Consider the following 112824-nt stretch of genomic DNA (forward strand, 5'->3'; position numbering starts at 1 on the left):
CTGCGCGAAGGGCAGCAGCATATCCGCCGCTACCTCCGCCGAGGATCACCAGGTCGTAGTCAGGGTCGGTCACGCTCACTCCTCCGTCACATATGTGCAAGTTATGCACCTCTGTGCAAATATGATGGCACGTCGGGACGAGAAAGTGAAGTGGTTCACGAAATCAACGTAAAGTGACGTGTAGGCCCGGAAGCGCTGAGAACGGGTTGGCCAATCGCGTCCGATAGCATCGACGAGTGGATTGGTGTGGTGTTGAGAGTGGCCTGATTGCCACGTGTCTCAGCTCGAGGGAACAGGGTCGTTCATGATGAGGGGGTCATCCTCGGCTGTTGTTCTCATGCCCATACCGGTGACCGCGGCTCACTTCGGCGAAATCGCCGCTGATTCTCGAGTTGATCAACCGCTCGGTGACAGTGTGCGTCTTGCCTCGGCGGTGGGCTTGGATGTGCTTGTGGTCGCGGATCAGAACCGCGCTCACGATGTCCGGGTGTCGCTATCACGCGCTGGGCTAGTCGACGCGGCGACCGTGCTCACGGCCGGCGTGCGGGCGTCGCGAAATGCTTGCCTGTCCGCGGGCCTGAAGTGGTTACAGGTTCATCATGTCGACTCTGCCGCTGTGGTGCTGCACGAACCGATGCGGCCCCTCGCCGACATAGCGTTGTGGCGAGAACTTGTGGAACTAGCGGGCCCCAGCGTGGACGCGGCCTTGCCATCGACCCCGGTCGTCGACAGCGTGAAGGCGATCGATGAGAACGGAATCGTGCAGGCAACGGTTGACCGTGCACTCTTACGGGCTGTCGAGTTCCCTCGTGTATTCAGTCAGGGCGTGCTGCGCCGAGGCCTGGAGCAGGTTGATTCGCGTCCGTTCGATGAGGTGGAGTTCGTGATGACCACGAATTGTGCCGTCGAGATCATCGAAGTGGATCGCGCGGTTTTCGCGGCGTCATTCGTCTGATGCTCAGCATCAGTTGCGCAAGACGGTGACGACTTCACGAGCGAGTTTCACGGGGAGCCTGATGATCGCAAGGGGCAGCGAGACCGCTGTCTCCACCGGACGTCGGCGAAATCGCCGATATATCTCGGGCGGCTTGTGCGCCACGCGGTTTCGTAGATCGTGCGCGTAGGTTTCGCGCAGCACCCGGTCGGAGTGGTGACGGACGTAACCACATTCGGTGCACGTGGTTGATACGAGCACGTGGCCCGCATAGGTGAGTCGATGCTCGGTTTCCTGACCGCACGAGTCGCACGTCAGAGCGGCGTGTTCGTGTCCTTCCACGGGTGGTCTCTCCTTTGCGTGCTCGATGAAGCGATGTTCAGGTGAGGTTTAGGAGGAGGTTGCCAACAACCGCTCGGCCAAAAACAAGTCGTGGGCGAAGGTGATCTTGATGTTGCGCTGGCTGCCCGGGTATGTGCGAACTTCGACATCGGTGAAACGTTCGACGCTCGACGACGTGTCTGTTCCCTCGAAGCCCTCCTGGTGGGCGGCCCGATACGCCGCAAGTAGCGGTGCTGCGCGAAATGCCTGGGGGGTCTGCACCCGTACGATGTGATCGGGTATTCCCGCGTTGGCGTTGATGTGTCCGTCCGGACGCACCGCGATCACGTCGTCATCGAACGCCAGAGCCGGTACCGCGCCGCCATAGTCGCGAGCGACTGCGATCGATTCGAGGAACATTTCGGAACCGGCCAGGGGCCGCGCCGCATCGTGCACAGTGATGACATCGATACGACCGGCATCGACGTCGGGCGCGAGGTATTCGAACGCCCTGTACTCCGACTCGTGTCGCGAGTTCCCGCCGATGATGACCTCGACGTCGAGGTTGGGCACCTCTCGGTCCAGAACCCGCTCGGCAGTGCTGCGGTCAGCATCACGGGTCACCAAAATCGTTCGGTGCACGCCGGGCAGATCGACCAACGCGCGCAAGGTCCAGGAAACCATCCGCAATCCGGCGATCGGCAGATACGCCTTGTTGCCGTCGGTGCGCATGCGTGTTCCGCTGCCCGCCGCCAGTACAACGGCGACTGCGCTGCAGTTTCCATTGAGTCCCATGACCATGATCTTAGTAGGCGCCGATCACCTGCCCGCCGATTCTCGCCCGTCACGATCGAGATTCAGGTGCCGTCTCGCCAACTGCCGTACTCCTGCTCCGTCGTCGGCCGTCAGGGCCGTCGCAGTGGCAGCCTCGAGTTCGGCCAGTGAATGTGCGCGCAGGGCGGCCCGTACCGCCGGCAGGGTGCCTGGAGCCATACTCAAGCTGCGAATCCCGAGCCCGACCAGAATGAGAGCGAGGTCCGGGTCGCTGGCTGCTTCGCCGCACACGCCGACCGATTTTCCCGAGTCGTGGCCCGCCTCGGCTGCCAGCCCGATCAAATCGAGCAGAGCGGGATGCCAGGGGTTGAGAAGATCTCCGAGTTCGCCGAGCATCCGGTCCGCGGCGAATGTGTACTGCGCAAGATCGTTTGTGCCGATGCTGACGAAATCAGCGCTGTCCAGGATCGCTCGAGCGCGCAGTGCCGCCGCCGGAACTTCGATCATGCATCCGTTTGTGGCGAGCCCGTAACCCCTTGCTCGAGCCGCGAAATCGCTCATCTCCGAGGCAACCGACACCATCGGCGCCATCACCCATACCAAGGCCGAACTTGATTGGGCAGCAATGGAAATAGCCCGCAACTGGTCATCCAGGAGATGCGAATGGCTGCGGACGGTACGCAAGCCGCGCACGCCGAGGGCAGGATTGGGTTCGTCGCCGTGCGTGACGAATCCGAGAGGCTTGTCGGCCCCGGCATCCAGCGTGCGGACCGTTACGCGCCGGCCGGGGAAGGCGTCGAAGACCTCGCGATACGCGGCGACCTGCTCCTCGACGGTGGGGGCATCAGCTCGTTCGAGGAACAAGAACTCGGTCCGGAATAACCCCACCCCGTCGCACTCGACCGACGAGGCGAGCGCAACATCGCGGAGACCGCCGATGTTGACCATCAGCTTCACGGAGACGCCATCCGCCGTTCGCCCCGGCCCGGTTACACGGGCCTGTCGCTCGGTTTCGAGTCGCTGATGCTGTAGTGCGGCATCGACCTGAGCGTGGCTGGGGTTCACTTGCACGGTCCCGGCCGTGCCGTCAATCAGAACTGTGTCGCCGTCCTGTAGCTCCATCGCACTGCCGGTTGACACGACTGCGGGGATGCCCATCGATTTCGCAAGGATCGCGGTATGGCTGCTCGGACCGCCACGTTCGGTCACGATCGCGAGAACTTGGGTGGGGTCGAGAACTGCGGTGTCCGCCGGCGCGAGGTCGTCGGCCACCAAGACGAACGGGTGGTCGCGCTCGGGGATGCCGGGCATCGGCAGATTCACTACGTGAGCCACTGCGCGATCGCGGAGATCGTCGAGGTCGGTAGCACGTTCGGCGAAATAGGGGCCCGCGTCCTCCAAGGTGGTTCGAAATGCGTTGAATGCCGTGGATATGGCCAAAGCGGGAGATACCTGTGATTGTGTGAGCGCATCCCTGACGGCGGTGTGCAGCGCCCGATCGCGGACCATCATCGCAAGCGCTTCCAGCACCCCCACTGCGTCGCGGGTAGCTCGCGCTGCGCGTTCGTCCAAGGTCGCGCCGACATGGTCCAAGGCGGCCATCGCCAGCGCGTATCGATCCTCGACCGTGCCGTCGACTGAACCAGTGTCGAAACTGCCGTCGAGATCGATTATCCGGGTGACCCGGGCTACCGGTCCGGAGGCGACACCGGGGCTCACACCGTATCCGATGTAGGTTGCGGTCACGCCGGTCATGCGTGCTCCGCGTCGAGGTCCAGCGACAGCATCTCCACGAGCTTGTCGAGCGCAGCCTCCGCCTCAGCGGCTTCTGAGGCAAGCGTCACGGTGTCGCCGTGGCAGATGTTCTGTGACAACACAAGCATGATGCTGCCGGCATCGACCGGCTCGCTGCCTTGCTTCGCGATAGTGACGTCGATCCCGAGATCGGAGACTTGCTTGACGAATTGGGACGCGGGGCGCGCGTGCAACCCGTTCTGCGAGGCGACGGTGACAGTCCGTGCGGGCATGGGGCAACTCCTAAGTGTTCAGGTGGAACTCGCTCGCCGGTCAATGGTCCTGACCGGCGAGCGAGGTGTGTGAGTGAAGGGATCAGAGAATCAGGCGACGCACGTCACCGAGCAGATGTGCGACGTGGGCTGCGAAGCGCGCACCGAGAGCCCCATCGACGATGCGATGGTCGTAGGAGAGGCTCAGTGGCAACTGAAGTCGCGGCTGGAATTGTTCTCCATCCCAGATCGGCTCGATACGGCTACGGGAGACACCAAGGATTGCCGCCTCCGGACTATTGACGATCGGAGTGAACGCGGTGCCCCCGATGCCGCCGAGGCTCGAGATGGTGAACGTCGCACCAGTGACATCGTCCGCAGTGAGTTTCCCGGAGCGGGCGCGTTCTGATAGTTCACCGAGTTCTCGACTCAACGCGGCGATACCCTTGCGGTCAACCTCGCGTAGGACTGGCACCACCAGCCCCTGATCGGTGTCAACGGCAACGCCGATGTGGTAATGCTGTTTGAGCACAAGTGACTTACCGTCGTCGGCCAGGCTGCTGTTGACGCGTGGGTGTGCTTTGAGTGCCGCGACTACTGCCTTGAGGACGAAGGCCAAGAGTGTCACCCGGTATCCCTCGGGCTTGGCAGCCGCATCGAGCTCGCGTCGGTAAAGATCGAGGTCGGTGATGTCCGCGCTGTCGTGCTGGGTGACATGCGGGATCGTCGTCCACGACCGGGTTAACGCGGGACCTGATACCCGACTGATTCGGCTGAGTGGCTCGACGGTTACGGCACCGAATCGCTCGAATGTGGCACCGCCCGTTTGTGTCTGCTCGCTGCTCGACACGGGAACTGAAGACGTCGATGCGGCGGCTGTTTCAATCTGTCCATCGTCGTCGCGGGGCTTCCCTGCCGCCTCAACGTCGCCGACCGTGATCAATCCGTCGCTACCGGTTCCGGTGACCGTGTTGAGGTCCACGCCGAGCTCACTGGCCCGGCGGCGCGCACGAGGGACCGCGGGGCGCGGGCCTCCCCGGGACGGTGGTGAGGCCACCGTCCCGCTCGCTGCCGTGCGAGTCTCCGACGGTGGCTCGATCGGTTCGCTTGGCGTGGGAGTGTCGTCGAACAGTCCGTCCAACATGTCGTCCGCGTCGCTCGAGATGAACGCGAGGGGATCACCGACCGCAACGACTTCGTCGGGCTGGGCGACCAACCGTGCCAGCACACCGTCGATGGGCGACTCCACCTCCATGTCTACCTTGTCGCTGGCGACCTCACAGACGACGTCACCGGACTTGATTGGATCTCCGGTTTCCTTGCGCCACAGAATGAATGTGCCCTCAGTCATCGTCATTGACATCTTGGGCATCACCAGAGGAACTTCACGCATAGCTGGACCTCACAAGTTCGGTTGCGACGTCGACGATGTCATCGACCTGCGGCACGCTTGCCCGTTCCAGGTCGGGCGCGTAGGGAATCGGAGCATCCAGCCCGCAGAGCCGTTTGATCGGAGCAAGGAGACTGTAAACGGCGTCCGAGCCGGCGATGCGTGCGGAGATCTCTGAAGCGAAACCACCTGTCAGCGGGGCCTCCTGAACAAGCAGCACACGGCCGGTCGTCTTCACGGCGTCGAGGATGGTCTCTTCATCGAGCGGCACCAGCGTCCGCGGGTCCACCACCGTGACATCGATCCCATGGGCCGACAGGGTCTCTGCAGCCTCGAGCGCCTTGCTGACCATGATTCCGGTGGCGACGATCGTCAGGTCGCCGCCGCTGCCGTGTACCGCCGCCTTGCCCAGTGGGATTCGCTCGCTGCCCTCGGGGACGGGGCCGTTGGTTCGGTACAGCAACTTGTGTTCGAGGACGATGACCGGATTCGGGTCATCGATCGCCGAGAGGAGTAGGCCTTTGGCGTCGGAGGCAGTCGCCGGTAGGACAACCTTGAGTCCGGGAACATGCGCGAACCAAGCCTCGAGGCTCTGCGAATGCTGCGCCGCCGCGCCGGTACCCGAACCCGACGGTGCGCGCAGGACCATCGGAACCGAGAGAGCACCGCCGAGCATGAAATGAATCTTCGCTGCCTGATTGACGATCTGGTCCATTGCCTGATTGGTGAAATCCGAGAACTGGATCTCGACAACCGGCCGCATGCCGCAGAGTGCAGCACCCACGGCCGCGCCGACGATGCCGAGTTCGGAGATCGGGGTGTCGCGAATGCGGTCGGCGCCAAACTGTTCGTACATACCCTTGGTCACGCCGAAGGCGCCACCGTAGATGCCGATGTCCTCGCCGAGGATGAAGACGTTATCGTCTTCGGACATCGCGATCGTCAAGGCCTCGCGCACGGCGTCGGAGTAGCTCTTGTCAACGACAGCCGGTGTTGTCGTGGTCATGCGGTGGTCACCTCCAGTGGTGCGTAGACAGCTGACATGAGTTCGTCGGCTCGGGACGGGGCGGCGGCGTTGCCGGCACGGATCGCGGCGCGCAGCTCGTCACGAACAGCACCCCGGACCTCTTCGAGGTCGGCTTCCGACAGGGTCCCGGTCTCGACCACGGTTGCTTCGAACGCCGTGATCGGATCCTTGGCGCGCCACTCGTCGATCTCCTCGCGCGTGCGGTACAGATTCTGGTCACTCTTGGAATGACCCTTGTGGCGGTAGGTCACGGCCTCCACCAGAGTCGGCCCGTCACCGGCGCGGGCGCGGGCGACCGCCTCCGCTATCACGTCGGCAACCGCCTGGACATCGTTGCCGTCGACTGTTACGCCGGGAATCCCATACGCAGCAGCGCGATCGGCGACACGTGGAACGTTCATCGACAATGCGCTCGACATCGACATTCCGTAATGGTTGTTTTCGCAGATGAAGATGGCAGGCAACTTCCAGACTGCCGCCAAGTTGACGCCTTCGTGGAAGGCGCCCTCGTTGGTCGCCCCGTCACCGAAGAAGCTCACCGCGACGTTATTGGTGCCCTTGAGCTTTTGGGCCAACGCGGCACCCGCGGCGATCGGGATGCCGCCGCCGACGATGCCGTTGGCGCCGAGGTTTCCGGTATCAACATCAGCGATGTGCATCGATCCTCCGCGACCTCGGCAGTAGCCGGTCTCCTTTGCGAGCAACTCGGCCATCATTCGTTCGAGGTCGGCGCCCTTGGCGATGCAGTGGCCGTGGCCTCGGTGGGTGGAGGTGATCAGGTCCTCGCGGGTCAACGAGAGGCAGGCGCCGGTCGGCACGGCCTCTTGTCCGATGGAAAGGTGCATGGTGCCGTGCATCAGGCCGCGCGCGAACAGATCGTCGACGGCCTCTTCAAAGCGCCGGATCTTCCACATGGTCGTGAGAACGTCGCGGGCCTTGGAGGCGTCTTGGGCCAACCGCGCAACGCCGGGTTCGGTGTCGGTGGTCATGGGTGGTTTCACTTTCTTTGGGACTGCCTGTGCGGTCATGCGACGTTGTCGGTGTCGGCGAAAATCGGGAGTGGAGCACGCTCCAGCATCCGGTCCTGGAGCTGACGCAGCGCGGCGATGGTGGTTCCCGGCCGGAGTTCGACGTCATCAGCGGTGACCACGGCGTCGGCGGGGATATCGCGAATTACCTTGGCGCCCTGCAATAGTCCCAAGGGGACGAGATTTTCGGCCTTGGTTGTCTTCGCCGACTCGATCACACCGTACACGGTCGATCCGCCGATGCTGTCGATGGTGTCTCCGGCCTTGAGGTCGCGCTTGGCGCCGGCCACTACCTCGGCATTCCAGCATTCCGGCGCCAGGCTGGCGACGCCGTCGATGATGGCTTCGGCGATGCTCAGGGGGGCTTCTACGCTCGCGAGGTGGTACGGCCGGTACAGCGTGAAGTAGGGGCCGTCACCCATCTTCAGGTAAGTCATCTCCTCGGCGACGATGGGGTCGTCGGTCTTGACTATGGCGAAGACGCCCGGCGCTACGTCGCCGGTGCAGTAGTCCACGACCCCGGCGCGGTCGAGGACGCCACCGTCCTCCGTGGGGCAGAACGTTGCCGCGAGGGTGGCCACCGACGACGGAGGACCGTACATGCCGCGACGGCTGACCTCGAGTCCGGTGGTGTTGGCCAAGGACGCCATCTCGATCATGGCCTTGGATCCGTCGACGAAGCTGCACAACATCTTCGGATTCATGTGCTTACGCTCGGCCTCCTCGGCGAGCGATTCCGGCGTGGCGTGTGGATTGAGCGGATTGTTCTTGCCCTTGCCGGCGCACACCACCTCGAACGAGAGATCCCGCGCGAAATCCACAAGGCGCTTGGCCTCGGCGGGCTCGTCACCACGGCACACGGTGTAGATGCGTCCGGTCTGTTTCGCGATGGCGGAGAGCACATAGCCGATGGTGACGTCGCACTCGACGTTGAGCAGAGCGATGTCCTTGCCGGCGAGCATGCCATGGAACGCGACCTGGGCGCCGACTTCCGGCACGCCACTGGCGTCGACGATGATGTCGATGGGTAGCGTGTTCAGCAGGGCGGCGTCTTCCACAGCAACCGATGAGCCACCTAGGATGGCCTGAGATAGTTTCGCAATGTCATTGCCCGAGAGCGGTTCTGCGCCCGACTGCCGCAGTGCGGATTCAGCCTTACCTGGCAGTACATCGGCGACGGCGGCGATATGCATACCCGCGATGCGGTTGACCTGCGAGATGAATCCGAGTCCCATTTGTCCGGCTCCGACGAGGCCGACGCGGATCGGGCGGCCCAATTCCTTCTGGCGGGCGATGAGGCGTGCGGTGTAGCTCATGATCAGTTCTCCTGCTGTGTGGTGACGGTGGCAGTTGAGCTCACCGTGGTGGTAGATGTTCCGGCGATGACTCGGAAGGTGCTGCCGGAGCTGACAAGTGGAGGTATTACGGCGGGGAGGCAAACATCCCCCGGAAGTTTGGCGGTGTCTTCGCCGTTGAACTTCAGATCGATGTGCCCGAGATTCACGAGGTTGGCGTCGGCGACGTGTCCCACTGCCAGAACCGGGAATTGCTGACCGTCGAGCTCGATGACGTCGCCGACGCAGAGCCCACCGGTGGTCACTGACGCGCTGTGCAGGACGCTGATGTCGTGCAATTCCGGCGGGGCATCATCGCCGAAGAGAATAACGATGCCTTTCTCGAGAAAGCCGGGGACCATATCACCGACCTTGGTGACCTCGGTGTGGTAGCGGACGTGTGTTTCGCTCACTGGCCGCCCTCCTCGATGTTCTGAGGCGCGACGCCTGAGACGAATAGCTCCTCGGTGATGAACGAAGCAAGCGGACCGGAGGGCGTTGCTGCGTTGACATCGACGGTGAGGACCTTCTTCATCGGATACACGCCGACGCGAGCGGTTCCGCCACAGTCGATGACCGCGACCGCGATCTGGTCAAACGGCGCGGTGCTCTTGAAACCGTCAAATGTCTGGCCACCAGTCAGGTCCGCAATCTTTTGCGCCACAGGGTGGATGCCACCTCCGGTGACCGAATAGATCAGCGGACGTTCGGTCGTGGGGTGGATGACAAGGGGTCCGCCCCATCCGCCGTTACCCTTGCTGACGGTGACGGGCTTGTATTCACTCATGGTGTTCTCCTCTGTGTGGGTGGGCGGTAGTGCTGATGTGTGTGGGTGGTCAGTAGAGACCGAGGCTGAAGAAGTAGGCGATGACAACCGACAGCGGGCCGGTGATCAGGCGGGAGAAGAGTACTGCGGGAACGCCGATCTCGACTGTCTCGGGTTCGGCCTCGCCCAATGCCAAACCGACGGGGATGAAGTCGCAGCCGACTTGGCCGTCAATGGCGAACAGAGCAGGAAGGGCGTATTGGGGCGGAATCGCGCCCATGCCGATCTGCACGCCGATCAGGGTGCCGACGACCTGTGCGATGACCGCTCCTGGGCCGAGAACCGGGGAGAGCACCGGCAAGCAGCAGATCAAGCACATGAGGATCAGCCCGAGAAGCGATCCGGCGATGGGTGCGAGGTGCTCTGCGATGAAGTTGCCGATCCCGGTGGCGGTGATCAAGCCGATCAGGAAGGCGATGAATGCGAGGAATGGTAGGACGTTCTTGATGACGGTGTCGATCGTGTCGCGACCGGCCTGGTAGAAGATGTTGACAACGCCGCCGACTTTGCGACCGATGGTGGTCAGGACTCGAGTGGTCAGATCGAAGGCGTTGTTGATGCGGGAGGAGGGGGCGGAGGGGGTTGTCGTCGATTCGGTGGTGGTCATGTCAGTCGGTCCTAAGCGGTTGCGGCAGGGGAGGGTTTGGCTTGTTCGGCTTGTTTGGCCTTTCGTCGGGTGAGGATGCCGACGATGATGTCGGTGACGATGCCGCGAATGAAGATCACGATCAGGCCGACGTAGAAGTAGCGGACCGCCAGGTCGCCGATCGGGAGCCCTTGCTTGGTGATTCCTGCCGCGATGCCGGCGTAGACGAAGAGCTCACCGGGGTTGGCATGGGGAAACAGACCCAGAATCGGATGGACGAAGCTGACTGACGAGTCATAGAACGCTGCTTTGCGACGTTCCGGGAGGAAGCGTCCCATCGTGTAGCACATGGGGTTGGTGAGAAAAAAGACCGACAGGACGGGCAGAACGAGGTAGCGCAGCGGCCAATAGATGAGGCCCTCGCGGCCCGCGATGACGCCGAGGCGTTCGATGCGGTGGGGGCCAATGATGCGAATCAAGGCGTTGACCGCGGTGAGCAGCACGATGAGTAGCGGCAGGATGCCGGAACCCAAGCTGACCAGGGTTTTGGCGCCTTCCTCGAACACACCGATGAATGCGGTCGCGGCGTGTGACAGTGCGCCATTGACACCGCCCGATGGGGCCGGAGGTGGCGCCGGCGTGGTGGTGGGGGCGGCGTCATCGGCGAGAATATAGAGAATTGTCATGGTGGCGTTCCAATCTGGGGACGGTGGCGCGTATCAGCGACCGGCCGGTACGGCGGTGTTCTTGGTGTGGTTGACATAGAGCGTTGCGGCGTGAGCAGCGGCCGCAGTGACACGGCGAGAGGCTCCGACAACCCGACCCGCGGCAAGATCCTCGATGCGAATCCCGATGAGTTCGGTGGTGGTGGCCGCGCGAGCGAACACGGTGAATCCCTTCAGATGCTGCGCATCGGTCACGAGGCCATCGCGCACCGCGATCGCGGCGAAGGTTTTCAAACCGCGTCTGCGATCCATGCCCGTCACCACGCGGCCCTTGGGTGTCATCGAAGCGACAGAACGTCGAAACGCGTTGGCCTGCTTCCACATCAGCAGGATTTGCGCAAACCACACGGCGGCCAGTACTAGTGCGAAGGTCATCATCAGGAGGGATCCTCTCCGGGGTTGGGTGTAGCTGAGTCGAGCGCCAGGGCGGCGCGTGCGGCGCTCTCATCACAGACGAGAACGTTGAGATAGCGGCCGCGGAGAGCGCCAACGAGCCCGGGCGCCTTCACTCGACCTGATGTCACGCCAACGACCATGGGGATGCGTGACAAGTCTTCTAGCTGCACCGCGATGACGCGGTCCCGTACCGACGTGGACGCAACTCCAACACCGTTGATGTCGTAGTAGCGTGCGCAGATGTCGCCGGCCGGGCTCATCGCGTCGAACTCCGACCGCTCGTCGTCGTTAAGCGACAGCGAGTCGATGATGGCCGCGGAGGAGCTGTCGCCATAGGTCCCGACACCAACCAACGCGATGTCGGCGCTCTTGGCGGCGTCGAGAGCCGAGGCCACCGACTTCTCACTCAGGAAGGCGTCGAGGGTCGCGCGATTGGCGATCAGCGCGGGTGCGTGTAGGTAGCGGTAGCTCGCGCCAAGTCGGGTAGCGAGCTCACGGACGAGTTCCTGGCCGGTGACCTCGTGATGGACTGACGAGAGTCCGCCGACGAGTTGGAGGACCTCGACGTCGTATCGCCGGGTGGCCGTGGTCTCCCAGACCATGGCCTGTAGCGCGGTCCCCCACGAGACCGCCAGCCGCTGACCCTCGTTGAGGTTGTCAAGAAGCCATTCCGACGACAGCTTCGCCACGGTGTCCGCAGGTTTCGTACCGGGGGCATAGGCGGCTACGAGGCAATCGTGCAACCCGAACCGCACTTTCATCTGGTCTTCGAGATCCGGCCGGCGCTGCGCGGAGTCGACGATTCGGATCTGCACAATCCCCAGCTGCCGGGCGGCGGTGAGCATTCGTGACACATTCGACCGGCTGGTACCCAGTGCATTAGCAACTTCTTGCTGGGAGGAGCCATCGACGAAGTACATGCGCGCGGCTTTGACCAGCTGTTCCCGGTCGCGCTCTGCAGTCATATTCACATCCGTTCATTGCGCTCACATTCGTGTTGAAGCAGTTTTAGCATGTGATCCAGATCATTCGCAAGGCTGCGAGTGACCTGGAATTTGATCGAGGAGTGAACACACCGCGCACATATGTGCATCAAACTCACATTTGACACAGTCGCAAACGAGCCTCAGGATAGGTCTCACGGCACCCCAAACGTGGTGGGTATCACATTTCGTCCGCATCCTGCGGCTTGAGGAAGGGAGAACGCCTAGTGGCCGCGAACACCGTCAGCTCGTCGAATCCCCGGGCTCTGCAGGGAGTTGTTCTCGATTGCGATGGAGTCCTCGTCGATTCGGAGCCGATTCACGACGCGGTCACGCGCGACGAGCTTGCCGCCCGCGGGATCGAACTATTCGACTCCTTCTTCCGTCAGCACGTGGGTATGCGGGTCGAAGACCAGATGCGGGTGTTGGCCGGCGAGTACGGCTTCGATGCGGCCGAGCTCTATGAAGCTCGGGAAGACCGATTTTGGTCGTCACTCGCGAGCCGGGAGATCCCTCAGGTACCGGGCAGCGTCGACGCCGTTCGAGCAGTGGTCGCCGCAGGCATACCGCTGGGTATCGCTACGTCGGGCAATCGGCGGTGGATAAACCACGTGATGGCTTATCTCGGCATCGCCGACCTCGTCCTGGCGTCGGTGTCCGGCGACGACGTCACTCGGGCGAAGCCGATGCCCGAGCCCTACTTGACGGCGTGCTCGGCCATCGGGGTCGATCCGGGCCTCGTCGGAGTTGTTGAGGACTCCGCGCATGGGGTGCGCAGCGCGTCTTCGGCGGGGTGTCGAGTGATCCTGCTCGATCGAGTGGGCAAGTTCCCGGCCGGTGTCCCCGGTGCCTCGATGGTCGTGGACAACTTTGCTGATGCGCGAGACCTGATGCTCGCTGTCTCGTCCGAAAAACTTTGAACCGCTTCTCGAAAGGACAAGGAAGTATGTTCTCCAAAGTTCTCGTCGCAAACCGGGGTGAGATCGCGATCCGGGCGTTCCGAGCCGCTGTGGAACTCGGGGCGGTGACGGTCGCGGTATTTCCACATGAAGACCGCAAGTCCGAGCATCGCCTGAAGGCGGATGAGTCCTATGTCATCGGACAAGAAGGCCATCCGGTGCGAGCCTATCTCTCTGTTGACGAAATTGTGCGTGCCGCACGTCTATCGGGGGCCGATGCGATCTACCCCGGGTATGGGTTCCTCTCGGAGAACCCGGATCTCGCGGCGGCCTGTGAGCAGGCGAATCTGACATTCATTGGTCCATCGGCCGAGGTGCTCGAACTCGCCGGCAACAAGAGTCGGGCAATCGCGGCAGCCAGGTCCGCCGGCTTGCCGGTGCTCGCATCCTCGGCGCCGTCCGCTTCGGTTGACGAGCTCATGTCCGCAGCCGCCGCGATGAGTTTCCCGGTGTTCGTGAAGGCGGTTGCCGGCGGTGGCGGTCGCGGGATGCGACGTGTTGACGATCCGGACACGCTGCGAGAGGCGATCGAGTCCGCCTCGCGGGAGGCCGAGTCGGCGTTCGGTGACTCGACGGTATTCCTCGAGGAAGCCGTGATCAATCCGCGCCACATCGAGGTTCAGATTCTGGCCGACACCGCCGGGAACATCATCCATTTGTTCGAACGGGACTGTTCGGTGCAGCGTCGGCATCAGAAGGTCATCGAGTTGGCACCGGCGCCGAACCTGGATCCACAGCTGCGTGACCAGATCTGCGCGGACGCAGTCGCATTCGCACGTGCGATCGATTACACATGTGCGGGGACGGTCGAGTTCCTGGTCGACGAGAGTGGAAGGCACTTCTTCATCGAGATGAATCCGCGTATCCAGGTTGAGCACACCGTGACCGAGGAGATCACAGACGTCGACCTCGTACAGGCTCAGATGCGCATCGCGGCAGGTGCAACTCTGCCGGAACTCGGTCTGCGGCAGGGCGACATCGGGATACGTGGTGCGGCCCTGCAATGCCGGATCACCACCGAAGACCCGGCGAAAGATTTTCGGCCCGACACGGGCCGCATCACCGCCTACCGCACGCCCGGAGGTGCCGGTGTCCGCCTCGACGGGGGCACAGTTCTCGGAGCCGAGGTCGGCGCCTACTTCGACTCGATGCTGGTCAAACTCACCTGTCGGGGAAACGACTTCGAGGCGGCAGTCGCTCGTGCGCGTCGTGCAGTGACCGAGTTTCGCATTCGCGGAATCGCGACGAACATCCCGTTCCTGCAATCTGTACTCGATGACCCCGATTTCCGTGCAGGCCGAGTTACCACTTCGTTCATCGCCGACCATCCCGAGCTGTTGGGTGCCAGGGGTTCAGCTGACCGCGGGACCAAGATCCTCAGCTACCTGGCGGATGTGACCGTCAATCAACCGCACGGGGAGCGAGTGGCGACGGTCTATCCGCACGAGAAGCTGCCTACGATCGACCTCGGCGCTGCACCGGCGGACGGTTCGCGACAGCGGTTGCGCGCGCTGGGCCCAGATGCGTTCGCGCGTGCACTGCGTACCCAAGACGCGTTGGCGGTCACCGACACGACGTTTCGCGACGCCCACCAATCGCTCCTCGCGACTCGGGTGCGGACCCGGGACCTTCTGGCCGTCGCCGGCCACGTCGCACGCATGACACCGCAACTGTTCTCGCTGGAGGCATGGGGCGGCGCGACCTACGACGTGGCACTGCGTTTCCTGCACGAGGATCCGTGGGACCGACTTGCCGCGCTACGCGAGGCAGTCCCCAATATCTGCCTGCAGATGCTTTTGCGCGGCCGCAACACGGTCGGGTACTCGCCGTATCCTCAAACAGTGACCACGGCGTTCGTGGAGGAGGCGGCTGCCACCGGGATTGACATCTTTCGAATATTCGACGCGCTCAACGATGTTGAACAAATGAAGCCGGCGATCGATGCAGTCCTCGAAACCGACACGACGATCGCCGAAGTCGCGATGAGCTACACCGGTGATCTGCTCAACCCGGCCGAGGATCTCTACACCCTCGACTACTATCTCAACCTCGCCGAGAAGATCGTCGACGCCGGAGCGCACATTCTGGCGATCAAGGATATGGCCGGTCTGCTCAGGGCTCCGGCCGCCACAAGACTCGTGGGAGCACTGCGCGAACGTTTCGACCTGCCTATCCACGTGCACACCCATGACACGCCCGGCGGTCAGCTCGCCACCTACCTGGCCGCGGTTGCCGCCGGCGCCGACGCCGTCGACGGTGCCAGTGCGGCACTGGCAGGCACCACCAGTCAGCCGGCTCTGTCGGCGATCGTCGCGGGCACCGATTACACACCGCACGCCACGGGCCTCGACCTGCAGACGGTTTGTGACCTCGAGCCCTATTGGGAAGCGGTGCGGCGGGTCTACGCTCCGTTCGAATCGGGCTTGCCATCTCCCACCGGGCGCGTCTACCACCATGAAATACCGGGCGGGCAATTGTCCAACCTCCGGCAACAAGCCGTCGCGCTCGGTCTCAAAGACCATTTCGAAGACGTCGAGCTGAAATACGCCCAAGCGGACCGCGCGCTGGGCCGGTTGGTCAAAGTCACCCCGAGTTCCAAAGCGGTTGGCGACCTCGCGCTGGCCCTTGTGGGCGCGGACTTATCGATTGACGAGTTCACCGCGGAACCGTCCCGACTCGACATCCCTGACTCCGTCATCGGGTTCTTGCAAGGCGAGCTGGGCAACCCGGCGGGAGGCTGGCCCGAGCCGTTGCGCAGCCGGGCACTCGAAGGGCGCGGAGAACCGCGGGCCACTCTGGAACTGACGGCGGCGGACGAGAAGCTATTGGACGCGGGATCCTCGCTGCGGCGCGCCACGCTCAATCGGCTCTTGTTTCCTGGCCCCACTGCCGAGTTCGAACGGCACCGAGAGCAGTTCGGGGACACTTGGCTACTGTCGTCGAACCAGTTCTTCTACGGTCTCCGACAGGGCGAGGAACACCACGTCGAACTGGCGCCCGGGGTGACGCTACTCATTGGCCTCGAGGCGATCTCCGATCCCGATGATCGCGGCTTCCGCACGGTGATGTGCCTGCTCAATGGCCAGCTGCGACCGGTTCAAGTGCGCGACCGGTCGATCGAATCGGCACATCCGAACAACGAACGTGCGGATCGAGCCAACCCAGCACACGTCGGAGCCCCCTTCTCGGGCGCGGTAACACTGACCGTGTCCGAGGGTGACCGCGTCGCCGCCGGAGATCCGGTAGCCACAATCGAGGCGATGAAAATGGAGGCCGCCATCACCGCGCCACGGGCCGGTGTGATCACTCGAACGGCGATCACCAAGCTGCAACAAGTGGAGGCAGGCGATCTCATCATCGAACTCGGTGCCGTCGAATCAGAATCTGCGGCGTGATGTCCGTGTCAATCCGAGCCTTGCAGGACCAGGTGATGGTCCGGGTCATGGGTGTCATCGATTACCGACGAGCACTCGACGAACAACGACGCGTGGTTGCGACGCTGATGGAGGATCAGGCCGCCTGTGATCAGCTGCTGCTGCTCGAGCACCCGGCTGTTTACACCGCGGGCCGACGAACTGAACCGCACGAGCGGCCGAGCACGGTCACCGGTATCGAGGTGATCGATGTCGATCGAGGAGGCAAGATCACGTGGCACGGACCGGGCCAGCTCGTGGGCTACCCTATAGTCCGCCTCGGTGATTCGCTCGACACCCACGACTATGTTCGACGTATCGAACAAGCCCTCATCGCAGTGTGTGACAGGTACGGCCTCCACACAGGGCGCGTCGAAGGACGCTCTGGAGTATGGCTGGCAGCAAACAAAACGCGCCCACAGCGCAAAATCGCCGCCATCGGGATTCGCGTCACCCACGGGATCGCGATGCACGGATTCGCACTCAACGTCGATCCGGACCTGTCGGCGTTCGCCGATATCATCCCTTGTGGCATCACTGATGCCGGCGTCACTTCACTCAGTGCCGAACTCGGACGCGGTATTTCAATCGGTGACGTTATCGAGGATGTCGAGATAGCCGTCCTCGGCGCGCTCGATGGTGCGCTCCCCGTCACGACTCGTGATCTTGCCGTGCAGCCCTTATCTGCGGCTCACGGGTAGCGCGGCACTCCAGAAAGAAAGTAGGTCTGACAATGGCTGTCGACGCCAGTGGTCGAAAACTCTTACGTCTCGAAGTGCGGAACTCGCAGGTCCCTATCGAGAGTAAGCCACCATGGATCCGAGCCCGCGCGAATCAGAGTCCGGAGTATCTCGCTTTGCGTGCGCTCGTTCGGCGCGAAGGCCTGCATACGGTGTGTGAAGAAGCGGGTTGCCCCAACATCTTCGAGTGCTGGCGAGACCGGGAGGCAACCTTCCTCATCGGTGGGGAGCAATGCACTCGCCGCTGCGACTTCTGTCAGATCGACACCGGAAAGCCGGCGGCCCTCGACCGAGAGGAACCGACACGAGTCGCCGAGTCGGTACGTTCGATGGGGTTACGCTACGCAACAATCACCGGCGTCGCCCGAGACGATCTCGCTGATGGCGGAGCCTGGCTGTACGCGGAGACCGTCCGCAAGATCCATGAGCTCAACCCGGCTACCGGGGTAGAGAACCTCATCCCGGATTTCAACGCACAACCCGACCTGTTGCAAGAGGTCTTCGACTCACGGCCAGAGGTACTGGCGCACAACATCGAAACTGTGCCACGTCTATTTCAGCGAGCTCGACCGGCGTTTCGCTACGACCGCAGCCTGAGCGTGCTGTCGTCGGCGCGAAAGGCTGGTCTCGTCACCAAGTCAAACCTTATTCTGGGCATGGGTGAAACTATCGACGAGGTCAAGAGCACCTTGCTCGACTTGCATGGGGCGGGAACCGACATTGTCACCATCACGCAATACCTTCGCCCGTCGCCGCGGCACATGCCGGTGGACCGCTGGGTGAGACCGGAAGAGTTCGTTGAACTCTCGGCGTTCGCTGACGAAGTCGGGTTCTCCGGAGTGATGGCCGGACCGTTGGTACGTTCCTCCTATCGGGCGGGCCGATTGTTTGCACAGACCCTGGCTCGTCAAGGGCGCAAGTTGCCTACACGTATGAGCAGCGTGGATACAGCGGAATCAGATAATCCAGCATCGGCGTGATGACATGCAGCGGGAGTGTCTCCCGGTGCGGCCTGATGGCCTGCGGTGCCCCTTGGCAAGACGTGGCGAAGCCACGCGCTGGCAGGCTAGGCCCCTGCGAACCCCAGCCTGCCGTGTGGTGGTTCTCGCGCGGCCGCCAATCGCCCGTGCACTCGCAACCCTGAACGTCGGTGCCTTTGTCGTCACGTCGCCGCCGCGTCCGACCACACCTGCGTGGTCTGTCGGGTCGGCTATCCCCCAACCGGGCTAATGGTGGCAGGCAACCGGAGACTGCGGCGAGCGCACGAGCGAAGTGAGGTTCGCAAGTCGCGTCGCGTGCAGAAGGCGGTTGTGGCCCTGAGTGCGGGAATCGCTGTCGGCGTGGGCACCGCGGGTGCGGCAGGTGCCGAGACAATCCAAGCGCAGACGATCTCACAGAACGGCTACGCCAGCGCCGAGAATCTGATCGCCATCGCCGACAACCTCGGGCGGACCCAGATCGCGATGCTGGCACCGGTCGGGTCGATCCTGCCCGAGGGTTGGGTGCCGGTGGTTTCCAGCGAGACGTCCAGCAACACCGAGCAGCTCAACTTCCTCGAGGCGCTCACCAATGGTGGCGAACTCTTGCTGGCGGTGCCCGACACCGGCCACGTTCCCGGGGCCTCCACGGCGTTGTCCGGCATCAGCCCGCAGGTGGCGCAGGGCCTGGCCGCGATTCCGCTGGCTGGCACCCTTGGCAGCGGGGCGACGGTGTACGGCAAGATGGCGACGAGCCTGCTCGCGCTGAACCTGATCAACCCGACCACGGACATCCGGAACAGGCTCGCCGACCTGGCCGAGGCCGTCGGCAGCGACAAGGTCGACCAGGACGCCGGTCAGCTCACCGGAATTCCGTCGATCGACGACGCCCTGGGCTTCTGGACCGGCAGCCGGACCACGTCGAACTGGACGGGCACCACCAGCTGGCTGGGGGCCACCGGCACCAACTGGATCAACCAGGACCGGGTCACCATGGATGGGATCACCTCCGAGCAACTCAAAGCGCTGTTCGGACAGAATCTGAATCAGCCGGATGCGCTGGTGGTCAAAACCGGGTCGACGAAGTGGGTGCAGACCGGTCAAACCTGTGTCTGGGGGATCTACGTTCCCAAAGGTGAGTTCCGGTGGGTGGGTGAGACCGACGCAGCCGGCAACCAGATCCACACCACCATTTACGACCCCAACGACGCGGTAGGCGACGCGCTGTCCGCACTCGACGGCATCGACGTCGGCGGGTTCTCGATAACCCAGCGCGAGGCCGGCGGCGCCTACACCGGAGCGCTCGGCGGCAGCGCCGGATGGCTGGCCGCCGCCACGCAGGTCGTGGTGCCCGGGGTGGGTGGCGCCGACGACTACGTCGCCACTGTTCCCCTCTACGCTGCCGGCGTCAGCCTGCCCGACGACTTGTTCACCACGGGCATGCAGTTGAGCCCGGGGCTGGTGACAACCAGTGGCCAGTCGGTCAATTCAGTTCTCGGGAGCCGTTCGGCCACCTGGTCGCTGCCCGGAGCCGGGCTGGGCGTGCAGCGGACCTCCCTGTTGGAGTCCAGTCACCTCGGGCCGGATGGTTTCGCCTACAACTCCGGTTGGACGATCGCGACCATCACGCTCGGCGATGTGACGGTGCCGGTGGTGTATTCGCTGGGTTCGATCAACGTCGGCCCCAATGGGATCGGCGCGAGCGGTCCCTCCTTCATGGGTGTCGGACTTCCCGGGTTCCAACTGGGTTCTGCCCCATCGGGATCCACATCGTCGGCTATCCCGGATGCCATCGCGCAGCTCCTCGGTGACCTACCCACCTCGGTCATCACCCTCACGCCCGAGCTGCTGTTCCAGCTCGCGCAGATCGAGGATCCCACCGGGGAGTCCTGAGTGATCCGATCGGCACCCTCGAGAAGGTCCTCAGCCCACTGTTCACCCAATACGTGACGCCCACGGCCACACAGATCTCGCAGGCAATCGCCGACGCTGCCACCGAGGTGATCAACAAGGGGTCGAGCCGAATCACAGCCACCACCAGCAAGGTCGCCGAGGAGACCGAGAAGCTCGCCGACAACACCGAGCGTGTCAGCCAGGATGTGACGACTACGCCGGCCACCGTGGAACCGACTGCGGCCGAGACGATCAGCGAATCGAATGCCGGCCGGCATGCTCTGCCCGAGGGGCAGACCGCGCAGTTCACCGGCACGGAAAGCTCGACGCCGTATGTCGGCCAGCACCGTGCGGACGACAGCAAGTCGGCAGGCGGAACCTCCGAAAGCAGCGCCGACAACAGCAGCTCCGAGACCGCTGACTCCGACGAGGCCGGTCCTGATCTCGACGGCTCCGACGCCGCTGGCTCCGAGACCGCCGGCACCAACGGCGGTGACTCCGGCGGCACTGTGTCTGATGGCGGCGACGATGCCGGGGCAGCCGGCGGCGAGTAGGTGACTCGGCACCGGTGCGCGCGCCCGGTTCGCATCCACACGGCGGTGACGCGCACTACGCTGAACCCGTGACCTCCGGCATCGGCGACTACACCACCATCAGTCATCCCGTCCCCGACACGCGTGTGTGGCATGAGGTCCACGGCGACGGCCCACCGCTGGTGCTGCTGCACGGAGCGTTTTCCGGCGCGTCGTCGTGGGGCGGGCAGGTGCCGGCGTTCGTTGACGCGGGCTGGAAGGTGTATTGCCCGGAACGGCACGGCCACGGACACAGCCCGGATGTGACCGAGGAGTTCCACTACGCCGACATGGCGGCCGAAACCATCGCGTACCTCGATGAGGTGGTTGGCGGGCCTGCCGCCATCGTCGGGTGGAGTGACGGTGCCGTCGTCGCGGTGCTGGTGGCGGTGCAGCGGCCCGACCTCGTCCGTTGCCTGGTGTTGCTCGGCCAGTACTTCAACAGTTCCGGCCGCGCCGCCGGCGGAATCCTCGACGCACTGGAGTCGGCCGACAACGACATGATGGAGTTCTTCGCCGCCGACTACGCCGCCGAATCACCCGACGGCGCAGATCATTTCCCGGTCATCTTCGCCAAGACGATGGCGATGATCAGGACCGAACCCGAACTCGATCTGAGCGAGTTGTCGGCAATCACGGCGCCCACACTGGTGATGCAGGGTGATCGAGATGAGGTGACACTCGACCACAGTCGTGCGGTCGTCACGGCCATCGACGATGCGCGCCTTGCCGTGATCCCCGGGTCACACCTGATTCCCATCGAGGCCCCGCAGGCGGTCAACGCGGTGATTCTGCAGTTCCTGGGTGAGCCGGGCGACGGCCCTTCGTGACGCTCGCAAGCTCGCTCCCTTCGTGACGCTCGCAAGCTCGCTCGTCAGGGCGCATCGCCGGCCGGCCACCGCTCGGTGATCAGCTCGGTCATCTCGTTAACCCAGGTGTCGTCGAGGGCGGCGTCCTGGCGGATCAGGATGCGGAAGATCGCGGTGCCCGCCACCACCTCGGCGAGCATGGGCAACTGGTCGCGGTCGCGGCGTTCTTGTCCGAAGCGGGATTCGAACGTGGTCAGGTTGCCGGCCAGCCGGGCGATCATCATGGTGTGGACGTCGCGGTCGGCAACGGTGTCGGCGATCAGCCCGGGTAGCGCCATCCGCACCTCCGGGCTGTCGAACATCGCCCGGACCGTCTCGACCAGCGCCCGGATGTCGTCGCGAATATCGTCGGTCTCATCCGGCGGGGGCAGCGTCTCGGCGGATAGCACCGCCTCGTGGACGAGTTGTGCCTTGCCCGACCACCGTCGGTAGATGGCGGCGGTGGTGGTTTCGGCGCGCGCGGCGATCGCCGACAACGACAGCGCGGAGTACCCCGTCTCCAGAATCAATTCCCGGGTGGCCGCGATGATCGCGGCGTCGATCCGCCCGTCCCGTGGCCGGCCCGGCGGTGGGCCGGACCTCTTGCCATCGTCGGGGCTTTCTGCTGTCATGACCACAGCATAGTTCCAATACAGTGTGCATCGTATTTGAGGGAGAGTTTGTGAAGCTGAGCCCGCTCGACGAGTATCCGATTCATCAGACGCCTGCACCGATCTCCTGGCCGGCCACCTCTGATCGGAACTTCTATGACCGCTCGTACTTCAACGTGCTCGACCGCGACGGGCGCTTCATGGCGCTCACCGGGATCGGCTACTACCCGCGCCTCGGCGTCAAGGACGCCTACTTCGTGGTCCGTCGCGGCGACACCCAGACCGCAGTGCACCTGAGCGACGCGATCGATGACGACCGGTTGCACCAACACGTCAACGGCTACCGCCTCGACGTCGTCGAACCACTCCAGGAGATGCATCTGACGTTGGCCGAGACCGAAGGCATCTCCGCGGATCTGACCTGGCGGGGTTTGTTCCCCGCGGCACTGGAACGACCCCACGAGATGCTCACTGACCGGCGGGTCACGTTGCAGGCCAGCCGCTTTGCCCAGGTCGGCACCTGGGAGGGCTGGATCGACGTCGACGGCGAACGGCTCAGCGTGGAGCATGACACCAGCGTGGCCAGCCGCGACCGATCCTGGGGCATCCGTCCGGTCGGCGAGCCCGAGCCTGCCGGACGTCCCGACGCCGCATTCCGCGGAATGTGGTGGCTGTACCTGCCGCTGGCCTTCGACGACTACCAACTGTTCTTGATCCTGCAGGAGGACCCCGACGGCCACCGCAGCCTCTACGACTGCACCCGCCGGTGGCGCGACGGCCGCGTCGAACAACTCGACGGGGTGCGCGTCACCATCCACTACACGCACGGTACCCGGATTCCGCACGGCGCCCATGTCGAGTTCATGAATCGTGCCGGCGATCAGATTGCGCTCGATGTCGAGTCGAAACTGTTCGCGCCCATCGCATTCGGATCGGGTTACGGTGGCGACTCCTCCTGGGCGCACGGCAGCTGGAAACAGGAGGCGTTTGCCGAACGCGTCAGCTTCGACATGACCGACCCCGAGGTGATGGCCCGCGCGCCGTTCAGTCTCATCGACCACGTCGCCGCTGCGGTGTGCACCGAGCCGGACGGGCAGACACGTTCGGGCGCAGGCCTGTTCGAGCACGGCGTGCTCGGACCGCACCAACCGTCGGGATTCTCCGACTGGACCGACGTGGCCGGATAGGGGGCGATCGCATGAAGATCATGACAGCGCTGTTCAACCCCACCGACGCGGTCGAGCGCGCCACCGCCCTCCAGGAGGCCGGCGCATCTGGGGTGTTCACCTTTGAGGGTCCGCACGACGTGTTCACCCCGCTGGTGCTGGCGTCGGCGGTCAAGGGCCTCGACGTGATGTCCAACGTGGCGATCGGGTTCCCGCGCAACCCGATCCAGCTCGCCCATCAGGCCAACGACCTCCAGTTGCTGTCGGAGGGCCGGTTCATCCTGGGACTGGGCACGCAGGTGCGTGCACAGATCGAGAAGCGCTACGGCGCCGAGTTCGATCATCCGGTCGCGCGGATGACCGAACTGGTGGGTGCGTTGCGCGCGATCTTCGCGACCTGGGCTGACGGCGCACGACTGGACTTCCGCGGCGAGTACTACCGGCACACCTTGATGACGCCGACCTTTGTTCCCGGGCCCAACCCGTACGGTCCGCCACCGATCTATCTCGGCGCGCTGGGGCCGCGGATGACCAGAGCCACCGCGGAGGTGGCCGACGGGCTGCTGGTGATGCCGTTCGGGACGAAACGATTCCTGCACGAAACCACCCTGCCGTGCGTCCGCGAGGGCCTGGCCGCGGCCGGCCGTAGTGCCGACGACTTCGAGGTGGTCCCCGAGATCATCGTGTCGGTCGACTCCGCAGCGGACGCAGACCACACATCGGCCCGAATGCTGTTGGCCTTCTACGGTTCCACCCCGGCCTATCGTCCGGTACTCGACGCCCACGGCTGGGGTGATCTGCAGCCCGAGCTCAACGCCATGTCCAAACAGGGGCGCTGGCAGGAGATGGCCACCCTGATCGACGACGAGATCCTGCACACCATCGCCGCCTGCGGCACCCCGAAGCAAGTGGCCGCACACATCCGTGACCGCGTCGACGGAGTCTCGGACCGGATCTGCCTGTATCAACCAGGGCCGATCGGCGTCGACGCGCTCGCCGAGATCGTCGACGAGCTGCGGTGATTCCCATGACGCCGAGCACCATCGAACTCGACGACGTCACCGACGACCGCTACGGCGGCAAGGCGGCGGGCCTCGCCCAACTGCGCCGTCTCGGCCTGCCGGTACCCGGGGGATTCGTGATCGCCGACGTGTCGGCACCCGGTGCGATCGACGACGCCGCCGCCCGATTCGCCGAGATGGCTGCTGCCGGCGCCACTCCGGTGGCGGTGCGGTCCTCGGCGGTCGGCGAAGACGGCACCGACCAGTCCTTTGCCGGGCAATACGACACAGTCCTCAACGTCGACTCCGCCGACAGCTTCACTGCCGCCGTACGCACCTGCGCTGCCTCGGTGCACTCCCGACGAGCCACGTCGTACCGCGACGAACCCGCGGCCACCATGCATGTGGTGGTTCAGCAGATGGTCGACGCACGCGCGGCCGGAGTGGTGTTCACCGCCGACCCGACCACCGGCCGTCGCGACCTGATGGTGATCGACGCCGTCGCCGGGCTGGGCGAAGCGCTCGTGGACGGGACCGCCTCACCCGATCACCTCATCCTTGATGCAATCGGTCACGCGGTGGTGAACGAGGTCGCCGGGACACCGATCCTGTCGTCAGAAGACCTTGCGGACATACGATCCGGTGCACTGATCGCGGCCCGCCAGTGGGGTAGGCCGATGGATCTCGAATGGGCGATCGACCGTGCGGGAACGTTGTGGTGGCTGCAAGCCCGCCCGATCACGACCCTGCCCGGCGATCTCAACGAGATGGATTCGCCGGTCGCCGGCGCCGACCACGTCTATACGCGTTGCAACATCGGCGAGATGATGCCCGGCGCCTTCTGTCCGCTGACGGCATCGGTGTCCGGGTATGCCATCGACTACGCGATGCAGATGACGCAGGTGGTGGCCCGAGCCCAGGACCGGTACGAGACACCGTGGCTGCAGGTCGGCTACTTCTACGGGCACATGTTCCTGAACCTCACCGAGGGCACGGGACTGAGTTCGGGAATCCTGGGCAACTCCCTGGAGCAGTTCTCCATGTCGATCTGCGGTCGGGTGATCGACGAACTGACACCCAAACCGCCGCAACCCTTCCACCGCAAACTGGTCAACACGGCACGACTCACCACCCACGCGTTGTCTGTGGGTTCCAAGGTCCGCCACCTGGACGAGCAGATCACGGGTTTCCGGATACCGACCGGTGACGATCCACGACTGATCCTGCAGCAGTTGGAATCCGGTGTCGAACAGTACTGCGACGTGACGTTGACCCATGTGCGGTCGTCATCGCGCGCCGCGGTGGCCGCCAACATACTCGAGAGCGTCCTGATCCGCCGCGCCATCAAGGACGGACGCAGCGAGGAGGAGGGCCGGACCGAGGCCACCCGACTGATGGCCGGGGCCAGTGACGTGGAGAGCGCGCTCATGCTCGATCAGCTCGACGCGGTGGTACGCACCCTCGCCGTCGACACCGGCGCGGCCGAGAAGTTCCTGTCGACCGCGCCGGCCGAAGCGGTCACCGAGTTGCGAGCCGCAGACACCGCCAGTGGTAACGCGTTGCGGCAGTTCTTGACCCGGCACGGTCACCGCGGCTACCGCGAACTGTGCATGCGCGATCCCTCCTGGGCCGACGACCCGGGTGGCCTGGGCGCGATGATGCAGGTCATGGTGCGCTCGGTGCTCGATCACCCCGACCTCGTGCCGGTGCAGACCGAGGTTGCGGCGCCCGCGTCGGCCGCCATCCGCCGGTTGGCCGGCTTGGCGCAGCGCGGGGCGCGCGGACGTGAAGAAACGAAATCGAAGATGGCGCTGATGGCGCACCGGCTCAAGCGGGGCTACCGCCACCTGGGTGAGGTGCTCGCCGAGTCGGGTCGCTTGCCGGATGCCGATCTGGTCTTCTTCTTCGATCGTGCCGAACTGCATCGCATCGTCGGTGCCGAGAACATCGACGGACTCGTGCACCGTGCGCTGGCACGTCGAGAAGCCCTGGCATTCCAGGATTCCCTCGAGTTCGACGATGTGTCGGTGGGGCGGCCGTCGCCACGTGTGGCCGCACCGCCGCGCGTCTTCAGCGGCGATGAGATCGTCGGCCGTCCGGCCAGCCGGGGAGTGGTGGAAGGGACTGTGCGCGTGGCCAAGTCGATTATGGATGCGCGTGATGTGCGGCGTGGAGAGATCCTGGTTGCCCCGGTCACCGACGTCGGCTGGACCCCGTATTTCACCGTGATTGCCGCGCTGGTCACCGACATCGGCAGTTCGGTGTCGCACGGCGCAGTGGTGGCCCGCGAGTACGGACTGCCCTGCGTGGTCAACACCCTGGTGGCCACCCAGGTGCTCCAGACCGGCGACCGCGTACGGGTGGACGGGGATCGAGGTCTGGTGACCCGCCTGCCTCCGCTCCCTGTCTCCACCGATCCCTGAGGAGGTCCGGAGCGCCCCCACCGATCCCTGAGGAGGTCCGGAGCGCTAGCGGAGGACCGTCACCAAGGGCCCCTTCGTGACCCTCGCAAGCTCGCTCCTCAGGGAGCGTGGGGGTGGCCCTTCGTGACGCTCGCAAGCTCGCTCCTCAGGGACCGAGGATCAGGTGAGAACCGTGAACAATTTGGCGATCTTGCCATCCTCGATCAGTGCCACATCGAACCCCGACGCGATCACCTGGTCGGAGCCGGGTGCCACCACACTCCACGCCAGGTGACCCATCCCCGGAACCTGATGAATCGGACCGGCTTTGATGAAGGACAGTCCGTTGAGGGGACCATCGAGCAGGGCGTCGACCTTCGTCGTGAGCTGCTCGTGCCCAGTCGCCGTGCCCTCGGCGTCGGTGAAGACGACATCCGCGGCGTAGGTGCGGACGATCGCGTCCCAGCGACGATCGCGGTCACGTTCGTTGAACACCTCGAGGAGGTTGGCTCCCATCAGGCGGATGATGTTCTCGCTCATGTGACCTCCGATATGGGGTTGCCCGGCTCAGATTAGCGCAGGTGGGGCGCGCTGGCCCACCCTCGTCTTCGATCGCTGAGGAGGTCCGATCCCGGGATCCCCCCGGTCCCTGAGCCTGGATCTTTCATGTTTGTTTGGGGTGTTCGGCGTGGGAAATGCGAAAGTGCCTACCTGGCAAGGGATTATTGAATCTCCACAACACAATAATTCCTGGCAGAAAGGCACTTCGCAGGTGAAGCATAACCGCTATCCCCGTCTGGTTGTCGATGATCAACGCCGCGAGTCGCTGACGAGTTCGTCGGGGGCGTTGCTGCTGCGTGACGCGGCGCAGGTCGCGGGCCTGGACGAGGCGTTATCGGCGGCGTTGGCGCCGTGGACCTCGCCGCGGGCCACCCATGATCCGGGCCTGATGCTGCTGGATCTGGCGATCGCGTTGGCTCTGGGCGGTGACTGCGCGGCCGACGTGGCGATCGTGCGAGCCCAACCCGACCTGTTCGGGCCGGTGGCCTCGGATGCGACGTTCTCCCGGCTGATCAGCGTGTTGGCCGACGACCTGAGCACGGCGCTACCGGCGATCCGCGCCGCGCGTGCCGCGGCCCGCACCCGGGTATGGACGCGGGCGCGCCCGCTGGCCGGAACACCCGGCACCCGCGATGGGGGGCAGGTGATCGTCGATCTCGACGCCACCACCATCGGTGCGCATTCACTCAAAGAACACGCCCAACTGACCTACAAACGCCAGTTCGGGCATTCCCCGATGTGCGCGTTCGTCGATCACGGCCAGTACGGCACCGGCGAACCACTGATCATCGATCTACGCCGCGGCGGCGCCTCCCCACAAGGCGCCGACCTGCACATCAACACCACGACCGCCGCGCTGGCCCAACTGCCCGCCGCCGAACGCCCCCAGGTGCTGCTCCGCACCGACGCCGGCGGCTGTTCCAAAAAATTCCTCAGGTTCCTGCGCGCCGAGAAACTCGCGTACTCGATCGGGTTCACCCTCTACGACAACGTCAAAACCGCCATCGCCGCGCTGCCCGAGCAGGCCTGGCGCGATGCGTTCAACGGTGACGAACAACCCCGCAACGGCGCCCAGGTCGCCGAGCTCACCGACCTGATCGTCCCCGCCGCCGACCCCACCGACCCCTGGCCGGCCGGGATGCGCGTCATCGTGCGCCGCGAATACCCCGACCCCGGCGCCCAACTACGCCTGACCGACATCGACGGCCGCCGCTACACTGCGTTCGCCACCAACACCCGCGGCACCGGCTGGACCCTGCCGGTCCTGGAACTACGCCACCGCCAACGCGCCCGCGCCGAAGACCGCATCCGCAACCTCAAAGACACCGGCATGGCCAACCTGCCCTTCCACGAGTTCACCAAAAACCAGATCTGGCTCGAAATCGTCTGCCTGGCCGCCGAACTCTTGGCCTGGACCCAAACCCTATGCTGGCCCGAACACCACCCCGCGCGCCTCTTCGAACCCAAACGCATGCGCCTATGCATCCTCGCCGTGGCCGGACGCACCATCCACACCGGCCGACGCCACCTGCTACGACTACCCCGCGGCTGGCCCTACAACGACCTCATCTACCAGGGCTACACCGCCCTGCACGCCGCCTGACACACCACACAGCAGCCCCTGCCCCTCAACCCAGGACCCGAAGAACCGGCGAACACCAGCGCCGGCGATCACCCACACCCACACCACACCAACCCCACACCCAGCCGCCGAAACCCCCAACCCACCACCACATGAAAGATCGAGGCTGAGGAGGTCCGGAGCGCTAGCGAGGGCGGGCCCTTCGTGACGCTCGCAAGCTCGCTCCTCAGGGAGCGTGGGGTGGCCCTTCGTGACGCTCGCAAGCTCGCTCCTCAGCTCAGGGACCGTGGGGGTGACGCGCTCCTCAGGGGCCGTGGGGGGTGGCGTGCGTTGTCGATAGGGTGGCCAGATGGCCGGAACCTCGACACGACTGCTGCCCGGCCTGGTCTACGCGGCGCTATCGACTGCTGTGGTCAGTTCGCTGGGCATGCTGCTGGTGCCCAGCGTGGCCGAAGAGTACGACGTGGCGGTGGGCTCCGCGCAGTGGATGCTCACCATCAACCTGCTCGTCGGCGCGGTGACCACTCCGGTCATGGGTCGGCTCAGCGACGGCCCGCACAAGAAACGGCTGCTGATCTGGGCGCTCGCGGTGATCCTGCTCGGTTCGGTGATGGCGGCGACGGCACCCTCGTTCGGTGTGTTCTTGGCCGGTCGAGCCCTGCAGGGACTGTCCTACGGCATCGTGCCGGTCACGATCGCCCTCGCGCGTCGCTACCTGTCCGACGAGCTGGTGCGACCGGGCATCTCGGCGCTGTCGGTGACCGTGGCGACCGGCCTCGGCGTCGGCTACCCGCTGACCGGAGTACTGGCGTCGGGCTTCGGATTCCGGATGGCGTTCGTCGCCGCGGCGCTGTTTCTCATCACCGCGATGATCACCGTCTGGGTGGTGGTTCCCTCCGGCCCCGACGAGCGCGCGCCGCGGCAACGGTTCGACGTGCCGGGCGCGGTGCTGCTCGGCATCGGGCTCTCAGGAGTGTTGCTGGCGATCAGTGAAGGCCCCGACTGGGGGTGGCTCGATCCCCGCACGCTGGCAGCGCTGGTGATCGGAATCGTGGTGCTGATCGGATGGGGTGTGGTCGAACTGCGCGCCCCACACCCGATGATCAATCTGCGCATCTTCCGCCACACCGACGTCCTGCTGGCCAACGGCACTGCGATCGGGCTCGGCGCCGCACTGTACGTAGGACTCTCGATTGCCAGTCTCATCGCGCAGGCACCCACCAGCACGGGGTACGGCATCGCCCTGCCGTTGCTGTGGGCCGGCTTCGTGATGCTCCCGCTGTCGGTCGGGAGCTTCGGGGCGAACCGAGTGGTGCGACTGTTGGCGGCCCGGATCGGTTTACCCACACTGCTGCGGCTGGGTACTGCGACCATGGCGGTCGCCGCGTTTCTGATGCTGTTCGCCCACGACGCGTTGTGGGAGATCCTGATCGGGATGTTCCTGTTCGGCGTCGGCCTCGGCACGGCGTATGCCGCGATGCCAGCGCTGATCGCGCGCACGGTGGTCACCGAAGAGTTGGGCAGCGCCGTCAGTTTCAACCAGGTTCTGCGCACCGTGGGTGGTGCCGGCGGTAGCGCATTGTCGGGAGCGGTGCTGGCCGCGCACCCCGGGCCGGGCACGTTTCCGACCGAGAGTGGCATCTTGATCGCCTTGGGGCTGAGCGCGATCGGCTGTTCGATTGTCTTCGTCGCGCTGGCAGTGCATTTCGTGCTGCGGTGAGTTGGGCCCGGTGGTCGCCCACAGCGGCGGCCGCGCCCTATGGGCCTGCGGGGCCCACTTCGAGTGTCGCGCCACGAGGCCCGGGTTCTTCGAGGTGATCCACGATCGAGGCGTAGCTGCCGTATTTGTCGCGGTAAGCGCGGTCCACCGAGGCCAGATCGTCGTCGTCGGCCTCTGTGAACGTGACGTCAACGGTGGTGGGGCCGGCGGTGATCTGCCCGGCGCCGGTGGCCAGCGCCCAGGTGAACCAGGACGCAGAGCGCCCGTTGGTCGAGCGGATGAAGACCCGGTCGCCCACCGCGACGATCCAGATGATCCGCGGAGTGCGGAGACTGCCGTCGCGGCGGCGGGTGGCGAGTTCGACCTCTTGGGGCGCGGTGATCGACCGCGCCGTCGCGGTGTCAAAGGCGTTCATGGGATCTCCGATCGTTAGTGGGCGCGGTCAGGGTCACGCAGACGGAATGTCCGTCGGCGCCGCGAGTTCGAGCACCGGAGGAGTGCATGGGTGGCCCTTCGTGACGGCCCTCCGCTAGCGCTCCGGGCCTCCTCAGCCTGGATCTTTCATGTTTGTTTGGGGTGTTCGGCGTGGGAAATGCGAAAGTGCCTACCTGGCAAGGGATTATTGAATCTCCACAACACAATAATTCCTGGCAGAAAGGCACTTCGCAGGTGAAGCATAACCGCTATCCCCGTCTGGTTGTCGATGATCAACGCCGCGAGTCGCTGACGAGTTCGTCGGGGGCGTTGCTGCTGCGTGACGCGGCGCAGGTCGCGGGCCTGGACGAGGCGTTATCGGCGGCGTTGGCGCCGTGGACCTCGCCGCGGGCCACCCATGATCCGGGCCTGATGCTGCTGGATCTGGCGATCGCGTTGGCTCTGGGCGGTGACTGCGCGGCCGACGTGGCGATCGTGCGAGCCCAACCCGACCTGTTCGGGCCGGTGGCCTCGGATGCGACGTTCTCCCGGCTGATCAGCGTGTTGGCCGACGACCTGAGCACGGCGCTACCGGCGATCCGCGCCGCGCGTGCCGCGGCCCGCACCCGGGTATGGACGCGGGCGCGCCCGCTGGCCGGAACACCCGGCACCCGCGATGGGGGGCAGGTGATCGTCGATCTCGACGCCACCACCATCGGTGCGCATTCACTCAAAGAACACGCCCAACTGACCTACAAACGCCAGTTCGGGCATTCCCCGATGTGCGCGTTCGTCGATCACGGCCAGTACGGCACCGGCGAACCACTGATCATCGATCTACGCCGCGGCGGCGCCTCCCCACAAGGCGCCGACCTGCACATCAACACCACGACCGCCGCGCTGGCCCAACTGCCCGCCGCCGAACGCCCCCAGGTGCTGCTCCGCACCGACGCCGGCGGCTGTTCCAAAAAATTCCTCAGGTTCCTGCGCGCCGAGAAACTCGCGTACTCGATCGGGTTCACCCTCTACGACAACGTCAAAACCGCCATCGCCGCGCTGCCCGAGCAGGCCTGGCGCGATGCGTTCAACGGTGACGAACAACCCCGCAACGGCGCCCAGGTCGCCGAGCTCACCGACCTGATCGTCCCCGCCGCCGACCCCACCGACCCCTGGCCGGCCGGGATGCGCGTCATCGTGCGCCGCGAATACCCCGACCCCGGCGCCCAACTACGCCTGACCGACATCGACGGCCGCCGCTACACTGCGTTCGCCACCAACACCCGCGGCACCGGCTGGACCCTGCCGGTCCTGGAACTACGCCACCGCCAACGCGCCCGCGCCGAAGACCGCATCCGCAACCTCAAAGACACCGGCATGGCCAACCTGCCCTTCCACGAGTTCACCAAAAACCAGATCTGGCTCGAAATCGTCTGCCTGGCCGCCGAACTCTTGGCCTGGACCCAAACCCTATGCTGGCCCGAACACCACCCCGCGCGCCTCTTCGAACCCAAACGCATGCGCCTATGCATCCTCGCCGTGGCCGGACGCACCATCCACACCGGCCGACGCCACCTGCTACGACTACCCCGCGGCTGGCCCTACAACGACCTCATCTACCAGGGCTACACCGCCCTGCACGCCGCCTGACACACCACACAGCAGCCCCTGCCCCTCAACCCAGGACCCGAAGAACCGGCGAACACCAGCGCCGGCGATCACCCACACCCACACCACACCAACCCCACACCCAGCCGCCGAAACCCCCAACCCACCACCACATGAAAGATCGAGGCTCAGGGAGCGGAGTGGACGGTCTCTGCTAGCGCTCCGGGCCTCCTCAGGGAGCGAGGGTGGAAGTCCGATTAGTTCGTAGGGTCACCCTCAACGGGCCAGGTACTCGTCGTCGGTGACGTGTTCGAGCCAGGTCGTTGTGGTGGCCGGGTCGTCGGCGTTGTCGAGCATGGCGAGGTGCTCCATGAACGAGTCGCTACTCGCACCGTGCCAGTGTTCTTCTCCGGGAGGGCAGTACAGGGTCTGCCCGGGATGCGCCTCGACCTTGGCGCCGCCGCGGGACTGGACCCAGGCGACTCCCTGGGTGATGTGCAGGGTCTGTCCGCGTGCGTGCGAATGCCACGCGGTGCGGGCGCCGGGCGCGAACCGCACCTTCGCCACCACCATGGTCTGGCCGGATTCGCGTGGGAACGCGATCGGGTCGAGCCAGACGTCGCCGGTGAACTGTTCGGGCGGGTTCTTGGTGGTGGGGGTGAGTGGGTCGATCTCCATTGATTTCTCCTCTTTTCAGGTGCCGATCATCGGATGCTCACGCCGGCGATCACGGACGAACCGCGACCTTCAAGGCCTCGCGGGCGTCCATCGCGGTGTACGCCTTGGGGGTCTCGGTCAACGACATCGTCCGGTCGAACACCTTGCCCGGAGCCACGGTGCCGTCGAGCACGGCGGGCAGCAGCTGCTCGATGTAGGCGCGGACCGGGGCGGGACCGCCGGTCAGGGTCACGTTGGGGCCGAAGAGGCTGCCGAAACCGACGGGCGCCTCGTCGTACTGCGGTACGCCGACGCGGCTGATGGTGCCGCCGGCGCGGACCGCGCCGATCGCCTGGTCGTAGGCGGGTCGATGTCCGACGGCTTCCAGCACGATCTGGCTGCCCAGACCGCCGGTGAGGTCGCGGACCTGCTCGATGCCCTCGTCGCCGCGTGCGGCGACCACATCGGTGGCGCCGAACTCACGGCCCAGATCGGTCCGGGCCCGGTGGCGACCCATCAGGATGATCTGTTCGGCGCCGAGCTGCCGAGCCGACAGCACCGCGAGCAGTCCGACGGCGCCGTCACCGATCACGGTGACCGAGCTTCCGGCAGTCACCCCGCCCCGCACGGCCGCATGCCATCCGGTGCCGTACACGTCCGAGAGAGTGAGCAGTGAGGCCAACAGTGCGTCGTCGGCGTTGGCATCCACGGGCGCGGTGACCAGCGTGCCGTCGGCGAGCGGCACCCGCACGGCCTCTGCCTGGGCGCCGGCGGTGCCGAGCTGGGCATCGCTCCAGAATCCGCCGCGTACACACGAGGTCTGCAGACCGGCACGGCAGAACTCGCAGGTCCCGCAGGAGACGGCGAACGGGGCGATGACGAAGTCGCCGACGCTCAGTGTGGTGACGTCGGCACCCACTGCCTCCACCACCCCGATGAACTCATGGCCCATGGGCGAGCCGTCGGGGGTGGCGGGCATCGAGTGGTACGGGTGCAGGTCGCTGCCACACACGCAGGCACGGGTCACTCGGACGAGCGCGTCGGTCGGTTGCTCAATGATGGGATCGGGGACGTCGATGACGCGGACGTCGCCGGCGCCGTACATGTAGGTAGCTTTCATGACATCCATCAGACCGCGTTTGCACGGGCGTGGGGAGTCACGGTCGTTCCGGGTACTGCCAGTACCTCCCTGGTGTGCGGCACCCTGCCTACCCTGGGATCCATGGATACCACCGACCTGCGCACCCAGATCCGCGAGTTCCTCAGCTCGCGACGCGCTCGCATCACCCCTGATCAGGCGGGGTTGCCGGCGTACGGCGGCAACCGCCGGGTGAAGGGATTGCGTCGCGAGGAGGTGGCGCTGCTCGCCGGTGTGTCCGTCGACTACTACGTCCGGATGGAGCGCGGCAATCTGGCCGGCGCATCAGAAGGTGTGCTGGCCGCGCTGGCCGGCGCGCTGCAACTCGACGAGGCCGAACGCGATCACCTGTTCGCCTTGGCACGCCAATCGCAGGCGGGCGCCGGGACGCGGCGAATCCGCCCGCCGGCCACCACCGTGCGCCCGGCCATTCAGCAGGTCCTCGACGCCATCTCCGACGCGCCCGCGTGGGTGCGCAACGGTCGTCACGACATCGTCGCGATGAATCAGCTTGCGCGGGCTCTCTATTCGCCTGTCCTCGCTCACCCCCGGCGGCCCGCCAACACGACCCGCTTCATCTACCTGCATCCCGACGAGGCGGAGGAGTTCTTTGTCGATTACGACCAGATCGCCCGCGACGCCGCCGCGATGCTGCGCCTCGAAGCCGGGAGAAATCCGAACGACAAGGCGCTGATCCAGCTCGTCGGTGAATTGTCCACGCGCAGTGAACTGTTTCGTCAACGCTGGGCGTCGCAGGATGTGCGATTCCACCGCAGTGGCCGCAAACGTCTCCGGCACCCGGCCGTCGGGCAGCTCGACCTCGACTTCGAGGGGATGGAACTGCCGTCCGAGCCGGGGTTGTATCTGAACATCTACACGGCCGCGGCGGGCACACCGACCGCCGATGGTCTCAAGCTTCTCGCCTCGTGGGCGGCGAGCCAGGAGACGATCGACACCGAGGATCACGCGATCGGCTGAGGTGCCGTCGCTTGAGGTTTCGCGTCAGGTGTTGCGTCCGCCGTTGACGCCGAGGATCTGCCCGGTGATGTAGCCGGCGTCCTCGGAGATCAGGAATGCACAGGCCGCGGCGACATCCTCGGGTTTGCCGACTCGACGGACAGGAGTCCGCAGGATGTGGTCATCGACGGATCCGCCCAATCGGTTGAGTTCTTCATCGCGGCGAAGTAGGGGTGTGTCGACGAAACCGGGTGGTACCGCATTGACCGTGATGCCCAACGGGCCGAGTTCTAGGGCCAGCGCCTTGGTCAGCCCGTTGACGGCGGATTTGGCGGCAACATAGTGAGTCATGTACGGCTGACCGGAATGCGCACTCGACGACGAGATGTTCACGATTCGACCCCACTTGCCGCTGAGCATGTCGGGCAGGACCGCCTGGGTGCAATGGTAGGTGCCGTGCAAGTTGACGTTGATGACCTCCAGCCACGCATCGAAGTCAATGTCGACGAACCGTGCGTTGCCGACGATTCCGGCCGCGTTCACGAGGACGGTGATGGGGCCGAAACGGTTGCGGATAGCGGCGAGCGCGCCGTCGACCTGTGAGCGATCGGTTACGTCGGCGACCTCGGAGTTGTCGTCGTCGTTGGGATTTCGATCGATGGTCGCCACCTGGTAGCCCTCGGCCACCAGTCGCCGGGCGACTGCTGCGCCGATTCCGGACCCGCCACCGGTGACGACCGCGGTCCTCACGCCCACGCCGGCGCTCCTGTGCTGTTGACTGATCGGTTCACGGTTGTGATGGCCTTTCTGATGATCGGGTGGTCCGTTGACGTACGCACCAACGGAGTGTGCAGGTGATCGTCGCCGAGCGTCAGGGGACTGGCTCGATGACTGCGTCCATGGTTGCTGCGCCGGTGTCGGGCACCCGGGGTTGATGCCATGCCTCGATGGGAAATGACACACAGATCAGCGAATAGGTGAGCAGCAGAAGCTGATAGGCGTCGTCGGGCAGCTCGTCGAGCGGGTACTGGTCGAGGTAGGTGGCGGCGTCGGCGAGTCGTGGGAATGCGGCGGAGTAGAAGGTCTGCAACTCGACCATCGTGCTGGACAGTCGTTTTGCGTAGCGTTCACCCTCGGACTGCAGTGCCCACTCGGCGAATGGTTCGAGATCGGCGAAGGCGGCGGGAAGGCTAGGGCGTGTCTCGTAACCGTTTGGTCGTTGGTCTGTCAGTGTCGAGGTGTGGCGCGGATGCAGATGTTGTCGGATGAGATGTGGGCTCGTATCGAACCGTTGATGCCACGGGCGTCGGCCAAGGGAGGCAGGCCGTTTCGAGATCATCGCGTGGTGGTTGAAGCGATCGTGTGGCGCTACCGTACCGGGTCCCCGTGGCGGGACCTGCCCGAGCAGTTCGGTTCCTGGAAAACAGCGTGGCGACGACATAACCAGTACAGCAAGGACGGCACCTGGGATCGGATCTTCGCGATGGCGCTCACTGCGGCCGAGGACGCCGAGCTCATTGACTGGGCGGTCAGTGTCGACTCCACCGTGAACCGCGCCCATCAACACGCGACGAACATCGCGCGTGACACAGGGGGACCCGTCGAATTACATGAATCTGCTCGAGGAGCCGCCTGACCACGGTGTTGGCAGGTCGCGGGGTGGGCTGAGCTCCAAGATTCATCATCTGGTCGACGGTCACGGGATGCCGTTGGTGGTGGTGTGCGGTCCGGGCCAGGCCGGGGATGCTCCGATGTTGCCGGTCCTGACCGGGCACCTGCGCGTCAACAGCAGCGGCCCGGGGCGTGCCCGAACCCGACCCGACAAGCTCCGTGGCGACAAGGCCTACTCGTCGAGAGCGATCCGCGAACAGTTGCGCTCACGCGGCATCGAGGCGGTCATCCCGCAACCCGACGATCAGCTGCGAAAACGCAAAGCCAAAGGCTCCAAGGGCGGACGACCACCAAGCTTCGACGCCGAGGACTACAAGGGCCGCAACGTCGTTGAACGTAGCTTTCAACGCTGCAAACAATGGCGCGGCATCGCCACCCGCTACGACAAACACAACCTCAACTACCGCGGCGGCGTCGTACTCAACGCCATCATCACCTGGCTCAAACGGTTATGAGACACGCCCTAGCGGACACTGTCGATCTCCTGTCGATCATTGCCGATGGTCGGCGAGCCGGTGGTGGTGTCGGAGCGACGCTGGACCCTTCTCGACGTAGCGTCGCGCTGAACCGTGCAGATGTCGGAGCAGGACTTCCTGGTCGTTGAGCGGAAAGTGGGTAACGGCTCGGGTCTCGAGCATCGTCTGTGTCGCCTCCAAGGTGTTGCAGTCCTGGAGTCCGAACTCCTTGAAGGTGACCGCAGCCAGTTCTTGCCGCATGCGGTCAGACGGTGTGGTGGGTGGTGCCATGTAGAGCGTGCCCTCGAAGATGTGCTCGTTGTAGGCAAGTGGCCAGTAGTGATATGTCAGATACCACCCCGGCTCCCACACCACGATCATGAAGTTCGGGAAGAAGACGTAGGAGTCCAGCCCCCACGACGTGTGTCCGGTCGGGTTGAGGCCGGAGGGCAGCATGGTGAGTTCGGGAATGTCGGGCTTGTCCCACGGACCGAAGTTGCCGCTCCGTAAGACGCGTTCGATCGGCTTGACCATCATGGGGTCTTTGGGCGGTGCCATGCCGCCCCACGACGACACCATGCCGTGCGGGCCGTCGATGTCATAGTGCAGCGCTTCGAACCCGTGGTTCAACAGTTTTCGCGACTCGTCGGACACATACTGTTTCGCGTGCAGCACCGGCGCGTGATAGAACTCCGCGAACGCATCGATGTAGAGCTTCCAGTTACTGCGCACATGCGACTGGAATTTGTAGACGTGGGTGAGCTTGTCGAAGGGATACCCCGTCATACCGGCCGCGAACTTCCCGAGGTAGTCGTCCAGGGTCGTGGTGTTGTCCGCGTCGAAGTTGACGAACAGAAAACCCTCCCACACGTCGACGTGCAGTGGGGTCATGTAACTTTCGGCATCGGCCGGATCGAATCTGTCCTGCCGGAGAGATGCGGGTAGGTATCGAAGCGGCAATGTCCACGCATGCCATCGGGCGCCATCGCCTCGTACGACCAGGACGGAGGCATCGAGGGCGTCGATCGGCTTCGTGAAGAACGTCCCCGTGGTCGGCGCCTGCTCGACGCGTCCGACGTTGAGCCACGAATGCCCGAAGATCGCGTCGCGCTCGACGTCGTAGTACTCAGGACTGATCGAGTCGTCATACGACATCGGTCGCGTGTCGATGCCGAAATGCTCCGTCCAACTTCCTTCCGGCGGTTTCGGAAAATGTGGCATGCGTAAACGTCCTTCCGAGAGCTCGGTGACGGCAGAGGTGTTGTGCAACAGAGTCATAGCGCGTCGGGGCAGTGATCGAACCGCCACTGTCGAGCGCCGCCCTAACCTGACCGTCGGTCCACTTAGAGTGTGCTTGTAGCATATGGACCACCGGTCAACTTGTCAATGAGAGGGACGTGGACGTGAGCGAGCAGGGTGTGAGACGAGAGCGCAGTGATGCCGCACGCAATCGACGTGCCATTCTCGACGCGACCGACCGGCTACTCGCCGCGCACGGTGCCGAGAGCATCTCCGTCGACCAGATCGCGGCGGCCGCAGGAGTGGGCAAGGGCACGATCTTTCACCGCTTCGGTAGTCGGGCGGGGCTGATGAGCGCGCTCGTGGTTGAACGCGCCCAGACTCTGCGCGATGCCGTGCTCGGCGGTCCGCCCCCGTTGGGTCCGGGCGCGCCCGCCGCCGACCGGCTCCTCGCTTTCTTCGACGCCATGTTCGCGCTGATCGTGGACAACGTCGAACTCATGATCGCCTACGACAATGCGACATCCGGTTCGCAGGCCGACGAGATCAACGCCTTCTGGCATCGTCACATCGCCGAGCTGCTCACGGAGGCCAGGCCGGGTGTCGACGCCACGATTCTCGCCAGAGTCCTGCTGAGCACGCTCGATCCCGATGTCGTCCTGCACCACATTCGAACCGGTCACACCGATCGCCTGGCGGCAGCGATCCACGGCCTGGTGGCGGCGGTTGTCACGCACGTCGACTGAATCTCCCGGTGCACCATCGCGTCTCCGCGCGGCGGTGCACGCCCGACGAAGGCGTCGCCATCGGAGGCGGTCACGGCTCGTGGGCGGCGAACTGCTTTCGGTAGGCCCTCGGTGAAACCCCATATGCCGCAGCGAACTTCTGCCGAAGGGTGACGCTGCTGCCGAAGCCGCATGCGGTGGCGACGGTATCGATCGTCCAGTCCGTGGTCTCGAGCAGGGCGCGGGCCTCGTCGAGTCGCCGTTCGAGTATCCAGCGCGCGGGCGTGGTGCCGGTGGTGTCGCGGAAGTGTCGGACAAAGCTGCGTCGGCTCATCCGTGCGCGGCCGGCGAGGGCGTCGACGGTGAGGGGCTGGTCGAGTCGGCCCAGTGCCCAGTCGAGAACGTCGCCGATGGCGCCGTCGTGTGCCGGTCGGAGCAATGGCCGCTCGATGTACTGGGCCTGTCCGCCCTCGCGATGAGGCGCGACCACCAGCGATCGTGCCACCCGGGTGGCGGCGGCAGAACCGAGGTGGGTGCGAACGAGGTGCACACAGGCGTCGATCGCCGATGCGGTGCCGGCCGAGGTGAGGACGTCGCCGTGGTCGATGTAGAGCACCGTCGAGTCGACCTTCGGGCCCGCTCGCCGCTGCGCCAGGCTATCCATGGCCTCCCAATGCGTGACGGCGTCGCGTCCGTCGAGCAGCCCGGCATCGGCGATGGGGAAGGCGCCCAGGCAGAGTCCGACGAGTGTGGCGCCACGCTCATGGGCATCGGTGATGGTGTGCCGCAGTTGCGTGTCCAACTCCGGCAACGACATCGGCCAGGACGGCATGATGACGATGTCGGCGCGCCGGGTGGCGTCGGGTCCGCTGACGCCGTCGATGGGGTAGCCCTCGGCAGTCCGCACCGAACCGGCACGGTCCGACCACACTTCGGTCGTCCAATCCGCGGCGAGGCCGAGGCGCCCGACCTCACCGAAGACCATCAACGGTGCGGCCAGATGGAACATGGTGATCCCGTCGAACGCGTAGATCGCGATCCGCATACGCCCTCCTGCGTTGACCGGCCCGCTGAAGCCGAACCGATGGCCCGAACTCATCGAAAGTATGCATTCGTGCCACTCGTGCGGCAAGGTGTCGACACGAAGAATCGAGGACGAACACACATTCCGTGCGACAACCAAGGAGTCACCCAATGACCGCACCGCGCCGCGCACTCTTCGTCGTCGACGTCCAGCAGGAGTACTTCGACGGCCCCCTACAGATCCAGTACCCGCCGCGTGAGGAGTCGCTGGCCAACATCACCGCGGCCATCGACGCCGCGACCGCCCACGACGTGCCGCTGGTCATCGTGCAGCATCGCATGCCTGCCGGTGCGCCCGTCTTCGTCGAGGGCACCGTCGGCTGGAACCTGCATCCGGAGATCGAGAAGCGCGTCGGCCCGACCACCAAACGCGTTCACAAGGTCCACGGCAGCGTTTTCGCCGGCACCGACGTCGCCGACTGGCTGCGCGACAACGAGATCGACACGATCACGATCGTGGGCCACATGGCCAACAACTGTGACCTGGCCACCGCTGTGGAGGCCGAAGGTCTCGGGTTCGCCGCGGAGATCCTGTCGGATGCGACCGGTGCCATCCATCTGGCGAACGAGGCCGGCTCGGTGTCGGCGCAGGACCTGCATGCGACTCTGATGGTGCTGTTCCAGTCCAACTTCGCGGCCGTCACGACAACCGACAATGGATCGACTCGGTGACGTCGGGCGTGGCCGCCGAGAAAAGCAATCTCGTCGTCTCGGCGTTGCAGGGGCGAGAGGTTTCGTCGGTCTGACGCTCGAGCGGTGGAGGCAGAGCGCCGTCACTCGGCGGGGTGGGAACGGTTTTGGTCGAGTCGGAACACGTCCTGCCGCGTGCCACGCATCTCCCTGTGCACCCGGACTTTTCCGAGCCTTTGTGGGCGGTCGAAGGATTGGTGCGAATGCAAGCACTCGCGTGAGCTGACGACCGTCATCGGTGGCGGGCGTCTGATTGCTGGAAGCGCCGGAGAGCCCGCACGACCTCACCGCCTCCCGAGCTTGGACAGCGGCCGCCCGGCCAGGAACCGGATCGAGCGGGTGAGAATCGGGTTGCCCTTGGCGCTCTCGGGGTCGACCAGGTCGTTCTCGGCGAGTTGACTGTCTTCATCCTCGACCGTCGAAAAGTCGAAGGGCACCAAAGTCTTTCCCTGACCGCGCAGGGCGTCCACGGTTGCCACGAGCGTGCCGTGCTCGCCGATCTCGGAGCGCAGTTGCTCGACGGGCACGGCAAGGTGCTCGGCCAGGAGCCGATCACGGACGGCGAGGATGTCGCGGCGGTGTTCGTCTGCTTGTGGGTCGTCGGCGGTGACCTCGACCGCGAGGTCGCATTCGCTGTCGAGGCCGAGCGAGCGATTGTTGAGGTTAGATGAGCCGACCCGCAGGAGTCGGTCATCGACCACCAGGACCTTCGCATGCACGTAGATGTCCTCGCCCGACGTCGTCACCGGATGGTAGGCGCGAAAGCGGTTGTGGGAGTCGGCCTGCCACAGTTGGTGCAGGAGGCGGCGGCGGGCGCCGTCCATCGCCTTCTGTTCGAGCCAGCCCTCGGCGTGGCGGGGCAGGACGACGATGATCTCAGGGCCGTCGGGTTCGCGTAGCCGCTCGGCCATGGCGTCGGCCAGGGTGCGGGCAGCCAGGTACTGGCTCTCGATGTACAGACTGCGCCGCGCCGCGCGGATCGCGGTCAGGTACAACTGCTCGATCTCGCGGACCTCGTGTCGGTCGGGCAACTCGGGCAGGGTGCGTGCCACCGCCACGTCGACAGACCGCATCGTCGGTTCGAGGTCGGCGGGCCAGGGGTCGTCGTCGACGTCGGTCACCTCGGCCAGTTCCTGGCCGGTGGCGGCCAGCCATCGGTCGCGTGCCACCGCGCCGACGACGCGTGCGGCGTCGCCGTCGACCGCGGTCGTCGCGTCATGCCAGGGTCCGTACCGTTTGCCCGTGGGCGTGGTGCGGCGTTCGTCGTTGTCACGGTGCTCGGAGGTGTCCCAGCGGTCGACCGTCATGTCGATTCCGCCGCAGAAGGCGATGCGGTCGTCGATGACCGCGATCTTCTGATGGTGGGCGGCATGCAGCGGGTGATGCGTGTCGATCTCGAGATGGACGTTGCGCTCGGTCATCAGGTTGGTGATGAACACCGGCGCCATCCCACGAGTGATCGCGGAGAACGCGCCGACGCTCCACTTGAGCAGATAGACCTCGAGTCCGGGCCGGTGCTTGGCGAGCCAGTTGAGGAACGCGCCGAGCTCGTTCGGGCCGTCGAGCTTCTCGCCCTCGGGTTCCAGCTGAATACGGGTGTCGAAATCCCAGCCGATCAGGATGATGCGGCGTTGCGCGCCCAGCATCGCCGCCTTGGCGAGGCGAAAGTAGTCGCCTGCGTCGATGATGCAGGCGAGCCGGTCGGCGCGGCCGATGTCGTAGCAGTTGCGGCCGCGCTCGAGCAGCGGATCGTCGATGTCGGTCATGATCGGGCCAGCCTATCCGGACGACGATGCGACGTCGCCCCCGGAGAGTTCGGGCTCGGTCCGGGGTCCGGATTGAGGACCCCGTCCGGAGCTCAGCGGGACAGGCCGGCCCGATCTGACGGAGCGGTCGGACCTCACTCGCGATCGCATCGCGTCCGCCACGGTCAGACGACCAAGATGTCACCGCTGACACTGTTGGTCTGGCCGTCGGGCGTGGGTTGACCACCTCACGCTTATGGTCGTACCATTTGCGAAAGCTGATCTGATGGAGGATTCTCAATGGCCGGAGTGTGGTTCGACGAACTGACGGTCGGACAGACGTTCGAGCACCCGATACGGCGTACCGTGACCGAGACAGACAACGTTCTGTTCACGGCGATGACCCACAACCCGGCGCTCCTTCATCTCGACGAGGAGTACATGAAGGGCACCCAGTTCGGTCAGCGCATCGTCAACAGTGCGTTCACGCTGGGGCTCATGGTCGGCATCTCGGTGGGGGACACCACATTGGGTACCGCGGTGGCCAACCTGGGTTGGGACGAGGTGAGGTTCCCCAAGCCGTTGTTTCACGGCGACACGATCCATGTCGTGACCGAGGTGATCGAGCTGCGCGAGTCGAAGTCGAGACCCGATCAGGGCATCGTCACCTTCTTGCATCAGGCGTACAACCAGAACGACGAGCTCGTCGCGTCGTGCAAGCGTTCCGGCCTGCAGCGGAAGAATCCGCAATGAGCAGGCCACTCCGCTCCTTCCTGTTCGTACCCGGTGACAGCGAGAAGAAGCTGGGCAAGGTGGTCGGGTCCACCGCCGACGCGGTCATCCTCGATCTCGAGGACGCGGTCAGCAGCAACCGCAAGCCGCTCGCGCGGGAGCTGGTCTCGGAGTTCATCGTCGCGCAACTGGGGGAGATGCACGGTCCGCAACTGTGGGTGCGCATCAACCCCATTGACACCGAGTACGCGCTCGCCGACCTGGCTGCCATTGTTCCGGCGGTGCCGGCGGGCATCATGATCCCCAAGATCAATGGTCCCGACGACGTGCGGCGAGTACATCACTATCTCGAGGCGCTGGAAGCCGCGCACGGAGTCTCCTCAGGTGCCATCCGCGTGCTGCCGGTCGCGACCGAAACGCCGCGCGCTCCTTTCCATCTCGGGGAGTTCGCGGATGCGGGGCTGGAGCGTCTGTACGGACTGACCTGGGGCGCGGAGGATCTCAGTGCCGCCTTGGGGGCGACAACCAACCTCGGAGCGTCGGGGGAGTGGGCAAGCACCTATCAGCTCGTCCGATCGATGACGTTGATGGGTGCGCGTGCCGCCGATGTGGAGGCGGTGGAGACGCTGTACGTGGACATCCGTGACGATCGCGGGCTGGCGGAGACCTCCCGCCGGGCGCGCGCCGAGGGCTTCAGTGGACGGATTGCAATCCACCCCGCCCAGGTCGACACGATCAACGCCGCGTTCACGCCGACCCAAGACGAGGTCGCGTTCGCCGAACGAGTTGTCGAGGCCTTTACCGACGACGTCGGAACCGTCGCAATCGACGGGAAGATGCTCGACCTGCCGCACTTGAAGCAAGCGCGGCGTGTGCTGGCTCTGGCAACTGCAACGTAGGAGAGCGCGACTGCCTGATGGAATGTACCCGGCCCCACGGCGGGGCAATGGGGCCGGGTACCTCATTCAGATCGGACAGTTCTAATCGGCATCGAACACGAGGACCGGCTTGACGATCGAGCCATCGTGCTGGGCTGCCACGGCCGTGTTGATGTCATCGAAGCGGAAAGTGCTGACGAGCTTGTCGAGGGGTAGTCGACCGTCCTTGTACAGCTCGACCAGCTCTGGGATGAATTCATCAGGCACACTGTCACCCTCGATGATCCCGGTGACGGTCAGCCCGAGGGTGAGGGCGGCGATGATGTTGAGGGTGATGGCGCCGGTCGGATCCGACGGCACACCGATCAGTCCTACGGTGCCGCGAACCGCTGTCGCGCCGATCAATGCTTCGACCACGGCGGGGATGCCGGTGGTGTCGACCACATAGTCGACACCCTTCGGTGCGATCGCCCGCACCTGCTCGGTGAGATCGCCGACGGCGGGGTCGATGGCATGCGTCGCGCCGAGTTCGATGGCGAGGTCGCGGCGCTTCTGGTTCGGCTCGACGACAATGATGGTGGCGCAATCCTGTATCACCGCGCCGATGGCGGCTGAGAGGCCCACCGATCCGCCACCGGCGATGGCGATCGTCGATCCTTTCTCGGTCGCCAGCGAACGCATGACCGCTCCGACGCCCGTCTGCACGCCGCATCCGAGAGGTGCAAGAAACTCGAACGGGATGTCGTCGTCGATCTTGACGACGTTGCGTTCGTTGGCCGACGAGCTCCGGGCGAAGGACGACTGGCCGAAGAACATCCCGCCCACCGGCTTGCCGTCCACGCTCAGCGGTGTGCTGCCGTCTTTACGGACCCCGCTGTAGTTCATCTCGTTGAAGTTCTCGCAGTAGGACTGGCGTCCGGTGGTGCAGGTGGTGCACTCACCGCAACTGTTGAAGGTGACGCCCACCTTGTCGCCGACGGCCACTTTGGTCACTCCGTCGCCGATGGCCAGCACGGTGCCTGCACCCTCGTGACCGGCCACGCCGGGGAATGCCAACGGGAGGACACCGTCGCGGGCCGCGAGGTCGGTGTGGCAGATACCGACCGCGACGATCTGTACGAGCACCTCGCCGGCGCGCGGTTCGTCGATGTCTATGTCGGCAATCGTGAAGTCGCTTCCGGGCGCGGTCAGCAACGCGGCTTGTGTTTTCATGGCTTGCTCCTGTTGTTGGTGTCTTGATCCCGATCGAGCTCCCGGACCGGGTGTGTGTATCTCCTGCTCCCTGAGCAGATCGGACCGAGTGTCTGAATCCCCTGCTCCGTGAGGGCGGTGTGTCTGAATTCCTGATCCCTGAATGGCCTCCGAGTTCGAGTGTCTGAATCCACGCTCTCTGAAGAGCTTCCGAGTTTGAGTGTTCGAATCACGCTCTCTGAGTGTGAGGAGCTTTTGAGTGTGAGTGTTTGCATTCACGCTCTCTGAGTCTGAGGAGCTTTTGAGTGTGAGTGTTTGCATTCACGCTCTCTGAGTCTGAGGAGCTTTTGAGTGTGAGTGTTTGCATTCACGCTCTCTGAGGAGCCTCCGAGCTTGCGAGGATGCGTCACGAAGGGCCGCCCTTCGTGACGCTCGCAAGCTCGCTCCTCAGGGGTCGGGTTGTTCGCGAGTTCGCTCCTGAGGGACCGGGTTGTTCGCGAGTTCGCTCCTGAGGAGTCGGGTTTTGTGTGCGGGCTCGCTTCTTCGGGGGTCGGGTTTTCTTCGCAAGTTCGCTCCTCTGCGGTCGCGTGGCGGCGTTTGTGGCTCCTGCCGACTAGCCGGATCACGGTTCAGGTGATCGCGGCCGGCGTGGCAACGATGTCGCGTAACGACACGGTGGGGTCCGCTAGCCGGTCGGGATCGACTGCAGTCCGCGCCGAGATGAACTTCCTACCGGCCATGAAGTCACCGGGTGAGTTCGCGGTTTCCACTGCAACCACGGTGTTCTCGGCGTTGACGTGGAACAACCCGAACGAGTCCGGCTTCTTGCCGGGGCGGGCGACAACCCGGCAGCCCGGTGCCATCAGGCCGGCGATCTTGAGCTTCAGATCGAACTGATCCGACCAGAACCACGGGACCTCGGGGTCGGGGTGCTCACTCCCGAGGAGGGCGGCGGTGACCTGGCGCGCCTGCTCGGTGGCGTTCGGGATGGATTCCAGCCGAACCAGATCCGCTGCGCCCTGCACGGGGCGACGGGCGACATCGCCGATCGCGAACACCGTAGGATCACTGGTGCGGCACTGGGCATCGACGATGACCCCGTTGTCACAGGCCAATCCGGCCCGGTTCGCGAGCTCGTCATTCGGGACGGCACCGACCCCGACGAGAACCGTGGTGGCCTCGATGAGCGTGCCGCCGGCCAGTTCGACACCAGACGCCGAGCCGCCGTCGGCACGAATCGCCGAGATCTGCGCGGAGACCCGGATGTCGGTGCCGTGATTGCGGTGGTAGCGACTGAGTCGTTCCGACAATTCGGGGCTGGCAACGCGAGCCAACACACGGTTCTCGCGCTCGACGATCGTGACCGGGATGTCCACCGACCGCGCGACCGAGGCGACCTCCATGCCCACGTAACCTCCACCGACGATGGCCAACGGTCCCCGACTGTTCAGAGCGCTGCCGAGAGCACGTGCATCGTCGAGCGTCCGCAACGTCAGTACCCCTGCGGCCTCGACACCCGGAATCGGAAGAAGTCGGGGTGTTGATCCGGTGGCGAGCACGAGTGCGCGGTAGCCCAGCGTCGACCCGTCCGATAGCTCGATGCGCATCGACGGTCGATCAATGCTCACCGCGCTGACCGAGCGCCGGAAGTCGATAGCGTTCTCTGCGTAGAACTCTGCGGGCCGCAGTAGCTGGTGCGCCTCGTCGCCACCGAACTTCTTCGACAGCGGCGGGCGATGGTACGGATGGTGCGCTTCGGCACCGACCAGTACGACCGGCCCATCATAGCCGGACTGGCGCAACAGAGCGGCGAGCCCTGCTCCGCCGTGCCCGGCGCCGACGACGACAATCGGGTCCGTGATGCTCATCGACTGCTGAACTCCAACTCGACCGGCATGTTCTTCAGCCCGCCCACGAAGTTGGTCTGAATGAACTTCGTGTTCCCGGCGAGCTGCACGTTCCTCAGATGGGGAAGCAAAGCCTCGAACATGATGCGCAGCTCGATCTTGGCGAGGTGCTGTCCGATGCACATGTGCGGTCCGTATCCGAAGGCGATGTGCCGGTTGGGACGTCGGTCGATGTTGAACACATCGGGCTCGTCGAACACCTCGGCGTCGCGATTGCCGGACTGATACAGGAGCATGAAGCGATCGCCCGGCTGGATCGAGCGGCCCCGCAGCTCGTAAGGTTCGAGCGCGGTACGCATGAAATGCTTGACCGGCGACGCCCATCGCAGGGACTCGTTGACGAGGTTGGGCACCAACGAGAGATCGCCCTGCAGGCGTTCGAGAAGTCCGGGGTTCTGCGCTATCGCGTGGATTCCGCCGGCCATCGTCGACGACGTGGTGTCGTGGCCCGCGGTGGCGATCGCGATGAAGTAGCCGTAGGCGACCTCTTTCGCGAAGTACTCGCCGTCGGCGTCCTTTGCCACAGAGATGATAGACGCGAGATCGCCGGTGGGATTCGCACGCCGATCCATCAGCAACTTGTCGAAATAGGCGTAGAAGTCCTGGATCGTCGCGACCCACTGCTTGGCGGCGGCATCGGGTGTCAGCGGTTCCACGTCGGCGCGGGCGGCATCGGGGTCGGCAGTACCGAAGAACTCCTGCGTCAGCGCCATCATCCGCGGTTCGTCGGATTCCGGCACGCCGAACAGACTCATGATCACGTGCAGTGGGTACTGCAGGGCGAAGTCCTTGACGAAGTCGATCTTCCCGTCGGTGGTGAGCAGTCGGTCGACCGACTCACGTGCGAGGGTCCGGATCGTGTCCTCCCACTGCTTGAGGTTGTTGGGACGGAACCAGTCGGCGGCGATGTCCTTGATGGCCGTGTGTTCCGGCGGGTCGAGGTAGGTCAACGTCTCCAGGATTCGCAGGCTGCCGTTGTTGATCGACTTGGTGAACGCGTCACCGGCCTGGTTGGCCAGGATCGGGTTGAACTTGCCCTTGTCGTCACCCCCCGCGCTGGTGAAGATCTGCGGTTGCCGTTCGATCTCCATGATGTCGGCGTGCTTGCTCACCAGAAAGATCGGGTCGTAGCCGTCGACCTGTGCAACGCCGAGAGGATTGTTCTCGCGCAGCCAGCGGTAGGCCTCGAAGAGGCGTGCGTCATCGCGATGTCCTTCCGGGAGCACGATCTGTTGCGCCACGTCATCGGGAATGATCAGGTCGGCGGGGGATTGCGCGGTGGAGGTCATGAGCGTCCTATCTCGTGCGTCACACTGGGCGGGAACGTGATCCAGTGTGTGCGCTGGGTCACGCTCCGCTCATCACCCTGACGGGGTAACCCGGCTGTCCAAAGAGGTATCTCTCAGCGAGACCTCACTGCGGCACGTGCGTATCCCTCTGACGGGCAGACGATTACACCGAAGTGGTGATGCGCCCGAGCCGGTGAAAGGCCGACGATGAGCGTGAGGCCACACACCTCGCACAGCCTTCACAATCGAGGAGACAGCCATGGCACGCGTCATCTACCATCTGCCGGACGGCACCGAAGAGACCATTGATGTCCCGGCCGGCCAGAGCGTGATGGACGGATCGGTTCGCAACAACCTTCCCGGAATCGTCGCCGAATGCGGCGGAAGCTGTTCCTGCGCGACATGCCATGTCTATCTGGATGATTCGATGTCGGATGGCTTCGACCCACCCACCGATGAGGAGATCGAGCTGGTCGAGTTCCTCGAAGCGGTGCGCCCGAACTCGCGGTTGTCGTGCCAGCTGATCGTCGCCGATCAGGACGAAGTGCATGTCGAGGTCGTCGACTCGTCCGCGTAGCGGTCGATCAGCCGGACCTGGCGATGAGTTCGGCACGGTTGCTCGCCCCCATTTTCCGCAAGATGTGCTTGACGTGGGTCTTCACCGTCTCGACCGACAGCGTGTGCGCTTCCGCAATGGTCGCGTTGGACGCGCCGCGAAGCAGGTCCTCCAGGATGTCACGTTCACGATCGGTGAGAAGTGCTGCGGTGGAGGCGAACTCCGCGGCACGGTCCGGGCCGTCCGCCCGGCTCTCGCTGCTTCCGAGTTGTTTGATCTGGTCGCCGAGCGACCGGAGACGGGACTCCTGCTCATGCAACCGCTCCTCACTCTCCATCCGCTCCGCGGTCGCTGCCGCGATGTCGATGAGGAGCAGCACGGTCTCGTGGTCGGCTTGTTCGACCGAACCGTCGATCACCACCAAGTTCCGAGAACCGGCGGTGGGGAGATCGACGACGGTCACACACCCGTGCCGCACGGACCCGTCGATGCCCGTCACACGATGCCACGTGACCATGTCGGTGGGCCCCGAAGACATTGCGACGGCCACCTGCTGGAGGCTTAGCTGCGATGGTTGTCCGCCGGACTCGTGACGTGCGACCTCGCGGATCGCCGTATGGTCCACCTCGGCGAGGAGGACGGTGCCCGACCCGGTGATGACACTCATTGCCCGGCAAAAAGAACCGGCCAGGTCGTTGCGGTCCGTCGCGTCCATGACCGCTGCCAGGGCGCGTTCGACGCGCTCCGGCAGAACGGGGTCTGCGCTCACGCCTGCTGCAGGGGGCCGGGCCGACGCTCTCGAAAGAGGGCGGCGGCCTGGGCCCGTGACTGCACCCCGAGCTTTGCAAAGATACGTCGGACGTGGGCTTTCACCGTGCCATCCGAGATGAACAGTTTCGCTGCGATCTCACGGTTGGTCGCGCCGTCGGCCAGCAAGCGCAGGACCTCTTCCTCCCGCTCACTGAGCAGTTCGCGGACGGGGATGTCCTCGCTGCGAGAGGAGGTGTTGTCCTCCTCGGCTCCTCGGTGAAACGTCGGTCGCGGACCGTCGTCGACCGTCATCACCGCGCCGACCAGGTCACGCAGTGCGTGTTGTTGCAGGTCCATCTGTCGGCGATGCAGTGTGGTGGCCATGATCAGGCCGGAGATCCGGGCCGCCATGAGAAGCGCGCGAACGTCCTCATCGGTGATGCTGTCACGGTTTCGATCCACATGAAGAATCGCAACCGTCCGCCGGTCCACGAGAATCGGCGCCGCCGCGTATGCGGCAGGATCTGACAGATCGATCAGCGGACGGTACGCCTCACGGTGATACGCCCGTCGATTCAGGACATAGGGCCGACGAAACCGCACGAGGTCCGCCTCGCGCGGCGCGCGGAGCAACGGCACCGGAGTGCCGTTCACCGCGTTACGCAACTCGCGATAGCCGTCCTCGAGCTCGGGCGACACATGGACATACTGCGGCGCCCACGACGAGCCATCGACCCACGAGAACATCGCCTTCGAGAATCCCAAGCCGGTACAGGCTTCTTCACAGGTCACCGACGCGATGGTGGCTTGATCTGCATCGCGCAACCGTGACAGAAATCGGCGAAGTCCCCCCGCGGGGGACGCATCGCCATCGGTATCGATTGCCATCATCGGTTGACTCACTCCATTGACCTCATGCTGTGACGCGCACCACAGTCTAGCGGATCGACAGTAGTCAACGACGGCCTCAGCCGACCGGCGGCAGGTACACCGTGTGCAGGTGCTGGAAGGTGTGCAGGCCCTCGGGTCCGAGTTCGCGACCCATTCCGCTGCTCTTGATCCCGCCGAACGGGGCGACAGGGTCGTTCGAGTAGTGGTTCACTCCGACGGTGCCGGACTTCACCCGCGCGGCCAGATCGGCGGCGCGTTCGACGTCCGAAGACCAGACCGAACCGCCCAGACCGTACTCGCTGTCGTTGGCGATCGCGAGTGCCTCGGCCTCGTCGGCAAACGGGATGACACTGAGGACAGGGCCGAAGATTTCCTCACGCGCGATCGTGGCGGTGTTGTCCAGGTCGGCGAACACCGTCGGTTCGACGAAGAATCCGGTGTCGAGACCAGTCGGTCGCCCACCGCCGGTGGTCAGTCGCGCGCCCTCGCTCTTGCCCTTGGCGATGTAGCCTTCGACACGATCGCGCTGTCGGGCCGACACCAGGGGGCCGATCTTGGTCTCCGGGTTCAGGGGGTCGCCGATCGTCAGCGACTTGGCCAGGTCGGTGATGGTGTCGACCACCTCGCCGTAGCGTGACTGGGGGGCGAGCACGCGGGTGTTGAGCCAGCAGATCTGACCGTTGTTCAGGAACGTCACACCGAAGAGCGACTCGAGTGAGGCGTCGAGGTCCACGTCGTCGAGCAGGATGGCTGCGGACTTGCCCCCGAGCTCCAGGGTGACCGGACGTAGGAGTCGACCGCAGGCCTCGGCGATCGTTCGTCCGGCGGCCGTCGACCCGGTGAACGACACCTTGTCGACACCGGGGTGTTCCACCAGGTAGGCGCCGATCTCACGCCCGCCGGGGACCACGTTGAGGACGCCGGCCGGAAGCCCTGACGCAACTGCGGCCTCGGCCATGAGGAAGGCATCGAGGACCGTCTCCTCGGCCGGCTTGAGCACCACTGTGCATCCGGCGGCGAGCGCCGGGGCGAGCTTCAGGAAGGAGATGGCCTGCGGCACGTTCCACGGCACCACCGCGCCGACAACGCCGACCGGTTGACGGGTGACCCGTGCGGTGCCGCCCAGCATCCCGGCCCGCTCGTCGACGGCCGGCGAATCGACCATCATCTGGCTGAAGTAGCGCAACAGGACGGCCGGGAAACCGCCCTCGAACTGTTCGGCCAGCCAGATCGGCATGCCGTTCTGGATTGACACACGTCGCGCGGTCTCGGCCGCGCGGGACTCGAGTTCGGTGGCGAAGCGATCCAATGCTTCGGCGCGCTGTTTGGGGTGCCAGGTGGACCATCCGTCGGGATCGTCGAAGGCGCGACGGGCGGCGGTGATGGCGTTGTCGATATCCGCGGTGGATGCCGCGGGCACGCTGCCGATTCCTTGCTCGGTGGTCGGCGACGTCACGCTGATCGTGCTGGTGGTCGCCGGGCTCTGCCAGGCCCCATCGATGTAGAACTCGCGATAGTCGATGGTTGTCATCTCGCTCCTCGTCTGGTCTGCGACGCGCCGTCTGTTCGGTGGCCGATGGGTGTGAACGGCGTCACTCATAGGTTTGCCCAGGACTCACGAAATTTCAATGGTTAGTTTGGTCGTACCGATAAATATCACTCCTCCGATTCGGCGGTTACCCCGTCGGGGTGATTTCCACTGACCTTCGGGTGCCCGTGCCACGCCGCGTGTCCAATTGAATGCGCGAAGCGGTTGCATTATTCGGTCCGACCATTCTAACCTTTGGACATACACGTGATCGATGTGACGGAGGACACCATGACCGGCGAGCGGAATCTCGGCAGGTACACGCAGGAGCGGATCGATGAGTATTACGCGGCCGGACAGTGGGCCGACGAGAACTTCACTGAGCTCCTGCGCTCACGGGCCGCGGCCTACCCTGGCAAGATCTTCGTGACCGACGGCACCTACTCGCTGACGTTCGCGGACCTCTACGACACCTCGCAGCGACTCGCGCTCGGCTTGCATCGGCGTGGCTTACAGGCCGGTGACCGGGTCGCGGTTCAACTTCCCAACTGGGCGGCATTCGTGGTGGTCGCCGCCGCACTGGCGCGCATCGGGGTGGTGATGGTGCCGATCATGCCCATCTACCGCAAGGACGAGGTGTCGCATGTGGTGGCGGACGCATCGATCCGGATGGCCATCGCGCCGGCCGAATTCAAGGGGTTCGACTACGCCTCCATGTTCGACGAGATCCGGGGCGAATCTGCAAGCCTGGAGTCGATCGTCTCCGTACGCGCGGCAGAGTCCGCGCGTACGTCACTGGCCGAGCGTGGCATCGACGTCTTCGAGGATCTGCTTGTCGAGGACGTCGACTCCGCTGACGTGGACGCGGAACTGAACTTCCGAGCCCATCCCGATGATCCATTCGTCATCGTCTACACCTCGGGCACGACGTCTCGACCGAAGGGCTGCGTCCACACCTTCAACACGTACGCATCGGGAGCTCGGGCCCTGGCCGTCGCTTTCGGGCACTCCGAGGCCGACGTACAGTTCGGCCCGTCGCCGATCACCCATACCACCGGGCTGGTGACCAGCGTCCTGATCCCGCTGTTGGCCGGCGCGGCCACCCACGTGATGGCGGAATGGAATCCGGCGAAGGGTCTCGAAGAGATCCAGACATACGGTTGTACCGCGGCGGTCACGGCGACCACCTTTCTTCAGACGCTCATGGCCGCGGCGGACGAGCATCCCGAGGCAGATCTGTCGTCGTTACGGGTGTGGACTTGCGCGGGCTCGCCGATCCCCGCATCCGTTGTCGAGAACGCCAAGTCGAAGCTTCCTGCCGCCGCGATACTTTCGCTGTACGGGCGTAGCGAGAACCTGTCGACCACCACCTGCACCGTTGAGGACGATCCGAAGCGCGCGATCACCTCCGACGGCGCGGCGTTACCGGGGGCCGAGGTGCAGGTGGTGGGGCCCGATGGGCTCGAGGTGCCGCGCGGGACCGAGGGGGACATCGCCTACCGTGGCCCGTCCCACATGGTCGAGTATTTGAACCGCCCGGAGGAGACGGCGGAACTCTATACGCCGGAGGGGTTCTCGCGGTCAGGAGATCTCGGTGTCATGGACGCGGACGGCTTCGTCCGGGTGACCGGTCGAACCAAGGACATCGTCATCCGCGGCGGAATGAACATCAGCGTTCGCGAGGTCGAGGACAAGTTGGCCGACCATCCGGATCTGGTGGCCTTGGCGGTCGTCGGAATGCCCGACGAGAAACTCGGCGAGAAGGTGTGCTGCTATGTGGTCGCCAAGGATGGGCATGCTGCGCCCAACGTCGACGAACTGCGTTCATATCTCACCGATCGCGGCGTCGCGATCCAGAAGACTCCCGAGCGCGTGATCGCGATTGACGAGTTGCCGATGACCGCGACCGGTAAGATCCAGAAGCACGTGTTGCGCAAAAGGGTTGCTGCAGAGATCGATCAGCCCACGGCTGCCGGCGCGCGTTGAGCCGGATGCCGACACAGACGGCCGAGTTCGTCGTCTCGGGAGCCGAGGCGCTGCTTCGGGTCAGACCGGTCGAGCTGAGTGCGGATCGGGCCGAACTGTCGATCGGGTCGGGACCGTGGTTGCGTGACCCGGTGGCAGGTTTGAGCCGCGGGTCGCTGGGTGTGGCCCTCGACGACGCAACCGGGTACGTGGTCGCATCCGGGACCGAAGAGGGCAAATGGCCGGTCAGCCTTTCCATCCGCGTCGACTTCCTCGCCGACCCTCCGGTCGACGGGTCATCGATGGCCGTCACCGGCGAACTGGTTGCCCTCAAATGACCGGGGCGGCACGACCCGAGGTGCTGTAGTAGATCACGTCGGCCGTCCACTCGCCCTGGTCACCCAGCGCTCGCATTTGGTGGCCGTCGACTCGCGTCCGACAAGTTCCGGGCTGAACTTCGACCTGCCGTCGGACGACGTGACGGTGCGGGATGCCCTCGGGTTCAGGGGCTCGACCGCCGGTGTCGTCGAGCTACCTCCGTCGTCTCTGGCGGCCAACGGCATGGGCAACGTACATGGCGGCGTCCTTATCTGCGGAGCGGAGTTCGCGGCCATGTCCGCGATCGACGCTGGGGGTGTCCTCCGCACCACCAGCATCGACATCGCCTATATACGACCCGGAGATGCAAGCGGCACAACGGTATTCCGATCCGAGGTCCTCCACCGAGGGCGATCACTGGCGGTGTGCCGAGTCGAGGCCGTCAACGAGTCGGGCAAGCCGTGTGCAGTCGCGACCGTGATCGTGCAAAGGTGAGGGCGTGAAGGCGATAGTCATGGCGGAGTTCGGTGGACCCGAGGTCCTGGTTCCACGGGACGTCGAGGAGCCGGTCGCGCGACCGGGCTGGGTCACCATCCGGGTCCAGGCGAGCGCACTGAATTGGCACGACGTACTCGTGCGCCGCGGGCAGTACCGTTCGCCGCTGCCGCACACACCCGGCGCCGACGGTGCGGGCACTCGCACGGACACCGGAGAAGACGTGGTGATTCTGCCGTCACTCTTCTGGGGCGACCGACGCGATGCGCCGTCGGCGGAGTTCGAGATCCTAGGGGATCACACCCCGGGAACCTATGCGGAGTATGTCAGTGTGCCCGAGGAATGCCTGGCTCCGCGCCCCGACGGCTACTCGTGGGAGCAGGCGGCTGCCCTGCCGCTCGTCGGGGTGACGTCGTATCGCGCACTCGTGACCCGGGCCGGCCTGCGCCAGGGTGAATCGTTGCTGATCATCGGTGCCGGTGGAGGAGTCGCGACGATGGCACTCTCGCTGGCGAATGCACTCGGGGCAATCACGACCGTCACGGGATCGACGCCCGAGAAACTCGACCGTGCGCGCGCCGCCGGTGCTGCCGGCGGGGTCCTGCACACCGACGAGGACTGGCCGCGGCTGGCGAAGGGACTCTCGCCCGACGGTGCCGGATTCGATGTGATCCTCGATCCGGTGGGACTCTGGAGCCACTCGGTGCGTGCACTTCGGCCGGGAGGCAGGCTCGTCGTTCTCGGGGCCAATGTGGCCGAGCACGTCAATCTTGACGTCCGGTCATTCTTCTTCGGTCAATACAGCCTGCTGGGGACCACCATGGGTGGTCCCGGGGACTTCAGTGGGCTGCTGGAGCTGATCGCCGGTGGTGGCGTCACGCCGCCGACCATCGCGTCCACTCTTCCGCTCGACGACGCAGCTGCCGCGCATCGACGTCTCGAAGCGGGCGCAGAATTCGGGAAGATCGTACTGGTCCGATAGGACGGGCCGTCAGGCCGACCGGTCGACCAGCCGTGCTTGCAGCCACCCGAGCAGATCGCCGATCACCTCGTCACGGTTGGTCTCGTTGAGCACCTCGTGGCGCGCATCGGGATACACCCTGGCCGTGACGTCGGTGAATCCGGCCCCACCGAACCGCTGGACCAGCGGATCAAACAGCGCCAGACCGGCATTCACCGGATCCTTGTCGCCCACGGCGAGGTAGATCGGCAGATTCCTGCGCACTCCGCCGAGCGCATCGGATGCCGCCAGCGCTCGCGCTCCCACGAACATCGCCCGCGTTCCGTCCTGATCGAGACCGAAGCCGCACAACGGGTCCGCGATGTACTCGTCGACAATCGCATCATCGCGACTGAGCCAGTCGTAGTCGGTGCGCGGTGGCTGGAACGGGGCGTTGAACATCGCCAGATCGAGCGGCGAGTCGAGGTCCAGTGCAGGCTCGAGGAGATCGAGGGCCGCGGTGCCGGTCAGGACGACCGCGTCAAAGAGCGCGCTGTCGTTCAACAAGGCCTGCTGCGATGCGAACGAACCCATACTGTGGGCGATCAGTGCGAGCGGCAGACCGGGCTCACGATCCCTGATGACACGCGCGAACTCACCGATGTCGGCCACCAGCGCGGGCCATCCGTCGGCACCGACGTGCCCGGGTTCGCCCTGCCCGATCGTCGCGCCGTGTCCGCGCTGGTCATAGCCGTACACAATGTAGCCGGCGTTGGTGAGAGTCTCGGCTACGTGGTGGTAGCGGAGGAGATGCTCACCCATGCCGTGCACCAGTTGGACGGCGGCGCTGGGAGCCTCTCGAGGCTCCCACACGTATCCGACCAGCGTGTCGCCGGTGCTGTCGGTGAAGTCGAAAGTCTTGCGGGACATTGCAACATCCTTGAGTCGGGGTGCTTCCTTGCCAGACGTCCGCAGACTACTCCGAGACCGCGGCCCTGACTCGAGCTTTGGCGGAGATGACGACGCGATCGGCAGATGATGCCATGAGGTCGAGCTCCGCGCTTCCATCGGCAGCGTTGACCGATACGACTGTTCCGGTGAGCTCGATGGTCTCACCGATGGCCAACGGCGACGCGAAGCGCACCGAGAGGGACAGCAGATGCTCGACGTGGACCGCGTCGGCGACCCACGCGGCCAGCATCCCGGCCTGCATCTGGCCCATGGATATGACGCCCGGCAATCCCGCACGCCGTGCGTAGTCGGCATCGTGGTGGAGGGGGTTGAAATCACCTCCGGCACCGGCGAATCTGACGATATCGGTCTGGGTGATGGGACCGATCGCTCGTGGCTCGAGCTCGTGACCGACCGTGAATGTGGTGAGAGAGCGGGTCATGATGCACCCCTTTCGATGAGCACTTCGCGTTGGGTGACAGCTCGTGCGCCGGCGGCGTCGACCCAGGAGGTTTCCAGGGTCACCAGACGCATGGTTCCGCCGCGCTTGCCCTCGCGGGTGGTGTCGTCGACGACACGCCGTGTGCCGGTGAGGTGATCCCCGGCAACCAGCGGTCGGTGATACTCCCACTCCACCGAGCCGACCACCACACGCTCGATCGCCAAGCCGAGTTGCCTGACGAACTCCTGCTGATTGCGGTCGTGCCCCGCGACGACCACATGCGTCGGCGTGGCCGGGATGCTGGTGAAGCCCGCCGACAATGCTGCGTCGGCGTCTGTGTGCACCGGGTCGGCGCTGTGCGTCGCCCGTGCGAACTCACGTACCTTGCCCGCTTCGATGTCAAAGGAAACCACGTCGAGTACCGGGTCCTTCGCCATCTCCTGTACCGGAGCCCTCGTCATCACGCCCTCCTAGATTTTTTGGTCTGACCTATTGTACCGTTGGTCCGTAACGAAGTGGAGGTTCAGATGGATCTGAGCGATTCGCCCGAGGAGGCCTTGTTCCGGGCTCGTGTCCGGGAGTGGTTGGTCGACACGCTGCCGGCACTGCCGTGGCCGGAGCCCTCGCGACTCGAGGACAAGCGCGGCTTCTGGTCTGTGTGGCAACAGAAGTTGTTCGACGCCGGGTTCGCGGGCCTGTCGTGGCCGACCGAGTTCGGCGGCGCCGGGGCCGATGCGAAGGTCAAGGCGATCTTCAACGAGGAGATGGATCGTGCGGGGGCTCCCGAGCGGCTGAACATCATCGGTGAGGATTTCGCGGGTCCGACGATCGTCGCGTTCGGCGACGATGAGCAGAAGCAGCGCTATCTGCAGCCGATCCTCACGGGCGAGGAGATCTGGTGCCAGTTGTTCTCCGAGCCCGAGTCCGGCTCTGATCTCGCATCACTGCGTACCAAGGCGACCAAGGTCGACGGCGGATGGAAGATCCAGGGCCAGAAGATCTGGACCTCACGGGCGCAGATCGCCGACAACGCGATCCTCTTGGCGCGCACGGGGGGCGGCGATCGACACAAGGGCATCACCTATTTCCTGCTGCCGATGGCCTCCGACGGGATCACGGTACGGCCACTCGAGCACATGCTCGGCGAGGCCGAGTTCAACGAGGTCTTCCTCGACGACGTGTTCGTGCCCGATTCGGCGGTGGTGGGCGAGGTCGATGGCGGATGGAAGGTGGCGATGGGCACCCTCGCCTTCGAGCGGGTCGGTATCGCCACCGGGCGTGTCAACACCACGCGTGCCGTCGGGGACCTGATCGAGCAGGTCAACCGCACCACCGATGACGACGGGAACCCGTTGACCGCACGCCCCGAGATCCGGCAGCGGATCGCCGACCTCTACGGGCGGGCACTGACGCACTATCTGATCGGCCAACGCGTGATCACCGGAGCGGCCTCCGGGCAGCCGCCCGGTCCGGTCACCTCCATCGGCAAGCTCTACTTCTGCCCGCTGGTCGAGGACATCGCCGACTTCGGACTCGAGCTCAGCGACTTCGGCGGTCAGTTCGGTCTGGCCGACGACGAGAGTGCCGACGCCGATCAGCAGCGGTGGCTACGGCTCGCCTACCAGGCCCGCGGCACCGCCATTGCAGGTGGTTCGACCTTCATCCAACGCAACATCGCGGCCGAGCGTGTGCTCGGAATGCCCCGCAGCTGAGAAAGGCGGCGTGATGAGCACCTACACGTGGAAACCGAGCAGCGACTACATCGAGAGCGCCAACGTCCTGCGGCTCGCCCGCAGCCATGGCATCGATTCCATCGACGATCTTCGTCGGCGGTCGACCGCCGACGTGTCGTGGTACTGGGATGCCGCGATCACCGACTTGGGCATCCCGTTCGCCACACCGTACGAGAAGGTTCTGGACACCTCCCGAGGTGTCGAGTTCCCCGACTGGTTCGTGGGAGGCACCTTCAACGCCGTCGACGCCTGCATCACCCGCTGGCTCGCCGACGGTGCCGACCGAGCTGCCATCGTCCACGAAGCCGAGGATCAGACCGTCCGCACGATGAGCTATCGCGAGCTCGCCGACCAGGTCGGACGGGTCGCCGCGGGACTGATCGACCTCGGTGTCGGCGAGGGCGATGCGGTGGCGATCTACCTGCCGATGATCCCGGAAGCCGTCGTCGCGCTGTATGCCGCGGCAGGCATCGGGGCCATTCTGGTGCCGCTCTTCTCCGGATTCGCGGCGCCGGCGATCGCGTCCCGACTCAACGACGCCCAGGTCAAGGCGGTCGTCGTCGCGGACGGCACCATCCGACGGGGTCGCACTGTCGGCATGTCCGATGAGTTGGCCAAGGCGCTGCCGAACACTCCGTCGGTCTCATCGGTCATCACCAACGACAACGTCGGCGGAGGATTCGACTTCGGCGACGCCGACGTATCCACGGTCTCCTGGGATGTCCTCGTCGACCCGGCGCGCGAACCGCACGACTTCCGGCCGTTCCCCGCGATGCAGACGCTCATGTTGGGGTACACCTCCGGAACCACGGGAAAACCCAAGGGCGCGGTGCACACTCACAGCGGCTTCACGGTCAAGGTCGCAACGGAGGTGGCGTACTCCTTCGACATCTCGGCGGGCGAGACGTTCTGCTGGATCACCGACATGGGCTGGGTCATGGGACCGTTGGCGGCCTTCGGCACCCATGCCAACGGTGCCACGCTCCTGCTGTACGAAGGTTCACCCGACGCGCCCGACACCTGTCGGCTGTGGGACCTGGCGCAACGTCACGGCGTGACCATGCTGGGCGTCTCGCCGACCCTGATTCGCGCCATCCGATCGACCCCGCAGGAGGAGATCGCGCAGCGCGACCTGTCCTCGGTGCGAGTGCTGGGTTCCACGGGTGAACCCTGGGATCCCGACTCCTATGACTGGCTCGCCGCCGAGGTGTTCGACGGACGGGTCCCCGTGATCAACTTCTCCGGCGGTACCGAGGTGGGGGGCTCGTTTCTCGCACCGTATCCGGTGGAGCCGATCCCGAGTTGCTCGCTGGGCGGCCCGTCGCTCGGTATGGACGTCGATGTCGTCGACGACGACGGAAAACCGTTGCGCGGCAGTATCGGTGAGCTCGTCTGTCGGCAGCCGTGGCCGGCCATGACCCGCGGGGTGTGGCGTGACCGTGAGCGGTACCTCAAATCGTATTGGACTACTTTTCCGGGGATCTGGTGTCACGGCGACTACGCCCTGATCGACGACGACGACCGGTGGTACATCCTCGGGAGGTCCGACGACGTGATGAACGTGGCGGGCAAACGACTCGCGCCCGCCGAGGTCGAATCGGTGCTCACGACCCATCCCGCCGTCGCCGAGGCGGCCGCGGTGGGCGTCCCGGACCCGAAGAAGGGCGAGACCGTGTGGGCCTTCTGGGTTCCGCGCGCCGGTGTCGCCACCGACGGGGTCTCCGACGAGTTGCGACACCTGGTGGCCACGGGCGTCGGGAAGCCGTTCGCGCCGGCGAAGGTGTGGCCCGTCGAGGCTTTGCCGAAAACCCGTTCCGCCAAGATCCTTCGCCGCGCCGTCCGCGCCGCGGCGATGGGCACCGATCCGGGCGACCTGTCGAGCGCGGAAAATCCCGAGGCCGTCGATGCCATTCGAGATGTCGTGCACGGCGCCGATCGAGAAGCCGTGCCGGGCACGGTTGTGAGCTGAGGAAAGCGCATGCACTGGGAACTGTCTGACGAACAGGAACTGTTCGCGTCATCACTGCGGGAATGGATCGCCGCGAAATTCCCCACCGACACGGTCCGTGAGCTGCAGGCGGCGTCTGACTCCACATCGTTCGCCGACGCATTGATCGGTGAAGGCTGGTGGGGGGTCGGATACTCCGAAGACGTGGGAGGCCAGGGCGGTGGGGTCCTCGAGCTCGCACTTGCGGCGCGCGAGTTCGGACGAGCCGCGGTCACCGACTCACGATGGCTCGCCGCCGCTCTGGTGGCGCCCTTGCTCAGCGACGACGAACTATCCGCACAACTGAGTGGTCAGCGCAGGTTCGCGGCTGTGGTGCGGGCCGATCGCATGCCCACATGGGCGCCACTGACGGTCACGGGCTCGACGATCACCGGTACCGTCCGGCACATCGTCGGCGCCGCCGACGCCGACGTCCTGATCGTCCCGGTCGACGGACCCGACGGACCGAGCTGGGCCCGGGTGGCTGCTGCGGACGCATCGATCTCAGCCGAGAATCTCCTCGACCGGTCACGCGCAGCGGCCATCGTCGAGTTCGCCGACGCTCCGATCGCCGACATCGTCGCGAGCGATCACACGGCGCTGTCGAGGACGTCGACGCTGGCGGGGGTCCTCATCGCCGCCGACGCGTTGGGCAGCGCCGAACGTATGCTCGATCTCGCCGTCGAGTACAGCAAGCAGCGCAAACAGTTCGGGCAGTTCATCGGTGGCTTCCAGGCGGTCAAGCATGCGGCGGCACAGATGTTGGTCGCCGTCGAGTCGTCGTACTCGATCGCGCTGTACGCCGCGGCTGCCGTGGATGCCCGCCTCGACGACGCCGACACGATTGCGGCGGTTGCCAAGGCGCAGGTCACCGCAGCGGTGGCCGATCTCGCCGAATCGGCGCTCACGGTCCATGGGGCCATCGGCTACACGTGGGAACACGATCTGCACCTGTTCTACAAGCGCGCCAAGCTCGACCGCACCCTGTACGGGACGCCGGGCACCTGGAACGAGCGGGTGGCCGCAACCCTGCTCGACGAGGCCGCAGAGATCAGCTGAAACAGCTCTTGGTTATTTGGTCAGTCCATTGGTATGGTTATCAGGACTGAGGATAGGGAGAACCGACGTGGATTTCGAACTCACAGAGGACCAGATCACGATTCGTGATGCGGTCGCCGAACTGGCCGCCAAGTTCGACGACCAGTACTGGCAGGAAAAGGACGAGAAGCACGAATTCCCGACGGAGTTCTACAACGCGTTCGCCGAGGGCGGCTGGCTGGGGATCACCACCCCCGAGGAGTACGGCGGCCACGGATACGGCATCACCGAGGCGTCGATCCTGCTCGAGCAGGTCGCGGCCTCCGGTGCAGGCATGAACGGCGCGAGTTCGATGCACCTCTCCATCTTCGGGATGCACCCCGTGATCGTGCACGGCAGCGAGGAACTCAAGCAGCGCACCCTGCCACGCATCGTCAACGGTGACCTGCACGTCTGCTTCGGCGTGACCGAACCCGGCGCGGGCCTGGACACGACCAAGATCACCACCTTCGCCAAGCGTGCGGGCGACAAGTACATCGTCAACGGTCGCAAGGTCTGGATCTCCAAGGCGGTGGAGTCGGAGAAGATCCTGCTGCTGACCCGTACCCAGAAGTTCGACGAGTCGCCGCGGAAGACCGACGGCCTGACGCTGTTCCTGACCGACCTGGACCGCGACCACGTCGACATTCGGCCGATCAAGAAGATGGGTCGCAACGCGGTCACCTCCAACGAACTCTTCATCGACAACCTGGAAATCCCCGTCGAGGACCGCGTCGGCGAGGAGGGCAAGGGGTTCGCCTACATCCTCGACGGTTTGAATCCGGAACGCTGCCTGGTGGCCGCCGAGGCATTGGGCATCGGCCGGGCGGCGATGCGCGCGGGTGTCCGTTACGGCAACGAGCGCGAGGTGTTCGGTCGGCAGATCGGTAAGAACCAGGGAATCCAGTTCCCGCTCGCCGACTCGCTCGCGCGCCTCGACGCGGCCGAGTTGATGCTCCGCAAGGCAACGTGGCTCTACGACAACGGCAAGCCCTGTGGGCGCGAGGCCAACACGGCCAAGTACCTGTGCGCCGACGCAGGTTTCGACGCTGCCGATCGAGCCTTGCAGACCCATGGCGGCATGGGCTACTCCGAGGAGTACAACGTCGCCCGCTACTTCCGGGAAGCGCGCCTGACCCGGATCGCGCCGATCAGCCAGGAGATGATCCTGAACTACCTCGGCTCCCACGTCCTCGGCCTACCAAGGAGCTACTGATGAGTGACCAGCCGACCACCGAATCCGCAAAGCCCCATGGGACCAGTGTCTTCGGGCTGACCGGGCGCACCGCCCTGGTCACCGGTGCCGGCGGTGGCGTCGGCGCGGCGGTCGCCGAGGCGTTCGCGGCTGCGGGCGCAGCGGTGCTCGTCACCGACATCAACAAGGACGCCGCAGCCCAGGTCAGCCAACGGATCACCGCCGCAGGCGGAACCGCCGAGCCGTTCGCACTCGACGTCTGCGACGCGGACAACGCGCGGGACGCGGTGGCAGCCGCGGCCGCGTTGGGAAACGGAACCCTGAACATCCTGGTCAACAACGCCGGGGTCATAGCACCCGCGATGTTCCCCAAGATGGACGAGGCGAAGTTCCGCAAGGTGCTCGACACCCATCTCATGGGCAGCTACCACTGCAGTCACGCGGCACTGGACGTCCTGCCGTCCGACGGGACGGGCCGGATCATCAACGTGACGTCGGCGGCCGGCCTGACCGGCACGATCGGCCAGGCCAATTACGGCGCAGCGAAGGCAGCCATCGTGGGCCTGACCAAATCGCTGGCCCGCGAGTTGGCCCGGCAGTCGGTCACCGTGAACGCGGTCGCCCCGCTGGCGGCGACTGCCATGACCGAGAACATCCGCAGCAACGAGAAGCTGGCAGCCAAGACCCTGGCACGCATCCCCTTGGGGCGCTGGGCGTATCCCGACGAGATTGCGCCCAGCTTCGTGTTCCTGGCCTCCGATGCGGCGGCCTACATCACCGGACAGATCCTTCCCGTCGACGGCGGGACGGTGATCTGACATGGGAGCAACTGTGACGGGCCCGTTCGCCACCTCGGGCCGAGAAGTCGTCATCGCCGAGGCCGTACGAACCCCCATCGGTAAATCACATCCCGAGAAGGGGTGGTTTCGTGACACTCATCCCAACGCCATGCTGGCGGCCTGCTACCAGGATCTCGTGACCCGCACCGGCATCGACCCGGCGGTGGTGGAGGATCTGATCATCGGCTGCACCGCGCCGTTCGGTGAACAGTCGCGCAACATCGGTCGCAACGCCTGGTTGCAGGCCGGCTATCCGGCAGAGGTTCCGGCGACGACGCTGGACCGGCGCTGCGGGTCGGCTCAGACCGCTGTCAACTTTGCCGCAGCACTGGTGGCGTCGGGTGTTCACGACGTCGTCATCGCGGGCGGCGTCGAACACATGGGGCATGTCCCGATGAACTCGCCCGCCAAGATCAGCGAACTCTACGGCGAGCCCTGGCCGGCCGAACTGCGTGAACGCTATGACTTCGTCACCCAGGGGGAGAGTGCCGAACTCATCGCCGAACGGTGGGACATCTCCCGCACCGAGATGGACGAGTTCGCCGTCCGTTCGCACACCTTGGCCGCGGCCGCCATCGACTCCGGACGCTTCGTCGACGAGATGGTCAAGATGGAACTCGACGGCGAGATCCGCACCGGGGATCAGACCGTACGTCCCGGCACCACACTGGAAACACTGAGCAAGCTGAAGACGGTGTTCCGCCCCGAGAACGGCCGGATCACCGCCGGTTCGTCCAGCCCGATCTGCGACAGCGCGGCGGCGGTCGTGCTGTGCACCCGGGAGGCGGCGCAGCGGCACGGCCTGCGAATCCGTGCGCGCATCGCAGATCAGACCACGGTCGGGGTGGACCCGATCATCATGCTGACCGGACCGATCCCGGCGACGCACAAGATCCTCGATCGGAACGCGTTGACCATCAACGACATCGATCTGTTCGAGGTCAACGAGGCATTCTCCTCGGTGGTGCTCGCCTGGCAGCGCGAACTCAAGCCGGACGAGGACCGGGTCAACGTCAATGGCGGAGCAATCGCCCTCGGACACGCGGTCGGCGCCACCGGTGCCCGACTTATCGCCACCATCCTGAGCGAGATGGAGCGTCGTGACAGCCACCTCGGACTGGTGACCATGTGCTGCGGCGGTGGCCTCGGCACGGGAACCCTCATAGAGCGGGTCGACTGATGGTCGACTTCGGCGGGCTGCTCAAACCCGGCATGGGTGTCTGGTGGAGCCAGGCCGCCGCCGAACCACGCCCGCTGGTCGACCAGTTGCTCGCCCAGGCTCCCGACCTCGGTCCGCTGCGACTCTTCACCGGGTTGAGCTGGAATGACCAGTTGGCGCAATCCATGTCGCCGACCGACACCATGGTGTCCTACGGCGGTCTGGGTGCGCTCCGCGATCTCGGGGCCACCGATCGACTCGAGGTCGTGCCGTGCCACTATTCGGCGCTGCCCCGGATGTTCGCCGAGCACCGACTGCCCTGCGACGCGGGACTACTACAGGTGGCGCCGCCCGACGCCGACGGCATGTGTTCGCTCGGCATCGGCGTCGACTACATGGCGGATGCCATCGCGCACACATCGATGCTCTTCGCCGAGATCAACCAGCAGATGCCCATCGTTCCCGGTTCCCCGCGAATCCCGTTGGGGCGCTTCGTGTCCACCATCAACACCGATCGACCCCTCCAGGAGGAAACGACCCGCCCGGCCGGTGACGTCGATCGCGCGATCGCCGCGCACATCGCCGAGCTTGTCGACGACGGCGATACCCTGCAGGTCGGCATCGGCTCGACCGGTGCCGCGGTGTTCGACGCGCTCGCCGGTCACAAGGACCTCGGCGTACACACCGGCATGATCACCGACGGCGTCCTACGCCTCATCGACAAGGGCGTGATCACCGGCTCCCGCAAACAGATCGATCCCGGACTCGCGGTGGCGGGCACCGCATTGGGGTCCGACGCCATGTACAGCCGTATCGCCGATGCGCCGGTGCTGTTCCGTCCGACCAGCTACACCCATGCGCCCCAGGTGTTGTCACAGCTCGCATCGCTGGTCGCGGTCAACTTCGCGATCGAAGTGGACCTGACGGGACAAGTCGGCGCGGAGATGAGCCGGGGCACCTACCTCGGCGCTGTCGGCGGTCAAGTCGACTTCGCTCGCGCGGCAGCACTCACCGGGAAGCGCTCGATCATCGCAGTACGCTCGACGATGCGCGGACGATCGTCGATCAAGTTCGCGCTCGACGAGGGAATCGTCACCACGGCACGCGCCGACGTGGACTGCGTGGTCACGGAATTCGGTATTGCGCACCTGCGGGGTCAGCCGCTGGCCGAACGGCGCCGCAGACTCATCGCGGTCGCGGCCCCGGAGTTCCGGGAGGAACTGGCCACCGCGGTGCGGGCAACGTCGTGAACGTGCACATCATGTCCATCGCATACTCAGAGAATCACCATCGAAAGGAAACGACCTCATGAGCAATCGAGTCGCACTTGTCACCGGCGGGGCCCAGGGAATCGGCGAGGGGATCTCTCGCAAGCTGGGCGAGGCCGGGTTCCGGGTGGCCGTAGCCGACCTCAATCTCGAGGTGGCGCAGCAAACGGCCAAGGAGATCGTGGCAGCCGGCGGGGAGGCGATCGCGGTGCCGATCGACGTCACCGACACCGCTTCGGTGAAGTCTGCGATCGAGCAGGTCTCGAAGGAACTCGGTCCGATCGATGTCGCGGTGAACAATGCGGGCTGGGACGACTTCATGAAGTTTCTCGACACCGACGAGGACTTCTGGAACAAGATTCTCGACATCAACTTCAAGGGCGCGCTGCGCGTGAACCACACCGTCGTGCCGGGCATGATCGAGCGGGGCTTCGGCCGGGTGATCAACATCGGTTCCGATGCGGGACGCGTCGGTTCATCGCTGGAGGCCGTCTACTCCGGCGCCAAGGGCGGCATCATCGCCTTCACCAAGACCCTGGCGCGCGAGGTCGCGACGAAGGGCGTCACCGTGAACACCGTGTGCCCCGGACCCACCGACACTCCGGCGCTGCGTAAGTTCGCGAACAACTCCGGCCAGGACGCCGACAAGGTGCTTGGTGGCATGACCCGCGCGGTCCCCATGAAACGCCTGGCACTGCCGGCCGACATCGCTGCCGCGGTCGCGTTTTTCGCCTCCGACGAGACCGGCTACATCACCGGTCAGACCTTGTCCGTCAGCGGCGGACTCACGATGGCCTGACGGTGACCACGGCAACGGTCGAGTGGTCGACGGTTCGTCGCTACGATGACGTCGACTACTCCCGAACCGATGACGGGATCGCCAAGATCACGATCTGTCGACCTGAGGTGCACAACGCCTTTCGGCCACAGACTCTGATCGAGATCTCCGAGGCGCTCACCCACGCACGAGAAGATCCGAGCATCGGCGTCATCGTCCTGACCGGGGAGGGCGACAAGGCGTTCTGCTCAGGCGGTGACCAACGCGTTCGCGGAGATACGGGCTATCTCACCGAACCAGACCGACCTGACGCGGTCGGGCGCTTCCACGTCACGGACCTGCAGGTGCAGATCCGGCGACTGCCGAAACCGGTTGTCGCGATGGTCGCCGGGTACGCGATCGGGGGTGGTCACGTTCTGCAGATCGTCTGCGACATGACGATCGCCGCCGACAATGCTCGTCTCGGTCAGGTCGGCCCCCGGGTCGGCTCGTTCGACGGGGGCTTCGGTGCAGGGCTGCTCGCCGACATGGTCGGTGTGCGCAAGGCCAAGGAGATCTGGTTCCTCTGCCGCCAGTACAGCGCTGAGCAGGCGCTGGAGATGGGCTTGGTGAACACCGTGGTACCGCTCGCGGATCTCGAGCGCGAAACCGTGCAGTGGTGCCGGGAGATGCTTGAACTCTCACCTATGGCGCTGCGCCTGATGAAGGCCAGTTTTCATGCGGCCGAGGATGGGCTCGCGGGTATTCAGCAACTCGCCCACGACACCAATCTACTGTTCTATGCCAGCGAGGAAGCCAAGGAAGGGCGCGAGGCCTTCAAGGCCAAGCGCACGCCCCAGTTCCACCGCTTCCCGCGTCGCGCGTGAGATTCTCCGCGCTACAAGAGATCTCGATGAAAGGATCACTCACGATGACGACCTTCGGTGTCAATGCCTTCGGTGTGGGAACTGGTCGGCGTCGCTTCGATACGATGACCGAGCTGGCCCGCGAGGCGGAAGCGGTGGGATGCGCCGCGGTCTGGACGAGCGAGCTGTACAGCAGGTCCGCGACGATCCCGATGGCAGCGCTGGCTGCCGGTACCGACACCATCGCGATCGGAACCAACATCGCCTACGGCGTGGGCCGCAGCCCACTCATGTGGGCAGCAGAGGCTCGTGACCTCGACGAGCTCTCGGGCGGCCGAATCATCCTGGGGCTCGGTAACGGCACCCCGAAGATGATGGAGGCCTGGCACGGGGTGAGCGGGGAGGCGCCGGCAGCGCGCATGGCCGAGTTGTTGACCGTCCTCAAGGCGCTGTGGCGCCTGCACGAGGGGCCGGTGGATCACGACGGCCGGTTCTACCACGTACACATCACGCCGACCTCCGATGTGCCGGAGCCGGTTCGGCCGACGATCCCGCTCTGGATAGCGGGCGTCAACAAGCTGATGTTGCGCACCGCAGGCGAGCATGCCGACGGACTCGTCGGGCACCCGATGTTCACCGCGGAGTATGTGCGCGGGCCCGTTGCCGACGAGATCGCGATCGGCGCCGAGCGCGCGGGGCGCGACCCGGATGAGGTCACGGTCATGGGCATCCGCATGTGCGCGATCAACGACGACGTCGAACTCGCGCGTCGGCAGGCCGCCTTCGCCATCGGCCAGTACGCGGCCTCACGGGTGTACGACCGGCTGTTCGAATTGCATGGCTGGAGTGCGGAGCAGCAGGTGATCCGGCAGGCAGCCCGGGACCGCGACACCGAGGCACTCGTGCGCGCGGTGAGCGACGAGATGATCGACACGATCGCCATCGCCTGCCGCCCAGCCGATTTCGCGGATGCACTGGCCCGGATTCCGGAGGGCTTCGACCACCTCGATCTGATTGCCCCGCCCTGGGGACTCACCGATGAGGAGACACGGCAGATCAACTCCCACATCCTGTCCGGTCTGCGGCGACACCTGTCGGTAGCGGCACCGGCCTGAGTTTGGCAGTGACTCCGGCCGCCTCGCCCGCTCCCGCAGAGCGAGTTCGCGTGCGAAATCATTCCGATCCCGGACGGGGGAGCTTGTGCCGGTCCCTGAGGAGCCTCCGGGCTTGCGGGAGAGGTCATGCGGTCCCTGAGGGGCCTCCGAGCTTGCGAGGATGCGTCACGAAGGGCGGCCCTTCGTGACGGCCCTCCGCTGGCGTCTTGATCCTCAGGGGAGCGGGTCCGTAAATCAGGGGCGGGGGTTACTACAGGCGCAGAGCTCGGTTGCGAACCACGGATCCTCGCGTGTCGAAACCGCTGCTCACGCCTCGCCCAGATCGATCTTCGTGCGCTCCTCGACCTGCACGACCGCCTCGGCATAACCGTGGACGTGCTTGGTCATGCGGCGCATGGCGGCAGCGGAATCGCCCGCCTTGATCGCATCGGTGATCGTCTTGTGCGCCTTGTACGTGGTCTTACGCACCTCGTCGTCGACGAAGGCCTTGTTCTCGGTCGAGGTGTAGATCGCGTGCGACAGCGCGCTCATGAATCCGGTGAGCAGCTCGTTGTGGCTTGCGGTGGCCACCGCGAGGTGCCAGTCGACGTTGCCCTGCAGGAATGCTTCGAGGGGCAGATCAGGATCGCCGATCGCGGTGTTCGCGGCGTCGAGGGCAGCCATATCGTCGTCGGTCCGATACTTGGCGGCCAGGCTGGCACACGCCGGTTCGATCGCCTCACGGGTCTCCAGCAGAGCGGTGAGTCGTAGTTGCTGCCCCCGGATGAGCAGGCTCACCGACGTTGCGAGCGCATCACCTCCTGGTTGCTGGACGAATGCACCACCCGAGCGACCCGTCTTGATGGTGACGAGTCCTTGGACCTCGAGGATGCGCAGCGCCTCGCGGACGGTGGTCCGGCTCATCCGGGTCTGCGTGACGAGCTCACGCTCCGGTGGCAAGGCCGTCCCCGAGGGGAATTCGTTGCGGAGGATGCGTTCGCGGAGGTCATTGGCGAGAACGTCTGACGCTTTGGGTACCTGCATCGGCTGCAGCTGTACCGGGTGTCGCGCGACCGCGCTCGACGAGGGCGACTCGGGCATTGCCACCTGCTTTCTGTGCATTTGGTCGTACCTAATTTAACAGCAACGCGCCTGCCGTCGCGACCCCGTACGCAGGGAGTGTTGCTCAAACGTATTTTGGTCATACCAAAATAATGGTTGACTTGAACGGCTGGAATGGATAGCTTCCAAGGAGAAGATTCTGGCCGCCCAACGGTGGTCAACAGGCGAAACGTGAGGACGCATGGCAGACCAAGCGCAAGATGTCGTCACCTGGAAGACGGTCAAACCCGGCATCACCGCCGTGACGTTGGAGCGTCCTCCGGCCAATGCTCTTGGAATCCCGTTGCTGGATGGCCTTCATCTGGCGATGGACGCCGCCGAGAAAGCTGGTGACGTCAAGGTCATGGTGATCACGTCGGCCCGGGCGGGGTTCTTCGCTGCTGGCGCCGACATCAAACATCTGTCGTCGATCGACGCCGAGAGCTTCACGGCTTACGGGGACAAGATGCGTGCGGTCAACGATCGCCTGGCCGCTTCGCCGTGGATCTCGATCGCAGCGATCGACGGCATCGCGCTCGGCGGGGGACTCGAACTTGCATTGGCCTGTTCCTTGCGGGTCGCCGGCCGTAACGCGAAGCTCGGACTACCTGAAGTCAAACTCGGACTGATCCCCGGCGCAGGTGGAACCCAACGCCTGCCGCGTCTCGTCGGTCGCGGCCGCGCGCTCGACATCATGCTGACCGCGCGGCAGGTCGCCGCCGAGGAGGCCTACCGGATCGGATTGGTGGAGCGGTTGACCGACGGTGACGCGGTCAAGGCCGCACTGGCCTTCGCCGACGAACTCCTCGGCCCGTCGCTGTCGGCCCAACTCGCCGTGGTGCGCACCGTCGACGCCGCGTTCGATCTTCCCCTCGATGAGGGTGCGCGGGTCGAGGTCGAGCAGATCCAAGCCTTGTTCGAGGACGGTGAAGCCGCCGAGGGCATCAGCGCCTTCGTCGGTAAACGCGCACCACAGTTCCGCTGACCAGCGCAGCAGAGTACCTCACAATCCGCCACGAAGGAGTTCGGTGATGAAAACCCTGGACCAGAGATTCGAGACCCTGCTCGCCGAAGAGGTCAAGCCGGGCATCGTCGTCGTGACGCTCAATCGGCCCGACCGCTTCAACGCGATGACCAACACGATGTTCATCGAACTCGAACAGCTCGCGTGGGGGCTCGAGACCGAAGACGACTGCCGCGTCGTGATCCTCACGGGTGCAGGCAAGGCTTTCTGCTCCGGCTATGACCTCGCCGATGCCGACGAACTACCGAACCTGGGTGCTCTCGGCATGCTCGATCAGCAGGAGCGGGCGGCACGCGCGCTGTCCGCCATTCGTTCGCTGCGTGTTCCGGTGATCGCGGCGGTCAACGGTGCCGCGGCCGGAGGTGGGTTCTCGCTCGCGCTCGCCGCCGACATCCGTTTGGCCGGTACCGCAGCCAAGTTCAACGCGGCGTTCGTGCGCATCGGGCTGTCGGCCGGCGATCTCGGTACGTCGTGGTTGCTCACCCGCCTGATCGGGCCGGCCAAGACGAGCGAGATCTGCTTTACCGGCCGCATCGTCGAGGCGGCGGAAGCCGAGGAGCTCGGACTGGTCAACTCGATCAGCCCCGACGACGTTCTCGCCGACTCGCTCGCCCTTGCCGAGCAGATTGTGGCCAATTCGCCAGGTGGAGTGCAGCTCTCGAAACGCGCGTTGCAGGCCAACTTGGAGGTCGGGTCCTACGCCGCCGCGCTCGAGCTGGAGAACCGAGGGCAGGCGCTGCTCACCCGAAGCCCCGACATGGCCGAAGCCCTGTCCGCCTTCAAGGAGAAGCGGGCGCCGGTCTTTCAGGGCCGGTAGCACGCCACCAGACATCACCACGGTTAGGTACATCGAGACATGACCATCGCATTCCCCGACCTCGAAACGCTCACGTTCGAGGAAGCCGAACCGGGCATCGGCATTCTGCGCATCAATCGCCCCGAGCGGATGAACTCGCAGACCGTGACCATGTTCCACGAACATCTTGCCGCCGGGCGCGCGCTCCGGGACAGCGGATTGCGCGCACTCATCCTCACCGGAACAGGCGAGCGCGCCTTCTGCGCGGGGTTCGACCTCGACGAGATCCATGTGATCACGGAGATGGGTGTCCGCGAGTTCCTGAAGTTCCAGGAGACCGCCACCGGAGGAATCCAGTCGATTCGCCACCTACCCTTCCCGGTCATCGCAGCCATCCGCGGTCCGGCGACCGGCGGTGGGATGGCGCTCGCGCTGGCCGCCGACATTCGTCTCGCCGCACCGACGCTCAAGATGAGCGCGGCGTTCGTCAAGGTCGGTCTCTCGATCGGCGAGCTGGGGACCTCGTACAACCTCGCGCGACTCGTCGGGCCCGCCCGAGCCGCCGAGATCGGTTTCACCGCACGTATCGTCGAGGCCGATGAGGCCCTCCGCATCGGCCTGGTCAATCAAGTGGTGCCGTCCGAACAACTCCTCGTCGAGGCGTTGGCGATGGCACGCCTGATCGCGCAGAACTCGCCCGGTGGTGTCCGAATGTCCAAGCGCGCGATCCAACGCAACACCGAGATCGGTTCGTACGAGGCGGCTCTGGAACTCGAGAATCGAGGGCAGGCGTTGCTGACGCGCACCGATGACATGCCCGAAGCGCTGGCTGCGTTCAAGGACAAGCGCCGGCCCCAGTTCACCGGTCGGTGATCGGCGATGGCATGGGACTGGGACGCGGAGACAAGGGGCGCCCTGCGGGAGTTCCTCGAGAGCCGCGGGATTCTGTCGGGACCGATCACCACGAAACCGATCGGTGACGGTCACTCGAACCTGACTTTCCTGGTGAGCGACGGTGACAACAATGTCGTGGTCCGGCGGCCACCCCCGCCACCGATACCCCCGGGCGCGAACGACATGCTGCGCGAGGCGAAACTGCTGACGGCGCTGTATCCGACAGCCGTTTCGGTTCCGCAGGTTCTCGCGGTGGCGCGCGACGGTGAGGTGCTCGACGTCCCCTTCTATGTCATGAGCTTTGCACCGGGTCCCGTGGTCACCGATCGCACACCGCCGCCGTTGGACGCGCCGGGGCAGCGTCAGCTGATCGGGCACAGCATGATCGACACCCTGGCCGACCTCCATGCCGTGGACTGGCAGGGCGTGGGACTGGACCGGATGGGCCGTCCGGAGGGTTTCAACGCCCGACACCTGCAGCGGATGCGCCGACTGGTGGCCGACGACAACGGCGAGCCGCCGCCCGACTTCGCCGACGTCGATGCCTGGCTGGAGGCCAATGTCCCGCCGGAGTCCGGTGCGACACTGATCCACTGCGATTTCCGTATCGGGAACCTGGTTTTGGCCCCCGACGCACCTGGTCGCGTCGCGGCGGTGCTGGACTGGGAGTTGGCCACCGTCGGTGACCCGCTGCTCGACGTCGGGTACCTGCTGGCGACCGTCCCCGACCCCGGGGAGCCGATGAACCCCACGGCGGAGCTGAGTGCGGCCCTGCTGGAGGACGGCTACCCGACAAAAAGCGAACTCGCACAGCGATATCACGAACGCACTGGCCGCAACCTCGGCAATCTTGCGTGGTACACGACGCTCTCGCTGTGGAAACTGGCGGTGCTGTACGAATACAGTCGGCGTCGCGTTGTGGACGGGATCGGCGACGACTACTACTCGGATCCCGCTCTTGTGCCGAGCTTCCTGCGGGACGCACGGCGCGCGGCGGGCTTGGCGGTTGCCGGCACCGCCCGCTTCTGACCCGCAGCCGACGACACCAAGGAGTACTCGAGATGACAACTCGTAGTGGCGCTACGACCTTCCACGATCCGCTGATCACCGCCGACGTCACCGACCTACCCGCCGGCTTCTTCGACCGACTGATGTTCAACATGCATCCGAGCATCGGTCGGGCGCCCTCGGTCATCATGGGATTCGGCATGTACCCGCCCAAGGACACCGTCGACGGGTTCGTGGTGCTGTCGCAGCCCGGTGAACAACGAAACCTGCGCTTCTCCAGCCTGCTGAGCGCCACCGACCGCACCGGCGCAGGCCCGTTCCGGTTCGAGATGCTCGAGCCGAACGAGCTGTGGCGACTCCAGCTCGGCGCCAACGAGATCGGAGTCGAGTTCGACATCACCTGGCGCGCTCGCACACCGGCGTGGTTCGGTGAGGTCGCGGTGACCAACGAGTCCGCACAACGGACCTCGTTCGATCACCTCTTCCAGTCCGGCCGGTACACGGGCGAACTCATCATCGACGGAGCGTCGACGTCGGTCGATGGCTGGTACGGCCAACGCGACCGATCGCGGGGAGTGCGCACCATGTCCGGCGGGCAGGGCCTGCACATCTGGTATCAGGCCCAGTTCCCCGATTTCTCGATCGGCTTCCTGCTCGTGGAGACCCGCACCCATGAACGGCTCCTCTTGGAGGGCGCGGTGATGCATGAGGACGGCCGGCTCGATCCGATCACCGACGTGCGGCACGCGTTGGTGTTCACCGATGGCCTCGACCTGGCCGAAGGGGAGGTCGAGGTGTCGACCGCGTCGGGTGAGCGATATCGGGTACACGCCGACGCCTCGGCCGGAGGCGGCTTCATGGCAGGCGCCGGTTACGGCGGCCACCACGGGGTTTCGCACGGTGTGGACCATGTCGAATCCGATCGGTACCGTTTGGACGGCTCTGTCTCGCCCCGCTCGCTCGACTCCGCGCTGACAGACCGTCTCTGCGCATTCGACCTCGACGGCGTGAGTGGCTCTGGAGTCTTTGAGTTCGCGTTGACCCGCAGTCGCAGGTACGAGTACCGGCCCTCGCTCTGATCGGAGGAAACGCCCCGCATGGATGAGTGTGTGTTCTGCGGCATCGTGGCGGGAACGATTCCCAGCTTCACGGTGGCAGAGGATGATTCGACGTACGCCTTCATGGACGTCAGCCCGGCGTCCGAAGGGCACCTGCTCGTAGTCCCCAAACGCCACAGTCGGGATCTGCTGGAGATCGCTCCCGACGACCTGAGCGCCGTGACCCTGGCGGCACAGCGAGTTGCGCGGACTGTGATGACCGCGCTCGACGCGGACGGGGTGAACTTGCTGAACTGCTGCGGAGCCACCGCGTGGCAGACAGTTTTTCATTTCCACCTTCATCTGATCCCACGGTACGGCGACAAGAGCAAGGATCGGTTGGCTTTGCCGTGGAAGCCGGGGATCCCAGGGGACAGCGACGCGATCGCCGCAACAGCGCAACGGCTTTCCGCAATACTCGACAGCTAGTGGTGTGTCTCAGAGATAGGCGACGGGTCTCCGGCGTTCGATCGACGCCTGGCCGCGTTGTCGTCGGTCGAGATAGCGCCGCTTTCACTCCCTCCTCCGCCTTGCCAGACGCCGATCGCTCCACCGGATACCGGCCACCTATTTCCGAGACACACCACCGTGCGTGTCCAGGCTCCGGCCCATGCACGCATAGATGAGGGGCGCATCCACTGGATGCGCCCCTCATCTATGCGTGCGAGGTGGATTCACACGCTTCGCTGCGCCTTGCTCGATTCCGAGGCGGCCTTGCTGGTCTCCCTGATCTGCTGCCAATCGGCGTCGGTGAGGCCATTGAGTCCGGCAAAGGTCCCCGGCCCGGCCAGCATCTGCCCGCCGTCCATTGCGATGGTCTGCCCCGTCAGGTAGTCACACGCATCGGAGAGCAGGAACATCGTCAGATTGGCGAGTTCCTCCATGGTGCCGGTCCGACCGGCCGGGATCTGGTCGGCCTGGGTCGCGCCGACCGAACTCTTGTCGGTCGGGTTGAGCATCTCCCACGCGTAGTCGGTCGGGATCGGCCCGGGAGCAAGGGCATTGAGCCGGATGTTGTGCTTGGCCCATTCGACGGCCAGCGACATCGTCATCGAGTGCACCGCCGCCTTGGCCATCGCGGACGGCACGACGAACGCCGATCCGGTCCAGACCCAGGTGGTCAGCGTGGACAGCACGCTGCCGGGAAGGCCGTCGGCGATCCATCGCTTTCCGGCGGCGTGCGTGGTGTGGAAGGAGCCGTTCATCACCGTGCTCGTGATCGCCTGGAACGCGCGTGGACTCAAGTCCTTGGTCTGTGCGATGAAGTTCGCCGCAGCGTTGTTGACGACGCTGGTCAATGGCCCGAACTCCGACCAGATCCGGCCCATGGTCTCGTCGACGTTGTCGTAGTCACGAACGTCGACGGTGTGATACTGAACCGAGCCGGGCCGGGATGCGGACGCTTCCTCGGCGGCCTCGGCGAGCACGGCTTCACGGCGCCCCCACAGATGCACTTCGGCGCCGTGCTCGACCAGGTGACGCGCGACACCGCGACCCAGCCCCGTACCACCGCCGGTGATCAGTACTCGCTTGTTGGCCAATAGTTTCGGTGAGAAGGTCGTGTCGTCGGTCATCATAAACCTCGTTGTCTCATGGCGTGTGGCAGGAACTCACAAGCCGATGTTCTTGGCGATGATCTCGCGCTGAATCTCGTTGGTGCCGCCGTAGATCGGTGGTGCCAGGGCACGACGGACCTGGCCTTCCATGCCGTACTCGCGTGCGTAGCCGTAGCCGCCCATCATCTGCATCGCCTCGAGAGTGGTGTTCTTCGCGATCTCGGTGCACCGCATCTTGGCCATCGCACTCTCGCGGGCGAGGTCGTCCTCGAGGCCGGCGTCGATCTTGGTGGCGACGTCGTAGACGAACACACGGGCGAGCTCGATGTCGGTGGCGAGGTCTGCCAACCGATGTCGAAGGGCCTGATAGGACGCCAACGGTTGACCGAACTGCTCGCGCTCCTTGGTGTAGGCGACGACATCGTCCAGTGCTCGTCGGGCGCCTCCGATGCTCATCGCAGCGATGATGAGTCGCTCGATGCTCAATCCGCGCATCAGTTGCTTCCACGCGTTGCACGGCTGTCCGACGACGGCGGAGACCGGTACCTCGACGTCGGTGAAGAACACGTCGTTACACGTGCGGGCCTCCATCGTCTCGATGCCACGGATGGACAGACCCGGGGACGACGTCGGCACCATGAGCAGCGTCATCCCCTGATGCTTGGACCCCGAGGAATCCTCACGGGCAAGAACCAGGATGTGCTCGGCGACATGGGCTGCGGAGATCCACGTCTTCTGGCCGTTGATCAGATACCGGTCACCGTCGCGGCGTGCACTCACCCGGAGACCGGCGAGGTCGGAACCGGCGCCCGGCTCACTGAGGGCGATCGCCTCCAGGCGCCCGGCGGTCAGGTTGGTGACCACCGTCTTCTTCTGCTCGTCGGTGCCCCAGCGCAGATAGGTCTGAGCGGCCGTCAAGCCCGTCGAGTATCCGGTGATCGGTGCGAGACCGCGCGTCGATTCCTCCAGGAAGATGCACTCGTCGACGAACCCGGCACCGCCCCCACCGTATTCCTCGGGAAGTGACACCCCGAGCCAGCCGTGGCGCGCGAGGTCGCTGAGTACCTGGGGGCTGTTCGACAGTGTTCCGCCCTCGGTCAGGGCATCGCGCTGGGCAACCGTGGCCAGTTCGCGGCGGCAGTACTGCGCAACCGCCGCCGCGAACTCGCGCTGTTCGGGTGAGAACTGCAACTCACTTACCCCGGTACGGCGTGAAGTCGGGCTTGCGCTTCTCGTTGAACGCGGTGATCCCCTCGCGCGATTCGGGCGTCTCGCCGAAGATCTCCAGTGTGGAGTAAGCCATCTGACCGATGCTCACGAAGTGTTCGGTGTCGGTGTTCAGAGACTGCTTGAGCACCTTGAGTGCGGTGGGGGAGAAGTCGAGCATCTGGTCGGCCCACGCGCGGACCTCCGCCTTCAGATCGGCGGCGGGGACGACCTTGTTGACCAGACCCCAATCGAGAGCTTCATCCGCCGAGAGTCGGCGAAGCATGAACCAGATCTCGCGCGCCCGCTTCTCGCCGACGACACGGGCCAGGTATCCGGAACCCAGACCGGCGTCGAACGAGCCGACCCGCGGGCCGTTCTGTCCGAACTGTGCGGTGTCGGCGGCGATGGTCAGATCACACAGCACGTGGAGCACATGCCCGCCGCCGATCGCCAGCCCGTTCACCGCCGCGATCACCGGCTTCGGGTTGTCACGGATGACGCGGTGCAGGGATTCGACCTCGAACAGGCCACTCTGCGATGGGCCGTAATCCCCGGTCTCCATGCGCTGCTTCTGGTCGCCGCCGGCACAGAACGCCTTGTCGCCCGCGCCGGTCAAGCACACGACGCCGACCTCCGAGCTGGCCCATGCCCGCTTGAACGCGAGGATCAGTTCGTCGACGGTCTGCGCACGGAAGGCGTTGTAACGGTCCGGCCGGTTGATGGTGATCCAGGCCAGCCCATTGTCGACCTCGTACGTGATGTCGGTGAATTCGGCCATCAGACTTCGGTGTCCTTTCCTGTTGTGGGCTACTTGCCCACCTCGTCGTTGTGGTCATTAGGACTGACCATTTGCACAACAGTAGCGCCGCGATCACCCGATCGGCAATACCCGCGTGTGGGGGAAGTGTCTGAAATGACGATTTTAGGTCCGATATTTACTTTTGGACTGTCCATATGGTCTGATTTTGTGACGCCGGACACTGTGGTGAGTGGGGGAGGTTCGGCGCATGTCCCAAGTACCGCGACAAAAGGAACCCGAATGATCTCCACAGCACCTACTGCGCAAGGTCGCCAACTGAACAGATGGTGGTATGCGGCAACAGGATTCCTGACCCTTCTGTTCGGCACCACGGCGGTCAACGTACTGTTCAACGTTGTCGGCAAGCCGATGTCGGAAGAATTCGGCTGGGATCGGAGTGTCATCTCCAACGGGCTGTCAATCGAGACGATCCTCGTCGGCGTCTCCATCGTGGTCCTCGGGATGCTGGTCGATCGGTTCGGCCCGAGCCGCCCCTCGGTACCGATGGTGTTCGCCTTCGGTGGGGGTCTGATGCTGATGGCTGCGGTCCCGAACAGTCAGATGGCCTTCTACGCCCTGTGCGTGCTGATCGGTGCCGGGGCCGGCGCTCTGAACCCGATCGCGCATGCGACCGTGGTGACCGCATGGTTCAGTGACCGAAGGGGTTTGGCCCTCGGCATTCTGATGGCCGGTCTGGGTGCCTGTGGCGTCGTGATGCCCTACCTCGCCAACTGGATTCTCGGACTGGCCGGGTGGCGCGCCGCATTCCTCGTGATCGGTGCCCTGTGCACGGTAGTCCCGGCCTCCGTGTACGCGTTCATCACACGCATGCCGGCCCGGGACGAAGCGGAACGCCGTGAGGCCCGCGCCCAGGGCCGTGTCGCGGGAGAGTCGCTCTGGTCCATCGCGAAGGGCTACCGGCAGTTCTGGCTGCTCGCAGCCGCGATCTTCCTGGTCTCGTCGGCGACTTTCGGTCTGATGTCGCAGATCGTGCCGATGACAACCGACAAGGGCATCGGGCGGGGGACGGCCGTGGTCATCCTGTCGGTGCTCAGTCTCTCGTCGGTCGGTGCGCGACTCGTGGTGGGTTATCTCCTCGACCGGGTCTTTGCGCCGATCGTCGGCGCGGTGATCTTCGCGCTGTGCGGACTGGGGGTATCCCTGTTGATCCTGCCGACCAGCACGGTCCTGCTGTTCGCCGGAGCGATCCTCGTCGGCTTCGCCCTGGGCGCCGAAGGTGATGTGGCCGCATACATGACGAGTCGATACTTCCCGAAGCACTCGTATGCCCGGGTCCTCGGCTGTGTGTACTTCCTCTACGCAATGGGTTCGGCGTTCGGCATCTTTCTGCTGGGTCAGGTCTACGGCGCCACCGGGTCCTACGTCGCGGGTGCGTTGCCCATCGTCGTCATGGTCATCGGTGGAATCGCCTGTCTGCTGGGAATGGGCTCGTATCGATACTCGCTCGATCACCAAGAACTCAGTAGGTCGGATGCTGTTCCCGCCCAGGCGCGTGTGGCGGCGTCGTGACCCAGTGCGCGGGCGAGCCGGCGATCCGGTCCACAAGTTTGGCTATGCCCTTCGGGCGGCGCAGGGCCATTCCTTGACGATCCACCGGCGTTCGCGCAGCGAGCGATAGGAGCCTGCCGAACCCACAGGCTCCGATCCAGCGACGGTCGTATCCGACAGGGGCCGCGACGCTGTACACAGATCGCCGCGCGTGTGTGAACCCGGCGTCGCATATGGATCCTGGGCGTGTCCCAGGCTTCGTGCGCCTCATGGTTGATGCCGATACGGCTCGGACGTGATCCTTTCGATGGATACGGGGATGTTCGTCATCCGCGGTTGCCCGGTGTACCTGTCGAAGACGTCAGATACCGAAACGAGCCGGCTCGGACTGCTCCCGACTGCCCACACGTCGTTGTCTCGGTCCGCTGGGCCGTAGCCGAAGGCGATCGAGACCACCCCCGGTCTGAGTTGGGCGTCCGCATGGACCACAGCTGTAATTGCCGATCGATCGGAGGTGATCCGCACTAGGTCACGCTCCGAGATGTCAAGGGCTGCCAAGTCGTGAGGATTCATGTACGCGGGGTTGTAGGGGTTTCCCCGATTGGTCCGCTCGATGTTGCAGGAAGAGTTGTAGACGTGCAGATGCCGGCGGCACAACAGCCGGAAGGGTCGGTTGGAGCGGTCGTTTGTCGTGGAGACGTCGAGGTGCTCGGAAAGCTGGTCAATCATCAGCGGATTACCGATGTCGAGGCGATCGGTCACCTCAGGATTCCCCTCGTCCACCCGCTGTAACCGGTCGGACCGGGTCAATCCACCGGGATGTGACTTCACCTCTGCGAGGGGAATGTATGCGTCTTGGGAGAGGATTTCGATGAGTTGGTCGGTGGTGGGCTGACCGCTGATCGTGTAGCGCGGACCTTGCGGCCCTGTCCCGAACGGTGACACCTCGACGGGATATCCCATGCGTCGCATCAGGCCGAGGAAGAACTGCCATTCCTCGATGAGATCGGACCCTGGGGGTCGTTCCGCGACTGCGGGCGTGTATTGACCGTAGGCCTGCCCGATCCCGTAGCCGGTGCCTCGGGCTGCAAGGTAGTCGAGAAAGACCGTCGTGGACGGCACCTCCAACGGCATCGTAGGTGCGATCACGTAATCGGCAAACCGAGCCGAAGCCGAATACCACGGATCGATCTGAACAAACAGGTCCAGCGACTCGAGCGCCTCGATTGTGCGTTGTTGGTCTGGAAATGCCACGGCGGGGTTGCCGCCCCAACTGATCAGCGCGCGGACCTGGCCCTCACCTGGCGTGAGGATTTCGTCTGTCAACGCGGCTGTTGGCATACCGGCCTTCGTTCGTCGCAGGCCGCGTACCCGTATCCTTCCGGGTAGCGCCCACTCGCCCTCAGATGAACTAGCCTGCGCCACATAAGATGTAGGAGGGAGAAAGGTCGGCGTCGCGGCCACCGTCTCACCGGCTCGCAGCCAGCGACCACACAGCGTCTCGAGGACCAACACCAGGTACTCGGCCAGAGTTCCGTCCCCCGCCATGTTCGGTCCGGTCCCGGCCATCGTGTATCCCCGCGATGCTCCTGCATAGCAGCGAGCAGCAGCGACGAGGTCCGTGGCGGCTATTCCGGCACGTCGGGCCACCTGATCGGGATCGAATGCGCCGACGGCAGCACGAAGCTCTGGAAGACCTCGGACGTGGCGATGTACGAAATCGCGGTCGAAGAGCTCATCGTCGATCACGGTGCGAATCATGGCGGCGAGAATCGGGACATCATGTCCGGGGGCCACGTGCAGATGGTGGTCGGCAAGCCGAGCAACCTCGGTGCGCCGTGGATCGATGACGATCAATCTACAGCCGGCCGCAAGCGTATCGAGAAGCCATCGTTTGGGTGGGCCCGCCGGAAGACCGGTGCACGTCACCACTGGATTGATGCCTATCAACATGATCGCCTCAGGGGATGCGAAGCCCTGAGAAGGAGCGCCCCAGGAGCCGAGCAGCGATGCGGCGACTTGCTTCCCGCCCTTGTCGATGGTGTTCGGGTCGAACCGCATATCGGAACCGATCGCATCAAACAGTGCGTCATGCACCGGGGCTGCGGTCGGTGCGGTGGTGATGTGGGCCATCGTGCCGGCGTAGCTGGCGATCGCCCTGGGGCCATGCCGATCACGGATGTCCGCCAACCGTTCGGCTATCTGGTCCATGGCCGTCTCGACCGGCATCGGGCGGTGACCGTCGGAACTTCGAGCCAAAGTGTGCACAAGACGGTCTGGGTGTCGGAGGTAGTCGGGTTGCGACCTTCCCTTGACGCATGTGTACCCGCGGTAGAGTTCGTTACTGCTATTGCCGTGCACAGCAGTCGCAATACCATTCTCGGTCTTCACGAGTATCGAACACTGGTTGATGCAGATCCGGCAGAACGAATGCCGTACTCGTTCCACGGCGTCCTCCTTGTCCTCTGTGCGCAGACGTGCGATATCAATGGCATCCGGCCGCTATGGCGGGTCGCGAGCGTGTGGACCGCGAATCTATGAAGCTCGAACCGAAGGCATCGGCAGCGGGATCGACCCAGCGCAGTCCCCACACGAGTGGGACGAGTCGGTGCCTGCTCCGACCTCGACGTCCTCGACCGAGTTTCTCGTTCCGTACGTTTCGAGTGCCAGCAGGGCGGCACCGTAGGCACCGGTGATCTGCGGATCCGGCGGCACTGTGACGGGAGCATCGAGCGCTGAACTCAGGTAGTGCACTGCTGCGGCGTTCTTGGCGACTCCGCCGGTCATGACAATCGGCGAGCGCTTGCCCACTTGGGCGACGAGACCAAGCGTCCGGGCCGAGACTGCGCGGTGAACCGAAGCTGCGATATCTGTTCGTTCGCAGCCGCTCGCGAGCAGCGACACGATCTCGGTTTCGGCGAACGTGGCGCACATACTGCTGACCTCGAGATTCCTGTCGCCGGACATGGCGAGGGCAGCGAGTTCATCGACCTCGCACTCGATCGCGCGCGCCAGCACTTCGAAGAAGCGCCCTGTTCCGCTGGCGCATCGGTCGTTCATCGCGAAGTCCTCGACAAGCCCATCCGGATCGACGGCGATGACCTTGCTGTCCTGTCCGCCGACGTCGACGATGAGCGCCACGCCTGGGGACAGCGCTGCGACGCCTCTCGCGTGACACGTGATCTCGGTGAAGGTGCGCCTCGTGTCCGGGACGAGTCTGCGTCCATACCCGGTGCTGATGGTCGCCGTGATTTGTGCGTGGGTAAGTCCCGCCTGTTTCAACGCATGATCGATGGCCCGCCGCAAACCGGCTTTGCTGACGGCTCCCATCTGTATTGCACTGGAGGCGCACAGCCTCCCGTCGCGGCCGAGGATGACAGCCTTCGCCGAGGTCGATCCGAGATCGACGCCCATGAAGTAGTCCGCCATGGTCGGTCAGACCCTGTTTCGGCGGACATCGATGCCTTCGAGCATCGCCGCGAGCCGGCTTTCGAGGATCTCGTCCTTGTAGAAGGATGCATCGGCCACGTCTCCTTCGAAGAACATCGACGGGATGCCGAGTTCCTTCTGCGCCGATTTCGCGAGCAGGTGCTGGGGGTTGGTGAACGCGCGGCAGGTGCGGGATGCATGAAAGACGATGCCGTCGATCCCGTAGTCCACACAGTCCCGGTTGGTCAGGTGCTTGAGCGTCTTGACGCCGTGATTGGTGGGGCAGAGCAGGTAGTGCTGGGCCATGCCGAGGATCGGATCGTCGGTGTCGATGAGATGCGGTTCCTGCCAAAATGCGTTGTGGGTATACCGGCCACAGACCACGGCGACGTCGGCATCGGCAAATTTGCGTGAGAGCCAGCCGAGTTTGTTCCAGTTCATGATCCCGTCGAAGTAGAGGCGATAGCGTTCGTTGCGCACACCGGCGATGCCGTTGTCGACACGACGCTGGACCTCGGCTTTGACGTCGGTGAAGTACTGGACCAACTCAGGGCCGGCCGGCATGAAGTTGATGTGCGCGATGCTGGCGATCCAGTCCCAATATGTCGCCGGCGTTGGGGCTGCCCGGCACAGAGCCATGGCCTCACGCCGGAGTTCGGATGCCCGCTTGATGTAGGACATGTTTTGGCGCAACGCATCCCAGTCGAATCTTCGACCGGTCATGGTCTCCAGGAATTCGACCAGCTTGTAGAGTTGATCGGCGACGTAGCGCGATGCCTGGTCCCATTCCTCACCGCTCAGGTAGCCGGCATCGGGTTTGTTGCCGGGAAGGAACGGCAGGGAGACGTTGAAGATCGGGACCTGCTTGCCGAAAACGCGGTAGGAGATCTCATCCCATTGCTGGCCGGTGCTGCACCCGGCGTAGGCGTTGACGAAGAAGTCGGGGGCCGGCAGACGTGACGCCAGTTCTTGTTGATCGACGAGTCCGACGATACCGGTCTCGTCCTCGGACCTCGCCTGCTTGGTCAGGACTGCGCAGCCGAGGTGCGTGCGCGCGTAGGAACACAGTTCGCCGATGTACCCGTACTCCTCACCGGCGAGCTGCGCGGGTTTCTCGAGTTGTTGGGCCGCCAGCCGCGCCGAAAAGGCCTCTCCATGACACCATTCGAGGCCAGCTGCTTGAAAGAACGGGTTGACCGCAGAACCGTTGTACCAGACCACCTGCTTGCCGCGCTCCTTCGCGGTGAAGAGGTTGTCCCAGTAGTCGCCCACCATGTTGGTGGCGGTGGGAATCACGATCTTGTTCGAGTTGGCGAGCGTGGGAACTGACACAGTTGTCCTCCGTGTGGTGATCGGGTTGGGCGTTATACGGTGGTGAGCTGCGTGCGCCGGATCCGCTCGACCAGCGCCTCGACCCGGGTCCGGATGGACTCCATCGGTAGACCTTCGTGCTCGGTTTCGATGAGTAGAAGCGGAATAGATCTGGCTTCCAATGCTTTTCGAAGTTCCGGGTAGAACAGCATGTGTGGCTCGCAGAATTTCGCCATCAACACGATGACACCCTGTGCGCCGCTGGCGATCACCGAATCGACCAGAAATCGGTCCCAGTCGACATCGTGCTGGACGCGGGTCGGGCAGGGAACGGCACTGTTGCGACGCAGATATACCGATGCCAGCGCGCCCATCGGATCGTCGGTGTTGCCGACGTCGGTCGAGACATATCGAGTTCCGTGGAACAGGTCGTCATCGACCACTAGGGCGCCGCTGTCCTCGATGACCTCGAGCAACTCTGGCTTGGGTGCGTGGCAGAAGTGACCGGACAGGTGGACGCGAACCCTCTCGTCGCGGGGAACGGGACCGTGAGCCGAGATCACCTCGCGGAGCAACTCCGTGTGCTCCTGCTTGTCCATGATCATGCCGGACTTGACGAGCACCTGTATCTGATCCGGCGCGAGCGCGGCGTCACCGTGCCGCCGCTTGTCGAAGATGGACCGCATCAATCGTCGATTCTCGTCGAACACGTTGATACTTCTGGCTATATCGGTATCGGAAATATCTCTGTTGGTGAAGTTTTCGAGCTCTCGACGGAAGTCGTTCATCTTCTCCAGCACTTGCGGAAACGTCCACTCGTCGCCCATGGACGACATCAACTGGCCGAAGTAGACAGGCCTGTCGGATTCGTCTTCACGCACGACGTCAACCGCGCCCAGTAGTTGAATACAGTGGTCGGCCTGAAAGAAGCCGTCATAGACGTCGAGCCGGCCCAACGCTGCTTGATCGGCCAGGTTGCGTGTGTAGCCGCAGTTGAACTCGCCCAACAGGTTTCGTCCAGCGGTGATGGGTTCACGATCTTCCTGGATGATCACGGGCAGCGCACCCGCGGCGTGGGCCAGTTCGGCGGGGAAGTTCATCGGGAACACCCCGATCGCCTTCCGTCCAGTTCGGTATTTCCATTGTGCAACATAGTCATTGGGATTATCAACGGCAGCACTCATCGTGGTCATTGCCTTTGTGAACATCGACGGCATGGGTTCTCGCCCGTCCTTCTCTCGTGTAGCGATGCGTCGGGTGTGGGTGCCCTGGGCTGTGATTCACCTGACGGTTTGATCATGCTCCGACTTTATACGAAAAGCAACTCAAAATATAAAAAAGTGTACAACGTTGCAGCTAGGCGCTATGCTGGCACTACGCCGAGCCTGGCCGATTCGGGCACTATGCGAGTTGCTGACGGCTCGACCAGGGCGAGACACGGCGCATCGTACGCGGGTGCCGCGCGCGATCAGTGACACTGAATAAGCTGGCGCACAATGCTGTTCGTTGAATTCAAGATCCAACGGGTCTTGACGAGACGAACATCACATTCTATGGTCGTACCATTCGTCGCTCAGCCGCAACGATGTCGCGATCGTTTCGCTCGTCACACCAACCACCGCCTCAGGAGTTGAAATGCCCACACCCCCACCAGTCGTCGGTGCAGCGACGTCCACGAGAGCGACGTCGCGTCGCGCGTCCCTTGCGGCCTTCTCAGGGTCGGCGATCGAGTACTACGACCTCGTCGCGTACGGAACCGCCGCAGCGCTCGTCTTCGGAGATCTGTTCTTCCGCGACGTCAGCACTCACGTGGCACTGTTGCTGTCATTTGCGACGTTCGCCGCGGGCTACCTGGCGCGGCCGGTCGGCGGTCTGCTGTTCGGCTACATCGGCGACAAGCACGGTCGCAGGACGGCCGTCCTCCTCACCATCACGATCATGGGCGCCGCCACCGTGTGCATCGGTCTACTCCCGACATATGACACGATCGGGGCGTTCGCCCCGGTTCTGCTGGTGGTGCTGCGAGTGCTCCAGGGCCTTGCCGTCGGTGGGGAGCTCGGCGGCGCGGTCCTGATCTCGGTCGAACACGCCCCCCGTGACAAGCGAGGGTTCTACGGCAGCTTCTCGACCGCAGGTGCTCAAGGTGGCACTCTCCTGGCGACGATCGTCTTCGCGATCGTGACCCTGATGCCGGACGCGCAGTTCGACTCGTGGGGATGGCGAGTTCCATTTCTCCTGAGTGCCGTCATCGTGTTCGTCGGTATGATCATCCGCCGAGGGTTGGACGAGACGCCCGATTTCAAACAGAGTCAGATGGACCGTGCGGCTGTCTCGACCGCGTCTGTCGAGGTGAAACAGCGGCCGATCCGCGACGCGCTCATGAAGTATCCGATGACCATCCTGGGTATCACCTTCATCATGGCCGGCATGATGTCGATCTGGTATGTGATCACCGTCTACAGCCTGAGCTATGCGGTCGGCAATTCGGGAATCCCCCGTACCAGCATGTTGTGGGTGGTCTCGGCGGCAACGCTGGTCGTGGTCCTCATGAACCCTGTGTGGGGTGCGCTCTCGGACCGGGTCAGTCGCAGCCGACTGATCGTGTTCGGCCTGCTCGCAGAGTCTCTGTTGCTGTTCCTCTACTTCGCGATGCTCGGGGTGGGCAACATCTTCCTGGTGTTCATCTCGCTGATTCTGGTCGCAGGCCTGGGCCATGCGGTGGTCAACGGAATATTTCCCGCATTCGTCGTCGAGAGTTTGCCCGCCGCAGTGCGGTACACGGCGGGTTCGTTCGGAATGCAGCTGGCCGCGTTGGTGGCCGGCTTCGCACCGCTGGTCGCCACTGCCCTCGAGCCCACCGCCGGTGGTGTGTGGACTGTCTGCGCACTGTGCCTGGCCATGTGCACACTTGGCGCCGTGAGTGCGACCTACATCGTCAAGATCTATGCCCCACAACATGACATGACGCCGGCGGCGGCACCGACCGTCGCTCCCAAGGAAGCGAGCAGCGCCCAATGACCAACGCACCCAACACAACCGCCCTGACCCCTCGGGACGGGTACGACTTCCGTGATACCGGCGTACTGATCGCCGGCGGGACATCGGGCGTCGGGCTCTCCACCGCGCGGTTCTTCGCGGACTGCGGAGCCGTGAAACAGGTGATCGTCGGACGCAACGAGGCACGTGGGAAGGACGCGGTGAACGCGTTGGCGTCATCGCACCCCGGATGCGACGTGCAGTTCATCTCCGCAGACCTCAACGAGGTCGGCGTCGCCGACGACGTCGTCCGGCAGGCACATGAGCATCTGGGTTCTGTCGACGTTCTCGTGAACTCCACGGTTGCTCAGTATCAGCCGACGTTGCTGCACGACATCACGCCGGAGAATCTGGCGGACATCTTGGTCCAGCAGGCCCTGGGACCGATCCTGATGAGCAAAGCAGTCCTGTCCGGGATGCGCGAACAAGGGCACGGATCGATCGTCACGATCGCGTCGGACGCGGCGAAGGTCCCCACTCCGGGTGAAACCGGGATCGGAGCGGCGATGGCCGCCATCGTCACCTTCTCCCAGACACTCGCCGTCGAAGCCAAGCGGTACGGGGTGCGGGTCAACGTCCTGACGCCTTCGCTGATCGTCAACACCGGCTCGTACGACCGCGCGATGAGTGCCGATTTCAGCAAGAAGATCTTCGACAAGATCGTCTCGCAGGCCCAGCTCGGATTGACCGAGCCGGAGGATCTCGCCAACGCAATCCTCTTCCTCGCATCACCGCTCTCGCGGTTGATCACCGGACAGGTGATCAGTGTGAACGGGGGGATCTCTGTTGTCTGAAACGCGCGCGCAGCGTGCCGTTGTCCGGCACCGGGTTCGCTCTCAGGGGGATATCGTCGACGTCGAGCGCCGTGGTCACGAGCATTTGCTGCCCGCTGCGACTGTGTACGGATGTCTCGTCGAATCAGCCCGTCGCTTCCCCGACAAGGCGGCGATCGTGCACCTCGAGACTCCCGACTTCATGACCCCGACACGAACGGTGACCTACCGTGAACTCGCGGAATCGGTGAACCAGGCGGCATCGATGTTCCTCGAACGGGCTGCGGGCGCGCCGAGTGTCGTCGCGGTCATGTTACCGATGCTCCCCGAGGGCCTCATCGCGACATGGGGGGCGCAGCGAGCGGGTATCACAGTGCCGCTCAACCCGTTTCTCGAGCTCACCTCGCTCGTCAACACCCTCCAGCGCACAGCGGCGACGGTGCTGGTGACGACCAACGAAATCCTTGCCGAGCGGGATACGGACGTCTCGGCGATGAGGAGAGCGGTTCCGACGCTGACGGACATCCTCCTCGTCAGTGATGATCACGACACGTTCGGTGAGACACTGGACCAACATCGTGGTCGCAGCATCGACGTCGACGACGATCCCGACCGCGACTGCATGGTGATGCCCACCGGCGGCACGACTGGCGCACCGAAACTGGTGCGGATGTCGCAGCACGGCCAGTTGGTCATCGCGTGGAACGTCGGTGCGCTGATGGGCTCGGAAGAAGACACCGTGATCGGGCACGGCATGCCGAACTTCCATTGCGGAGGCAGCATCGCTCTGGCCCTTCGGTCCGTGGTGTACGGGCAGACGTTGCTGACGCTCACGTCGGGCGGCTTCCGGTCCCGAGATGTCGTCGACAACTTCTGGGACATCGTGGAGCGGTACCGCATGACCTCGACAATGGCCACCCCGACCACCGCATTCGCGCTGTTCCACGGCCGATCGGCGCCGAACGGCCCCACGACCTTGACCGACTTCAACGTCGGTGGCAGCACCGTCTCGACGGCGCTGATCCGCAGCTTCCACGAGCGGTTCGGCATATGGCTGCGAGAATGCTGGGGCGGCACCGAGTTCCATGGCACGATCACCGGGCATCCCAACGACGGTGAAGAACCCCGGATCGGTTCTGCCGGACGGCCGCTACCCCACGCACGGGTCCGCGCCGCGATCCTCGAAGGCGACGGGTCCTGGGTACGCGACTGCACGCCCGGTGAGCGTGGGGAGCTGCTGGTCGGTGGCCCGACCGTCAGCCGGGGCTACCTCGACGAGCAGATCAACCGGCAGTTCTTCGCGCGTGGTGTACCCGGTGACGGTATGTGGGGCCGAACCGGGGACATCGGTGCCGTGGATGACGACGGATACGTGTGGGTGTCCGGTCGCAGCAAGGACCTGATCATCCGCGGCGGGCACAACATCGATCCTCGAGATATCGAGGAAGCGCTGGGTACCCATCCGGCCGTGGAGATGGTTGCCGCGGTGGGCAGACCCGACAAGGCAAAAGGAGAGATGCCGGTCGCGTACGTGCAACTGGAGGCCGGGTGCCACGTAGAACCGGCCGATCTGTTGACGTTCTGCCGGAGTTCGGTTCAGGAGAAGGCGGCAGTGCCGGCGAAAGTGGTGGTGCTCGACAGACTGCCACTGACACCGGTGGGGAAGATCGCGAAGCCCGCTCTGCGCCACCTGGCCCTGGAAGACGAAGTACGACAGGTGGTGTCGAGCTGTAGCCGAGCACCAGTCGACTGCGTCATCGATATCGATGAGACCGGGCTGCGACGCGAGGTCACGGTCCTCCTGTCCACGGATGCGGCGTCGCACGTCGACATCGAATCCTTGGCGGACGAGCTGAGTGCCTATGAGTTCCTGTCACGGGTCGAAGTGGGTAAATTGGTGGGCACACCGTAGGAGGATTCGTGATCGCGTACAGCCGCTTGGCTCAACAGCCACTTCCGCCACCGAGTGCGCGGTCGATGCTGTTGACGGTCATCGGTGAGTTCTTGTTCGAGTCGGACGACGGTGCGTGGACCGCAGCCCTGATGAAGCTGCTCGGTGGGATGGGTATCGAGGAACACGCTGCCCGGCAACTTCTCTCGCGTGCCGCATCGGCCAAGTGGATCGAGCGGGAACGAATCGGGCGCGCAGTACGATGGCACCTCGCCGATCATGGTCGGGCGCTAGCCGCTGACGGCATCAAACGGTCGAATGCCTATCTCGCGGGGCCGTCGCCGTGGGATAACGAGTGGCTGATGTTGACTGTGACGGTGTCGCAACGGAAGAGCACCGTGCGCAACCGACTCAACGGAGGTCTGACCTGGCTCGGCATGGGCAATGTCACGCCGGGGGTGTGGGTCACGCCCCATATAGATCGCGCGCGGGAACTCGCTGAATTGGTGACATCGCTGGGTTTGTCCGACACCGCGCTCGTGGTGACCGGGGGTGTCGCAGCCGGAGGTCTCGACAATGAGGCGATCGTGTCGCGAGCGTGGGACCTGACGGATCTGGCGGCGAGCTATCGGACGCTGCTCGCCCAGGACGGGGTGACCGAGCCCTCCGACGGTGCCGAGGTGCTTCTCGCCTATGTCGAATTGGTTTCTCTCCAACAGCGATTCATGCGGTTGGATCCACAATTGCCAAAGGAGCTTCTGTCGGAATGGGTCGGCCGTGACGGCGCAGCGCTTTTCCGGCAACGGCGCGAGCAATGGTCGGCACAGGCGCACGCGTACTGGGCCCTGCTCGTCGAGGAGTCTGCTCCTCGCTAGCGGAGCTCGTGGTGTGTCTCGGAAATAGGCGACTGGTATCCGGTGGAGCGATCGGCGTCTGGCAAGGCGGAGGAGGGAGTGATAGCGGCGCTATCTCGACCGACGACAACGCGGCCAGGCGTCGATCGAACGCCGGAGACCAGTCGCCTATTTCTGAGACACACCACTAGGGCGTACCGGCGTCGAGAGACGTTCGCGCCGCCAGGGCGGTTTCCACAATCGCGGTGGCCAGTTCGTCCGGCGCGCGCCCACCGGAGAGGTCTATCGCGCAGGTGTGCACGCCTCCATCGATATTGTCACCGTCGGAAGCGCCGCCCCGGATCACGACTCCCTCGCTCCGGTCGACCATGGTCTGTCTGATGACGTCACTGACCACCTCGGGTGCTGACCCGAAAGTCACGACGATGTCTGCGTCGCCGAGCGAAGCTGAGAGTTCGTTGACCATCCGCTGCGCCTCGGACCCCGACGAGAGATCGCCCGACGCTGCCACCGCCCACATGCCCGACGCCGCGGCGAATACCGCCTGGGCGGTGGCCTCTGCGCGTGCGGCATCTGCACTCACGATGCCGATGCGTTGCGACCCGGCCCGGACGAAGTGGAGCGCCACGAGACGCCCGAGCGGGGTGTCGTCGTCGACGACGACGACCGTGGAGTCGTTGAGACCCACAGGCGTCACAACTTGCTCCGCAGGGTCAGCGGGACAGGCTCGTGATCGTGACTGTGGCCCAGGCTTCCGTCGCATCCCTGGCACTGCGGAACAATCCCGTTCGCACGGTCGGTGAGTTGCCCTTTCGCTGCCGAGTCACGGGTCTCGGTGTGACCGAGCGAGCCGAGGTACCCGTCACGTGCGAGCAGTCCCGCGCCGTAGGCGCCGGCGATCTGCGGTTCGGCAAGTAATTCCACCGGGTGCCGAAGCGCCTTCTCGAGGTAGTGGCGCGCCGCCTCGTTGCGAGCGACCCCACCGGTCATCACCGTCGGCGTGGCCTTGCCGACCTGCGACACGAGTCCAACCGTGCGCGCGGCGACGGCCTTGTGCACGGATGCCGCGATATCGGGCTTCGCCTGGCCCTGGGCCAGCATCGAGATGACTTCGGTCTCGGCGAAGGTCGCACACATACTGCTCACCTCGAGACCGTCGGTTCCGGACATGGCCAGCGCCCCGACCTCGCTCACATCCACTTCCAGGGCACGTGCGAGAACATCAAAGAAGCGTCCGGTGCCACTCGCGCATCGATCGTTCATGGCGAAACGGTCAACCAGGCCGTCGTCGTCGACGGCAATCGCCTTGCTGTCCTGGCCGCCGATGTCGATCACCAGACGAACCCCGGGATGCATGGCGGCGGCACCGCGGGCATGGCAGGTGATCTCGGTGAACGAACGATCAGCACCCGGTACGAGCTTGCGCCCGTAGCCGGTACTGATGGTGCGTTTGATCTGTTGCGCATCCACGTGCGCCGCCGCCAACGCCCGATCCATCGCTAGGACGACTGCGTCGCGGCTGACCGCGCCCATCTGCACAACGCTCGATCCGACACGTCTGCCGTCCTGATCGACGACGACCGCCTTGGCGGTCGTCGACCCGAGATCGACCCCCATCGTGTACCAGGTCATCAGACCAGTGATTTCGTGCGTTGCACGTCGATCGCCTCCAGCATCGCCTCGAGGCGGCTGTCGAACAGCTCGTCGTTGTAGAAGGATGCGTCTGCGACATCGCCTTCGAAGAAGAACGACTTCACACCGCGTTCACGCTCGGCCGTCTTCGCCAACATGGTCTGTGGATTCGTCATGGCCCGGCAGGTTCGAGTCGAGTGGAAGGCGATGCCGTCGATCGCGTACTCGTCGAGCCGGCGCAGCAACAGCTCCTGCAGGTTCTTCAGCCCGTGGTTCAACGGGCATAGCAGATAGTGTTGCGCCATGCCGCGCAGCGGGTTGTCGACATCGATGAGTTGTGGTTCCTGCCAGAATGATTCATGGGTGTAGCGGCCGGCCACGACCGATACGTCGTACTCGGCGAACTTCCTCGTCAGGAAACCGAGCTTGTTCCAGTTCATGATCCCGTCGAAGTACACGCGGTAGCGCTCGTCTTTCACCGCGGACACGCCGTCCCGTAGGCGCTGCTCTATTTCGGCCTTCACCCCGGCGAAGTAGTCGACGAGAGCCTGATTGCCCGGCAGGAAGTTGATGGGTGCGATGCTGGCGACCCAATCCCAGTATGTCGCCGGCGTCGGTGCGTGAGTGCACAGCTGCATCGCCTCGAGTCGTAGTTCGGAGGCGCGCTTGATGTAGGACATACTCTCGCTCAACACATCCCAGTCGAACGGACGACCTGTCTGGTGCTCCAGGAAGCTGACCAGCTCGCGGAGCTGTCCCTCGGCGTAGTCGCTGACCTCGGTCCATTCCTCGCCACGCATGTAGCCGGCGTCGGGCTTGTTGCCCCACAGCATCGGCAGCGAGACGTTGAAGACGGGGAGCTTACGATCGAAGACGCGGTAGGTCATCGCATCCCACTGCTGACCGGTGCTGCAGCCTGCGTAGCCGTTGACGAAGAAGTCCGGTGCGGGCAGTTTTGCGGCGAGTTCTTTCTGGTCCAGTAGGCCGACCACACCGGTCTCGCTTTCGGTGCGACTCTGCTGCGTCAGGACCGCGCATCCCAGATGTGTCCTGGCATATGAACACAATTCGCCGATGTACCCGTACTCGGCGCCCGCTGCCTGCGCGGGCTCTTCGAGATGCTGCGCCGCCAGGCGCGCCGCGAATGCCTCGCCGTGACACCACTCGAGACCCGCCGCTTGGAACAGGGGGTTCATGGCGGCCCCGTTGTACCAGACGACGTGCTTGCCGCGTTCCTTCGCGGTGAAGATGTTCTCCCAGTAATCGGCGGTCATCTTGCCGCCGACTCGGGTGCTGGACAACTTGTTGGTCTTGTCTTTCTGGAACAGTTCGGTTTGCACAATGCACTCCTTGGGTTCAGACCGCGACCGGCGCCACGCGGCGGCGGATTCGCTCGACGAAGGTCTCCATCTGCGTACGCAGTTTCTCGACCGGGATTCCCTCATGTTCCGTCTCGATCAGCAGTGAGGGAATGTTGTGGCTGTCCAGTGCCTTGCGCAGCTCTGGGTAATACAACATGTGCGGTTCACAGAATTTGGCCATCAAGACCAGCACGCCGGAGGCTCCATTGGCCGCAATGGAGTTCAGAAGGTAGGTATCCCAATCGACTTCGCTGGTCACGCGAGTAGGGCACGGTGTCGTGACATTGCGCTCGAGGTACCACGAAGACAGGGCCGCGAGTGGATCTTCGCTCTCGGGAACATCGGTCGAGATGTACCGATATCCGGTGTAGAGATCGTCGTCTACGACGATCGCGCCGGACTCCTCGATGACGTCGAGGATCTCTGGTCGCGGGGCGTGGCAGAAGTGGCCCGAGATGTGCAGGCGGACGACGTCATCCGGCTCGTTGTCCGGAACTGTCAGTTCGGCGAGGATGGTCTGCAGGATGGCCGTGTGCTGGTCGATATCCATCACCATGCTCGACTTGACCAACAGCTGCATCTCGCTCGCGGTGATGCGCGCACGACCCGACCGCCGCAGTGCGTAGAAGTGACGGAGAAGTTGTCGATTCCTGTTGAACGCCTTGATACTTGCCGAGAGTGTGTCAGTCTCGACCGCTGTCCCGGTCACGGTTTCGATCTGTGACTTCAGCTCATCGATCCGGCCGTCCACCCGCGGTTTCGTCCACGCGTCATCCATGGCGCTGGTGAACTGTGCGAAGTGGACGGGCTTTTCCGGCCGGGTATATCGAATGGCGTCGACCGCGCCCAGCAGCTGGACGCAATGGTCGGCCGCGACGAGGGCGTCGAACACATCCAGTTCGCCGATGGCGGCCTGATCGGCGACGCTCCGCGTGTATCCGCAGTAGAACTCGGCGAGCAGGCTCCGGCCCTCGGTGATGGGCGTCCGGCTCTCCTGGATGATCACCGGCAGCGCGCCGGCCGCGTGGACCAGCTCGACGGGGAAATTCATCGGGAAGGACCCGACCACGGGGCGCTGGTGGCCCGTTTTCCAGTCGTGGGCGTAGGTGACGGGGTCGTCGGCGACCGTTTGCAGCATCGCCATCGAGGGTGCGTGGAGTTCGCTCACGGGATTCCTTTGGCTGTGGATGAGACGCGGTGGCTGTGGACTGGGAAAGTCTCATCGTGGCGTCGATCAAATACTACATCTACAGGGTGGAGATGTCTAGAAATGTAAAATGTGCTGCGGGCAGGATTCAGCAGGGCGATGAGTCCTGGAAAATTCAGTCGAGGCGGGCGATCGTCAGCCAGTGTGCATGCGCCGCGGGTGCGCGTTCGGCACGCAGGGCCTGTAGCCGATGGACGACCGTGAGGCCGGGCCAGTCAGGCAGGAGCTCGTGTGGCAGTTGCGGATCCATATAAGGGGTGTGGCGCAGGGCGTCGATCAGCTCGATGTGTGCCACCAGGGCCTCCTTGCCCGCGAGCTGTTCGGGGTGGTCGAATCGCTCCCGCAACTCGTCGTATGCCGCCGAGACCTTCTCGAGGTCCCATGACCGCTCCACGAGTTCGGCCTCGGGTATCCCGATCGTCGCGGTCGATCCGATGAACGAGATCGTGTTGGTCGACAACCCGAGAGACTCGATCGCTGCCTGGGCTTCAGGCAGTCGTTCGACGTGGGGAGTGACCCAGATTCCCGCGCTCGGATTCCCGAAACCGGCCCACCGTAAGGCCGCGTACAACTTCTTGCGGGTCGCGCGATGCGATTCGGGAATCGGCACGATGATCACCAGCCACTTGCCATCCCAACGGCGGCCGGCAGAGGCATCGGGAAACACCCGGTTGACGCCCTCGCGAAAGAGCTCGTACGTACGCTCGGTGACCGCCCACTTCGTCTCGCGTCCATCACGCTCGGCGGAGATCAATCCGGACGCCCCTGCCCGGGCTATTGCCTGCCGACTCGCCGACTCTCCGAAGCCCACACCGGTGAGCGCGTAGAGCAGTGCCGCTGTGTGTACCGGTTGGCGGTATGGCGCGACGAGCTCACCGAGGATGGAGATCAGAGCAGATCGAGCGCTGCCGATCGAGGTCGCGGGCCTTTCCGCCGACTCGGCGGCACGATCGGTCATGAGCGACATCGTAGCGACTGCCCCTGCCGCTCACGCCTGAGCGGTCACGCGGAAACCGCCGGTGTCCGAACCGATGAAGCGAGTGTGCGGAGGATCTCCGCCGCACCTCGGGCCGTGCTCGGGACGAACTCCGCGATGTCGATGATGTCGTCGATCGCCGAAGCCACCTGCCCGGCCAGGACCAGTCCGTGTTCCACATCCCCGTCGGTCTGTGCACGCTGCATCGATTCGATCTTCCAGCGGGTGAGTTCAACGGCGTCGACGATCTCGCCGGAGTCCTGACCGCCGTGATCCGAGAGCTGTCGGGATGCCGTGTTTCTGAGGCCTCGGCAGGGTCCGTACACACCGTCGAAGGCGACGTCATCGCCTTCCTTGGCGTCGATGAGCGCCTGAATGTAGGCCGGATGCCAATCGGTGTTCGCAGTGCTGGTGATGAATCGGGTGCCCATGGCAACACCGGCGGCGCCCATCGCCATGGCGGCCGCGAGACCGCGGGCGTCTCTGGCGCCACCGGTCAGCAGGACCGGGACGTCGACGGCCTCGGTCACGCTGGGAACGAGAACGTAGGAGTGCACGGCCTTACTCGGCGCATGTCCACCCATCTCGAATCCGGCGGCGATGATGACATCGACGCCCGCCTCGGCGGCTTTGACGGCCTGCCGCGTCGAGCCGACCTTGTGCTGGTGGATCATTCCGGCCTCCTTGATCAACCCGATGTAGTCGCCGGGGAACCCTGCCGAGGTCGTGAGAACGGTCAGTTGGCGGGCAAGCTCGGCGTCGGCGCGGCGCGCATCGAGCACCATCCGGATGTAGACGTCGGTGAACGGCAACACGACCCCGTTGCCGTCGACGCCAACCGGAATGTTCACCGCGAACCGGCGGTCGGTCAACGATCGGCATTCCTCGATGTGCTCACGGAACATTCGTGCGCCGGCCGCCAGGTCTGAGGGCATACCCGGCATGGAGACCGTGCCCAGTCCGCCCGCGTTCGACACGGCGGCGGCGAGCTTCGGCGTTCGGAAGGGGCCGAGCCCTTCTTGAACGATCGGATGGTCGATCTCGACGAGCTGGGTGTAGCGGTTGACTATGGGGTTCATGTTGTCTCCAGGACGTTGAGGGCCGGCGGCCCCGCGGATGCTCGACGAGGTTCAGACGATACAACTATAGATAGAAAGTTGTCTATGGTGTAAAACTTGAGGGCATGCACGCGCGATCGGCGCGTGCGAGTCGTTGATTGTTGTCTTGAGAGGTGAAGCGGATGTCAGAGCCCCCACTGGTTCGAAAGTACGAGGAATCCGGCGCCATCATCGTCGGCGGGACGTCGGGCGTCGGACTCGCGACAGCTCTCGGCTTCGCCGATGCAGGAGTCAGGCGGATGGTGCTCGTCGGTCGCAACGAGGAGCGTGGAAAACAGGCGCGGAAGACGGTGCTCCACGGCCACCCCGAGGTCGACGTCAGGTTCATTGCGGCCGACGCCTCCGACGAGGGCGAGGTCGACCGCGTCGTCTCTGTCGCGTACGAGGCGATGGGGTCGGTGGACATCTGTGTCAATTCGACCACGACGGCCTACAAACCGGAGTTGCTGCATCGGACGCCCGCCACGTCGATTTCCTCCATTCTGACCGGGCAGGCGCTGCCGCCCATGCTGTTCACGCGTGCGGTCCTTCCCCTGATGCAGGCGCAGGGAGGGGGGAGCATCATCAACATCGCCTCGGATGCCGCGAAGGTCCCGACACCGGGGGAGAGCGCCCTGGGTGCTGCGATGGCCGCAATCGTCATGTTCTCGCGCGTCGCCGCAGTGGAGGCCAAGCGAAATGGCGTGCGGGTCAACGCGGTCACGCCCTCCCTCATCGAGGGAACCCGCACCGCGGACAATGTGCTGAGCGACGGATTCAGTCGGTCGCTGTTCGAAAAGGCGGCGACCCAAGCGCATCTCGGTGTGGCCGTGCCGGAAGATCTGGCCGCCCTGATCGTCTTCCTCGGTGGCCCCGCCGCAGCTCGACTGACGGGCCAGACCATCAGCGTCAACGGTGGAATATCCGCGTTCTGACGATGTCTTACGCAACGGTCGGGCTTCACTGGGCGCGGGAGGTGCACATTGGCCGTCGTCATCGAAGACCGGGACGGTGCGCCGGCGGTCGATCCGCCGATCACCGCGGTCATGGGAAATCCCGAGGCGGTGTTCGGCGTCCGTTCGGTGACCGGGACCGCCGGCAGCACGGTGGGGGCGATGACGGCCGGCGACTGGCTCCGCGGTAGGGACGGTCGGCGGGCTTATGGGGCACTCGGCGTCTTCATCGACACCTCGATCGGCAGTCCTGCGGTGGCTCACCGGCCGGAGGCAGCGTGGCGGTGACAACCGACTTGTCGATCACCTTCTGCGGCGTTCCGGACGTGGACGGTACTGAGCTCCGATCAGCGAGCCGCACCGTTTCGGTCGACAAACGATCAGCCGTCGCCGACGGCGAGGTCGTGAACTCTCGCGGTGTGATCGCAGCCAAAGCCGTTGAACGGGTGATGTTCACGCCCGATCAGCCGATAAACGGCGTGCAGATCTCACCTGACTCCATCGACCGCGACAGCGAGGACGTGATGGCACTGTTAGGAGGGCGATGTCGAGACGATGCGGTCCTGCTCGATGTCGGTCGACTCAGTCTCAATCCCGCCGGGGCACTCCATGGTGGCGTCGCGGTTTTCATGTCGGAGCGAGCAGCAAGCTGGACTGTGGGTGCACGCGTCGATGGACTGACACCGACTGCACTGCAGATGTCGTACATCCGGCCGGGACGTGCGGGTGCCCGGCTGGTGTTTCGTTGCCTGCCAGTACATGTGGGCAGGAACTCGGCCGTGGTCAGGGTCGAATCGCGAAGCCGGGACGGCAAGCTGTGCACCGTCGCGTCGATGACCTACCACTGACGGTGAAGGTCCTGATGATGCGATCGAACCCATTGCAGCACAATACTTCCGTCGCCATCCGGGCAGAACGGCGCAGTGCGGAACCCGGTTGCGGACCAATGGTAAGACCGTTACTATGTGACCTAGAGCACGCCAGGGCCGATCCATCCCGACGGCCGGCTGACGGATACTCTCGAACCTCGTATAGGAGAAATCATGGAGCTCACGACATCTGATTGGCCGGCCGTACCGAGCTCCGGCGTCAGGGACATCACGTTGCCAGGGCTGCTGCGGGAAGCAGCAGCGGCCGAACCAGACCGGGTGGCGCTGGTGGACGCTGTTCCGGACCCTGCCGGCCGTCGTTCGTGGACGTACGCGGAACTCCTGCGGGACACCGAGCGGTATGCGCGAGCGCTGTTGGCCGACTTCGAGCCCGGGGACCGCATCGCGATCTTCGCGGCGAACAGTGGCGACTGGGTGGTCCTGCAGCAGGCGATCGCGATGGCGGGAATGGTGGTAGTGGCCGCGAATCCCGCATACCGGCGAGATGAATTGGTATACGTTCTGCGGCAGTCCGGGGCCGTCGGGATCTTCTATCAGCGTTCCTACCGGGGTGCGGATCTGGCCGAGATCGTCGAGGCCGCCGGAGTGGACGTCGACACGGTGCACAAGACCATCCCCGACGACGAATGGCAGACATATGCCCAAGGCGGCGACCCGGCAGCCCGACTACCCCGCGTCGCGCCCACCGATCCAGTCCAGATCCAATACACGTCCGGAACGACCGGATTTCCGAAAGGTGCGTTGCTGCACCACAAGGGGATAGTGAACGAGGCCACCTTTGTCTTCGAGCGCGCTGGGATGGGCGATGGGGGCGTCTGTGTGAATGCCATGCCGATGTACCACATCGGCGGTGGGGCGGTCACCGAACTCGGGACCATGTCGGCGCACGGGACCTATGTGGTTCTGCCCGGTTTCGATCCGGCAGGTGTCCTCGAGGCGTACGAGACCTATCGCGGGACGCATGGCCTGCTCGTGCCGACGATGCTGATCGCACTGCTCGATCATCCCGACAGTGCCACCCGTGACCTCTCCAGTATGCAGACCGTGTTGTCGGGGGCCGCCACGGTGCCCGAGGCGCTGGTCCGCCGGGTCACCGAAACGTGGAACTGCAGCTTCTCGATCCTCTTCGGCCAGACCGAGATGCACGGGGTCATCAGCCAGACCAAGGTCACCGACAGCGCCGAAGATCAGGCGACCACTGTCGGGCAGCCACTTCCGGAACTGGAAGTTCGACTGGTGGACCCCGTCGATGGGCGAGTGGTCGCACTCGGCGAGCAAGGTGAGATCTGCTGCCGCGGTTACCAGAACATGATTGGCTATTTCGACATGCCGGAGGCGACGGCCGCCACCATCGACGCCGACGGGTGGCTGCACATGGGTGATCTCGCGACCATGGATGAACGGGGCTTCCTCAAGATCGCTGGACGACTGAAAGAGATGATCATTCGTGGTGGGGTCAACATCTATCCGCGAGAGATCGAGGACTTGCTCTTCGAGCATCCCGAGGTCCATGACGTGGTGGTTGTCGGAGTCCCCGACGATTATTGGGGCGAGCAGATCGGCGCGGTCATATGCTTGATCGACCCGGCTGTTCGCCCCGACCCCGATGAGTTGAAAGCGTGGTGCCGCGAGCGGATTTCGGCTCACAAGGTTCCGTCGATGTGGTTCTTCACGGATGCCCTCCCGATGACACCCTCGGGGAAGATCCAGAAGTTCAAGATCCGTGACCGGATCGTCGCCGGTGAGTTGGTTCCGGACAAGGTGACCAGTAGGACTGCTCCCGTTTCGGGCTGAGCACCACAGGGCTCGCACAGGCGATCAGTCGTTCCGAATCCGTCTCGGTGTCAGGGCCGCCGAAGTCACTTGGCAGTCTGTACACCGTGCTGCGTGAGAGCCGTCAGCGCGATGGTCACCCATGATGTCGCCGGTGTCTTACGGGCCTGCGCGTCCCACGTCGAGTGTCACGGCGCGGGACCGGGCTCATGATCGGGCCAGCCTATCCGGGCGACGATGCGACGTCTCCCCGGCGAATCCGGGCTGTTCGGATCCGATCCAGGTTGGGCCGGTACCGTCCGGTCATCCGAAGGTCAGCGGGGGAGTCTGCCAGACCCCCACACCACCAGACACGAACGGTCCGCATCGGAATCCGATGCGGACCGCTCAGCGTGTGCTTCAGATCACTGTCGTACCCGACGGCCACGGAGCGAGAGGTAGACGGCGATCAGGCCGATGGCCACGACGATGCCGACGATGAACGGTATGATCTCCCATCCGCCGTTGCTGTTGCTGTAGCCGACCTGGTAGGTCAGCCAGGTACCGATCAGAGACCCGAGCGCACCCAACACGATCGTGATGATGATGCCCATGTCCTGCTTGCCGGGCATGAGCAGTCGTGCGAGTGCGCCGACGATCAGACCGACGACGATCGCACTGATGATGGTTCCGATCATGCTTCACCTACTTCATGGTTGAGAGTGTCATCCAAGAGGATGTCACCGAAGAGAGCCACGGACTGCGCGTTGACGCACCGATCGCGGGTCAGTGCCCGGTCAGCTTGTCCTTCACCTTGCCGGCGGCGTCCTTCACGCTCTCGACGCCGTCTTTGACGGCCGACGACGCCTGGTCGCCCTTGCCCTCATTCTTGAGTTCGTCGTCGCCGGTGGCGCGACCGGTGGCCTCCTTGGCCTTGCCCTTCACGTCTTCTGTCTTGTTCGAGATCTTGTCGTCGAGACCCATATCGTTCTCCTTGAGTTGTCGGGTGTGGTGGCTACCCCCGCGGCGCGGGGATCAAACATCGAAACCATCACCGTCCTGTGGCGGGCAGTCTCAGCCGCCGTCGAGTGGCCACACCGTGCACGCAGGTGTTGCGGTTCGTACCGGGGATCGGTACGAACCGCAACACCTCGCGAGCCTGCGGCGCAGGTCAGGTCGGCGGCATCAGTCCGTGCACGAACCGGATCTTCTCGAGCACCTGTTCCGGCAGCACGAACGGGTACAGGTCGGGGTGACCCATGGACCGGTTGATCTGGTTGAGCGACCAGGTGAGCGGAAGCCACCACTCGATGACCTGGTCGAAACCCACATCGCCGGGCAGCACGCTGTCCAGCGTCGAACCCGCCGGTGCCATGGCGAATGCGGCGGCGGTGTCGAGGGTGTCGCGGATATGCAGGTAGTGCGCGAACGTCTCCGCGAAGTCTTCGGCCGGGTGCATCGTGGCGTAAGACGACACGTAATTCTGCTTCCAACCCGCCGGCGCACCCTCGGAATAGTGACGGTCCAACGCTGCCTGGTAGTCCTCGTCCGGGTCGCCGAACAGTTCTTCGAAGCGGCCCCGGACATCGTCGTCGATCAGGACGAGCTGGTAGTAGTGGCCGATCTCGTGCCGGAAATGGCCGAGCAACGTCCGGTAGGGCTCGTCGAGCTCGACACGTAGTTGCTCACGGTGCACATCGTCGCCCTCGGCGAGGTCCAGCGTGATCAACCCATTGTCATGGCCGGTGATGACCGACTCTTCGGAACTGGAGAGGAGGTCGAAGGCCAAGCCGGTCTCCGGATTCTCGTCACGTCCCTCGATCGGCAGCCGCAGTTCGTCGAGTTCCATGATCAGTCGGCGCTTGGCCGTCTCCGCGCGCCCGAACTCGGCCATGCCCTCGATGTCGGTCTCCGCGGGGTGGGTGCGGGTGAGCCGGCACGAGGTGCAGAGCGTCGCGACGCCGGTCCACGGAACCAGCCAGTTACATTGGGCCAGCCGGAAATTCTCGCACCGCTCGAGGAGCTGGCCGTCCACCTCGGCACGGTCCTTGTCGTCGAGCACGTACATGGTGCGGGTGGCCAGGTGGAATCCCAACGAACTCTGGCAGTGCAGGCATTTGCTGTTCTCGAAGGCGAGTCGTTGACCGCACTTCCGGCAGACGAAATCTCGCATGGATGTGGTGCTCCCTGTCCCTGGCTATTTGACGATCGCGTCGATGGTCTTCTTCAATGCTGACGGCTGTGCGGGGGAATGTGGGGCTTTTGCCTTCAATTCGAGCAGTTCCTCACCGAGTTCCTGAAGTTCCTTTCGCCCCAATGCCTTGCGCACCTCGGGGAACCACTCGTTCTCCTCCTCGTCGATGTGGTGTTCGACGTTCTCGATGAGGACGGTCGTCTTGGCGTCGAATCGCTCGTCATCGGGCTTCATCGTGACGAGTTCCATCACCAACAGGTCGGCGACATGGTGTTCCTCGTAGGACTCGAGGATGTCGGATTCGACATCGGGCACAGCCTTACGGACCGCCGGGTACATGCCTTCGTTCTCGATGTAGGTGTGTACGGTCAGCGCTTCGATGATCTTGGCGACGATGTCACCCTTGGTCTTCGTCGCGTTCGGGCCGGCGTTTCGGAAATCGCTGAACAGCTTCTTGATCTGCTTGTGGTCATCTTTGAGGAGCACGATGGCATCTGTCGACATCGGGGACCTTTCCCTGGGGCTTGGGATCGCACGAGCTTCATCGCCCGGCGACGCTGTCGGCCACAGAGTGCCCACACGTGGCGCGGGGTAAACCTCCCCGCACATCCACGTGGTCAGTCGGCCGCGGCATCCCGGGCGTCGCGGTGTATCGCTGTGCACTGTCGACCCGATGTCTTTACCTCGGGCGGCCGCCACGCGATGCCCCACTCCGCCTCCTCTCGTCGAATGACGATTCCCTCGATCTGGCGGTCGGGGTGTGCGAAAATCGATTCGGAGTCCGCCCCGGAAAGGCAGGTGGCACGACGCGGGCCAGTGAGCCAATTCCTTAGTGTCCCCAACGAAATGACCCGTCGGCTCCGCGACTCGTATCAGCAGACAATCAGTGGTCTGATTTCAATCTCGAGCTTTCAGAGGAGAGCAGCCATGGCCACCAGAATCCGAAAGATAGCGGTCGGCGTCACCCTCGGGGCGGCCGCCGCGCTGGCCCTGGCGCCCACGGCGTCGGCAGCGCCGTCACAGGCCACCGTCATGCAACCGAACCAAGCGGCCACCATCTACGTCCCCGACGTCCCGGTGCCGATTCTCCCGGTGCCACTACTCCCGGTCCCGCTCGTCCCGGTACCCGTGGTCCCGATCTTCCCGATCCCCGACGCCCCGAAGACGGTCTGCATCACGATCGTCTGCGTACCGGTCGACTGAGACCGGGACCGTTCCCGGCCGTCAGTCGTCCTGCCCGTCGTCGCTCACTTGTTGGGCGGCGCCGTCGTCCGGCTGTCGCCCCGGAACTCGGCGACAACCTCGTCGCCACGCCTGACGGTCACATCGTAGAGCCCGTTGCGTCCGAAACGAGACCGCTCCTCGGCGGTGGCGACGAGCCGGTCGCCTGCGTGCGTGGGGGTGAGGTAGCGGATGTCGGCGCGGGCGGCCACGGCGTAGTCGTCGTGGCTGTTGCAGGCGAGCGCGAAGGTGGTGTCGGCGACGAGGAACACATATCCGCCGTGCGTGATCCCGTGGCCGTTGACCATCTGATCGGTGACGGTCATCGCGGTTCGCGCGTAGCCGTCGGAGAGCTCGAGCAATTCGATACCGAGCGCGCGCGATGCGACATCCGAGTCGAACATCGCCCGGGCGATGGAATGGGTCGTCGACGACTCGTCGATGGCGGTCATGGTCCGACCTCCTCCTCGTCGTGGATGAACATGGTGGCACCACCGGTCGCGAAATTGGCGACGTCTTTTCCGGCGGCCCCCATCTCGGGGGAGGCAAGGGCCGTCCGGAGCGCCGCCGTGTCGTCGAAGTACAGACTCGCGATCGCATAGTGGGGTGGCTCGGAGCCGTCCATCGACGTCACCTTGCCCCAGGTGAACTTCCGCAGACCGGGCACCTGATTCGCGAGCGGGACGTGCACCCGCGTGTAGTAGTCGTCGAATTCGTCTGTGTCCTCGGGCTTTCCGTAGCATACGGCAACTCGAACGGTCATGATTGTTCTCCCTTGGCAACGAGTGTCAGCACGTCGTAGGTGGCGACCGGGTCGTCGTTCTGATTGGTCACCACCGCATCCCAGCGCACCTCGCCGTAGTCGGCGCTTTGGCGGGGCGTGATCTGCTTCGCGGTGAGCGTCACGGTCAGGCTGTCCTCGGCCTTGACCGGTGTGAGGAACCGCAGACCGTCGACGCCGAAGTTGGCGAGCACGGGGCCCGGAGCGGGGTCGACGAACAGGCCCGCGGCGAGTGAGACGACCAGGTATCCGTGGGCGACGATGCCGCCGAACAGGGGATTGGCCGCGGCTGCCTCCGGGTCGGTGTGTGCGTAGAACGTGTCTCCGGTGAACTCCGCGAAGTGGTCGATGTCGGCGCGTGTCACCTGTCGGGGACCGCCCACGATGGTGTCGCCGATCCGCAACTCCGCCAGATTCTTTCGGAACGGGTGAACGTCGGTCTCGATGCGCTGGGCCCCGGTGACCCACTTGTGTCCGATCGCTGTCAGTACATCGGGCGTGCCCTGGATCGCGGTGCGCTGCATGTGATGCAGCACGCCGCGGATGCCGCCGAGTTCCTCGCCGCCGCCGGCCCGTCCGGGGCCGCCATGGACGAGCACCGGCAGGGGTGATCCGTGACCGGTCGACTCGCGGGCATCCTCGCTGTTGAGCGCCAGGACACGGCCGTGGTAGGGCGCCAGGCCCAGGACGATCTCGCGTGCGATCTGCGCATCCTTGGTCACCACGGATGCGACGAGGCTGCCCTGTCCGCGCGCGGCGAGGTCGATCACGTCCGCGGTGTCGTCGTAGCCGATGACCGTCGACACCGGGCCGAAGGCCTCGATCTCGTGCGGCTCGGGTGCGGTCTTGTCGTCGGCGTGCAGGAGGATGGGGGACAGGAACGCCCCCGCCGACTCATCGGCGTCGACCACATCGACGTGCTCCGGGTCGCCGAACACGACCGTCGCCGACTTCGTCAGCCCGCGAAGCGATTTGAGCACCTCGTCGCGCTGCTCGACGCTCGCCAGGGCGCCCATCGTGACCTGCTCGGACGCCGGATTGCCGACGACGACCTTCCCCAGGCGCACGCGTGCGGCCTCGATGACCGCATCGACCGCCGACGCGGGCACCAGCGCACGGCGGATGGCCGTGCACTTCTGGCCGGCCTTCACGGTCATCTCGGTGACCAGTTGCTTGACGAACAGGTCGAACTCGGGATCGTCGGGCGTGACGTCCGGGCCGAGGATCGACGCGTTGAGCGAGTCGGCCTCGGCCGTGAAATGCACACCGAGGTTGACGACGCTGGGGTGCGACCTCAAGGTGGCGGCGGTGTCGGCGGAACCGGTGAACGCCACCGAATCCTGGCCGCCGAGGTGATCGAGCAGGTCGCGGGCGCCACCGCTGATCAACTGCACCGAACCCTCGGGCAGGATCCCGCTCTCGATGATGCGGCGGAACACCAGCTCGGTGAGATAGGCGGTCTGGCTGGCGGGTTTGATGATCGACGGCACGCCCGCGATGAACGCGGGTGCGAGCTTTTCGAGGAACCCCCAGACCGGGAAGTTGAACGCATTGATCTGGACGGCGACGCCGCGGCGCGGTGTGTAGATGTGCTGGCCGAGGAAGGTGCCCTTCTTGCCGAGCTGCTCGATCCCACCGTCGAGATAGACCGTGTCGTTGGGCAATTCCCGCCGGGCCTTGCTCGCATAGCTGAGTACGGTGCCGATGCCGCCGTCGATGTCGACCGCCGAATCCCTCGTGGTGGCTCCGGTGGATGCCGAGAGCGCGTAGAACTCGTCCTTCCCCGCCATCAGCGTCATCCCGAGCTGCTTGAGCAGGGCGGCCCGCTCATGGAAGGTCAGGGCCCGCAACGCCGGACCGCCGACGTCGCGTGCGTGATCGACCATCCCGGCCAGGTCGAGGCCGGCGGACGAGATCCGGGCGACCTCACTGCCGTCGACTGCACTCAGCAACGGTGTGCCGGCATCCTCCGCGGCGAACCAACGCCCCTGTGTGTAGCTCTCGAGTAGTCTGCTCACGTCAACTCCATCCACCGTACGTTCGGTCGGTAATTACCATCGCTGCGGACGGTGGGAGTTGTCAAGACGGCGACCGCGATCAGGTTCGGCGGAGCCCGTCGAAGGTCAGTGCGACGACGGCGTCGCCGAGTTCGGCCGCCGAACCGCCGGTGCGCGGGCGGTACCACTCGATCAGTGAGTTCACGGTGCCGAAGAGCAGCCGCGCGACCAGGGCGGGATCGATGCCCGGGTTCAGGTCGCCCTCCTCGGCGGCGGCGGTGACCAACTCGGAGACGAAGTTGTCGAACTCGCGCCGACGGGCCAGGGCGCGCCGCTCCACCGCGGAGTTACCGCGTACCCGTAGGAGCAGGGTGACGTACGGCAGTTCGGCGACCAGGATGTCGACACTGCGTCTGACCAGGTGTTCGAGGCGGTCGATGTAGCGACCCTCGGTCGCCTGGGTCTCGAGCGTGACGGCGAAGAGCGCGTTCATCGCACGGTTCAGCGCGAGTTCGAGCAGCTCCTCCTTGCCGGACACATGGTGGTAGATCGACGACTTGCTGATGCCGAGCCGCTCGGCCAGCACGTCCATGCTGGTGCCGTCGTAGCCCTTGTCGTTGAACACCTTGACGGCGACCGCGAGCAGCGAGTCGAGGTCGTACCCGGGGCGGCCCGGGCGGCCGGTTCGGCGGGGTGTTCGCGCACTGGTCATGTTCGCCATCCTCTCACCCCGGGCCGCGCCCGCCCAACACAAAGTCCACCGCAGGCACTTGATTACCGACCGAAAGGTTGGTTACTGTGAGCGGGACGACACGAGGAGTGATCGGTGACAGACTGCAAGACCATCGAACTCGAGGAGCGCGACGACCGGTTCGTCGTGACGCTTGATCGGCCCGACCAGCGCAACGCCATCAATGCGGCGATGATCGACGATCTCCATGACGCCTGCGCCCGGATCGAACGCGATCCCAAGCCGCTCATCCTGGTCGGCAGGGGTGAGCACTTCGCCGGTGGTGCTGACATCGGGGAGCTGCGCGAACGTCGGCGGGCCGAGGCGCTGGCGGGGATCAACCGCACCCTGTTCGATCGCATCGCCCGATTGCCGCTCCCGACGGTCGCCGCGGTCAGCGGCTACGCGCTCGGTGGCGGAGCCGAACTGGCCTACGCCTGTGACCTGCGGGTCGCCACGCCCACCGCCGTGTTCGGCAACCCGGAACCCGGCCTGGGCATCCTGGCCGCGGCCGGCGCGAACTACCGGTTGCCGACGCTGGTCGGTGCGTCGGTGGCCAAGCAGGTGCTGCTCGCCGGTCGCCGGCTTGATGCCGACGCGGCGCTGCAGACCGGGTTGGTGCTCGACATCGTCGACGACCATCTGGCCGCGGCCCATCGCGTGGTGGACCGGATCGTCCGCCAGGCTCCGCTGGCGTTGCGGCTGACCAAGACCATCGTCGACGCTCCGGGATCGCATCCCTGGGTCGACGACATCGCGCAGGCGGTGCTGTTCGAGACCGACGAGAAGCAGCAACGGATGACCGCATTTCTGGAGAGGAAACGATGACCGCAATTCCCCATGCCGTGGCCGTGGTCGGCGGTGGCCGGATGGGTGCCGGGATCGCCCAGGTCTTCGCCACGCTCGGCTCGACGGTGACCATCGCCGAGGCGGCGGACCAGAGCGCCGCCCTGGACCGGGTCAGCGCCGGTCTCGCCCGCGCGCACGAGCGGGGCAAGCTCGGTGGGCAGGGCGTCGATGCGATCCGGCAGCGGGTGAGTACCGTCTCCGGGCCGCTCGACCTGCCCGCCGACGTCGCGCTCGTGGTCGAGGCGGTCCCCGAGATCCCGTCGCTCAAGATCGACGTGCCCTCCGCCATCGAGAAGGCGGTCGGGCCGGCGACCACCATCGCCACCAACACCAGCTCGATCTCCATCGCCGAACTCGGTGTGGCGCTCACGGACTCCACCAGGTTCATCGGCATGCACTTCTTCAATCCGGTGCCCGCGTCGTCGCTGGTGGAGATCGTCCGCACGTCTACCACCTCGGCCGAGACCGTCGGGCTGGTCCGCGGCTGGGTGGAGCGGCTCGGCAAGGCGGAGGTCCTGGTGAACGACTCACCGGGTTTTGCCACGAGCCGTCTGGGCGTGTGCCTGGGACTCGAGGCGATCCGGATGCTGGCGGAAGGCGTCGCCGACGCCGAATCCATCGACCGTGCGATGGAACTCGGATACCGGCACCCGATGGGCCCACTGCGCTCGACGGACCTGGTGGGCCTCGACGTCCGCCTGGCCATCGCCGAGCACCTCGCGGCCACCCTCGGGGACCGCTTTACTCCGCCACAACTACTGCGCGACAAAGTGTCTCGCGGTGAACTCGGACGCAAGTCCGGCCGTGGCTTCCACGACTGGGAAGGATCGACATCATGACCGTCACCCTCGACATCTCCGACGGACTCGCCACCATCACGCTCGCACGACCGGAGGCGCACAACGCGCTCGACGCGGCCACCAAGACGGCATTCGTCGACGCCGTGCACGCCGTCGGTGCCAACGCCGACGTGCGGGCGGTCCTGCTCACGGCCGAAGGCAAGAACTTCTGCGTCGGACAGGATCTCGGCGAACATGTCGGTGCGCTCGAATCGAATCCCGCGACCGCGATGAACACCGTCGGTGAGCACTACAACCCGCTCATCACGGCGCTGTCCGGGCTGCGCGTGCCGGTGGTGGCGGCCATCCCGGGTGCCTGCGTCGGCGCCGGATGGGGGATTGCTCTCACCGCTGACGTACGGATCGCCGGCACGCGGACCTCCTTCGCCACCGCCTTCAGTGGCATCGGCCTGGCCGCCGACTCCGGCCTGAGTCACTCGCTGGTGCAGAACCTCGGTGCGAGTCGCGCCGGCGCCCTGCTGCTCCTGGGCGACAAGGTGACCGCGGAGCAGGCGTCGGACTGGGGTCTGGTGCATTGCGTCGTCGACGACGCGGATGTCCGCGATGTCGCCCTCGACGTCGCCCGCTCGCTGGCGAACGGACCGACTGCGGCCTACCGGGAGATCAAGTCGTTGGTCGCCGCATCCGCCGACGGTCTGACCGCCGCCCTCGGCCGTGAGCTCGAGGCGCAGGTCACGCTCGGATGCAGTGTCGACCACAAGGCTGCGGTCGCCGCGTTCCTGGCCAAGGAGAAGCCGACGTTCGTCGGTCGCTGACCCGGGGCCTTGTGCTCCGGCGCGCCTTCCCGCATACTATTTACCAACCGATCATTCGGTATTGAAAGTAGGACAGATGCCCACGTCACAGCCCATGGACGTCGATTCCGCAGCTGATGTCGAGCAGTACTTCGAGCAGACCATCGCCGACGACCAGCGGATCGAACCCCGCGACTGGATGCCCGACGGCTACCGCAAGACCCTCATCCGGCAGGTGGCCCAGCACGCCCATTCGGAGATCATCGGTATGCAGCCGGAGGGGAACTGGCTGACACGTGCCCCGTCGTTGCGGCGCAAGGCGATCCTGATGGCCAAGGTGCAGGACGAGGCCGGCCACGGTCTCTACCTCTACTCCGCCGCCGAGACCCTCGGCGCCGACCGCGCCGATCTGACGACGAAGCTGATCGAGGGCAAGCAGAAGTACTCCTCGATCTTCAACTACCCCACACTCACCTACGCCGATGTCGGCACCATCGGCTGGCTGGTGGACGGTGCGGCCATCTGTAATCAGGTTCCGCTGTGCCGCAGCTCGTTCGGTCCGTACGCCCGGGCGATGATCCGGGTGTGCAAAGAAGAGTCCTTCCATCAGCGCCAGGGCTACGAGCTGCTGTCGACGATGATGCGCGGCACCGACGAACAGCGGGCGATGGTCCAGGAGTCCGTCGACCGGTGGTGGTGGCCCGCGCTGATGATGTTCGGTCCGCCCGACGACCAGTCGCCGAACACCGCACAGTCGATGCACTGGAAGATCAAGCGCCACACCAATGACGAACTGCGCCAACGGTTCGTCGACATGAGCGTGCCGCAGGCGCAGGCGCTGGGGGTCACCTTCCCCGACCCCGACCTGACCTGGAACGCGGACCGGCAGTCCTACGACTTCGGGGAGCCGGACTGGAGCGAGTTCACCGAGGTCATCAAGGGCAACGGCGCGGCGAACGCGGAGCGGATCGCCAACCGTCGCGCCGCACACGAAGAAGGTGCATGGGTCCGCGAGGCGGCCACGGCCTTCGCCAACCGGAAGCAGGAGGTGGCGTGATGAGCGATCTGACCGCCGAGGGCGGCCACGGTGCCGTGCCAATCGAGAACGTGCCGGTGCAGCCGGCAAGCGCACAGGTCAAGGCCGATTGGCCGTTGTACGAGGTGTTCCTGCGTGGCAAGCGCGGACTGAACCACGTGCACGTCGGTTCGCTGCATGCCGCCGACGACGAGATGGCGCTGCGCCACGCCCGGGACGTCTACACCCGTCGCAACGAGGGTGTGAGCATCTGGGTGGTCCCGTCCAATCGGGTCGTGGCGTCGAGCCCGTCGGAGAAGGATGCG

At 64.8% G+C, this 112824-nt stretch carries 110 protein-coding genes and 3 pseudogenes (2 of these 113 cut by a window edge); 56 read left to right on the forward strand and 57 right to left on the reverse strand.

All coding sequences use genetic code 11. The features are described from left to right. A protein-coding gene (lpdA, locus tag AC4AMJ_RS28360; protein WP_489916296.1) for a dihydrolipoyl dehydrogenase crosses the window boundary here: on the reverse strand, positions 1-73 show its 5' end (the start). It extends 1313 nt beyond the left edge of the window; 73 of the gene's 1386 nt are visible here — the first part of the coding sequence; it begins with the start codon at positions 71-73; its stop codon lies off the left edge, out of view. Between the two features lie 276 nt (positions 74-349). Here lpdA and AC4AMJ_RS28365 point away from each other — a divergent pair, with 276 nt between their 5' ends. Further along, complete coding sequence (locus AC4AMJ_RS28365) at positions 350-955, forward strand: 2-C-methyl-D-erythritol 4-phosphate cytidylyltransferase (protein WP_489916298.1); 606 nt, start codon at positions 350-352, stop codon at positions 953-955. A 9-nt stretch (positions 956-964) separates the two neighbouring features. Here AC4AMJ_RS28365 and AC4AMJ_RS28370 read toward each other — a convergent pair whose 3' ends face one another. The 14 genes from AC4AMJ_RS28370 to AC4AMJ_RS28435 all read right to left on the reverse strand — a co-directional run bounded on the left by AC4AMJ_RS28370 (position 965) and on the right by AC4AMJ_RS28435 (position 12312). Then, positions 965-1276 carry a hypothetical protein gene (locus AC4AMJ_RS28370; RefSeq protein WP_489916300.1) on the reverse strand — a complete coding sequence of 104 codons (312 nt, stop codon included), beginning with the start codon at positions 1274-1276 and terminating at the stop codon, positions 965-967. Between the two features lie 48 nt (positions 1277-1324). Further along, complete coding sequence (locus AC4AMJ_RS28375) at positions 1325-2050, reverse strand: IspD/TarI family cytidylyltransferase (protein ID WP_489916302.1); 726 nt, start codon at positions 2048-2050, stop codon at positions 1325-1327. A gap of 24 nt (positions 2051-2074) precedes the next feature. Further along, positions 2075-3784, reverse strand: coding sequence for a phosphoenolpyruvate--protein phosphotransferase (gene ptsP, locus AC4AMJ_RS28380; protein WP_489916304.1), 1710 nt, complete (start codon positions 3782-3784; stop codon positions 2075-2077). Further along, entirely contained in the window at positions 3781-4056 is a 276-nt protein-coding gene (locus AC4AMJ_RS28385) for an HPr family phosphocarrier protein (protein WP_489916306.1), read from the reverse strand. The genes ptsP and AC4AMJ_RS28385 overlap by 4 nt, the downstream gene beginning before the upstream one ends. Before the next feature lie 82 nt (positions 4057-4138). Next, on the reverse strand, positions 4139-5428 hold the full coding sequence (locus AC4AMJ_RS28390; RefSeq protein WP_489916308.1) for a 2-oxo acid dehydrogenase subunit E2: 1290 nt from the start codon (positions 5426-5428) through the stop codon (positions 4139-4141). Beyond that, on the reverse strand, positions 5421-6431 hold the full coding sequence (locus tag AC4AMJ_RS28395) for an alpha-ketoacid dehydrogenase subunit beta (protein ID WP_489916310.1): 1011 nt from the start codon (positions 6429-6431) through the stop codon (positions 5421-5423). Before AC4AMJ_RS28395 ends, AC4AMJ_RS28390 begins: the two co-directional genes overlap by 8 nt. Beyond that, positions 6428-7441 carry a thiamine pyrophosphate-dependent dehydrogenase E1 component subunit alpha gene (locus AC4AMJ_RS28400; protein WP_489916312.1) on the reverse strand — a complete coding sequence of 338 codons (1014 nt, stop codon included), beginning with the start codon at positions 7439-7441 and terminating at the stop codon, positions 6428-6430. Before AC4AMJ_RS28400 ends, AC4AMJ_RS28395 begins: the two co-directional genes overlap by 4 nt. A gap of 35 nt (positions 7442-7476) precedes the next feature. After that, positions 7477-8796, reverse strand: coding sequence for an NAD(P)H-dependent oxidoreductase (locus AC4AMJ_RS28405; RefSeq protein WP_489916314.1), 1320 nt, complete (start codon positions 8794-8796; stop codon positions 7477-7479). Positions 8797-8798: 2 nt separating this feature from the next. Beyond that, positions 8799-9227 (reverse strand): PTS glucitol/sorbitol transporter subunit IIA, encoded by a 429-nt coding sequence (locus AC4AMJ_RS28410; RefSeq protein WP_489916316.1) that lies wholly within the window; start codon positions 9225-9227, stop codon positions 8799-8801. Further along, a complete protein-coding gene (locus AC4AMJ_RS28415; RefSeq protein WP_489916318.1) occupies positions 9224-9601 on the reverse strand; it encodes a PTS glucitol/sorbitol transporter subunit IIB in 378 nt (125 codons plus the stop codon). Before AC4AMJ_RS28415 ends, AC4AMJ_RS28410 begins: the two co-directional genes overlap by 4 nt. A 49-nt stretch (positions 9602-9650) precedes the next feature. Further along, a complete protein-coding gene (locus tag AC4AMJ_RS28420; protein WP_489916320.1) occupies positions 9651-10247 on the reverse strand; it encodes a PTS glucitol/sorbitol transporter subunit IIB in 597 nt (198 codons plus the stop codon). Positions 10248-10258: 11 nt separating this feature from the next. Next, the gene (srlA, locus tag AC4AMJ_RS28425) at positions 10259-10912 is read right to left on the reverse strand and encodes a PTS glucitol/sorbitol transporter subunit IIC (RefSeq protein ID WP_489916322.1); all 654 of its coding nucleotides are present in this window, start codon (positions 10910-10912) and stop codon (positions 10259-10261) included. Positions 10913-10945: 33 nt separating this feature from the next. Next, entirely contained in the window at positions 10946-11329 is a 384-nt protein-coding gene (locus tag AC4AMJ_RS28430) for a transcriptional regulator GutM (protein WP_489916324.1), read from the reverse strand. Beyond that, on the reverse strand, positions 11329-12312 hold the full coding sequence (locus AC4AMJ_RS28435) for a sugar-binding transcriptional regulator (RefSeq protein WP_489916326.1): 984 nt from the start codon (positions 12310-12312) through the stop codon (positions 11329-11331). The genes AC4AMJ_RS28430 and AC4AMJ_RS28435 overlap by 1 nt, the downstream gene beginning before the upstream one ends. Before the next feature lie 245 nt (positions 12313-12557). Here AC4AMJ_RS28435 and AC4AMJ_RS28440 point away from each other — a divergent pair, with 245 nt between their 5' ends. From AC4AMJ_RS28440 to AC4AMJ_RS28470, 7 genes are all read left to right on the forward strand, one after another. After that, positions 12558-13250, forward strand: coding sequence for an HAD family hydrolase (locus AC4AMJ_RS28440; protein WP_489916328.1), 693 nt, complete (start codon positions 12558-12560; stop codon positions 13248-13250). Positions 13251-13276: 26 nt separating this feature from the next. Continuing rightward, on the forward strand, positions 13277-16684 hold the full coding sequence (locus AC4AMJ_RS28445) for a pyruvate carboxylase (RefSeq protein WP_489916330.1): 3408 nt from the start codon (positions 13277-13279) through the stop codon (positions 16682-16684). Next, entirely contained in the window at positions 16684-17403 is a 720-nt protein-coding gene (gene lipB, locus AC4AMJ_RS28450) for a lipoyl(octanoyl) transferase LipB (protein WP_489916332.1), read from the forward strand. Before AC4AMJ_RS28445 ends, lipB begins: the two co-directional genes overlap by 1 nt. Before the next feature lie 32 nt (positions 17404-17435). After that, positions 17436-18422, forward strand: coding sequence for a lipoyl synthase (lipA, locus tag AC4AMJ_RS28455; RefSeq protein ID WP_489916334.1), 987 nt, complete (start codon positions 17436-17438; stop codon positions 18420-18422). A 315-nt stretch (positions 18423-18737) separates the two neighbouring features. Further along, positions 18738-20312 (forward strand): hypothetical protein, encoded by a 1575-nt coding sequence (locus tag AC4AMJ_RS28460; protein ID WP_489916336.1) that lies wholly within the window; start codon positions 18738-18740, stop codon positions 20310-20312. A gap of 53 nt (positions 20313-20365) precedes the next feature. Next, positions 20366-20866 carry a hypothetical protein gene (locus AC4AMJ_RS28465; RefSeq protein WP_489916338.1) on the forward strand — a complete coding sequence of 167 codons (501 nt, stop codon included), beginning with the start codon at positions 20366-20368 and terminating at the stop codon, positions 20864-20866. A 68-nt stretch (positions 20867-20934) separates the two neighbouring features. After that, a complete protein-coding gene (locus tag AC4AMJ_RS28470) occupies positions 20935-21714 on the forward strand; it encodes an alpha/beta fold hydrolase (RefSeq protein WP_489916340.1) in 780 nt (259 codons plus the stop codon). A gap of 44 nt (positions 21715-21758) precedes the next feature. Here AC4AMJ_RS28470 and AC4AMJ_RS28475 read toward each other — a convergent pair whose 3' ends face one another. Beyond that, entirely contained in the window at positions 21759-22364 is a 606-nt protein-coding gene (locus AC4AMJ_RS28475) for a TetR-like C-terminal domain-containing protein (protein ID WP_489916342.1), read from the reverse strand. Positions 22365-22414: 50 nt separating this feature from the next. On the opposite strand from AC4AMJ_RS28475, the gene AC4AMJ_RS28480 reads away from it, so the two are divergent. From AC4AMJ_RS28480 to AC4AMJ_RS28490, 3 genes are read left to right on the forward strand one after another with little or no spacing between them, the layout of a single operon-like run. Then, a complete protein-coding gene (locus AC4AMJ_RS28480; RefSeq protein WP_489916344.1) occupies positions 22415-23530 on the forward strand; it encodes an Rv3169 family protein in 1116 nt (371 codons plus the stop codon). An 11-nt stretch (positions 23531-23541) separates the two neighbouring features. Next, complete coding sequence (locus tag AC4AMJ_RS28485; protein WP_489916346.1) at positions 23542-24531, forward strand: TIGR03617 family F420-dependent LLM class oxidoreductase; 990 nt, start codon at positions 23542-23544, stop codon at positions 24529-24531. A gap of 5 nt (positions 24532-24536) precedes the next feature. Then, on the forward strand, positions 24537-26933 hold the full coding sequence (locus AC4AMJ_RS28490) for a PEP/pyruvate-binding domain-containing protein (protein WP_489916348.1): 2397 nt from the start codon (positions 24537-24539) through the stop codon (positions 26931-26933). Between the two features lie 159 nt (positions 26934-27092). Here the strand turns inward: AC4AMJ_RS28490 and AC4AMJ_RS28495 are convergent, their stop codons facing one another. Further along, positions 27093-27452 (reverse strand): nuclear transport factor 2 family protein, encoded by a 360-nt coding sequence (locus AC4AMJ_RS28495; RefSeq protein WP_489916350.1) that lies wholly within the window; start codon positions 27450-27452, stop codon positions 27093-27095. A 232-nt stretch (positions 27453-27684) separates the two neighbouring features. On the opposite strand from AC4AMJ_RS28495, the gene AC4AMJ_RS28500 reads away from it, so the two are divergent. Both AC4AMJ_RS28500 and AC4AMJ_RS28505 read left to right on the forward strand, forming a co-directional pair. Beyond that, positions 27685-29076 carry an IS1380 family transposase gene (locus tag AC4AMJ_RS28500; protein ID WP_489897037.1) on the forward strand — a complete coding sequence of 464 codons (1392 nt, stop codon included), beginning with the start codon at positions 27685-27687 and terminating at the stop codon, positions 29074-29076. Positions 29077-29404: 328 nt separating this feature from the next. Further along, positions 29405-30775 carry an MFS transporter gene (locus AC4AMJ_RS28505; RefSeq protein ID WP_489916352.1) on the forward strand — a complete coding sequence of 457 codons (1371 nt, stop codon included), beginning with the start codon at positions 29405-29407 and terminating at the stop codon, positions 30773-30775. Between the two features lie 37 nt (positions 30776-30812). Here AC4AMJ_RS28505 and AC4AMJ_RS28510 read toward each other — a convergent pair whose 3' ends face one another. Continuing rightward, complete coding sequence (locus tag AC4AMJ_RS28510) at positions 30813-31190, reverse strand: DUF2255 family protein (protein ID WP_489916354.1); 378 nt, start codon at positions 31188-31190, stop codon at positions 30813-30815. Between the two features lie 254 nt (positions 31191-31444). On the opposite strand from AC4AMJ_RS28510, the gene AC4AMJ_RS28515 reads away from it, so the two are divergent. Continuing rightward, positions 31445-32836 (forward strand): IS1380 family transposase, encoded by a 1392-nt coding sequence (locus AC4AMJ_RS28515; RefSeq protein ID WP_489897037.1) that lies wholly within the window; start codon positions 31445-31447, stop codon positions 32834-32836. A 234-nt stretch (positions 32837-33070) separates the two neighbouring features. Here the strand turns inward: AC4AMJ_RS28515 and AC4AMJ_RS28520 are convergent, their stop codons facing one another. Both AC4AMJ_RS28520 and AC4AMJ_RS28525 read right to left on the reverse strand, forming a co-directional pair. Beyond that, positions 33071-33472 carry a (R)-mandelonitrile lyase gene (locus AC4AMJ_RS28520; RefSeq protein WP_489916356.1) on the reverse strand — a complete coding sequence of 134 codons (402 nt, stop codon included), beginning with the start codon at positions 33470-33472 and terminating at the stop codon, positions 33071-33073. A 49-nt stretch (positions 33473-33521) separates the two neighbouring features. Continuing rightward, positions 33522-34571, reverse strand: a complete 1050-nt coding sequence (locus AC4AMJ_RS28525) for an alcohol dehydrogenase catalytic domain-containing protein (protein ID WP_489916358.1) — start codon at positions 34569-34571, stop codon at positions 33522-33524. A gap of 102 nt (positions 34572-34673) precedes the next feature. On the opposite strand from AC4AMJ_RS28525, the gene AC4AMJ_RS28530 reads away from it, so the two are divergent. Beyond that, positions 34674-35567, forward strand: coding sequence for an MmyB family transcriptional regulator (locus tag AC4AMJ_RS28530; RefSeq protein WP_489916360.1), 894 nt, complete (start codon positions 34674-34676; stop codon positions 35565-35567). A 24-nt stretch (positions 35568-35591) separates the two neighbouring features. On the opposite strand, the gene AC4AMJ_RS28535 is transcribed toward AC4AMJ_RS28530, so the two are convergent. Together AC4AMJ_RS28535 and AC4AMJ_RS28540 are read right to left on the reverse strand one after the other, a co-directional pair. Continuing rightward, positions 35592-36296: an SDR family NAD(P)-dependent oxidoreductase gene (locus tag AC4AMJ_RS28535; protein ID WP_489918539.1), complete on the reverse strand. Its 705-nt coding sequence runs from the start codon at positions 36294-36296 to the stop codon at positions 35592-35594. A 121-nt stretch (positions 36297-36417) separates the two neighbouring features. Continuing rightward, positions 36418-36777 (reverse strand): hypothetical protein, encoded by a 360-nt coding sequence (locus AC4AMJ_RS28540; protein ID WP_489918540.1) that lies wholly within the window; start codon positions 36775-36777, stop codon positions 36418-36420. A 9-nt stretch (positions 36778-36786) separates the two neighbouring features. On the opposite strand from AC4AMJ_RS28540, the pseudogene AC4AMJ_RS28545 reads away from it, so the two are divergent. After that, a pseudogene (locus AC4AMJ_RS28545) lies at positions 36787-37672 on the forward strand (IS5 family transposase). A 36-nt stretch (positions 37673-37708) separates the two neighbouring features. On the opposite strand, the gene AC4AMJ_RS28550 reads toward AC4AMJ_RS28545, so the two are convergent. Further along, entirely contained in the window at positions 37709-38893 is a 1185-nt protein-coding gene (locus AC4AMJ_RS28550; protein WP_489916362.1) for an aromatic ring-hydroxylating dioxygenase subunit alpha, read from the reverse strand. Positions 38894-39075: 182 nt separating this feature from the next. Between AC4AMJ_RS28550 and AC4AMJ_RS28555 the strand changes: the two genes are divergently transcribed. Continuing rightward, positions 39076-39657 carry a TetR/AcrR family transcriptional regulator gene (locus AC4AMJ_RS28555; RefSeq protein ID WP_489916364.1) on the forward strand — a complete coding sequence of 194 codons (582 nt, stop codon included), beginning with the start codon at positions 39076-39078 and terminating at the stop codon, positions 39655-39657. Positions 39658-39727: 70 nt separating this feature from the next. Here the strand turns inward: AC4AMJ_RS28555 and AC4AMJ_RS28560 are convergent, their stop codons facing one another. Further along, positions 39728-40681 carry a GlxA family transcriptional regulator gene (locus AC4AMJ_RS28560; RefSeq protein ID WP_489897717.1) on the reverse strand — a complete coding sequence of 318 codons (954 nt, stop codon included), beginning with the start codon at positions 40679-40681 and terminating at the stop codon, positions 39728-39730. Positions 40682-40830: 149 nt separating this feature from the next. Between AC4AMJ_RS28560 and AC4AMJ_RS28565 the strand changes: the two are divergent. After that, positions 40831-41465, forward strand: a pseudogene (locus tag AC4AMJ_RS28565) (isochorismatase family protein). A gap of 228 nt (positions 41466-41693) precedes the next feature. Here the strand turns inward: AC4AMJ_RS28565 and AC4AMJ_RS28570 are convergent. Continuing rightward, positions 41694-43175: a phospholipase D-like domain-containing protein gene (locus AC4AMJ_RS28570; protein ID WP_489897715.1), complete on the reverse strand. Its 1482-nt coding sequence runs from the start codon at positions 43173-43175 to the stop codon at positions 41694-41696. Between the two features lie 279 nt (positions 43176-43454). Here AC4AMJ_RS28570 and AC4AMJ_RS28575 point away from each other — a divergent pair, with 279 nt between their 5' ends. Next, positions 43455-43907: a MaoC family dehydratase gene (locus AC4AMJ_RS28575; RefSeq protein WP_489897714.1), complete on the forward strand. Its 453-nt coding sequence runs from the start codon at positions 43455-43457 to the stop codon at positions 43905-43907. Next, a complete protein-coding gene (locus AC4AMJ_RS28580; RefSeq protein ID WP_489897713.1) occupies positions 43904-44785 on the forward strand; it encodes an HpcH/HpaI aldolase/citrate lyase family protein in 882 nt (293 codons plus the stop codon). Before AC4AMJ_RS28575 ends, AC4AMJ_RS28580 begins: the two co-directional genes overlap by 4 nt. Before the next feature lie 81 nt (positions 44786-44866). On the opposite strand, the gene AC4AMJ_RS28585 is transcribed toward AC4AMJ_RS28580, so the two are convergent. The 3 genes from AC4AMJ_RS28585 to AC4AMJ_RS28595 form a co-directional block, all read right to left on the reverse strand. Beyond that, positions 44867-45976 carry an NAD(P)-dependent alcohol dehydrogenase gene (locus tag AC4AMJ_RS28585; protein WP_489916366.1) on the reverse strand — a complete coding sequence of 370 codons (1110 nt, stop codon included), beginning with the start codon at positions 45974-45976 and terminating at the stop codon, positions 44867-44869. 608 nt (positions 45977-46584) lie between these two features. Then, a complete protein-coding gene (locus AC4AMJ_RS28590; RefSeq protein ID WP_489916368.1) occupies positions 46585-47823 on the reverse strand; it encodes an NAD(P)/FAD-dependent oxidoreductase in 1239 nt (412 codons plus the stop codon). Beyond that, positions 47820-49151, reverse strand: a complete 1332-nt coding sequence (locus AC4AMJ_RS28595) for a cytochrome P450 (RefSeq protein WP_489897710.1) — start codon at positions 49149-49151, stop codon at positions 47820-47822. Before AC4AMJ_RS28595 ends, AC4AMJ_RS28590 begins: the two co-directional genes overlap by 4 nt. A 259-nt stretch (positions 49152-49410) precedes the next feature. Here AC4AMJ_RS28595 and AC4AMJ_RS28600 point away from each other — a divergent pair, with 259 nt between their 5' ends. After that, entirely contained in the window at positions 49411-49728 is a 318-nt protein-coding gene (locus AC4AMJ_RS28600; protein ID WP_489897709.1) for a 2Fe-2S iron-sulfur cluster-binding protein, read from the forward strand. Between the two features lie 7 nt (positions 49729-49735). Here AC4AMJ_RS28600 and AC4AMJ_RS28605 read toward each other — a convergent pair whose 3' ends face one another. From AC4AMJ_RS28605 to AC4AMJ_RS28615, 3 genes are all read right to left on the reverse strand, one after another. Further along, complete coding sequence (locus AC4AMJ_RS28605; RefSeq protein WP_489916370.1) at positions 49736-50476, reverse strand: helix-turn-helix transcriptional regulator; 741 nt, start codon at positions 50474-50476, stop codon at positions 49736-49738. Then, positions 50473-51348: a helix-turn-helix transcriptional regulator gene (locus AC4AMJ_RS28610; RefSeq protein WP_489916372.1), complete on the reverse strand. Its 876-nt coding sequence runs from the start codon at positions 51346-51348 to the stop codon at positions 50473-50475. Before AC4AMJ_RS28610 ends, AC4AMJ_RS28605 begins: the two co-directional genes overlap by 4 nt. 76 nt (positions 51349-51424) lie before the next feature. Beyond that, positions 51425-52879 (reverse strand): aldehyde dehydrogenase, encoded by a 1455-nt coding sequence (locus tag AC4AMJ_RS28615; RefSeq protein WP_489916374.1) that lies wholly within the window; start codon positions 52877-52879, stop codon positions 51425-51427. A gap of 288 nt (positions 52880-53167) precedes the next feature. On the opposite strand from AC4AMJ_RS28615, the gene AC4AMJ_RS28620 reads away from it, so the two are divergent. From AC4AMJ_RS28620 to AC4AMJ_RS28635, 4 genes are all read left to right on the forward strand, one after another. Further along, positions 53168-54862 carry an AMP-binding protein gene (locus AC4AMJ_RS28620; RefSeq protein WP_489897705.1) on the forward strand — a complete coding sequence of 565 codons (1695 nt, stop codon included), beginning with the start codon at positions 53168-53170 and terminating at the stop codon, positions 54860-54862. Positions 54863-54867: 5 nt separating this feature from the next. Next, positions 54868-55179 (forward strand): hypothetical protein, encoded by a 312-nt coding sequence (locus AC4AMJ_RS28625; protein WP_489916376.1) that lies wholly within the window; start codon positions 54868-54870, stop codon positions 55177-55179. Between the two features lie 223 nt (positions 55180-55402). Continuing rightward, complete coding sequence (locus tag AC4AMJ_RS28630; RefSeq protein WP_489918541.1) at positions 55403-55654, forward strand: PaaI family thioesterase; 252 nt, start codon at positions 55403-55405, stop codon at positions 55652-55654. 4 nt (positions 55655-55658) lie between these two features. Continuing rightward, positions 55659-56636 (forward strand): quinone oxidoreductase family protein, encoded by a 978-nt coding sequence (locus tag AC4AMJ_RS28635; protein ID WP_489916378.1) that lies wholly within the window; start codon positions 55659-55661, stop codon positions 56634-56636. A 9-nt stretch (positions 56637-56645) separates the two neighbouring features. Here the strand turns inward: AC4AMJ_RS28635 and AC4AMJ_RS28640 are convergent, their stop codons facing one another. Genes AC4AMJ_RS28640 through AC4AMJ_RS28650 form a run of 3 tightly spaced genes read right to left on the reverse strand, consistent with a single transcriptional unit; the run spans position 56646 to position 58448 of the window. Next, a complete protein-coding gene (locus AC4AMJ_RS28640) occupies positions 56646-57524 on the reverse strand; it encodes an alpha/beta fold hydrolase (protein WP_489916380.1) in 879 nt (292 codons plus the stop codon). Between the two features lie 46 nt (positions 57525-57570). Then, a complete protein-coding gene (locus AC4AMJ_RS28645) occupies positions 57571-57987 on the reverse strand; it encodes a MaoC/PaaZ C-terminal domain-containing protein (protein WP_489897701.1) in 417 nt (138 codons plus the stop codon). Beyond that, on the reverse strand, positions 57984-58448 hold the full coding sequence (locus AC4AMJ_RS28650) for an FAS1-like dehydratase domain-containing protein (RefSeq protein ID WP_489916382.1): 465 nt from the start codon (positions 58446-58448) through the stop codon (positions 57984-57986). The genes AC4AMJ_RS28645 and AC4AMJ_RS28650 overlap by 4 nt, the downstream gene beginning before the upstream one ends. 66 nt (positions 58449-58514) lie before the next feature. On the opposite strand from AC4AMJ_RS28650, the gene AC4AMJ_RS28655 reads away from it, so the two are divergent. The 10 genes from AC4AMJ_RS28655 (at position 58515) to AC4AMJ_RS28700 (ending at position 69983) form a co-directional block, all read left to right on the forward strand. Further along, the gene (locus AC4AMJ_RS28655) at positions 58515-59699 is read left to right on the forward strand and encodes an acyl-CoA dehydrogenase family protein (protein ID WP_489897699.1); all 1185 of its coding nucleotides are present in this window, start codon (positions 58515-58517) and stop codon (positions 59697-59699) included. Between the two features lie 13 nt (positions 59700-59712). Continuing rightward, positions 59713-61689 (forward strand): AMP-binding protein, encoded by a 1977-nt coding sequence (locus AC4AMJ_RS28660; RefSeq protein WP_489916384.1) that lies wholly within the window; start codon positions 59713-59715, stop codon positions 61687-61689. Between the two features lie 9 nt (positions 61690-61698). Then, positions 61699-62766, forward strand: coding sequence for an acyl-CoA dehydrogenase family protein (locus AC4AMJ_RS28665; protein ID WP_489916386.1), 1068 nt, complete (start codon positions 61699-61701; stop codon positions 62764-62766). A gap of 67 nt (positions 62767-62833) precedes the next feature. After that, the gene (locus AC4AMJ_RS28670; protein WP_489897696.1) at positions 62834-64000 is read left to right on the forward strand and encodes an acyl-CoA dehydrogenase family protein; all 1167 of its coding nucleotides are present in this window, start codon (positions 62834-62836) and stop codon (positions 63998-64000) included. Beyond that, positions 64000-64797 carry an SDR family NAD(P)-dependent oxidoreductase gene (locus AC4AMJ_RS28675; RefSeq protein WP_489916388.1) on the forward strand — a complete coding sequence of 266 codons (798 nt, stop codon included), beginning with the start codon at positions 64000-64002 and terminating at the stop codon, positions 64795-64797. The genes AC4AMJ_RS28670 and AC4AMJ_RS28675 overlap by 1 nt, the downstream gene beginning before the upstream one ends. Position 64798: 1 nt before the next feature. Beyond that, complete coding sequence (locus tag AC4AMJ_RS28680) at positions 64799-65998, forward strand: thiolase family protein (protein ID WP_489916390.1); 1200 nt, start codon at positions 64799-64801, stop codon at positions 65996-65998. Beyond that, positions 65998-67227 (forward strand): acetyl-CoA hydrolase/transferase family protein, encoded by a 1230-nt coding sequence (locus tag AC4AMJ_RS28685; RefSeq protein WP_489916393.1) that lies wholly within the window; start codon positions 65998-66000, stop codon positions 67225-67227. Before AC4AMJ_RS28680 ends, AC4AMJ_RS28685 begins: the two co-directional genes overlap by 1 nt. A gap of 58 nt (positions 67228-67285) precedes the next feature. After that, complete coding sequence (locus AC4AMJ_RS28690; RefSeq protein WP_489897692.1) at positions 67286-68044, forward strand: SDR family NAD(P)-dependent oxidoreductase; 759 nt, start codon at positions 67286-67288, stop codon at positions 68042-68044. 2 nt (positions 68045-68046) lie between these two features. After that, positions 68047-68889 carry a 1,4-dihydroxy-2-naphthoyl-CoA synthase gene (gene menB / locus AC4AMJ_RS28695; protein WP_489897691.1) on the forward strand — a complete coding sequence of 281 codons (843 nt, stop codon included), beginning with the start codon at positions 68047-68049 and terminating at the stop codon, positions 68887-68889. A 44-nt stretch (positions 68890-68933) separates the two neighbouring features. Beyond that, positions 68934-69983 carry an LLM class flavin-dependent oxidoreductase gene (locus tag AC4AMJ_RS28700; RefSeq protein WP_489897690.1) on the forward strand — a complete coding sequence of 350 codons (1050 nt, stop codon included), beginning with the start codon at positions 68934-68936 and terminating at the stop codon, positions 69981-69983. 306 nt (positions 69984-70289) lie between these two features. Here the strand turns inward: AC4AMJ_RS28700 and AC4AMJ_RS28705 are convergent, their stop codons facing one another. Next, positions 70290-71063 carry a FadR/GntR family transcriptional regulator gene (locus AC4AMJ_RS28705; RefSeq protein WP_489897689.1) on the reverse strand — a complete coding sequence of 258 codons (774 nt, stop codon included), beginning with the start codon at positions 71061-71063 and terminating at the stop codon, positions 70290-70292. Between the two features lie 202 nt (positions 71064-71265). On the opposite strand from AC4AMJ_RS28705, the gene AC4AMJ_RS28710 reads away from it, so the two are divergent. The 6 genes from AC4AMJ_RS28710 to AC4AMJ_RS28735 are packed head-to-tail and all read left to right on the forward strand — an operon-like array spanning position 71266 to position 76311. Next, complete coding sequence (locus AC4AMJ_RS28710; protein WP_489897688.1) at positions 71266-72048, forward strand: enoyl-CoA hydratase-related protein; 783 nt, start codon at positions 71266-71268, stop codon at positions 72046-72048. Positions 72049-72094: 46 nt separating this feature from the next. Next, a complete protein-coding gene (locus tag AC4AMJ_RS28715) occupies positions 72095-72904 on the forward strand; it encodes an enoyl-CoA hydratase/isomerase family protein (RefSeq protein ID WP_489897687.1) in 810 nt (269 codons plus the stop codon). A gap of 39 nt (positions 72905-72943) precedes the next feature. Next, entirely contained in the window at positions 72944-73756 is an 813-nt protein-coding gene (locus AC4AMJ_RS28720) for an enoyl-CoA hydratase/isomerase family protein (protein WP_489916395.1), read from the forward strand. Positions 73757-73762: 6 nt separating this feature from the next. Beyond that, entirely contained in the window at positions 73763-74806 is a 1044-nt protein-coding gene (locus AC4AMJ_RS28725; protein ID WP_489916397.1) for a phosphotransferase family protein, read from the forward strand. A gap of 32 nt (positions 74807-74838) precedes the next feature. Then, a complete protein-coding gene (locus AC4AMJ_RS28730) occupies positions 74839-75864 on the forward strand; it encodes an Rv3169 family protein (RefSeq protein ID WP_489916399.1) in 1026 nt (341 codons plus the stop codon). A gap of 18 nt (positions 75865-75882) precedes the next feature. Further along, on the forward strand, positions 75883-76311 hold the full coding sequence (locus AC4AMJ_RS28735) for an HIT family protein (RefSeq protein WP_489897683.1): 429 nt from the start codon (positions 75883-75885) through the stop codon (positions 76309-76311). 245 nt (positions 76312-76556) lie between these two features. On the opposite strand, the gene AC4AMJ_RS28740 is transcribed toward AC4AMJ_RS28735, so the two are convergent. From AC4AMJ_RS28740 to AC4AMJ_RS28750, 3 genes are read right to left on the reverse strand one after another with little or no spacing between them, the layout of a single operon-like run. Beyond that, a complete protein-coding gene (locus AC4AMJ_RS28740) occupies positions 76557-77456 on the reverse strand; it encodes an SDR family oxidoreductase (RefSeq protein ID WP_489897682.1) in 900 nt (299 codons plus the stop codon). A gap of 36 nt (positions 77457-77492) precedes the next feature. Continuing rightward, a complete protein-coding gene (locus AC4AMJ_RS28745) occupies positions 77493-78629 on the reverse strand; it encodes an acyl-CoA dehydrogenase family protein (protein ID WP_489897681.1) in 1137 nt (378 codons plus the stop codon). 1 nt (position 78630) lies between these two features. Next, positions 78631-79425: an enoyl-CoA hydratase-related protein gene (locus AC4AMJ_RS28750; RefSeq protein WP_489916401.1), complete on the reverse strand. Its 795-nt coding sequence runs from the start codon at positions 79423-79425 to the stop codon at positions 78631-78633. Between the two features lie 261 nt (positions 79426-79686). Here AC4AMJ_RS28750 and AC4AMJ_RS28755 point away from each other — a divergent pair, with 261 nt between their 5' ends. Further along, a complete protein-coding gene (locus AC4AMJ_RS28755) occupies positions 79687-80976 on the forward strand; it encodes an MFS transporter (protein WP_489916403.1) in 1290 nt (429 codons plus the stop codon). A 246-nt stretch (positions 80977-81222) separates the two neighbouring features. Here AC4AMJ_RS28755 and AC4AMJ_RS28760 read toward each other — a convergent pair whose 3' ends face one another. The 5 genes and pseudogenes from AC4AMJ_RS28760 to AC4AMJ_RS28780 form a co-directional block, all read right to left on the reverse strand. Then, the gene (locus AC4AMJ_RS28760; RefSeq protein ID WP_489918542.1) at positions 81223-83184 is read right to left on the reverse strand and encodes a molybdopterin-containing oxidoreductase family protein; all 1962 of its coding nucleotides are present in this window, start codon (positions 83182-83184) and stop codon (positions 81223-81225) included. 69 nt (positions 83185-83253) lie between these two features. After that, positions 83254-83403, reverse strand: a pseudogene (locus AC4AMJ_RS28765) (hypothetical protein); the annotation flags it as partial. 87 nt (positions 83404-83490) lie between these two features. Then, complete coding sequence (locus AC4AMJ_RS28770) at positions 83491-84384, reverse strand: acyl-CoA dehydratase activase (RefSeq protein ID WP_489916405.1); 894 nt, start codon at positions 84382-84384, stop codon at positions 83491-83493. Between the two features lie 6 nt (positions 84385-84390). Continuing rightward, positions 84391-85716, reverse strand: a complete 1326-nt coding sequence (locus AC4AMJ_RS28775) for a 2-hydroxyacyl-CoA dehydratase subunit D (protein WP_489916407.1) — start codon at positions 85714-85716, stop codon at positions 84391-84393. Between the two features lie 32 nt (positions 85717-85748). Beyond that, on the reverse strand, positions 85749-86912 hold the full coding sequence (locus AC4AMJ_RS28780) for a 2-hydroxyacyl-CoA dehydratase subunit D (RefSeq protein ID WP_489916409.1): 1164 nt from the start codon (positions 86910-86912) through the stop codon (positions 85749-85751). Between the two features lie 418 nt (positions 86913-87330). Here AC4AMJ_RS28780 and AC4AMJ_RS28785 point away from each other — a divergent pair, with 418 nt between their 5' ends. From AC4AMJ_RS28785 to AC4AMJ_RS28800, 4 genes are read left to right on the forward strand one after another with little or no spacing between them, the layout of a single operon-like run. Next, on the forward strand, positions 87331-88713 hold the full coding sequence (locus AC4AMJ_RS28785) for an MFS transporter (RefSeq protein ID WP_489916411.1): 1383 nt from the start codon (positions 87331-87333) through the stop codon (positions 88711-88713). Beyond that, a complete protein-coding gene (locus AC4AMJ_RS28790; RefSeq protein WP_489916413.1) occupies positions 88710-89525 on the forward strand; it encodes an SDR family NAD(P)-dependent oxidoreductase in 816 nt (271 codons plus the stop codon). The genes AC4AMJ_RS28785 and AC4AMJ_RS28790 overlap by 4 nt, the downstream gene beginning before the upstream one ends. Continuing rightward, on the forward strand, positions 89518-91416 hold the full coding sequence (locus AC4AMJ_RS28795) for an AMP-binding protein (RefSeq protein ID WP_489916415.1): 1899 nt from the start codon (positions 89518-89520) through the stop codon (positions 91414-91416). The genes AC4AMJ_RS28790 and AC4AMJ_RS28795 overlap by 8 nt, the downstream gene beginning before the upstream one ends. A gap of 8 nt (positions 91417-91424) precedes the next feature. Then, positions 91425-92270, forward strand: a complete 846-nt coding sequence (locus AC4AMJ_RS28800; RefSeq protein ID WP_489897673.1) for a PaaX family transcriptional regulator — start codon at positions 91425-91427, stop codon at positions 92268-92270. Between the two features lie 166 nt (positions 92271-92436). On the opposite strand, the gene AC4AMJ_RS28805 is transcribed toward AC4AMJ_RS28800, so the two are convergent. The 6 genes from AC4AMJ_RS28805 to AC4AMJ_RS28830 form a co-directional block, all read right to left on the reverse strand. Next, positions 92437-92946, reverse strand: a complete 510-nt coding sequence (locus AC4AMJ_RS28805; protein WP_489897672.1) for a hypothetical protein — start codon at positions 92944-92946, stop codon at positions 92437-92439. Next, a complete protein-coding gene (locus AC4AMJ_RS28810) occupies positions 92943-93881 on the reverse strand; it encodes an acyl-CoA dehydratase activase (protein ID WP_489897671.1) in 939 nt (312 codons plus the stop codon). The genes AC4AMJ_RS28805 and AC4AMJ_RS28810 overlap by 4 nt, the downstream gene beginning before the upstream one ends. Further along, on the reverse strand, positions 93881-95221 hold the full coding sequence (locus AC4AMJ_RS28815; RefSeq protein ID WP_489897670.1) for a 2-hydroxyacyl-CoA dehydratase subunit D: 1341 nt from the start codon (positions 95219-95221) through the stop codon (positions 93881-93883). The genes AC4AMJ_RS28810 and AC4AMJ_RS28815 overlap by 1 nt, the downstream gene beginning before the upstream one ends. A gap of 16 nt (positions 95222-95237) precedes the next feature. Continuing rightward, positions 95238-96410 carry a 2-hydroxyacyl-CoA dehydratase subunit D gene (locus AC4AMJ_RS28820; protein WP_489916417.1) on the reverse strand — a complete coding sequence of 391 codons (1173 nt, stop codon included), beginning with the start codon at positions 96408-96410 and terminating at the stop codon, positions 95238-95240. 154 nt (positions 96411-96564) lie between these two features. Then, positions 96565-97416: a PaaX family transcriptional regulator gene (locus AC4AMJ_RS28825; RefSeq protein ID WP_489916419.1), complete on the reverse strand. Its 852-nt coding sequence runs from the start codon at positions 97414-97416 to the stop codon at positions 96565-96567. A gap of 35 nt (positions 97417-97451) precedes the next feature. Beyond that, a complete protein-coding gene (locus tag AC4AMJ_RS28830) occupies positions 97452-98504 on the reverse strand; it encodes an NAD(P)H-dependent flavin oxidoreductase (protein ID WP_489916421.1) in 1053 nt (350 codons plus the stop codon). A gap of 161 nt (positions 98505-98665) precedes the next feature. On the opposite strand from AC4AMJ_RS28830, the gene AC4AMJ_RS28835 reads away from it, so the two are divergent. The 4 genes from AC4AMJ_RS28835 to AC4AMJ_RS28850 all read left to right on the forward strand — a co-directional run bounded on the left by AC4AMJ_RS28835 (position 98666) and on the right by AC4AMJ_RS28850 (position 102159). Next, a complete protein-coding gene (locus tag AC4AMJ_RS28835; RefSeq protein ID WP_489897666.1) occupies positions 98666-99457 on the forward strand; it encodes an SDR family NAD(P)-dependent oxidoreductase in 792 nt (263 codons plus the stop codon). A gap of 48 nt (positions 99458-99505) precedes the next feature. Then, on the forward strand, positions 99506-99763 hold the full coding sequence (locus AC4AMJ_RS28840; RefSeq protein WP_489897665.1) for a hypothetical protein: 258 nt from the start codon (positions 99506-99508) through the stop codon (positions 99761-99763). Further along, positions 99754-100323 (forward strand): PaaI family thioesterase, encoded by a 570-nt coding sequence (locus tag AC4AMJ_RS28845; protein WP_489916423.1) that lies wholly within the window; start codon positions 99754-99756, stop codon positions 100321-100323. Before AC4AMJ_RS28840 ends, AC4AMJ_RS28845 begins: the two co-directional genes overlap by 10 nt. A gap of 195 nt (positions 100324-100518) precedes the next feature. After that, entirely contained in the window at positions 100519-102159 is a 1641-nt protein-coding gene (locus tag AC4AMJ_RS28850) for an AMP-binding protein (RefSeq protein ID WP_489916425.1), read from the forward strand. A 383-nt stretch (positions 102160-102542) separates the two neighbouring features. Here the strand turns inward: AC4AMJ_RS28850 and AC4AMJ_RS28855 are convergent, their stop codons facing one another. The 4 genes from AC4AMJ_RS28855 to AC4AMJ_RS28870 all read right to left on the reverse strand — a co-directional run bounded on the left by AC4AMJ_RS28855 (position 102543) and on the right by AC4AMJ_RS28870 (position 104815). Beyond that, positions 102543-102815 (reverse strand): GlsB/YeaQ/YmgE family stress response membrane protein, encoded by a 273-nt coding sequence (locus AC4AMJ_RS28855; RefSeq protein ID WP_489916427.1) that lies wholly within the window; start codon positions 102813-102815, stop codon positions 102543-102545. 88 nt (positions 102816-102903) lie between these two features. Beyond that, positions 102904-103101, reverse strand: coding sequence for a CsbD family protein (locus tag AC4AMJ_RS28860; protein ID WP_489897661.1), 198 nt, complete (start codon positions 103099-103101; stop codon positions 102904-102906). A gap of 187 nt (positions 103102-103288) precedes the next feature. After that, positions 103289-104290, reverse strand: a complete 1002-nt coding sequence (locus AC4AMJ_RS28865; protein ID WP_489897660.1) for a zinc-binding metallopeptidase family protein — start codon at positions 104288-104290, stop codon at positions 103289-103291. 24 nt (positions 104291-104314) lie between these two features. Continuing rightward, complete coding sequence (locus AC4AMJ_RS28870) at positions 104315-104815, reverse strand: hemerythrin domain-containing protein (protein WP_489916429.1); 501 nt, start codon at positions 104813-104815, stop codon at positions 104315-104317. Positions 104816-105238: 423 nt separating this feature from the next. Between AC4AMJ_RS28870 and AC4AMJ_RS28875 the strand changes: the two genes are divergently transcribed. Further along, the gene (locus AC4AMJ_RS28875) at positions 105239-105514 is read left to right on the forward strand and encodes a hypothetical protein (RefSeq protein ID WP_489916431.1); all 276 of its coding nucleotides are present in this window, start codon (positions 105239-105241) and stop codon (positions 105512-105514) included. A gap of 44 nt (positions 105515-105558) precedes the next feature. Here the strand turns inward: AC4AMJ_RS28875 and paaI are convergent, their stop codons facing one another. The 4 genes from paaI to AC4AMJ_RS28895 all read right to left on the reverse strand — a co-directional run bounded on the left by paaI (position 105559) and on the right by AC4AMJ_RS28895 (position 109022). Continuing rightward, entirely contained in the window at positions 105559-105984 is a 426-nt protein-coding gene (paaI, locus tag AC4AMJ_RS28880) for a hydroxyphenylacetyl-CoA thioesterase PaaI (RefSeq protein WP_489916433.1), read from the reverse strand. Beyond that, positions 105981-106295 (reverse strand): EthD family reductase, encoded by a 315-nt coding sequence (locus tag AC4AMJ_RS28885; protein WP_489916435.1) that lies wholly within the window; start codon positions 106293-106295, stop codon positions 105981-105983. The genes paaI and AC4AMJ_RS28885 overlap by 4 nt, the downstream gene beginning before the upstream one ends. Next, positions 106292-108331 carry a phenylacetic acid degradation bifunctional protein PaaZ gene (gene paaZ / locus AC4AMJ_RS28890; RefSeq protein ID WP_489916437.1) on the reverse strand — a complete coding sequence of 680 codons (2040 nt, stop codon included), beginning with the start codon at positions 108329-108331 and terminating at the stop codon, positions 106292-106294. The genes AC4AMJ_RS28885 and paaZ overlap by 4 nt, the downstream gene beginning before the upstream one ends. 79 nt (positions 108332-108410) lie before the next feature. Next, positions 108411-109022: a TetR/AcrR family transcriptional regulator gene (locus AC4AMJ_RS28895; protein ID WP_489897655.1), complete on the reverse strand. Its 612-nt coding sequence runs from the start codon at positions 109020-109022 to the stop codon at positions 108411-108413. A gap of 114 nt (positions 109023-109136) precedes the next feature. On the opposite strand from AC4AMJ_RS28895, the gene AC4AMJ_RS28900 reads away from it, so the two are divergent. The 5 genes from AC4AMJ_RS28900 to paaB form a co-directional block, all read left to right on the forward strand. Then, on the forward strand, positions 109137-109868 hold the full coding sequence (locus AC4AMJ_RS28900) for an enoyl-CoA hydratase/isomerase family protein (protein ID WP_489916439.1): 732 nt from the start codon (positions 109137-109139) through the stop codon (positions 109866-109868). After that, positions 109865-110728 (forward strand): 3-hydroxyacyl-CoA dehydrogenase family protein, encoded by an 864-nt coding sequence (locus AC4AMJ_RS28905; protein WP_489916441.1) that lies wholly within the window; start codon positions 109865-109867, stop codon positions 110726-110728. The genes AC4AMJ_RS28900 and AC4AMJ_RS28905 overlap by 4 nt, the downstream gene beginning before the upstream one ends. Continuing rightward, positions 110725-111504, forward strand: a complete 780-nt coding sequence (locus AC4AMJ_RS28910) for an enoyl-CoA hydratase/isomerase family protein (RefSeq protein ID WP_489916443.1) — start codon at positions 110725-110727, stop codon at positions 111502-111504. Before AC4AMJ_RS28905 ends, AC4AMJ_RS28910 begins: the two co-directional genes overlap by 4 nt. Positions 111505-111580: 76 nt before the next feature. Further along, entirely contained in the window at positions 111581-112540 is a 960-nt protein-coding gene (gene paaA, locus AC4AMJ_RS28915; RefSeq protein ID WP_489916445.1) for a 1,2-phenylacetyl-CoA epoxidase subunit PaaA, read from the forward strand. After that, a protein-coding gene (paaB, locus tag AC4AMJ_RS28920; RefSeq protein ID WP_489897650.1) for a 1,2-phenylacetyl-CoA epoxidase subunit PaaB crosses the window boundary here: on the forward strand, positions 112540-112824 show its 5' portion. 78 nt of this gene lie beyond the right edge of the window; the window shows 285 of its 363 coding nt (coding positions 1-285); the start codon lies at positions 112540-112542; its stop codon lies beyond the right edge, outside the window. The genes paaA and paaB overlap by 1 nt, the downstream gene beginning before the upstream one ends.

It is taken from the genome of Gordonia sp. LMA484 (genome assembly GCF_058129505.1).

Excerpts from the sequence above, each read along its gene's own strand:
- AC4AMJ_RS28420 (WP_489916320.1), bottom strand. The coding sequence starts at position 10,247 with ATGACCACCACCGAATCGACGACAACCCCCTCCGCCCCCTCCTCCCGC.
- AC4AMJ_RS28780 (WP_489916409.1), bottom strand. The coding sequence starts at position 86,912 with ATGCCGTCGATGTTCACAAAGGCAATGACCACGATGAGTGCTGCCGTT.
- AC4AMJ_RS28400 (WP_489916312.1), bottom strand. The coding sequence starts at position 7,441 with ATGACCACCGACACCGAACCCGGCGTTGCGCGGTTGGCCCAAGACGCC.
- AC4AMJ_RS28665 (WP_489916386.1), top strand. The coding sequence starts at position 61,699 with ATGCACTGGGAACTGTCTGACGAACAGGAACTGTTCGCGTCATCACTG.
- AC4AMJ_RS28375 (WP_489916302.1), bottom strand. The coding sequence starts at position 2,050 with ATGGGACTCAATGGAAACTGCAGCGCAGTCGCCGTTGTACTGGCGGCG.
- AC4AMJ_RS28530 (WP_489916360.1), top strand. The coding sequence starts at position 34,674 with ATGGATACCACCGACCTGCGCACCCAGATCCGCGAGTTCCTCAGCTCG.
- AC4AMJ_RS28650 (WP_489916382.1), bottom strand. The coding sequence starts at position 58,448 with ATGACGAGGGCTCCGGTACAGGAGATGGCGAAGGACCCGGTACTCGAC.
- lipB (WP_489916332.1), top strand. The coding sequence starts at position 16,684 with ATGTCCGTGTCAATCCGAGCCTTGCAGGACCAGGTGATGGTCCGGGTC.
- AC4AMJ_RS28675 (WP_489916388.1), top strand. The coding sequence starts at position 64,000 with ATGAGTGACCAGCCGACCACCGAATCCGCAAAGCCCCATGGGACCAGT.
- AC4AMJ_RS28735 (WP_489897683.1), top strand. The coding sequence starts at position 75,883 with ATGGATGAGTGTGTGTTCTGCGGCATCGTGGCGGGAACGATTCCCAGC.
- AC4AMJ_RS28715 (WP_489897687.1), top strand. The coding sequence starts at position 72,095 with ATGAAAACCCTGGACCAGAGATTCGAGACCCTGCTCGCCGAAGAGGTC.
- AC4AMJ_RS28560 (WP_489897717.1), bottom strand. The coding sequence starts at position 40,681 with ATGCGGATCGCGATCTACGCGTTCGACGGGATCACCATGTTCCATCTG.
- AC4AMJ_RS28510 (WP_489916354.1), bottom strand. The coding sequence starts at position 31,190 with ATGAACGCCTTTGACACCGCGACGGCGCGGTCGATCACCGCGCCCCAA.
- AC4AMJ_RS28505 (WP_489916352.1), top strand. The coding sequence starts at position 29,405 with ATGGCCGGAACCTCGACACGACTGCTGCCCGGCCTGGTCTACGCGGCG.
- AC4AMJ_RS28825 (WP_489916419.1), bottom strand. The coding sequence starts at position 97,416 with ATGTCGCTCATGACCGATCGTGCCGCCGAGTCGGCGGAAAGGCCCGCG.
- AC4AMJ_RS28895 (WP_489897655.1), bottom strand. The coding sequence starts at position 109,022 with ATGACCAGTGCGCGAACACCCCGCCGAACCGGCCGCCCGGGCCGCCCC.
- ptsP (WP_489916304.1), bottom strand. The coding sequence starts at position 3,784 with ATGACCGGCGTGACCGCAACCTACATCGGATACGGTGTGAGCCCCGGT.
- AC4AMJ_RS28385 (WP_489916306.1), bottom strand. The coding sequence starts at position 4,056 with ATGCCCGCACGGACTGTCACCGTCGCCTCGCAGAACGGGTTGCACGCG.
- AC4AMJ_RS28590 (WP_489916368.1), bottom strand. The coding sequence starts at position 47,823 with ATGAGCATCACGGACCCGATTGTCGTCGTCGGCGCCGGGCACGGCGGA.
- AC4AMJ_RS28885 (WP_489916435.1), bottom strand. The coding sequence starts at position 106,295 with ATGACCGTTCGAGTTGCCGTATGCTACGGAAAGCCCGAGGACACAGAC.
- AC4AMJ_RS28690 (WP_489897692.1), top strand. The coding sequence starts at position 67,286 with ATGAGCAATCGAGTCGCACTTGTCACCGGCGGGGCCCAGGGAATCGGC.
- AC4AMJ_RS28490 (WP_489916348.1), top strand. The coding sequence starts at position 24,537 with ATGACGCCGAGCACCATCGAACTCGACGACGTCACCGACGACCGCTAC.
- AC4AMJ_RS28430 (WP_489916324.1), bottom strand. The coding sequence starts at position 11,329 with ATGATGACCTTCGCACTAGTACTGGCCGCCGTGTGGTTTGCGCAAATC.
- AC4AMJ_RS28685 (WP_489916393.1), top strand. The coding sequence starts at position 65,998 with ATGGTCGACTTCGGCGGGCTGCTCAAACCCGGCATGGGTGTCTGGTGG.
- AC4AMJ_RS28395 (WP_489916310.1), bottom strand. The coding sequence starts at position 6,431 with ATGACCACGACAACACCGGCTGTCGTTGACAAGAGCTACTCCGACGCC.
- AC4AMJ_RS28700 (WP_489897690.1), top strand. The coding sequence starts at position 68,934 with ATGACGACCTTCGGTGTCAATGCCTTCGGTGTGGGAACTGGTCGGCGT.
- AC4AMJ_RS28835 (WP_489897666.1), top strand. The coding sequence starts at position 98,666 with ATGTCAGAGCCCCCACTGGTTCGAAAGTACGAGGAATCCGGCGCCATC.
- AC4AMJ_RS28495 (WP_489916350.1), bottom strand. The coding sequence starts at position 27,452 with ATGAGCGAGAACATCATCCGCCTGATGGGAGCCAACCTCCTCGAGGTG.
- paaI (WP_489916433.1), bottom strand. The coding sequence starts at position 105,984 with ATGACCGCCATCGACGAGTCGTCGACGACCCATTCCATCGCCCGGGCG.
- AC4AMJ_RS28905 (WP_489916441.1), top strand. The coding sequence starts at position 109,865 with ATGACCGCAATTCCCCATGCCGTGGCCGTGGTCGGCGGTGGCCGGATG.
- AC4AMJ_RS28720 (WP_489916395.1), top strand. The coding sequence starts at position 72,944 with ATGACCATCGCATTCCCCGACCTCGAAACGCTCACGTTCGAGGAAGCC.
- AC4AMJ_RS28865 (WP_489897660.1), bottom strand. The coding sequence starts at position 104,290 with ATGCGAGATTTCGTCTGCCGGAAGTGCGGTCAACGACTCGCCTTCGAG.
- AC4AMJ_RS28525 (WP_489916358.1), bottom strand. The coding sequence starts at position 34,571 with ATGAAAGCTACCTACATGTACGGCGCCGGCGACGTCCGCGTCATCGAC.
- AC4AMJ_RS28660 (WP_489916384.1), top strand. The coding sequence starts at position 59,713 with ATGAGCACCTACACGTGGAAACCGAGCAGCGACTACATCGAGAGCGCC.
- AC4AMJ_RS28615 (WP_489916374.1), bottom strand. The coding sequence starts at position 52,879 with ATGACAACCATCGACTATCGCGAGTTCTACATCGATGGGGCCTGGCAG.
- AC4AMJ_RS28680 (WP_489916390.1), top strand. The coding sequence starts at position 64,799 with ATGGGAGCAACTGTGACGGGCCCGTTCGCCACCTCGGGCCGAGAAGTC.
- AC4AMJ_RS28910 (WP_489916443.1), top strand. The coding sequence starts at position 110,725 with ATGACCGTCACCCTCGACATCTCCGACGGACTCGCCACCATCACGCTC.
- AC4AMJ_RS28830 (WP_489916421.1), bottom strand. The coding sequence starts at position 98,504 with ATGAACCCCATAGTCAACCGCTACACCCAGCTCGTCGAGATCGACCAT.
- AC4AMJ_RS28785 (WP_489916411.1), top strand. The coding sequence starts at position 87,331 with ATGCCCACACCCCCACCAGTCGTCGGTGCAGCGACGTCCACGAGAGCG.
- paaA (WP_489916445.1), top strand. The coding sequence starts at position 111,581 with ATGCCCACGTCACAGCCCATGGACGTCGATTCCGCAGCTGATGTCGAG.
- AC4AMJ_RS28760 (WP_489918542.1), bottom strand. The coding sequence starts at position 83,184 with ATGCCGGTCGAGACGGCCATGGACCAGATAGCCGAACGGTTGGCGGAC.
- AC4AMJ_RS28475 (WP_489916342.1), bottom strand. The coding sequence starts at position 22,364 with ATGACAGCAGAAAGCCCCGACGATGGCAAGAGGTCCGGCCCACCGCCG.
- AC4AMJ_RS28640 (WP_489916380.1), bottom strand. The coding sequence starts at position 57,524 with ATGTCCCGCAAGACTTTCGACTTCACCGACAGCACCGGCGACACGCTG.
- AC4AMJ_RS28610 (WP_489916372.1), bottom strand. The coding sequence starts at position 51,348 with ATGATGGCAATCGATACCGATGGCGATGCGTCCCCCGCGGGGGGACTT.
- AC4AMJ_RS28770 (WP_489916405.1), bottom strand. The coding sequence starts at position 84,384 with ATGGCGGACTACTTCATGGGCGTCGATCTCGGATCGACCTCGGCGAAG.
- AC4AMJ_RS28390 (WP_489916308.1), bottom strand. The coding sequence starts at position 5,428 with ATGCGTGAAGTTCCTCTGGTGATGCCCAAGATGTCAATGACGATGACT.
- AC4AMJ_RS28570 (WP_489897715.1), bottom strand. The coding sequence starts at position 43,175 with ATGACCGACATCGACGATCCGCTGCTCGAGCGCGGCCGCAACTGCTAC.
- AC4AMJ_RS28860 (WP_489897661.1), bottom strand. The coding sequence starts at position 103,101 with ATGGGTCTCGACGACAAGATCTCGAACAAGACAGAAGACGTGAAGGGC.
- AC4AMJ_RS28445 (WP_489916330.1), top strand. The coding sequence starts at position 13,277 with ATGTTCTCCAAAGTTCTCGTCGCAAACCGGGGTGAGATCGCGATCCGG.
- AC4AMJ_RS28855 (WP_489916427.1), bottom strand. The coding sequence starts at position 102,815 with ATGATCGGAACCATCATCAGTGCGATCGTCGTCGGTCTGATCGTCGGC.
- lipA (WP_489916334.1), top strand. The coding sequence starts at position 17,436 with ATGGCTGTCGACGCCAGTGGTCGAAAACTCTTACGTCTCGAAGTGCGG.
- srlA (WP_489916322.1), bottom strand. The coding sequence starts at position 10,912 with ATGACAATTCTCTATATTCTCGCCGATGACGCCGCCCCCACCACCACG.
- AC4AMJ_RS28580 (WP_489897713.1), top strand. The coding sequence starts at position 43,904 with ATGAGCAGGCCACTCCGCTCCTTCCTGTTCGTACCCGGTGACAGCGAG.
- AC4AMJ_RS28875 (WP_489916431.1), top strand. The coding sequence starts at position 105,239 with ATGGCCACCAGAATCCGAAAGATAGCGGTCGGCGTCACCCTCGGGGCG.
- AC4AMJ_RS28790 (WP_489916413.1), top strand. The coding sequence starts at position 88,710 with ATGACCAACGCACCCAACACAACCGCCCTGACCCCTCGGGACGGGTAC.
- AC4AMJ_RS28415 (WP_489916318.1), bottom strand. The coding sequence starts at position 9,601 with ATGAGTGAATACAAGCCCGTCACCGTCAGCAAGGGTAACGGCGGATGG.
- AC4AMJ_RS28750 (WP_489916401.1), bottom strand. The coding sequence starts at position 79,425 with ATGGCCGAATTCACCGACATCACGTACGAGGTCGACAATGGGCTGGCC.
- AC4AMJ_RS28520 (WP_489916356.1), bottom strand. The coding sequence starts at position 33,472 with ATGGAGATCGACCCACTCACCCCCACCACCAAGAACCCGCCCGAACAG.
- AC4AMJ_RS28485 (WP_489916346.1), top strand. The coding sequence starts at position 23,542 with ATGAAGATCATGACAGCGCTGTTCAACCCCACCGACGCGGTCGAGCGC.
- AC4AMJ_RS28595 (WP_489897710.1), bottom strand. The coding sequence starts at position 49,151 with ATGACCTCCACCGCGCAATCCCCCGCCGACCTGATCATTCCCGATGAC.
- AC4AMJ_RS28870 (WP_489916429.1), bottom strand. The coding sequence starts at position 104,815 with ATGTCGACAGATGCCATCGTGCTCCTCAAAGATGACCACAAGCAGATC.
- AC4AMJ_RS28630 (WP_489918541.1), top strand. The coding sequence starts at position 55,403 with ATGGGCAACGTACATGGCGGCGTCCTTATCTGCGGAGCGGAGTTCGCG.
- AC4AMJ_RS28550 (WP_489916362.1), bottom strand. The coding sequence starts at position 38,893 with ATGCCACATTTTCCGAAACCGCCGGAAGGAAGTTGGACGGAGCATTTC.
- AC4AMJ_RS28620 (WP_489897705.1), top strand. The coding sequence starts at position 53,168 with ATGACCGGCGAGCGGAATCTCGGCAGGTACACGCAGGAGCGGATCGAT.
- AC4AMJ_RS28600 (WP_489897709.1), top strand. The coding sequence starts at position 49,411 with ATGGCACGCGTCATCTACCATCTGCCGGACGGCACCGAAGAGACCATT.
- AC4AMJ_RS28705 (WP_489897689.1), bottom strand. The coding sequence starts at position 71,063 with ATGCCCGAGTCGCCCTCGTCGAGCGCGGTCGCGCGACACCCGGTACAG.
- AC4AMJ_RS28755 (WP_489916403.1), top strand. The coding sequence starts at position 79,687 with ATGATCTCCACAGCACCTACTGCGCAAGGTCGCCAACTGAACAGATGG.
- AC4AMJ_RS28810 (WP_489897671.1), bottom strand. The coding sequence starts at position 93,881 with ATGACCTGGTACACGATGGGGGTCGATCTCGGGTCGACGACCGCCAAG.
- AC4AMJ_RS28585 (WP_489916366.1), bottom strand. The coding sequence starts at position 45,976 with ATGAAAACACAAGCCGCGTTGCTGACCGCGCCCGGAAGCGACTTCACG.
- AC4AMJ_RS28575 (WP_489897714.1), top strand. The coding sequence starts at position 43,455 with ATGGCCGGAGTGTGGTTCGACGAACTGACGGTCGGACAGACGTTCGAG.
- AC4AMJ_RS28625 (WP_489916376.1), top strand. The coding sequence starts at position 54,868 with ATGCCGACACAGACGGCCGAGTTCGTCGTCTCGGGAGCCGAGGCGCTG.
- AC4AMJ_RS28730 (WP_489916399.1), top strand. The coding sequence starts at position 74,839 with ATGACAACTCGTAGTGGCGCTACGACCTTCCACGATCCGCTGATCACC.
- AC4AMJ_RS28405 (WP_489916314.1), bottom strand. The coding sequence starts at position 8,796 with ATGAGCTACACCGCACGCCTCATCGCCCGCCAGAAGGAATTGGGCCGC.
- AC4AMJ_RS28740 (WP_489897682.1), bottom strand. The coding sequence starts at position 77,456 with ATGACCGACGACACGACCTTCTCACCGAAACTATTGGCCAACAAGCGA.
- AC4AMJ_RS28710 (WP_489897688.1), top strand. The coding sequence starts at position 71,266 with ATGGCAGACCAAGCGCAAGATGTCGTCACCTGGAAGACGGTCAAACCC.
- AC4AMJ_RS28850 (WP_489916425.1), top strand. The coding sequence starts at position 100,519 with ATGGAGCTCACGACATCTGATTGGCCGGCCGTACCGAGCTCCGGCGTC.
- AC4AMJ_RS28645 (WP_489897701.1), bottom strand. The coding sequence starts at position 57,987 with ATGACCCGCTCTCTCACCACATTCACGGTCGGTCACGAGCTCGAGCCA.
- AC4AMJ_RS28655 (WP_489897699.1), top strand. The coding sequence starts at position 58,515 with ATGGATCTGAGCGATTCGCCCGAGGAGGCCTTGTTCCGGGCTCGTGTC.
- AC4AMJ_RS28435 (WP_489916326.1), bottom strand. The coding sequence starts at position 12,312 with ATGACTGCAGAGCGCGACCGGGAACAGCTGGTCAAAGCCGCGCGCATG.
- AC4AMJ_RS28725 (WP_489916397.1), top strand. The coding sequence starts at position 73,763 with ATGGCATGGGACTGGGACGCGGAGACAAGGGGCGCCCTGCGGGAGTTC.